The sequence below is a fragment of the Rufibacter sp. JT20002 genome (genome assembly GCF_056491185.1).
In genome coordinates this window covers 576,713-669,118 of record NZ_JBSZJY010000004.1, presented here as the reverse complement: position 1 = coordinate 669,118, position 92,406 = coordinate 576,713, and the positions used below count along the sequence as shown (strand labels likewise).

The 92,406-nt window shown below is 47.9% G+C and carries 78 protein-coding genes, 1 tRNA gene and 1 pseudogene (1 of these 80 running past the window's edge); 43 read left to right on the top strand and 37 right to left on the bottom strand.

Annotated elements, in window-relative coordinates; genetic code table 11:
• Positions 1-19 precede the first annotated feature (19 nt).
• The 14 genes and pseudogenes from ACW9SV_RS19575 to ACW9SV_RS19510 all read left to right on the top strand — a co-directional run bounded on the left by ACW9SV_RS19575 (position 20) and on the right by ACW9SV_RS19510 (position 8,243).
• Complete coding sequence (locus tag ACW9SV_RS19575; RefSeq protein ID WP_479558455.1) at positions 20-511, top strand: hypothetical protein; 492 nt, start codon at positions 20-22, stop codon at positions 509-511.
• Between the two features lie 75 nt (positions 512-586).
• Positions 587-991 carry a hypothetical protein gene (locus ACW9SV_RS19570; RefSeq protein WP_479558454.1) on the top strand — a complete coding sequence of 135 codons (405 nt, stop codon included), beginning with the start codon at positions 587-589 and terminating at the stop codon, positions 989-991.
• A gap of 93 nt (positions 992-1,084) precedes the next feature.
• A complete protein-coding gene (locus ACW9SV_RS19565) occupies positions 1,085-1,666 on the top strand; it encodes a hypothetical protein (protein WP_479558453.1) in 582 nt (193 codons plus the stop codon).
• A gap of 90 nt (positions 1,667-1,756) precedes the next feature.
• On the top strand, positions 1,757-2,191 hold the full coding sequence (locus tag ACW9SV_RS19560) for a hypothetical protein (protein ID WP_479558452.1): 435 nt from the start codon (positions 1,757-1,759) through the stop codon (positions 2,189-2,191).
• Between the two features lie 96 nt (positions 2,192-2,287).
• Positions 2,288-2,785 (top strand): hypothetical protein, encoded by a 498-nt coding sequence (locus ACW9SV_RS19555; RefSeq protein ID WP_479558451.1) that lies wholly within the window; start codon positions 2,288-2,290, stop codon positions 2,783-2,785.
• 97 nt (positions 2,786-2,882) lie between these two features.
• Positions 2,883-3,398, top strand: a complete 516-nt coding sequence (locus ACW9SV_RS19550; protein ID WP_479558450.1) for a hypothetical protein — start codon at positions 2,883-2,885, stop codon at positions 3,396-3,398.
• Positions 3,399-3,490: 92 nt separating this feature from the next.
• Complete coding sequence (locus ACW9SV_RS19545) at positions 3,491-3,967, top strand: hypothetical protein (protein WP_479558449.1); 477 nt, start codon at positions 3,491-3,493, stop codon at positions 3,965-3,967.
• Positions 3,968-4,071: 104 nt separating this feature from the next.
• Positions 4,072-4,473 (top strand): annotated as a pseudogene (locus ACW9SV_RS19540) (SMI1/KNR4 family protein).
• 186 nt (positions 4,474-4,659) lie between these two features.
• Positions 4,660-5,334 carry a DUF3885 domain-containing protein gene (locus tag ACW9SV_RS19535; protein WP_479558448.1) on the top strand — a complete coding sequence of 225 codons (675 nt, stop codon included), beginning with the start codon at positions 4,660-4,662 and terminating at the stop codon, positions 5,332-5,334.
• A 65-nt stretch (positions 5,335-5,399) separates the two neighbouring features.
• A complete protein-coding gene (locus ACW9SV_RS19530) occupies positions 5,400-5,834 on the top strand; it encodes a contact-dependent growth inhibition system immunity protein (protein ID WP_479558447.1) in 435 nt (144 codons plus the stop codon).
• 163 nt (positions 5,835-5,997) lie between these two features.
• On the top strand, positions 5,998-6,543 hold the full coding sequence (locus ACW9SV_RS19525) for a hypothetical protein (RefSeq protein WP_479558446.1): 546 nt from the start codon (positions 5,998-6,000) through the stop codon (positions 6,541-6,543).
• A gap of 88 nt (positions 6,544-6,631) precedes the next feature.
• Positions 6,632-6,979: a hypothetical protein gene (locus tag ACW9SV_RS19520; RefSeq protein ID WP_479558445.1), complete on the top strand. Its 348-nt coding sequence runs from the start codon at positions 6,632-6,634 to the stop codon at positions 6,977-6,979.
• Positions 6,980-7,206: 227 nt separating this feature from the next.
• Positions 7,207-7,515, top strand: coding sequence for a hypothetical protein (locus ACW9SV_RS19515; protein ID WP_479558444.1), 309 nt, complete (start codon positions 7,207-7,209; stop codon positions 7,513-7,515).
• A gap of 104 nt (positions 7,516-7,619) precedes the next feature.
• A complete protein-coding gene (locus ACW9SV_RS19510) occupies positions 7,620-8,243 on the top strand; it encodes a CatB-related O-acetyltransferase (RefSeq protein WP_479558443.1) in 624 nt (207 codons plus the stop codon).
• 761 nt (positions 8,244-9,004) lie between these two features.
• Here the strand turns inward: ACW9SV_RS19510 and ACW9SV_RS19505 are convergent.
• The 9 genes from ACW9SV_RS19505 to ACW9SV_RS19465 form a co-directional block, all read right to left on the bottom strand.
• Positions 9,005-9,091 (bottom strand) — tRNA-Ser (locus ACW9SV_RS19505).
• A gap of 76 nt (positions 9,092-9,167) precedes the next feature.
• Complete coding sequence (locus ACW9SV_RS19500) at positions 9,168-10,241, bottom strand: asparaginase (protein WP_479558442.1); 1,074 nt, start codon at positions 10,239-10,241, stop codon at positions 9,168-9,170.
• 3 nt (positions 10,242-10,244) lie between these two features.
• On the bottom strand, positions 10,245-11,006 hold the full coding sequence (locus ACW9SV_RS19495) for a TatD family hydrolase (RefSeq protein ID WP_479558441.1): 762 nt from the start codon (positions 11,004-11,006) through the stop codon (positions 10,245-10,247).
• Between the two features lie 87 nt (positions 11,007-11,093).
• Positions 11,094-12,185 carry a glycosyltransferase gene (locus ACW9SV_RS19490; protein ID WP_479558440.1) on the bottom strand — a complete coding sequence of 364 codons (1,092 nt, stop codon included), beginning with the start codon at positions 12,183-12,185 and terminating at the stop codon, positions 11,094-11,096.
• Between the two features lie 3 nt (positions 12,186-12,188).
• Positions 12,189-12,824 carry a polysaccharide deacetylase family protein gene (locus ACW9SV_RS19485; RefSeq protein ID WP_479558439.1) on the bottom strand — a complete coding sequence of 212 codons (636 nt, stop codon included), beginning with the start codon at positions 12,822-12,824 and terminating at the stop codon, positions 12,189-12,191.
• 133 nt (positions 12,825-12,957) lie between these two features.
• The gene (locus ACW9SV_RS19480) at positions 12,958-14,181 is read right to left on the bottom strand and encodes a PP2C family protein-serine/threonine phosphatase (RefSeq protein ID WP_479558438.1); all 1,224 of its coding nucleotides are present in this window, start codon (positions 14,179-14,181) and stop codon (positions 12,958-12,960) included.
• Positions 14,182-14,399: 218 nt separating this feature from the next.
• Entirely contained in the window at positions 14,400-14,657 is a 258-nt protein-coding gene (locus ACW9SV_RS19475; protein ID WP_479558437.1) for a hypothetical protein, read from the bottom strand.
• Positions 14,654-15,781: a glycosyltransferase gene (locus ACW9SV_RS19470; protein ID WP_479558436.1), complete on the bottom strand. Its 1,128-nt coding sequence runs from the start codon at positions 15,779-15,781 to the stop codon at positions 14,654-14,656. Before ACW9SV_RS19470 ends, ACW9SV_RS19475 begins: the two co-directional genes overlap by 4 nt.
• Entirely contained in the window at positions 15,781-16,791 is a 1,011-nt protein-coding gene (locus ACW9SV_RS19465) for a lysylphosphatidylglycerol synthase domain-containing protein (RefSeq protein WP_479558435.1), read from the bottom strand. The genes ACW9SV_RS19470 and ACW9SV_RS19465 overlap by 1 nt, the downstream gene beginning before the upstream one ends.
• On the opposite strand from ACW9SV_RS19465, the gene ruvC reads away from it, so the two are divergent.
• A complete protein-coding gene (ruvC, locus tag ACW9SV_RS19460) occupies positions 16,783-17,355 on the top strand; it encodes a crossover junction endodeoxyribonuclease RuvC (protein WP_479558434.1) in 573 nt (190 codons plus the stop codon). The two genes, ACW9SV_RS19465 and ruvC, sit on opposite strands and share 9 nt — an antisense overlap.
• A 100-nt stretch (positions 17,356-17,455) precedes the next feature.
• Here ruvC and ACW9SV_RS19455 read toward each other — a convergent pair whose 3' ends face one another.
• Positions 17,456-17,866, bottom strand: coding sequence for an HIT family protein (locus tag ACW9SV_RS19455; RefSeq protein ID WP_479558433.1), 411 nt, complete (start codon positions 17,864-17,866; stop codon positions 17,456-17,458).
• Between the two features lie 9 nt (positions 17,867-17,875).
• Positions 17,876-18,349 (bottom strand): transcription elongation factor GreA, encoded by a 474-nt coding sequence (gene greA / locus ACW9SV_RS19450; RefSeq protein ID WP_479558432.1) that lies wholly within the window; start codon positions 18,347-18,349, stop codon positions 17,876-17,878.
• Between the two features lie 267 nt (positions 18,350-18,616).
• Here greA and ACW9SV_RS19445 point away from each other — a divergent pair, with 267 nt between their 5' ends.
• A complete protein-coding gene (locus ACW9SV_RS19445; protein WP_479558431.1) occupies positions 18,617-19,543 on the top strand; it encodes a Ppx/GppA phosphatase family protein in 927 nt (308 codons plus the stop codon).
• Between the two features lie 71 nt (positions 19,544-19,614).
• On the opposite strand, the gene ppk1 is transcribed toward ACW9SV_RS19445, so the two are convergent.
• Together ppk1 and gyrB are read right to left on the bottom strand one after the other, a co-directional pair.
• Positions 19,615-21,717 carry a polyphosphate kinase 1 gene (ppk1, locus tag ACW9SV_RS19440; RefSeq protein WP_479558430.1) on the bottom strand — a complete coding sequence of 701 codons (2,103 nt, stop codon included), beginning with the start codon at positions 21,715-21,717 and terminating at the stop codon, positions 19,615-19,617.
• Positions 21,718-21,876: 159 nt separating this feature from the next.
• Positions 21,877-23,832 (bottom strand): DNA topoisomerase (ATP-hydrolyzing) subunit B, encoded by a 1,956-nt coding sequence (gene gyrB, locus ACW9SV_RS19435; RefSeq protein ID WP_479558429.1) that lies wholly within the window; start codon positions 23,830-23,832, stop codon positions 21,877-21,879.
• Positions 23,833-24,581: 749 nt separating this feature from the next.
• Between gyrB and ACW9SV_RS19430 the strand changes: the two genes are divergently transcribed.
• The 3 genes from ACW9SV_RS19430 (at position 24,582) to ACW9SV_RS19420 (ending at position 28,066) form a co-directional block, all read left to right on the top strand.
• Entirely contained in the window at positions 24,582-25,559 is a 978-nt protein-coding gene (locus ACW9SV_RS19430; protein WP_479558428.1) for an ROK family protein, read from the top strand.
• A gap of 518 nt (positions 25,560-26,077) precedes the next feature.
• Positions 26,078-27,628 (top strand): tail fiber domain-containing protein, encoded by a 1,551-nt coding sequence (locus ACW9SV_RS19425; protein ID WP_479558427.1) that lies wholly within the window; start codon positions 26,078-26,080, stop codon positions 27,626-27,628.
• A gap of 228 nt (positions 27,629-27,856) precedes the next feature.
• Complete coding sequence (locus tag ACW9SV_RS19420; RefSeq protein ID WP_479558426.1) at positions 27,857-28,066, top strand: hypothetical protein; 210 nt, start codon at positions 27,857-27,859, stop codon at positions 28,064-28,066.
• 107 nt (positions 28,067-28,173) lie between these two features.
• Here the strand turns inward: ACW9SV_RS19420 and ACW9SV_RS19415 are convergent, their stop codons facing one another.
• Positions 28,174-29,274: an alpha/beta hydrolase-fold protein gene (locus ACW9SV_RS19415; RefSeq protein WP_479558425.1), complete on the bottom strand. Its 1,101-nt coding sequence runs from the start codon at positions 29,272-29,274 to the stop codon at positions 28,174-28,176.
• Positions 29,275-29,721: 447 nt separating this feature from the next.
• Between ACW9SV_RS19415 and ACW9SV_RS19410 the strand changes: the two genes are divergently transcribed.
• The 5 genes from ACW9SV_RS19410 (at position 29,722) to ACW9SV_RS19390 (ending at position 38,560) form a co-directional block, all read left to right on the top strand.
• Positions 29,722-31,617 (top strand): glycoside hydrolase family 13 protein, encoded by a 1,896-nt coding sequence (locus tag ACW9SV_RS19410; protein WP_479558424.1) that lies wholly within the window; start codon positions 29,722-29,724, stop codon positions 31,615-31,617.
• 50 nt (positions 31,618-31,667) lie between these two features.
• On the top strand, positions 31,668-32,330 hold the full coding sequence (gene pgmB / locus ACW9SV_RS19405; RefSeq protein ID WP_479558423.1) for a beta-phosphoglucomutase: 663 nt from the start codon (positions 31,668-31,670) through the stop codon (positions 32,328-32,330).
• Between the two features lie 436 nt (positions 32,331-32,766).
• Positions 32,767-35,085, top strand: coding sequence for a glycoside hydrolase family 65 protein (locus ACW9SV_RS19400; RefSeq protein ID WP_479558422.1), 2,319 nt, complete (start codon positions 32,767-32,769; stop codon positions 35,083-35,085).
• A 247-nt stretch (positions 35,086-35,332) separates the two neighbouring features.
• Complete coding sequence (locus ACW9SV_RS19395; RefSeq protein ID WP_479558461.1) at positions 35,333-37,096, top strand: alpha-amylase family glycosyl hydrolase; 1,764 nt, start codon at positions 35,333-35,335, stop codon at positions 37,094-37,096.
• A 138-nt stretch (positions 37,097-37,234) separates the two neighbouring features.
• Positions 37,235-38,560: an MFS transporter gene (locus ACW9SV_RS19390; RefSeq protein WP_479558421.1), complete on the top strand. Its 1,326-nt coding sequence runs from the start codon at positions 37,235-37,237 to the stop codon at positions 38,558-38,560.
• 134 nt (positions 38,561-38,694) lie between these two features.
• Here ACW9SV_RS19390 and ACW9SV_RS19385 read toward each other — a convergent pair whose 3' ends face one another.
• From ACW9SV_RS19385 to ACW9SV_RS19360, 6 genes are all read right to left on the bottom strand, one after another.
• Positions 38,695-40,515 (bottom strand): glycoside hydrolase family 13 protein, encoded by a 1,821-nt coding sequence (locus ACW9SV_RS19385; RefSeq protein ID WP_479558420.1) that lies wholly within the window; start codon positions 40,513-40,515, stop codon positions 38,695-38,697.
• Positions 40,516-40,614: 99 nt separating this feature from the next.
• Entirely contained in the window at positions 40,615-42,186 is a 1,572-nt protein-coding gene (locus ACW9SV_RS19380) for an alpha-amylase family glycosyl hydrolase (RefSeq protein ID WP_479558419.1), read from the bottom strand.
• Between the two features lie 103 nt (positions 42,187-42,289).
• Positions 42,290-44,482, bottom strand: a complete 2,193-nt coding sequence (locus ACW9SV_RS19375; protein WP_479558418.1) for an alpha-amylase family glycosyl hydrolase — start codon at positions 44,480-44,482, stop codon at positions 42,290-42,292.
• A gap of 324 nt (positions 44,483-44,806) precedes the next feature.
• Positions 44,807-45,832 (bottom strand): SusE domain-containing protein, encoded by a 1,026-nt coding sequence (locus tag ACW9SV_RS19370; RefSeq protein ID WP_479558417.1) that lies wholly within the window; start codon positions 45,830-45,832, stop codon positions 44,807-44,809.
• Positions 45,833-45,862: 30 nt separating this feature from the next.
• A complete protein-coding gene (locus tag ACW9SV_RS19365) occupies positions 45,863-47,443 on the bottom strand; it encodes a RagB/SusD family nutrient uptake outer membrane protein (protein ID WP_479558416.1) in 1,581 nt (526 codons plus the stop codon).
• A gap of 24 nt (positions 47,444-47,467) precedes the next feature.
• Complete coding sequence (locus ACW9SV_RS19360) at positions 47,468-50,488, bottom strand: SusC/RagA family TonB-linked outer membrane protein (RefSeq protein ID WP_479558415.1); 3,021 nt, start codon at positions 50,486-50,488, stop codon at positions 47,468-47,470.
• Positions 50,489-50,839: 351 nt separating this feature from the next.
• Here ACW9SV_RS19360 and ACW9SV_RS19355 point away from each other — a divergent pair, with 351 nt between their 5' ends.
• A complete protein-coding gene (locus ACW9SV_RS19355) occupies positions 50,840-51,892 on the top strand; it encodes a LacI family DNA-binding transcriptional regulator (protein ID WP_479558414.1) in 1,053 nt (350 codons plus the stop codon).
• Between the two features lie 244 nt (positions 51,893-52,136).
• Here ACW9SV_RS19355 and ACW9SV_RS19350 read toward each other — a convergent pair whose 3' ends face one another.
• The 7 genes from ACW9SV_RS19350 to ACW9SV_RS19320 all read right to left on the bottom strand — a co-directional run bounded on the left by ACW9SV_RS19350 (position 52,137) and on the right by ACW9SV_RS19320 (position 58,397).
• The gene (locus ACW9SV_RS19350; RefSeq protein WP_479558413.1) at positions 52,137-52,316 is read right to left on the bottom strand and encodes a GNAT family N-acetyltransferase; all 180 of its coding nucleotides are present in this window, start codon (positions 52,314-52,316) and stop codon (positions 52,137-52,139) included.
• Positions 52,317-52,463: 147 nt separating this feature from the next.
• Positions 52,464-54,149: a gliding motility-associated ABC transporter substrate-binding protein GldG gene (gene gldG / locus ACW9SV_RS19345; RefSeq protein ID WP_479558412.1), complete on the bottom strand. Its 1,686-nt coding sequence runs from the start codon at positions 54,147-54,149 to the stop codon at positions 52,464-52,466.
• 17 nt (positions 54,150-54,166) lie between these two features.
• On the bottom strand, positions 54,167-54,895 hold the full coding sequence (gldF, locus tag ACW9SV_RS19340) for a gliding motility-associated ABC transporter permease subunit GldF (protein ID WP_479558411.1): 729 nt from the start codon (positions 54,893-54,895) through the stop codon (positions 54,167-54,169).
• Between the two features lie 146 nt (positions 54,896-55,041).
• On the bottom strand, positions 55,042-55,962 hold the full coding sequence (gldA, locus tag ACW9SV_RS19335; RefSeq protein ID WP_479558410.1) for a gliding motility-associated ABC transporter ATP-binding subunit GldA: 921 nt from the start codon (positions 55,960-55,962) through the stop codon (positions 55,042-55,044).
• 9 nt (positions 55,963-55,971) lie between these two features.
• Positions 55,972-56,688, bottom strand: coding sequence for an SDR family oxidoreductase (locus tag ACW9SV_RS19330; RefSeq protein ID WP_479558409.1), 717 nt, complete (start codon positions 56,686-56,688; stop codon positions 55,972-55,974).
• 191 nt (positions 56,689-56,879) lie between these two features.
• Positions 56,880-57,668 carry a DUF695 domain-containing protein gene (locus ACW9SV_RS19325; RefSeq protein ID WP_479558408.1) on the bottom strand — a complete coding sequence of 263 codons (789 nt, stop codon included), beginning with the start codon at positions 57,666-57,668 and terminating at the stop codon, positions 56,880-56,882.
• 15 nt (positions 57,669-57,683) lie between these two features.
• On the bottom strand, positions 57,684-58,397 hold the full coding sequence (locus tag ACW9SV_RS19320) for an SDR family NAD(P)-dependent oxidoreductase (protein ID WP_479558407.1): 714 nt from the start codon (positions 58,395-58,397) through the stop codon (positions 57,684-57,686).
• A gap of 109 nt (positions 58,398-58,506) precedes the next feature.
• On the opposite strand from ACW9SV_RS19320, the gene ACW9SV_RS19315 reads away from it, so the two are divergent.
• Together ACW9SV_RS19315 and ACW9SV_RS19310 are read left to right on the top strand one after the other, a co-directional pair.
• A complete protein-coding gene (locus ACW9SV_RS19315; RefSeq protein WP_479558406.1) occupies positions 58,507-59,235 on the top strand; it encodes an MlaE family ABC transporter permease in 729 nt (242 codons plus the stop codon).
• Positions 59,236-59,277: 42 nt separating this feature from the next.
• Entirely contained in the window at positions 59,278-60,084 is an 807-nt protein-coding gene (locus ACW9SV_RS19310) for an ABC transporter ATP-binding protein (protein WP_479558405.1), read from the top strand.
• A 135-nt stretch (positions 60,085-60,219) separates the two neighbouring features.
• Here ACW9SV_RS19310 and ACW9SV_RS19305 read toward each other — a convergent pair whose 3' ends face one another.
• From ACW9SV_RS19305 to ACW9SV_RS19295, 3 genes are read right to left on the bottom strand one after another with little or no spacing between them, the layout of a single operon-like run.
• On the bottom strand, positions 60,220-60,834 hold the full coding sequence (locus ACW9SV_RS19305) for a bifunctional nuclease family protein (protein ID WP_479558404.1): 615 nt from the start codon (positions 60,832-60,834) through the stop codon (positions 60,220-60,222).
• Between the two features lie 18 nt (positions 60,835-60,852).
• On the bottom strand, positions 60,853-61,821 hold the full coding sequence (locus tag ACW9SV_RS19300; RefSeq protein WP_479558403.1) for an electron transfer flavoprotein subunit alpha/FixB family protein: 969 nt from the start codon (positions 61,819-61,821) through the stop codon (positions 60,853-60,855).
• A 2-nt stretch (positions 61,822-61,823) separates the two neighbouring features.
• Positions 61,824-62,561, bottom strand: a complete 738-nt coding sequence (locus ACW9SV_RS19295; protein WP_479558402.1) for an electron transfer flavoprotein subunit beta/FixA family protein — start codon at positions 62,559-62,561, stop codon at positions 61,824-61,826.
• Between the two features lie 62 nt (positions 62,562-62,623).
• On the opposite strand from ACW9SV_RS19295, the gene ACW9SV_RS19290 reads away from it, so the two are divergent.
• From ACW9SV_RS19290 to ACW9SV_RS19265, 6 genes are all read left to right on the top strand, one after another.
• Positions 62,624-62,962 carry a tetratricopeptide repeat protein gene (locus ACW9SV_RS19290; protein WP_479558401.1) on the top strand — a complete coding sequence of 113 codons (339 nt, stop codon included), beginning with the start codon at positions 62,624-62,626 and terminating at the stop codon, positions 62,960-62,962.
• Positions 62,963-63,209: 247 nt separating this feature from the next.
• Positions 63,210-63,998: a transporter gene (locus ACW9SV_RS19285; RefSeq protein ID WP_479558400.1), complete on the top strand. Its 789-nt coding sequence runs from the start codon at positions 63,210-63,212 to the stop codon at positions 63,996-63,998.
• Between the two features lie 212 nt (positions 63,999-64,210).
• The gene (locus ACW9SV_RS19280) at positions 64,211-65,521 is read left to right on the top strand and encodes a TolC family protein (RefSeq protein ID WP_479558399.1); all 1,311 of its coding nucleotides are present in this window, start codon (positions 64,211-64,213) and stop codon (positions 65,519-65,521) included.
• A gap of 24 nt (positions 65,522-65,545) precedes the next feature.
• Positions 65,546-66,655, top strand: a complete 1,110-nt coding sequence (locus ACW9SV_RS19275; protein ID WP_479558398.1) for an efflux RND transporter periplasmic adaptor subunit — start codon at positions 65,546-65,548, stop codon at positions 66,653-66,655.
• Between the two features lie 106 nt (positions 66,656-66,761).
• On the top strand, positions 66,762-69,902 hold the full coding sequence (locus tag ACW9SV_RS19270) for an efflux RND transporter permease subunit (protein WP_479558397.1): 3,141 nt from the start codon (positions 66,762-66,764) through the stop codon (positions 69,900-69,902).
• Between the two features lie 233 nt (positions 69,903-70,135).
• Positions 70,136-70,840, top strand: coding sequence for a hypothetical protein (locus ACW9SV_RS19265; protein ID WP_479558396.1), 705 nt, complete (start codon positions 70,136-70,138; stop codon positions 70,838-70,840).
• Positions 70,841-70,944: 104 nt separating this feature from the next.
• On the opposite strand, the gene ACW9SV_RS19260 is transcribed toward ACW9SV_RS19265, so the two are convergent.
• The 3 genes from ACW9SV_RS19260 to ACW9SV_RS19250 all read right to left on the bottom strand — a co-directional run bounded on the left by ACW9SV_RS19260 (position 70,945) and on the right by ACW9SV_RS19250 (position 74,227).
• Complete coding sequence (locus ACW9SV_RS19260) at positions 70,945-72,321, bottom strand: sensor histidine kinase (RefSeq protein WP_479558395.1); 1,377 nt, start codon at positions 72,319-72,321, stop codon at positions 70,945-70,947.
• Positions 72,318-73,001, bottom strand: coding sequence for a response regulator transcription factor (locus ACW9SV_RS19255; protein ID WP_479558394.1), 684 nt, complete (start codon positions 72,999-73,001; stop codon positions 72,318-72,320). Before ACW9SV_RS19255 ends, ACW9SV_RS19260 begins: the two co-directional genes overlap by 4 nt.
• A gap of 242 nt (positions 73,002-73,243) precedes the next feature.
• A complete protein-coding gene (locus tag ACW9SV_RS19250; RefSeq protein ID WP_479558393.1) occupies positions 73,244-74,227 on the bottom strand; it encodes a GlxA family transcriptional regulator in 984 nt (327 codons plus the stop codon).
• Positions 74,228-74,496: 269 nt separating this feature from the next.
• Between ACW9SV_RS19250 and ACW9SV_RS19245 the strand changes: the two genes are divergently transcribed.
• The 4 genes from ACW9SV_RS19245 (at position 74,497) to ACW9SV_RS19230 (ending at position 76,332) form a co-directional block, all read left to right on the top strand.
• Complete coding sequence (locus ACW9SV_RS19245) at positions 74,497-74,949, top strand: SRPBCC family protein (RefSeq protein WP_479558392.1); 453 nt, start codon at positions 74,497-74,499, stop codon at positions 74,947-74,949.
• An 18-nt stretch (positions 74,950-74,967) separates the two neighbouring features.
• Positions 74,968-75,516: an SRPBCC family protein gene (locus ACW9SV_RS19240; protein WP_479558391.1), complete on the top strand. Its 549-nt coding sequence runs from the start codon at positions 74,968-74,970 to the stop codon at positions 75,514-75,516.
• A 14-nt stretch (positions 75,517-75,530) separates the two neighbouring features.
• Positions 75,531-76,004: a VOC family protein gene (locus ACW9SV_RS19235; RefSeq protein ID WP_479558390.1), complete on the top strand. Its 474-nt coding sequence runs from the start codon at positions 75,531-75,533 to the stop codon at positions 76,002-76,004.
• A 115-nt stretch (positions 76,005-76,119) separates the two neighbouring features.
• Positions 76,120-76,332 (top strand): hypothetical protein, encoded by a 213-nt coding sequence (locus ACW9SV_RS19230; protein ID WP_479558389.1) that lies wholly within the window; start codon positions 76,120-76,122, stop codon positions 76,330-76,332.
• 259 nt (positions 76,333-76,591) lie between these two features.
• On the opposite strand, the gene ACW9SV_RS19225 is transcribed toward ACW9SV_RS19230, so the two are convergent.
• Positions 76,592-77,188, bottom strand: coding sequence for a porin family protein (locus tag ACW9SV_RS19225; RefSeq protein ID WP_479558388.1), 597 nt, complete (start codon positions 77,186-77,188; stop codon positions 76,592-76,594).
• Positions 77,189-77,836: 648 nt separating this feature from the next.
• On the opposite strand from ACW9SV_RS19225, the gene ACW9SV_RS19220 reads away from it, so the two are divergent.
• Both ACW9SV_RS19220 and ACW9SV_RS19215 read left to right on the top strand, forming a co-directional pair.
• The gene (locus tag ACW9SV_RS19220) at positions 77,837-78,709 is read left to right on the top strand and encodes an arylamine N-acetyltransferase family protein (RefSeq protein ID WP_479558387.1); all 873 of its coding nucleotides are present in this window, start codon (positions 77,837-77,839) and stop codon (positions 78,707-78,709) included.
• Positions 78,710-78,908: 199 nt separating this feature from the next.
• Positions 78,909-79,646 (top strand): ThuA domain-containing protein, encoded by a 738-nt coding sequence (locus ACW9SV_RS19215; protein WP_479558386.1) that lies wholly within the window; start codon positions 78,909-78,911, stop codon positions 79,644-79,646.
• Positions 79,647-79,912: 266 nt separating this feature from the next.
• On the opposite strand, the gene ACW9SV_RS19210 is transcribed toward ACW9SV_RS19215, so the two are convergent.
• Positions 79,913-82,735 carry a DUF4961 domain-containing protein gene (locus ACW9SV_RS19210; protein ID WP_479558385.1) on the bottom strand — a complete coding sequence of 941 codons (2,823 nt, stop codon included), beginning with the start codon at positions 82,733-82,735 and terminating at the stop codon, positions 79,913-79,915.
• A gap of 192 nt (positions 82,736-82,927) precedes the next feature.
• Between ACW9SV_RS19210 and ACW9SV_RS19205 the strand changes: the two genes are divergently transcribed.
• A complete protein-coding gene (locus ACW9SV_RS19205) occupies positions 82,928-84,949 on the top strand; it encodes an alpha amylase C-terminal domain-containing protein (protein ID WP_479558384.1) in 2,022 nt (673 codons plus the stop codon).
• A gap of 138 nt (positions 84,950-85,087) precedes the next feature.
• Here ACW9SV_RS19205 and ACW9SV_RS19200 read toward each other — a convergent pair whose 3' ends face one another.
• Positions 85,088-86,437: a glycosyltransferase family 4 protein gene (locus tag ACW9SV_RS19200; protein WP_479558383.1), complete on the bottom strand. Its 1,350-nt coding sequence runs from the start codon at positions 86,435-86,437 to the stop codon at positions 85,088-85,090.
• Positions 86,438-86,649: 212 nt separating this feature from the next.
• Here ACW9SV_RS19200 and ACW9SV_RS19195 point away from each other — a divergent pair, with 212 nt between their 5' ends.
• Positions 86,650-89,067, top strand: coding sequence for a glycoside hydrolase family 31 protein (locus tag ACW9SV_RS19195; RefSeq protein ID WP_479558382.1), 2,418 nt, complete (start codon positions 86,650-86,652; stop codon positions 89,065-89,067).
• 132 nt (positions 89,068-89,199) lie between these two features.
• Here the strand turns inward: ACW9SV_RS19195 and ACW9SV_RS19190 are convergent, their stop codons facing one another.
• Positions 89,200-90,996 (bottom strand): glycosyltransferase, encoded by a 1,797-nt coding sequence (locus ACW9SV_RS19190; RefSeq protein ID WP_479558381.1) that lies wholly within the window; start codon positions 90,994-90,996, stop codon positions 89,200-89,202.
• A 447-nt stretch (positions 90,997-91,443) separates the two neighbouring features.
• Here ACW9SV_RS19190 and ACW9SV_RS19185 point away from each other — a divergent pair, with 447 nt between their 5' ends.
• The gene (locus ACW9SV_RS19185; RefSeq protein ID WP_479558380.1) at positions 91,444-91,875 is read left to right on the top strand and encodes an acyl-CoA thioesterase; all 432 of its coding nucleotides are present in this window, start codon (positions 91,444-91,446) and stop codon (positions 91,873-91,875) included.
• 107 nt (positions 91,876-91,982) lie between these two features.
• On the top strand, positions 91,983-92,406 hold the beginning of the coding sequence (locus ACW9SV_RS19180) for a M20/M25/M40 family metallo-hydrolase (RefSeq protein ID WP_479558379.1). The gene runs 1,169 nt beyond the window's last position; only the first 424 of its 1,593 coding nucleotides appear in the window; the start codon lies at positions 91,983-91,985; its stop codon lies beyond the right edge, outside the window.

Sequence of the window (92,406 nt, the reverse complement as noted above, 5' to 3'; positions counted from 1 at the left end):
CAACATTTAAAATTCTCCCATGATTTATAAAAATGTTTGGGTTTCTACTTTAGAGTACCAGAGTAAATTCTCAGAAGTAACTAAAAAAATGCCTTTTTGGAAAGCATTTTTCAATCTCCAAAAAGTACCGGCTGATATGCCTGTAATACGAATTATGGGACGGAGAACTCCTTTGGTTTATATATCGACTGGTTCACTTGAGATATCAGATGACTTTATAGTTTTTGAAGCTAAAGAGCCTAATCCACTACAAGGGGCTTCATACGAAAATGTAAATGAGATAGAATCATTTAGAATAGAACTGAAGGACATACTCAATATTTCAATTTATAAGAACCCTAAGCCTTACATGAAGAGCTTTAATTTAGATTGGATACAATTGGAAGAAAAATCTTCTCCATGTAAGCCTTATCTTCTGTGTGTAGGAACTAGAGGGCTTAGTATCCAAGATAGTTTAGTAAAGACTAAAGAATTGTACTCTGAAATGTTAAAGAAGAAAAACATTGCCTAACAACACCTAAACGTCAGCTTTCGGCCGACGGCCTCGCCCGTCGTTTAGCCTAGTACGTTAGGCAAAAAAGTAAGAATGAAAAGAACTGAGTTACCTGTAGAAATTACTCGACTAGAACTTCATGATAAACACGAAGGGATTGTTGAGTTCAAAACTTCGTCGGGTAACAGCTACGAAGCTTTCTTTTGGGGACATTCCTACAAAGAAGGCGAAAAATTGCTTTTCGAACTACATCACCAAAGCGAACGCTTCGACTGGGAAAAGACTTTCAGTTTAAACGCTACCAAAGAAAAGAAACTGGAAAAGCTTGGCGGAGAATGTGAATATGCTGGATACGGTAAGATTGAGCAAATTGACCCTATTATAGCCTGCTTTGGCGACATTAAGCTTGATTTAGGAAACTGGACTAGCGACAAAAGGATAATCGGAGAATTCATTTACTGGAGAATAAACCGTTTAGAAATAGCTTTAGAAACCTGAAAAAACTTCTTTGCCTAACAACGTGTAAACGCCAGCATCGGCCGACGGCCTCCGCCGCCGTTTACACAAGTACGTTAGGCTTAAATTATAATTATGAATAAAAGAAAGCCATTACTTCTTGTCTTGCTTCTGTTGTATGCAATTGCCTCAAATGGGCAAACAGCAGTCGACAAAGATTTAGCGGTTTATATAAATGGCTTGAAAAAAGAAAAGGTTTCTACTTGGATTGTGGTGGAGCAAGGATGTATTGGATGTGAAGTTGTGAGAAATGACAAAGCAATTTCTAATAGCAAAACATATTATGTCATTTCAAAGGATAAATACGATTACAGCCTCCATAGAATTGACGGCTTTGGCAAATACTCACCGATTAAGATTGATACTATTTCTGTCTTTTCACTTATTGAAAAGAGCACCAATGCTTTCAAAAAGAAAAATGAATATCTATTAGAAACAGCTAAAGCATCAAAAACTCTAAAATTTGTGCCCCCAACGCCAATCCATTACTCATACACTCACCTTTCAGTCAATTCACCTGACTTAAAAAGCGATTTAAAAATAATAGATGATGAATTCGATAACAGAGGATATATGATATCAAACGAAGAATGGTTTCTCCAAATTTCTCAAATAGTTGATTATGTGATAAGCGTTGTTCCAGCGCAAATAAAATAAAAAATCTAAGCCTAACGGTTAGTATAAACGCCAGCATCGGCCGACGGCCTCCGCCGCCGTTTATACTAACCGTTAGGCAATATTGAAAGAATGAAAGGAATAAAAGTTTTAGCTATAATATTGATAGTATTTATCTCCAGTTGTACGGGCGAAAGTTGTAAGATTGATTATAAAACAAACTTTAAGCTTTATGAAGATGCGACTACAGAAATTTATAAGCAAAACTATCAATGGGGCAGTTCGGAAGATTACTCGAGAATAATAAAGAGTATTCGTAAAGAGGACGAAATAGTAAACGAAGAAGTCTTCAGAGAAATAGAATTCATAGAATGCCACGAAGATTCTACTTTGATTTTTCAAGCCTCGAACTGCAATGAACAGTCAGATCTCAAAGATGAAGTTTACGTTCTGATTTATGCACCACAGGGAGAGTCACACATAAAAAGAAAAAGAAACTTAAGTCGGATTAATGTAATCAAAGAGGATTGGTATTCAGCCGTTCATATTTATACACTTGCAAACTAAAAAAGAACAACATTGCCTAACATTGTTCATAAGCCATGCTACGGCCGACGGCCTTGGACACCTCATGCACGAGGCCGTTAGGCAAAATGAATAAAAATGAAATTAGATACTGAAATAAAATTTCTTAGCTGGTATCAGATAATTGGCGGAATCATCGGACTTGGAATTATGATTCAATACATATTACAAACCGAAGCTTTCAATGGTTATGCAGTTCTCCTCCTGTTCGTGATGCTAATACTATACTTATTCTCAGTTGCTAGCGGACTAATTTTGCTAAAGAACCCTGCAAAAGGAATCCTACCCTCCAGAATTAATCAAATCATTCAATTAATTGGTTTCGCCGTTGCGGGCTATAGTTTTCAATATATTTCAGGATTAGGGGTGTCTATCGGTTTCGACATAACTGAAGGTATGCTGTTAAAACTAAATGCTGCCTTGTCCAGCTTTGAATATAACTGGAATACGGACCACGATGAAGCTTTCCTTGTTGTCAACATAGTGCCCTTGGTAGTGATGTATTTGCTAAATAAAATTGAAAACGAATTAGAGCAGGAAAATCCTTCTTTAGAGCTAACAAAAGAGCAGGTGTAAAAATAAAAACAACTTCGCGTAACAAGGTGCATAAGCCATGCTACGGCCGACGGCCTTGCACGCCTCATGCACTAGACGTTAGCCGTAAATTATAAACATGAATCAGCTTTTTACTTTTGTACTACTTATAGCTTCCATAATCCCTTTTCGGTATTCTGAAACAAGCACTGAACTATTGATTGACCCAGAATACAAAGGGAATATCGCCGTATATGAAAAATCAAGTGGAAAGGTAATTGCAACGGTGAAGCAGAACTTTGAGGAAGAGGATTTTTTGGTTCTTAGTGCCACCAAGCAAACTACCGACTTCTTTTACGGCACGTTAGCATACTCGATTTCTGGCAAACAGGTAAAAGGCTGGATTAAGAAAGGCAAGTATATCGGTATTTATACAAGAAACTATGAAATGGGGAAGCCTTTGAGACTTTATGCAGAACCACGAAAAACCTCAAAGATTAGCTCAACAATACAGGAATACGATAACAAACTGTATCAAGTAACTTCCATCGATAAAGGCTGGGTATATGTTATAGTTGAGCTCAAGGGTAAAATTAAACAAGGCTGGCTCGCCCCAGACATGCAATGTGCTAACGCATATACTACCTGTAATTAAAAAGAAAATCTACGGCTAACAAGGTATAAACGTCACCTCGGCCGACGGCCTTCGCCGTCGTTTATACTAGACGTTAGCACCAATAAATAAAAATGAATAAGAAGCTTCTGATTCTCTCAATCTTATACACCATTATTACCGTCTTCTTCTTTATCGACATCAGCAAAGACCAAAGCAACTCTCTTGCCTATGTATATATCTTCCCTGCATTTTGGCTTATAGGAGGAATTATATTAGGACTGTTGTTAAGGTCGGGAAAAGTAAAAGTAGAAGGTTGGAATACAATAGGATTCTTATTCAGTACTCCCTTGCCGACTTTTGTTCTATTTACATTAACAAAAGCAATAAACCCATCTCCTGAATACACACAGGAGCGGAATAAAAATGGACATCGCATCAAGGAGGTAAAATACGCACGCGGCATTTTAAAGCCAGAGAGGAAAGAATATTGGACTAGCGTAGAAAGTGTAACTGAAACAAATCAATATTCTTTAACAGATGAGTATCACCTGGACAGCATAATCTATTATGACAAATCTGCTCAGGTAAGTAAAAAAGAATTAAAGTAGAACTTATAAAAAATTACAGGTGCTAACATTATATAAAAATCATGCTTAGGCCGACGGCCTTGCACGTTTTTTATATAATGTTAGCAGGCATCTAAAGAATAAAAATGGAAACTTTAGAAAGATTAAAATCCTTAAGCAAACCCGTTCCTAAACCTCCCAAACTACCAACAGAAGAGGACGTGAAAAACGCGGAAGATAAATTAGGCGTAAAGTTTCCTCCTTCCTATGTAAAATATCAGCTTGATTATTCTGATATTTTCTTCAGTACTTTTGAGCTTTACCGATTATTCGAGAACGGTAGCTACATGGACTTAATTAAATCCGTGAGGGAAGCGCGATAATACGGACTACCCAAACACCTACTTCCATTTCTTGAAGACAATGGCGACTATTTCTGTTTCGACTTGACCTCAACAGGTCCCGAATACAACGTCAGGTACTGGACTCATAATGGGGCAACCGACGAAAAATGGGAAAATTTTCTGGATTGGGTAGAGAAATGTTAGATTGAAGAACACGTGTAAAAAAGAAAAAACGCCTGCTAACAATGGCTATACGGCAGCTGGGTTTCATTCCGGTTGTTATTGCATTGCTTTCTGCAAGCGTTCGTCTGTCCGACATTATCCTGCGGATAAGTCTCCCAGCCGACCGCATAGCCGAGGCCGTTATAGGGCATTTTAAAGAAAGACAACTTGCAAACTACCAAGCAGGAATTTAGGCAGTTCCTAAACGACAACTTCAAAAACCTAAGGCTAAGAAAACCTTTGTTCTATAGTTGGGACTTTGGGCTGCGTTTTGATTTACAAGTTGGACACACTGACACTGACGAATATTTCAAAGAAGTAACAAAACGCTCTTCGACTATCTTTCAAACTGCATTTGACCGAACGGATAAGGCATTTTTGGTTCTTTCAGACTACAAATACCGACGAAGAAAAATCAGGTTCTCCAACTTTACCTTTAAGCAAGTCAACAATCTCCAAAAGACAGAAGTTAGTTACTCCAAAGAAGCTGGATTATATGAACCTGACTACAAATTCGATATAAGAAACGTTGCTATCATCAAACTGACTGCTGAAAGAATAAACCACAAGGATATCTTAGCTGCTATTGGCCATTCGGACTTTCCATCAAGAGAACCAAGGCTCGACAAAAATGGATTTCTAACAAGTAAGGAGATTTACTTAATAAATATTGACAGGAAGCTTATTTTTCAAATGTACGACGACAGAGGACTTGACATTATTTCGGCAGACAAAGAAACGTTAAGACCAATTTATCAAAAGCACAACGATTGGATACTTGATTACGACAGGAAGCAAATAGATAAACTGTTTGAATTAAAAACGCCCTATAACACTGTATAAACATCTAGCCACGGCCGACGGCCTTGCTCTTTGTTTATACTAACCGTTGGCAATCATTTATAAATATGAAATTTGAGAATAATTGGAAGCAAAAATCATTAGAGAGCCTTGAAAAAAGAATTTGGCCTCCAATAGACTTTAATGAAGGCTCATATTTGATTAAAACATGTAACCAATTAAGAAAGAAGCAGCTTCAGGACTTCACGACAGAGGATTTGAGAATAATGATTGGCCAGAGCATCGGCTTAAAGTTCATGATTCCACTCTCTATTGAAGTTCTAAAAAACGACATTCTCGCAGAAGGAGATTTTTATGAAAGCGACCTCCTGCAAAGTGTGCTGACAAGTGATAGGGAATATTGGAGGCAAGAAAAAGAAAATTGGAAAATAGTGTGCCAACTATTTAGCCAGAACAGACAGAAATTAGAAGCTACCGATACGGCTTCTGGAATTAGAAACAAGTGGTTCGCTTCCTTCGAAGAATTTGAAAATATCAATTAAGAAGCGAATTATAACTTCAAGCGTTTTAAAAGGTGTTTTAAAAAATAGGCTCAAAACTTAAAGGAGAAAAACGTTTGCCAACATTGCATAAACACCATGCCACGGCCGATGGCCTAGCACGTTGTTTATACGAGACCGTTGGGCGGTATTAAAGTAAAAAAAAATGCATGGACTGTTTTTAATAATTATGCTCTTGATTGCCCTTCTACTAGTTGTTGCAATTCCATGTAGCATTTCATTCTTCATCTACAGATTCTTAAAAAGTAGGGGATTTAACAGGAGATTAAGGTTACTTGCCTTAGCTCCAATCATAATAACAGGATACTTTGTTTATACAGCTCTCTACCCGACGGAAGAATTTTACAAAAAGGACTTCAAAGAAGTAACAGGGGTTGAGTTCCCAATAAACGCTGAGATACAATACAAAACAGCAAGTTATCCTGACCAATTCGGTGATTACACTTCCGTATCTTTAGTAAGAACAGATAAACAGTTTTATGATAGTCTTACAACCCGACTCCTAAGAAGCGGATTTATAGAAAATGATAAAGAAGATATTGGTTTGACAGAGCGAAAGAAAATACAAGAACAAATAGGCGACAGGAAAATAACTAAAGAATACAGTCTAAATAAAAGTGGCGGATTGGCCTATTACGTGGGCTTGCTGTCAGATAATGAAACTCTAATAGTACAACGCCTAAGTTGGTAAAAAATAACACCGCCCAACAAGGTATAAATACCATGTTTCGGCCGACGACCTTACACGTTGTTTATACTAGCCGTTAGCTCTAATTTTAATGAAACTAACCGATATAAATCATTATTTAGAAGAACACTCTAAACGATTAAAATTAGCAAGCATAGCTGAAGAAAACTGCAAACGGAGTTTAGAAGAACAAACTGAGGATAGCCAAAGCGAGTGGAATGAACATGGATTACCTAACTTAGTTTTTCGACTTATTGAACAAGTTTTAGTATACAACCACATTCTAAGACCGACGCCACACATAAGAACAAGAATTGGAATTTACATCAAAGACCCCGATAAGATTCACTTTATGGACTTGGAGCAAGTAGGTTATTACCAACTCGACTCTATCGAGGACGGAGAAATAATTGATGATTGGCTGGTCTATGAAAAGTAAAAAGGAAGCTGGTATTACTTGAAGAAAAAACTAGGGCTAACAAAGCATAAACGTCAGCCTTCGGCCGACGGCCTTCGCCGTCGTTTATACTAGACGTTGTGCCAAATAAAAATGATAGATAAAACACAGGTCAACTTACTTTTAGCTCTAACATTATTGTTTTCCCGACAACGACACTCAGTGAAATAAAAGCTTTCAATTTAAGTGATGTAAAAGAAGAAAGTATAATGGGCAATGGATGGGTTCACTACAGATCTAAAAATGTAGAAGAGTCTGGCATGTTTTTCAATATTGCATTCTCCTGTTATGAAGGAAGCTTAATGTCAATCTCATTAGTAGTTAACGACTCTCCATTCGTTTTAAATAGCGGCTGGGAATCCTGGAGTGAACAAAGAGAAAGAGAGAATGTCGTGGCTTATAACAATTGGCTAAATAAAGAAATAGGAACTGGCAGAAGCTTTTCTTGGGGCGATATCTGGGCGACCTACGAGCCTAAGACTGGCGGAAGCTCAATTGGTATTAGGTACAAAAAATAAAGAATTACTTGGCACAACATTGTATAAACATCATGCCTTGGCCGACGGCCTCCGCCGTCGTTTAGCTAGGACATTAGCAGAAATTTATAATCAATTAAAAAGAGATGACTGGCCCAGATAAGGATACTCGTTTTCCATTGGAGCATTATAACAGGCTTTGTTTTTTGAAGAACATCATAACAAAGCCAAACATTATTGTTGGCGATTACACTTATTACGATGATTTTGAAGACGTCTACAACTTTGAGAAAAACGTCAAGTATCATTTTGACTTCATTGGTGATAGGCTTGTAATTGGAAAGTTTTGCATGATTGCCTCAGGTGTTTCCTTCATCATGAACGGGGCCAACCATTTAACTGGGGCTATTTCTTCTTACCCTTTCGCCATCTTTGGCAATGGTTGGGGAAGAGCGATGGAGGGAAAGTCTTACCCAAGCAAGGGAGACACGGAAGTTGGTAACGATGTCTGGATTGGACACAAAGCAACTATCATGGCAGGAGTGAAAATAGGTGACGGAGCAATAATAGCGGCCCATTCTATGGTTACAAGAGACGTGGAGCCTTATACTGTTGTGGGTGGAAACCCAGCAAGAGAAATAAGGAAACGCTTTCCTGAAGAGCAAATTCAAATGCTTTTGGAAGTACAATGGTGGAATTGGGACATTGAGAGAATAACTGCCAATGTCCATAATCTCACAGGTGACAACTTAGACTTCCTAAAAAACTAGAAGGAAATACTCCTGCTAACCCAGTACATAAGCCAAGCTTCGCTCACCTTATGTACACCGTTGGGCATTGGTAACTTAACCCAAGAGCCTCAACCGGCACCTGAATTAATAAACTCCTTTCCTTTGGCGCTGTCCTACCCATCAGGAACATCGTGGTGTGCGTGAAAAGTTAGGGCCATGCGTATCCATAGGATAAGCTGTTCATTCAAGATGATAGAATGTTTGCTCAGTACCGGTTCCAAGGGGGATTATACTTCCTGTCCTTTCCGGAATATCGTGGCTAACCAGAGAAATAGAACTGCCGAAATTCGGTCACCCGGTCTGGCACAAAGCGTTTCAATGGGGGTAATATACCCCCACCCAAAAAATACTAGCTCCGAAGCATAGTCCTATGCTGCGTAAAAAATGTAAGTGCATAGAAAATTACGCACCTTGAAAAATGTTTTTATCAGGGATGAAATGCAGCAGAAAAGCAAATATCGTACATATATGTGTACACAATAAAAGAAAAACGCCTGTAAGATGATTTCTTGCAGGCGTTTTAAATTATGGCTCTAGTTAAGCAGGAAGTCAAACACCAACGTCGTCTAAAAAGAGCTACCACTTTCTTGATAGATTTGAAAAGGGATAACCATAAGCTTTTTCGATCTCTAAAAATGAGAGACTAGAATCAAATTCGCATCTAAAATGTCCGAAATATGTCCGAAGCGAAACAAAAAGCCCTGTAAGTTTTCACCTACAGGGCTTTTTCAATTTTTGTGCGGAGAGGGAGGGATTCGAACCCTCGATACCGTTACCAGTATACACACTTTCCAGGCGTGCTCGTTCGACCACTCTGACACCTCTCCGTGGTCTCCGTTTTTCGGAATGCAAAGAAAGCGAGAAGGGCTGGCATTTGCAAACCCTGGCTGCGCATTTTTTACTTTACCCCCGGCGGGTCATTTCACCCCTTAAATCCTGCTCCAGCATACCCACCTTTTGCTGATGAGAAAGATCCTGGGCTAACACAAACATAAGCTTGGTCACGGCTGCCTCGGTACTGATATCTGAGCCTCCAATGACGCCCATCTCTTTTAGATAGAAACTAGTCTCATATTGGCCCTGGTGCACCTCCCCTTCCTCACATTGCGATACGTTCAAAATGGTGATTCCGCGGTCTACCGCATCGCGGAGGAGCTTCAGGAACCAGGGATAGGTGGGTGCGTTTCCGGCCCCAAAGGTCTCTAATACCAAGCCTTTCAAACCATCGGCCTTTAAAATCGCCTCGATAAGGGTTTGGTTTATGCCAGGGAACAACTTCAGTACCGCTACCTGGCTTTCCAGTTCCTGGTAAATCTGTAAAGGTTGGACAGGCGCAGGCAAGATCACCGATTGGTTGTATTCAATGTCAATCCCGGCTTTGGCTAATTGCGGGTATTTGCCTGAATGGAAAGCGTTGAAGTGCCGACTTTCCACTTTAGTGGATCGGTTTCCGCGCAGTAGCACGGTGTTGAAGAAAATGGAAACCTCTGGCACCAAGGGTTTACCCGAGCGGTGGGCTGAGGCAATTTCCATAGCGGTAATCAAGTTACGGCGGGCATCGGTACGCATACGGCCAATGGGTACCTGCGCGCCCGTAAAAATGACCGGCTTTCCTAGGTTCTCCAGCAGGAAGCTCATGGCCGAGGCGCTGTACGCCATGGTGTCTGTGCCGTGCAGAATGACAAACCCGTCATACTTCTCATAGTTCACCTGAATGACCTGAGCGAGTTTAATCCAGTGCTCCACCCCTACATTGGAAGAGTCAATGGCCGGGTCTAAACTCAGCACCGTGAGCATCACTTTGAATTGACGCATCTCAGGCACCCGGTGAATTACTTCGCTAAAATCAAAGGGGACTAAGTGGTGGTCTTCTTTGTCAGAGACCATCCCGATGGTACCTCCAGTGTAAATAAGCAAAATGGCGGCTTCTGGATCACTGGGAGCCGCCGTATTGATATTTACCTTTAAAAACTTCATAGGTCAGGCAAAGAGGCGTTGAGCGTTGGCCGTGGTGCTTTCCGCTACCTCATCTAGGGTAATTGATTTGATTTCTGCTACTCGCTGCGCCACATACGGAAGATAAGATGGTTCATTCCGTTTTCCGCGTTTGGGCACAGGTGCAAGATACGGACTGTCTGTCTCCAATACTAAGTGTTTTAGATCAATTGCGGTTAATACGGGTTCAAGGCCTCCGTTTTTAAAAGTACTTACGCCCCCAATGCCCAGCAGGAAGTTCTGATCTACTGCTGCTTGCGCTTCTTCTACCGTTCCGGAAAAGCAATGAAAAATTCCTCTCAGGGTTCCGTCCTGCTGCTCCTGAATTATTTCAAGCGTGTCCTGAAAAGCATCACGGGTATGCAGGATGATGGGAATCTGGTACTTCTTAGCCCACCCACACTGAATTCTTAGGGCCTCTTTCTGCTCCTGCACAAACGTTTTATCCCAGTAGTAATCCAACCCGGCTTCACCCACACCTTTAAAGGCGCGCTTCTCAAACCATTTTTCCATTTCCTGCAGCACCTCCTGGTAATCCTGAAACACGTGGCAGGGATGCAGCCCCATCAGGGAATGGCACCAGGAATGCTGTTTTTCTATCTCCAGCATGGTTTCTATGGATGCCAGGTTTATGTTGGGCATATAAACTTCAGCGATGTGCGCTTCCTTAGCTCGTTGCAGCATTTCCTCCAGGTCCTGGGCAAAATCAGGGGAGAAAACGTGCGCGTGTGAATCTATGTACTTCATTTAAATGAATCTGGGAATTTTGTTTTAAGCCTGATTTTACCAAAACCCGCTTAAAAGGCGAAGGTACGTATTCTCGCCCCGATAAACTTAATACGCCCTCCCCTTCCACTTAATCTTGAAGGGCAGAAAGAAAAACACAATCAAAATAAGGGTGGTGAAAAGGAGATAAAACTCCAGAATAAGCAAGTCTCTCCAAGAAGTGGGCCTTCGGAGGATTGCCAGGCATTTATCGACAAACAAACTCTGCAGTACTACTTTGAGGACAAAAATGGAAAACCAGGCCCAAAACGAGGTATGCATAAACAACGGAAGCCACACCGGGTAATAGGAAGAGTGAATCACAAACAATAATAGCATGTACCAAGGCAAATGCACCGAGCCTCGCATCCAGCGGCGGCGCTGCTGTAGCAAAGAAAGCAGATTGGGTGCCGGGTATGAAAGGGCAAGCACCTCGGGCTGGTAGATGTTCTTGGTTTTATACCCTTTAGAGAGCACCTGTTTGAAAAGCTGTACATCCTCTGTGATGGAGAACGGAATGTTCTCAAACCCTCCCACCGCTTTGTACGCTTCTCTGGTCACCAGCATGTTGTTGCCCATGGTAGAAACGGCCAGGTTTCTGTCTGCCACTACCTGCATCAGTCCCAGGTTATACAGCCAGTCCAGGGTTTGCAGGCGGTCAAAGAGGCGGCTCCCTTTGGTGGTAGTGATGCCGGTCACAATGCCCGTTTCGGGGGTAAGATGCCGCAGCAAAATTTCTACCCAATAGGGAGGGACTTCAATATCGGCATCGGTGATCAGGAAAATATCAGAGGTGGCAAGTTGCGCCAACTGGGCCAGAACGTTGGCCTTGCCTTTGATGCCTTGTAGGTCATGGATGATGCCGTGGCAGGAGACATAAGGATGGCTTTGCCGGAAAGTTTCTACCAATTGCCTGGTTCTATCAGTGGAGCGGTCATCCCCTACCAACACCTCTATCCGGTCTTTGGGATATTTAAGCCTGCTGATGGACTCCAGACAGGTAAGAATGTGTTCCTCCTCATTCCGGGCCGCAATGAGAATACTCACCTTTGGGAATGTTTGCAGCGGGGGCACTACCTTGGTTTGCCTTTTGCGCCAGAGCCCCAACAGGGCCGCGAAAAGCAAAAAATAGACAAACAGGAAACCAAGAGAAAAAAGCATTTGCTACAGGGTTTTGAAGGAGTATCCCAGGTCTGAGAAGTGCCGCAGCAGCCTTGGTAACACATACCGAAGGTTTCGCTCTGCCTTAAGGCTGTCATGCAACACTACAACTGATCCGGGCTTTGTGATTTCAACTGCTTTGGTCAAACATTTTTCAGGCGTCAGCGAAGCATCAAAATCATAGGTCAGGGCACTCCACATGACCACCTGATACTCCGGTTCAAGCATACGCAGATGCCCGGGTGTCAGTTGGCCGTGCGGAGGCCTGAACAGCTTTCTTTCTTGGGTGGTTGCTCCTATTTTTTCCAGTGCCGTTTGGCAGCGCTCTACTTGGGTCAGGTAGTCTGCCGGGGAAAGCTTCCAGGCCTTTACGTGCTGGTGGGTATGATTCGCCAGCACGTGCCCCTGTGCCAACACCTGCTGAGCAATAGTGGGGTTCCGTTCCAGGTTCTCGCCTACACAAAAGAAAGTTGCCTTAGCCTGGAAGGTTGCCAGCTGCTCCAGCACATAAGGCGTTACCCCCGGTATAGGTCCATCATCAAAGGTGAGAAAAATGGACTTATCATGCACAGGCCTCTCCCACCAGACTTTCGGGAAAAGCCAGGGCAAAACGGGGGGCGTTTTATGGAAGCGCAGCACAGTTCTATCTTGATGTTAGGGTTTGTTTCAAAGCTACTTCACAGAAAACGGCTTTAAAACAGAATTGTCTCTGACCTTTGTTAGCCAGAGACAATTCTGTTGTAGACAGAGGTGGAAACAGTTTCACCCTTGTTTATTTAAAACGGCAGGAAAGCAGGGTAATGTCATCGCTGAAAGAAGTACCGCTGTTATAGGTATTCACTTCATGCAACAACTGCTTATGGATGGTTTTGGAACTCACGTACCGGCAGTTCTGCAAAACTCTGATGGTATTTTCAATCCCGAACTCATCCTCGTCGTGGTTGAACACCTCGGTAAGACCATCGGTGTAGCAGAAAACAAGTGAATTGTGAGGCAAATACACTTTGGTGACCGGTAAAAACGGAAGCTCATCAAAGATGCCCAACATGGTGCAGCCTTCCTCCAGCAAACGGTAGGTGTTATCCTCGTACAGCAGAATAGAGGCGTTGTGCCCGGCATTCACGTAGCTGAGTTCGCGGGTGGTTCTGTTGTAAATGGCCAGGAAACAGGTAATGAACTTCTCAGCGATGGCGTTGCGGTAAATGAGGTCATTCAACTCACTGACAATGGTGCTCAGGTTGGTGGTCTGGCGAAGAATAGTGCGCAGTCCGGCCTGGAAGTTTGACATCAGCAGCGACGCCGGCACCCCTTTCCCAGACACGTCGGCCACGCAGAAAAGAAACTGGTCTTTGTCTATGGGAACATAGTCATAGTAGTCTCCCCCAATGGACGAGTGCGGAATATAGGTGGCATGGATGGCAACGTCTTTGTTGTTGGGCAGCGACTTAGGGAAGAGCATGTTTTGCACCTCGCGGGCAATCTCTATCTCCTTGCGCATGGCCTCCTGGGTAAGGCGGTGCCGCTCTAACCGGCGGTTCTCCATGGCCACCAGAATGATGTTACTCAGCGTCTGCACAAAGCTCAAAGCCCCCAAGGTGGTGTAATAGGCATTTACGTTACCGATCATGACAAAGGCCAGGATGCGGTTGTTATGCATGATGGGAATAACAATCTCAAAGTCATGCCACCGGCGGTCAATGTCTAACTGAGATAAAGAGGTGATCTCCCGCAGCTCAGTGATGGCGGGCGGCAGCTCCATTTCCCTGAAGTTGTGCTGGGTTCCAAAACTTACCTTACACTCCCATTCCTCGTCAATCAGGAAAAGCGAAAGCCGCCGAATGTTGAGCTGGGCCAGTAAGGTAAAGTGGTAAATCTTGTAAAGCGCTTCTTCCGGAAGGTTGTTGTTTATGGCCTTGGTGATTTCCAACAGTGCCGCCAACTCCAACTTCTTCAGGTTCAATTCCTGCTCTACCGTAGGAAATTTCAATTCAGACATTTGTTACAGGTATAAACAATTCATCTACCTTCAGAGCCCAAACATACTCAAAAAAGCACGGTACGGTTGTTGGCAGGTAAGTTTATGATAAAAATAGTTGACCGCTTGCCTCCTCTTTAATCCTTGGTGTTTGGGTAGGTGGCCTATCTAACCAAGTACCGCTCTTCGTTTAAGGCACAGGTTCAGCAAATCAGATCCAAAAGGTAAAATAAGTTTCACTATTTGGAGTTATGGCTAAGTAGCCCCTCCTTGGTAGCCAGAAAGAAATACTGGTGTGCTTCCCGTGCAAAATGGTCAGGGTCAAAAGGCACTTCGGTATCCTGGTCTGGAAAGAGGCACTTGATGAAGTTCATGCTGATCAACCCTCTTAAAGCTTCTCTTAGCTCCTGTTCTGGCAGCCCCAGCTCCTCTTGCAACTCCTGAAAGGAAGTTACAAAGTAAAGCTCATCCAGTATATCAAATTCTTGGTCTGTCATGCTGTTTTCAATTGGCGGCCCTTCCAGTTATACTTCCCCCGCAGTCCTAAAAGAGCGGTGAAGAGGATGTATGGCACATACACTAATTGTAATAACCCTAGAGACGAAAGTAACCGCTTTTTGCCAAATAAGTTTAAAACCGATTGCAAAAGCAGGGTATCTGCCCCCATTTTTGTGGTTAATACGATGCCCAAAAACCAAAAAGGCCAATGGTAGAATAACGTTCCGCACAAGGCCCAAAGTATGGACACGTTCCCGCCCAACACCAACACCGCCAATACCTGCGAGAAGTAAGAATCATAGTGCTTCCATTTGCTTGCCCACCTAACCCGCTGGTGCAGAAATTGGGAAAGCGTAGCGGCTGCCGGAGTCAATACAATGGCTGCAGGGGATTTAGCAAAAGCCACGTGGCCAGGAAAATGCCGGTGGATTTTATGAAGCAGGAACTCATCATCGCCGGAAGGCACCTGCTCGTTCCCCTTGAACCCTTCTACTGCATAAAAAGCTGCTTTTTCATACGCCAGGTTAGCCCCGTTGCACATGGTAGGTTTCTGTTCGGCAATGGAGGCCGCCCCAACCCCTATCAAAGCCGAGAATTCTAAAGCCTGTAGCCTCTGCCAGCGCGTGGTCAAAGGTGAATACCCTACCGGTCCGCTGATAAGTTTTGGTTGCTGTTGGTGCCTAAGGTGGTTAAATGCCTGAAGCCACTGCGGCGAAACCCGGCAGTCCCCATCGGTGCAGGCAATCCAATCACCTTGGGCGTGCTTGATGCCTATTTCCACCGCGGCCTTTTTCTGCCTCTTTCCTGAAAAATCCTTCAAAAACAGCAAGGTCAACGGAAGAGAACTCTGTTGTTGAAACTCCTGCACCAACCTGGGGGTGCCATCTTCTGAATGGTCATCCACCACAAGCACCTCAAAAGCCGAAGCCGGATACTCTTGTCGTTCCAGGTCTTGAAGCAGGGAAAGGATGTTAGTTGCCTCGTTTCGGACGGGGACGATGACAGAAAAGAAAACGGGAGGCGCTTCTCCCTTGGGGGTGAAAACAGGAAGTTTCCGCCAGGCGTACCAGCACCGGAGCACCACCACGGCATACAGACCTACCACCAAAGAAAGTAGCAGCATTACCGGGTGTTGGAGAGTTTAAGCGGTAGCACAAAAATTAGCCCCAAGGCGCTGGGCAGGGCGATATTAAGGGTCCACAACGAGAGGCTGGCTCCTAGCACCAGCAATTGGTCTTGCCCCATCAACCCAAAGAAGTGCATTGCGGAGAGCTCGCGCATGCCAATATCAGCCAGAGCATTGATGGAAGGCACAATGGACTTGATCAGAAAAGTACCTGCCACTCCCCACACGTATTCATCCAGGGAAAGGTGTACCCCAAAGGCCCACAGCAACGCCACGAACTGCCCCACGAACACCAGGTATCTGGCGCCAGAAATCAGCAAAACTTTTCTTAGCTCAACGGAGGAATACGTGCCGATCACCGAAAAATAGTGTACCCACCGCCTCAGGAACGATACTCTTTCCAACAGGGAAATGGCCCACTGAAAACTGAACAGCAAGGCCAAGGCCCACCCATTCACCAATAGCAATCCAATCCCAACGGATATTCCCACCGGTGAGGCTAAGGGCACATAGTATTCGTACACGAAAAAGGCAATTGCCCCTGATCCCATTAACACAGTAGCAAACAATTGGCACAGGCGACCCAACAGAATGGCGCCAATGGCATCGGCCCGGTCTTTCCGGTGGAGGGTTAAGATGCGGCCGGCGTAGTCACCCATGCGGTTGGGGGTGACAAAGCCCAGGGTGAGGCCCACCAGAACGGCACGGTACGCTTCCAGAAAAGAGATCTTCTCAAATTTACGGGAAAGGAACTGCCATTTAGTGGCTTCTATGCCCCAGTTCACCGGTAATAATGCGGCTGCCAGGCACAAGGCCATTTCGTTAGTGGACCAAATCTTTTGAAAAGTTGCAAAAGAAAAGGTGCTGTGCGAACTGGCTTCCAGAATAGCTTGTCTCAGGTAATATAAGGTAAGGCCGAAGACTGCCAGTTTTCCCAGCCCCACCAAAAGACGCCGCGATACCAGCACTTTGCCGGATTGTTTGTAATTTTGCGCTTCATGATTCATTCTACCGCAGTTCTTCCTAATAATAAGTTAATCTTAGGCGTGGACCCCGGCACCAACGTAATGGGCTACGGCCTGTTGGAGGTGAACGGCTCCAAAATAACGGTGCACCAGTACGGGGTGCTTCAACTTAAAAGCTACTCCAACCATGCCGTTAAGCTTAAGAAAATATATGACAGTACCCTCCGCCTGATCACCGAGTACCTTCCCGATGAAATGGCTATTGAGGCTCCGTTTTTCGGGACTAACGTACAGTCCATGCTAAAGTTGGGCCGGGCCCAGGGCGTGGCCATCGCCGCTGCCCTCTCCCGCGATATCCCGTACGTGGAATACGCCCCAAAGAAAATAAAACAATCTGTGACCGGCAACGGGAACGCCTCCAAAGAGCAAGTGGCGGCCATGCTGCTGCAGATTCTCAAGATAAAGGAAGCGCCTAAGTTCCTGGACGCCACCGATGCCTTAGCCGTGGCGCTTTGCCACCATTACTCACAGGGTGCGAACCAAAAAGCGGGCGGAAAATCCTGGAAAGCGTTCCTTACCGAGAACCCAGACCGGCTTTCAAAGTAAACAACATCCTAAACCAGGTTCCTAAAATTAAGTCAGCCGTTTTGAAGTTCTTTTCTCAGAAAGAACCTCAAAACGGCTGACTCTTTGTCTCTTATGGAAATTAACTTCCGGCCTCGGTTTTCAGCGCCTGCCTGATTTTACCGGCAATCTCCTCCATCTCAGAAGGTTCAAACTTTTGCTTGGGGTTGCTGAAGTTCATGTCAGAGATCTGGTTGATAGGCACCAAATGCACATGCGCATGCGGCACCTCCAGACCAACTACTGCCACTCCCACTTTGCGGCAAGTAACTGCTTTCTTGACCCCTACCGCTACCTTCTGGGCAAATTTGTGAAGATCTGCCAGGGTATCTGGGTCCATGTCAAAGATGTAGTCAATGGGCTCTTTGGGGATCACCAGCGTGTGGCCTTTCACCAACGGGAAAACGTCCAGGAAAGCCAGAAAACGCTCGTCTTCCAGCACTTTGTAGGCAGGTACTTCGCCACTGATGATCTTGGAGAAAATGGTTTCCATGGCAGCTGATTAACGTGAAATTTCCAGAATCTCGAACCGAAGCTTTCCGGCAGGAACGGTGATCTCAGCGATCTCCCCCACGGATTTACCTAGCAAGCCCTTACCAATGGGTGACTTCACGGATATTTTTCCGGCTGCCAGATTAGCCTCTTCCTCGGCAACCAGGGTGTAGAGCATTTCCATGTTGTTGCCCAGGTTCTTTAGCTTCACCTTGGAAAGGATGAGCGCTTTGGTAAGATCCAGGTTAGACTCATCTATGAGACGAGCATTCCCAATCACTTCCTCCAGTTTAGATATTTTCAGTTCAAGGTGACCTTGGGCATCTTTGGCTGCGTCATATTCAGCGTTCTCACTCAAGTCCCCTTTATCACGAGCTTCTGCCAGCTGACGGGCCACTTCGGCACGGCCTTTTGTCTTCAGTTCATGTAACTCTTCCTTGAGCTTCTGCAATCCTTCTGGGGTGTAGTAAGATACTGTTGCCATATTAGTAATGGGTTAGTACAAAGATTAAAAAAGAAGAACGGCCTTCCTGCGTGGAGACCGTTCTTATGCTAAGGTATTACATTTTTTCTAAAGTACATGCATCAGAACTATTATTTTGCGCAGCAGTATAGGAGCAGATATGCCAGTTTAACCTAAAACCATCCGGTAAGCCCACCTTCATGGTTTTACTTGATTTCATATTAAATTACCATTAATTCTGAAGTAATATTAAAAGATTAAGAGTTTTGGTATTAGTTTTACAAACGTATGTCAGAAGCCACCGAACCTTTTCTAAAACTTGCCGCAGTAGACATAGGCTCCAACGCGGTTAGATGCCAGATATCCAACGTCTTTCGATTTGAAGACCACACCCTCTTTAAACGGGTAGAATACATCCGGTACCCCATGCGCCTGGGCGAGGATGTATTTGCCACCGGAGTCATCTCTCGGCCTAAAGCCGAAAAATTCATGAAGCTCCTCCACGGCCTTTACCTCATCATGCAGGTACACGAGGTGCACGACTTTATGATCTGCGCCACCTCGGCTATGCGCACCGCCACCAACGCCCCAGAGATTATTGACGAGATCAGAAATAAACTGGGTCTGCACATCCAGGTGATTGACGGTACCACCGAGGCAGACCTCATCAACTTGGTTATCCGGCAGCAACTGGATGGGCAAAACTATTTGCACATTGACGTGGGTGGCGGTAGCACCGAGTTCAACATCTATGTGAACCGCATGAAGGTAGCCTCGCAATCCTTTGAGCAAGGTTCAATTCGGCACATGCAGGGCGAAGAATCTATGGAAATTTGGGAATGCATGCGCGAATGGGTCACCGAGAAAGCCCGAATGCACCATGTCTCCCACGCCATTGGCACCGGGGGTAACATCAACAAAATCTATGAGATGGCCGGTAAAATGGGGGGTAAACCAATTTACCTCGACCAAATAGAACAGGTGGTAGACCAAATCTCCAGCTATTCCATGGAAGAGCGCGTAAAGGTGCTCCTGCTCAACGCCGACCGGGCCGATGTGATTGTTCCGGCCGCCGAGATTTATCTATCTGCCATGCGCTGGGCCAACATTGACAACATGTTAGTACCCCAGATTGGTTTGAAAGACGGCATTCTGCAATCTTTGTACGAGCGTCATCTTGGAGCAACCCAACACCACTTCAAGCTTGATTTTTAAAATGTGATTTGAAAACAGAAAGGGCGACCATGCAAATGGTCGCCCTTTCTGTTTTAAGTAGTAGTGGAATATTAAAACAGGCAAGCATCCACCTCTACATCCGTGGATAGGTGGAAGAACTCCCGGTGCATGTTGAAGATAGGTTCTCCTTCTGCAGGTTGGCGTTTGATGTAAGAACCATCCTCACGCATGATGTAGGAGTTGTGGTTGTCCATAAGGTTGTACCGCAGAATGTTGATGGCCTGACGTTTCAGGTCTTCGTGCACAATGTAGAACAGGGCCTCAATGCGGCGCTCAAAACTGCGAACCATGATATCGGCGCTGCCCCCCAGAACCTGCGGATCTCCATTGTTATGGAAATAGAACAGGCGGGCATGCTCCAGGTACTCACCCACAATGGAACTCACTTGTATGTTCTCGCTCAAACCTTCACGGCCTGGGCGTAGGCAGCAGATACCACGCACAATTAGCCTTATCTGTACCCCTGCCTGCGAGGCGGCATAAAACTCATCAATCACATACTTGTCTTCCAGAGAATTTATCTTCACTACAATACCCGATGGAAGCCCGTTCTCAGCGTTGCGCGTCTCTCTTCTGATGAGCTCAATTAACTGCTGGCGCATGTCTTTGGGCGCGGTAATCAGGTACTCGTAATTTTCTGGGTAAGAGTGCCCGGTGATTACGTTGAAGAACTCAGACACGTCATGCCCATACACGTCATCGGTGGTCAGAAGGCTGATGTCGGTGTAGGTTCGGCTGGTAGACTCGTTGTAATTCCCGCTGCCAATGTGCACGTACCGCGTCACCTTCTCTCCCTCCTTCCGGATGATCATGAGCATCTTGGTGTGCGTCTTGTATTTACTGATTCCGTAGATCACGAAGCAGCCAGCCTTCTCCAGTTTCTCCCCTTCCCGTAGGTTGCGCTCCTCGTCAAAACGGGCTTTCACCTCCAGTAATGCCGAAACGTGTTTCCCATTTTCGGCAGCTTTCAGCAAAGCGGCGGTCACTCTGGAGTTATCGGCTAACCGGTAGATCGTCTGTTTGATTCCCAGCACATACGGATCTTCAGCGGCTTTCTCCAGCAGCGTCACCACGGGTTCTATGCTGTTGTACGGGTGGTGCAACAGCACATCATGGTGCTTGAGGTACTCAAAAATGTTATCCATGGCCCCAGGCGGTAAGCTAGGTGCCGGAATGGGAGGTGAAGGACGTTGAATTTTATTGGAGAAATGCGGGTGCCGGATGATCTGCCACAGCGATTTAAGGTCTATCAACCGGTCAATAACAAAGATGTTGGCATTGTCAATGGACCACCGTTCCTTCAACAATTTCATCATGTACGGAGAAGGCGCTCGTTCCACCTCCAGCCTTACCACCCGGCCTTTTTTCCGGTTCTTCAGTTTCTGCTTTACCTCCTGCACAAAGTCCTGATCCATGTCATCGCTTTCCTCCAAAGTGAAGTCCCCGTTCCGGGTTATCCTGAAAAGGTTCATGGATTCAATCTCCACGTTGCGGAAAAGCTTGTCCATGTTCCAGCGGATGATCTCCTCAATGGGCACGAAGATGATCTTGTTTTTGCGGGAAATTTCGAAAAAGCGGGTCAAATTACCGGGTACCTGCACAAAGGTGATTCGGCTCTGCTGCTTTTCTTCCTCTGAAGTACGGGTGACCACCGCAAAGATGAGCAACTGGTTCATCATGAGCGGGAATCCATGGTAACTGTCATACACCATGGGCGTCAACAGCGGGTACACCGTATGCTTAAAGTAGTAAGCGGCTTTGGCCTGTTCAGACTCTGTTAAGTCCTCTACCCGGCAGATGTTGAAACCATGCTTCTCAAATTCTGGCATCAGCTCTTCATAGGCAGCGCACTGGTCACCCACAAAGCGGTGGGCAAGGTCCAGCAGCTTTTTCCGGAAGGGTAGTTCCCGTAAACCGGAGTAGTCTACGCGCTCCTTTCCAAAGTCTATGTAGTTGTACAAGCTACCTACCCTAATCATGAAGAACTCATCCAGGTTGGAGGAGGTAATGGCCAGGAACTTCATTCTATCAAACAGAGAGGTGTGGCGGTTACTAGCCAAATCCAACACCCGGTAATTGAAACGCAACCAACTAAGGTCACGGCTGATGTAGTTACTTCTCCGGATTTGCTCCGATGCCTTGATTGAATTCATAGCAGGTGGTCAACTTCTACTTATCTGGTCTTCTTTATACGCAAGACGGCTTCCGCCTGTACGTTCTTCTTGTCTCTTTAAAGTAACGGCTTTAAGAGACGAAGTGCAACAGAAAAGCCTGCATGGAGCAGGCTTTTCTGTTGCATATGGATATAACGCTTAAACGTCTACTTTGGCGTATTTCGCGTTTCGTTCTATAAAATCTCTGCGGGGGGCTACTTCATCGCCCATGAGCATAGAGAAAAGGTGGTCTGCCTCAGCGGCCGAATCTACCGACACCTGCTTTAAGCTGCGGGTATCTGGGCGCATGGTGGTTTCCCAAAGCTGTTCAGGGTTCATCTCACCAAGACCTTTGTAGCGCTGTACGCCCACACTCTCGTCTTTTCCTTTGCCCAACTCAGCAATAGCCTCAATGCGGTCTTGCTCGGTCCAGCAGTACCGCTCTTCCTTGCCTTTCTTCACTAGGTATAGCGGTGGAAGCGCGATGTACACGTAACCGTTGTCAATCAAATCACGCATGTAGCGGAAGAAGAACGTCAGGATCAAGGTTCTGATGTGGGAACCGTCCACGTCCGCATCCGTCATGATGATGACTTTGTGGTAACGCAGTTTAGCCATGTTCAAGGCCTTGTCGTCTTCCGGAGTCCCGAAGCTCACGCCAAGGGCAGTGATCATGTTCTTGATCTCTTCGTTCTCGTAGATGCGGTGCTCCTGCGCTTTCTCCACGTTCAGGATTTTACCACGCAACGGCAGAATAGCCTGGAACTTACGGTCACGGCCTTGTTTGGCCGAACCACCTGCTGAGTCACCCTCTACCAAGTACAATTCGCAGTTTTGAGGATCAGAGTCAGAGCAGTCAGCTAGTTTTCCAGGTAAACCAGAGCCTCCCATCACGTTTTTCCGCTGCACCATCTCGCGGGCCTTACGGGCCGCTAAACGGGCTTGCGCCGCCAGAATTACTTTCTGGATAATGATTTTGGCTTCTTTCGGGTTTTCTTCCAGGAATTGGTTCAGGATCTCTCCTACCACCGTGTCCACGGCTCCCATTACGTCTGAGTTACCCAGCTTAGTTTTGGTCTGGCCTTCAAATTGCGGTTCCTGCACTTTCACAGAAATCACCGCAGTTAATCCTTCTCTAAAGTCATCGCCCTGGATCTCTACCTTTGCTTTCTCCAGCATACCAGAACGCTCTGCATAGGCTTTCAAAGTCCGGGTAAGTGCCCGGCGGAAACCGGCTACGTGAGTACCACCTTCGTGAGTATTGATATTGTTTACGTAGGAGAAGATGTTCTCTGTGTAGGACGTGTTGTAGTTTAAGGCAATTTCAACCGGAATACCGCCTTTTTCGCTTTCCACGTAGATAGGCTCAGGAATCAGGTTTACCCTAGTTTCCTCTAAATAGGCTACAAACTCACGAAGACCACCTTCTGAGTAGAAAGACTCACTCAGGTATTCACCTGGGGTAACTTCTTCCCTTAAATCGGTCAGGTTGATTCTGATGCCTTTGTTCAGGAACGCCAACTCGCGCAAACGGCTGGCTACCGTCTCGTATTTGTATTCAGTTACCGTGAAGATGCTGGCATCTGGCTGGAAATGAACTGTGGTTCCCGTTCTATCAGTAGTGCCTATCTCCCGTACCGGGTACGCAGGCACACCTATATTATAATGTTGCTCGTAAAGTTTTCCATTGCGATGCACGGTCACGTGTAGGTCAGTAGATAAAGCGTTTACGCAGGAAACCCCCACGCCGTGCAATCCGCCTGAAACCTTATAGCTGTCTTTGTCAAACTTACCTCCCGCGTGTAGCACGGTCATTACCACCTCCAGGGCCGAGCGGCCTTCTTTCTGGTGGAAGTCTACTGGAATACCACGGCCATTGTCTGAAACGGAAACGGAGTTGTCTGTATGGATGGTGACGCTGATCTCGTCACAGTGCCCGGCAAGGGCTTCGTCTATGGAGTTGTCTACCACCTCCCAAACCAGGTGATGGAGACCTTTAATGCCGATATCGCCGATGTACATGGCGGGCCGTTTACGCACCGCCTCCAAGCCTTCAAGCACCTGGATACTGTCTGCGGAATAGGCGGTCATGTTGTTTTGTTCGATGTCACTCATTGAGTTTTCGGTGGATTATTAACATGCAAAAATACCAAATTTTACCCGGTTTTGCTAGCTTCTTCCCCTTAAATATAGCACAGATTTAATTATTTATTCTGCCTTCTGCCCTTCCTTACTCATTGAGTTTTTTCAACACCCCTTATAAGGCAGAAAAGGGCCTCTAAGGTTTTTTTAGGCTCTTTTTTGATAATCATTCTTAAACCACTTCTCTCCTCAACTGCACCATGCCCCTGCTGAAGCAGTTTATATGCAATCGATTTACTAAACGCCTTTGCTAGTACCTTATTGGCTTGTTATACTAGTATATGCCGATTTGCCAGAAACTAGGCAAAATACCTAATTATATTATGTTAGAGGAGAATACTAAAAGGAGCTTCAGAAGCCAACAAGAGAACTAGCGGAGCATCAAATTAGAGGAGGGTGTTTCGACTTTCTTTTTTAAAGCTTCTTTCCCAAACCTGCTGAAACAAAGATTTAAGAAAAGGCCCTTTGCCGCTAAACAAGGGTATCCGTTTTTTAAGGTTTTTCCCAAAATGAGAAGTAAGAACTTTAGTTGAGGAAATATGCGGCAAATACTAAAAATTTTAAGGTTTCTCTTTCAGCGGAAGCGATAAAAAAGGGTAGCCCTGGCGAATATTTGGCAAAATGCAGGTTTATTCTTAAGTTTCCACCTTATTAAAATAACTAACCGCACGACACCCTTTTGGTATTCGTGCCTTTACCCGCACCAATCTCTACTAACTCTCATGAAGGACGTAATTTTAGGCATTGACATCGGTGGTACGAACACCAAATTCGGATTCATTGACCGCGATGGCATCATCTTAACCAAAGGCGAGCTTCCTACTACTGAAGGGGAAACCGTACATGATTTCCTGCGCATCCTCTACAGTGAGGTGCAATCCAAATTCAAGAAAATTGAAGACGAGGCCAAAGTCATTGGTGTTGGTGTGGGTGCCCCTAACGGTAACTTTTACACCGGTACCATTGAAAATGCGCCAAACCTAAAATGGCACGGTTCGGTGCCGTTGGTAGAGTTACTTCACTCCTACTTTAAGCTTCCTATCTACTTAACCAATGACGCTAACGCAGCAGCTATTGGGGAGATGATCTACGGCGGCGCGAAGGACATGAAGAACTTTGTGGTGGTTACCCTGGGTACTGGCCTGGGTAGCGGTATTGTGGTAAACGGTGAATTGGTGTACGGCCATGATGGCAACGCTGGCGAACTGGGCCACACCCTGGTAAATGTGAAAGGAAGCGGCCGTGTTTGCGGATGCGGACGCCGTGGCTGTTTGGAGACTTACGTTTCTGCCACTGGTATCAAACGCACTGTGTACAAGTTCCTAGCCGACTACACCGACTACAGCGAACTGCGCGGTGTAAGCTTCAATGACCTTACTGCCGAGATGATTACCCAGGCGGCCAAGCGCGGTGATAAAATCGCGATTGATTGCTTTGAGTACACTGGTAAAGTATTAGGCATGAAACTAGCTGATACGGTAGCGCACCTTAGTCCTGAGGCCATCTTCCTGTTTGGGGGCTTAGTTCGTGCCGAGGAGTTCCTGTTTGACCCAGTTCGCTACCACTTAGAGAAAAACTTGCTTAGCATCTTCAAAGGCAAAGTCAAAATCCTTCCGTCTGGCTTAGGTCTTAACAACACCGCCGTGATGGGAGCTGCCGCTCTTGCCTGGAAAGAATTAGAGCGTATGCCTGTGGCCTAACTCTACACCCAAGATATTTGATGAAGCCCGAAGGTGTTCCCTTCGGGCTTTTTTATTTGTTTGTCTGTTCCAAAACTATAATCTGAATTGAAGTTCTATTGACTGAGTTTCAAGAAAAGCTTTCTAAGGGATAGATTTAAATGAGTGCAAAATAGCTTTCCTTTTACTTTCTCCAGAGCAGGTAGAACCTAAATTTGTTATATTCAAACCAGCTTGCCTTTGCAGGCATTCTAAATACTTAAACAAAAGTATTGACACTTAAACTGAAGTAAAATAAATTTAAACAATCACAATTTTCGTCCTTAACAAAGGCTTTTGTAATCTCCCCCCCCCTTCCAAGGACCTCCTCCAAAGTCCTTTTCACGCGACGAAGAACTGCTTTATACAAACTCTTGCGCTTTCCTCAAGACAATAAAACAACTCCATTTCTGGTTCTCCTGCTCTCCTTGTAAAGCCCTAAATGTCTCAAGGCTTTCCTGCCGTCTCCCTTTCCTAAAAGGTACCTTTTAAAAAAAGCTATGAAGAAGCTTGTACTATCCATTTTGGTTCTTTTAACAATTGGCGGGCATTTGAACGCCCAGAACAGCTCACCTTACTGGAGCCTAGCTGGAAACAGCAATGTTGGCTCCGCTAAACTAGGCACCACCAACGGGGTGCACCTCCGCCTTCTTACCAATAATTCAGAAAGAATGCGGATTACCGCCAGCGGTTTGATAGGGATAGGATCTACCATTCCCGATGCAAAACTGTATGTGAATAGTGGCACCACGGTTGATCCCTTCAGGGTACTGGTGAATAACACACCCAAATTCTTGGTGCACAAAGAAGGCGGAGTTAGTGTAGGTTTTAACGCTGCCCCTCCAGTTAATGGCTTACTGGTGAACGGTAATGTAGGCATTGGGACTACAACCCTTACCCCTTTTTACAAATTGCAGGTCATTGGGCAATCCAACACCAACGGAATTCTATCTAGGGGCTCAGCTTATGCTGTACACGCAGAATCTACCAGCGACTTTGGAACAGGAATATTTAGCTCGGCGGGTAAAAATGGAACTGGAATTAGTACCTATGCAGGCCACACCGGAGTAAATTCCCAAGGTAATGCTTTTGGCGTTTATAGCCTTTCTGCACATACGGGTGTCTACGGCTCTGGTGACATCTATGGGGTGTATGGGATTACAAATACCGGGGAAGGCGTTTTTGGATCTAGTGCCAAAGGAGCAGGAGTGCGAGGAAGAGGTTCTGAAGGTTATGGCGGCTTTTTTCAATCCATAGATGGCCCAGGACTATATGCCACCACCATAAACGGAACTTTTGCAGCAATAATTGAAGGCTTAATCTACAATCATGGCTCCTTCCAGAGTAGCGATAAAAACATGAAAAAGAATGTGCAGGAATTTGGCGACGCAATGGGGATCTTAAATCAATTGAAGCCTATCAAATACCAGTACCGCACCGATGCGCAATACAGCAAACTTTCCCTACCTAAGGGGAACCACTTCGGGCTGGTAGCCCAGGATGTAGAAATGGTCTTGCCCGATTTGGTTATGGAATCAGAAATGACTTTACCACCAGATTTTGAAACCAAGGAAAAGCCCAGACACGCTGGCGAACAAACACTAGATCCAGATAATAAAGAGAACAAACGAGAATCCGTCAATGTGAAAGCAGTTAACTATGTAGAACTGGTTCCCTTGTTGATTAAAGCAGTACAGGAACAGCAGGAAACCCTTACTACTTTGTCTGAGAAAGTGGCTGAGCTAGAAGCTGCCTTGCAAAAAAATGGAGAGGGGGCAAATGGCTCTAGATTTTCCGGAATATTACTGGAACAAAATCAACCCAATCCCGTGAACGACGCCACCACATTCCGGTACAAAATTTCGAAGGGAGCCCAGGCTCAAATACAGGTTTATGATTCCGTTTCAGGAAAACTTGTGAGAACCCTTCCAGCTCCCTCAGAAGGCAAAGTGCAGATGAGGACCAATGACTTACACTCCGGTAATTACATTTATACTTTGGTTGTTAACGGCAAAGTAGCTGCTTCCAAACACATGGTGGTAGCTAGGTAACCCTTGTGCTTAACTTATATGAATAAAGGTTGCTTCTGAACCAAAGCAACCTTTATTCATATAAGTTAATATGCAGCAAACAGCATGTCTAATAAGGCAAGTACACCCCTGCGAGAAGTACTAATAATGGTCCAAGTTTGCTCTCCTACCCAATTGCATAATTTCCGTACAAAGACTAAACAGTTCTGAACTGAATTAGAGAACCTTAACCCATACTATTCTTAAACTATGAAAAAAATCATAAAGACTAACCTGATTGCCTTGGCTTTGTTAGCCGGGGTTGCCTCTTGCGGTGGAGAAGATAAACCGGGCGCAACTGAGAAAACTGGTAACACTAACACGGAGGACATGGTGGAAGGCGCCGACGGTGGCCTGGATTCCCTGAACCTGGAAGACACTACCCAAACCAACACCACTACCGGAGAAAACAACCAGTGATTTGTCTACGACCCTGGTTCTGTTTGATCAAATGAGAAGAGCTGCTTTGGGGCTGTATTTACAATAACAGCCTCAAAGCAGCTCTTTCAGCAAGTGCTTGCCTCTATTTACTTAGAGAACATCCACCTGAAAACCGCCGGGAACTCCCGTTGCCAATAAGACTCTTTGTGCTCCCCGTCTTCATGGACCTGGTACTTTAACGCAGAGGACTTCATGCCTTGTTTTGCCAAAATGTCGCGCATGCGAGCCATGTCTGGTACCATTTGTTCCCCTTCCTTAGCGCCTGCCACCAGAAACACCTTCAGATTCTTAGAGGGCTTGGTTTTAGCGGCATATTCATAAAACTCAGGTGAAACCCAAAATGCTGGCGAAAATACCCCGGCACTGCCGTAAACCTGTGGGTATTTCAAAGCCGCATACAAAGAAATCAACCCACCCATGGAACTGCCGGCAACCCCGGTGTGCTCTGGACCAGGAAGAGTACGGTAATGAGCATCAATATACGGTTTAAGCGTCTGGGCCAGGAAGTCAACGTAGGCGTCTCCTTTTCCGCCCCCGTATTTAGCGTTAACCCAAGGCGTGTACTCATTCATCCGCTCTTCGCTCCCATTATCCACGCCTACTACAATGACCTCCCGCCCTTCTGATTTGAACAGTTGGTTCAACGACTCGTCTACGCCCCACTCTCCGCTGTAGCTGTAGAACGCATCAAACAGGTTTTGACCGTCATGCATGTACAACACAGGGTACTTTTTACCGGAAGTGGCATAGTTAGGCGGAAGGTAAAGCCACACTCGGCGGGACTTTTTCAGTTGCGGCATCCAGAACTCGTTGCTCACTACCTGCACATTGGAGGCCGCCGTATGCGCCTTGGCTACTGACGCGAAATTATCCTGCCAATTTTCTACTTCCAGACGGACGGTGTCTATACCCGGTTTGGCTTTATACGCCCGGTTAGCTCTACTGGCCCCATTTGCCCGCGTCTCCCCGGTTTCCCAACTACCCCGGGTGATCTTGTATTCTAGTTCCCCCTCCCCGGCTGGTAGGGTCAGGTAGAACCGCTTATTAGGTGCTTTCTTAAAGGCATGTTGGGATGTCTTTGGATTCCAACCGTTCAGGTTACCAGTCAGGTAGAGGGTATCTCCGGCAGGCGTTTTTTCCGGCACTTTCCTGATTTCGAAAGTTACCTGAGCCTCAGCTTGTAGCATAAAACCTAAGCTGAACCCCAGAAGCATCTTTGTCCCTTTAGACATTTTCATAATTTGGCATTTATAAATCCAGGAAATCGATTTCTTAATTAAAAAAGTGTAGATTTACTCCCATGATTTTGCAATATTAACAATAGTCCCAGAATTACCTATTGGTAGTAAGCCAAGAAAAGTAAAAAGTAGCTGCTTTGGCTCCTGAATGTCAGCCAAAAACGATGCTGCTTCTGTTTTTAGACAAGGCTGCTACCGCATTGCACCAAGGTAGATTGAAGGATAATGGCTGTATTGCAAAGCATGAAGAAGCAAGGAAATCGTTTTCGGGCTAGTTTTTGAAATGGGCCCGATAATCACAAAAGGAGGCTACCCCCAAAGGTGACTTCCTCTGGAGGATTTCTGAGATTAAAAAGCGGGAACAGACCTCCCCTACTAAACCTGAAAACAAAGAAGATGAAGCACCCAGCTATTTCCCCTTTCTTTGCGAAAGGACTTGCTTTACTAAGCATTTTAATTTGCTCCATTACTGCCCAGGCGCAGAAAGCGTCCATTACCCGCGTGGACCCAACCAACTGGTGGGTGGGCATGAAAAACCAGAATCTTCAGTTGTTGGTGTATGGCCCTAATGCGGGTTCTCTGGCCTACTCAATCGATTACCCAGGCGTTAACCTGGTGGAATCTCACAAAGTGGAGAACCCCAACTACGCTTTCCTAGATTTAACGATCGCATCCAACACCAAACCTGGTACTTTCACCATTAGTGGCCGCAACGGAAACCAGAAACTCACCCGCAAATACGAACTGAAAACCCGCGATCAGCAGCCAAAAGGCCAAGGCGTCACTTCCGCTGATTTCATCTATTTAGTGCTACCCGACCGTTTCTCCAACGGCGATCCCAAGAATGACAAATTCAAGGACATGGCCGACACCCAAGCCGACCGGAACAATCCTTTCCTGCGGCACGGAGGCGACATCCAGGGCATCCTGAACCACCTGAACTACATTGAAGAATTGGGCGCCACGGCTCTGTGGCTGAACCCGGTGATTGAAAACAACCAGCCCTTGACTGATGAAGGCGGCGCCATGCGCAGCGCCTACCACGGCTACGCGTTTACCGATCATTATGCCGTAGACAAGCGCTTCGGGGGGAATGAAGCTTACAAGAAATTGGTACAGGCCGCGCACGCCCGAGGGATGAAAGTAGTGCAGGACGCCGTGTACAACCACGTGGGCATCAATCATTGGTTTATCAAAGACATGCCGTCCAAAGATTGGGTGCACCAGTTCCCTACCTACACCAACACCTCGCACAAGTTCCAAGCTATCATTGACCCGCACGCCTCTAAGGCGGATTGGAGCGTGATGATGAACGGCTGGTTTGTGCCCCACATGCCCGACCTGAATCAGAACAACCCCTTCGTGGCCAATTACCTCATTCAGCATGCCCTCTGGACGGTAGAGAACTTTGGCGTGGATGCCTGGCGCATTGACACCTATATGTATAACGATGACGAGTTCATGAACCGCTGCAACCAGGCGTTGATAGATGAATATCCTAATATCCACATCTTCGGGGAGTCCTGGGTGAACAACGTCATTGCGCAGTCGCGTTTTACACGCAACAACATCAACTTCCCGTTTAAAAGCAACCAGCCAGGTACTCTGGATTTTGTGCTCTGGACCGCCATGAACGATGCCCTGAACCAGAACTTCGGGTGGGACGAAGGCGTGAGCAAAGTGCACCAGGTTTTGGCCCAAGACGCCGTGTACCAGAACCCCATGAAACTGGTCACCTTCCTGGACAACCACGATATGAACCGCTACTTCTCCGTGATTGGCGAGGATTTAAATAAGTACAAAATGGGCCTCACCTGGATGCTCACCACCCGCGGCATTCCTTCGCTCTACTACGGCACCGAGATTCTGATGAAGAACTTCAAAGATCCGTCAGACGCGGAGGTACGGAAAGATTTCCCCGGCGGCTTTGCCGGTGACAAGGAAAACAAGTTCACCGCCGCTGGCCGGAACGACCGTGAGAACGAGGCCTTCAACTTTGTGAAGAAACTGGCTAATTACCGCAAGGGCACCCGAGCCCTGCACTCGGGCAAACTCATGCAGTTTGTGCCGCAGGAAGGCACCTACGTGTACTTCCGCTACGATGACTCCAAAACCGTTATGGTGGCCACCAATTCCACCGACAAAGAAGTAGACCTAAAAACCGAGCGGTATGCCGAGCGAATGAACGGCTTCACCAAAGCCCGCAACGTACTTTCAGATCAGAACCTGGGCAACCTGGTCAGCATCAAGATTCCGGCTAAAACCGCTTTGGTGCTGGAACTACAGAAATAACCCGTTTTATACCCCATTACCTGAAAACACCGGAAAAACAGAAAGAAAATATGAGTACCATCAAAGCTTGCCTTTTTGACCTTGACGGCGTACTGGTTGACACCGCCGTGTACCATTTCAAAGCGTGGCGCCAACTGGCCCAAACCCTCGGCATTGATTTCACCGAGCACGACAACGAGCGTCTCAAAGGCGTGAGCCGCGTCCGTTCCCTGGAGATCATCCTGGAGATCGGCAACCAGACCATGGAGCAGGAGAAAATGCTGGCCCTCTGCGAGCAGAAAAACACCGAGTACCTGCTGGATGTAGCCAAAATGACCCCAGACGAGATCCTGCCCGGTGTGGTGGATTTTCTCAAAGCCCTAAAAGCCGAAGGCATCAAAATCGCCCTGGGATCAGCCAGCAAAAACGCGCAACTCATCCTGGAACGCACCGAACTGCTCCCCTACTTTGACGCCATCATTGACGGCCGCCATGTGGTGAACGGCAAGCCCCACCCAGAGGTATTCCTGAAAGGCGCCGGGGCTTTGGGCGTGCAGCCAGAAGAATGCGTGGTGTTTGAAGACGCCGTAGCTGGTGTGGAAGCCGCTAAAAACGGGGGCATGCTGTGCGTAGGCGTTGGTCAGCCAGACGTGTTAACGCAAGCCGACATCGTGGTAAAAGACCTGACCGAAATGACGGTAGAGCGCCTGCATGCATTAGAGCAGAAAGCCTAACCAGTTTTAGGACTGTTTTTTAATATTCAGCTTCAAAACAAAAAAGAATGGGCAAGCAGATTTGTCCCCCTTCGAAGGGGGTTGGGGGATGACAAAGCCTTCGGAAGAACCTAAACCAGAGGTAAGCAGAAGAAAGAATGAATCTCGGGAATTCCATAGCTGCTAACTATGGCGCAGATTTACTTCCGTGACTTCCGAAAGAGCTTCCTCCGCAGGGCACGGAAGTAAATCCGCGCCATAGAATAGAAAATCGGTTCTTAGTAGTGAAGATTCTGCTAAAGAAATCATCCCCCTACCCCCTTCAAAGGGGGACGAAGAAGTACCTAACAAGTGAATGTATTTTGAGCCTAATTTCCAGAAATGGCTCTGAAACAGAAAACCAGAAAATAGAAAATAAATCCTGATACGTGTGTCTTGATACTTGATACGAACGATTATGAAACAATACCTTACCGTAGATGAGTGGTCTATCATTGAAGAAGGATTCCACCCGCATTATAACCAAATTACCGAGAGTGTTTTCAGTTTGGGCAACGGCCGCATGGGCCAGCGCGCCAACTTTGAGGAGGCGTTCTCCGGCGAGACGCTGCAAGGCAATTACGTGGCTGGCGTGTACTACCCAGACAAAACCCGCGTGGGCTGGTGGAAGAACGGCTATCCAGAGTACTTCGCCAAGGTGCTGAACGCCGCCAACTGGATAGGCATTGCCGTGAAGGTAGATGGTGAAACCCTAGACCTGCACCACTGCCAGGTGTTGGAGTTCCGCCGCGAGTTGAACATGCGCGAAGGCTGGCTGGAGCGTACGTTCACGGCCCAACTGCCCAGCGGCAAACAAGTACGCGTAAACGCCAAGCGGTTCACCAGCATCGTGGACGATGAGGTGGGCGCCATCCGCTACAGTATCACGCCGGTGAACTTCAGCGTTACGCTTACCCTCACTCCGTACGTGGACGCCGACATCATGAACGCCGATTCCAACTACGACGAGAAGTTCTGGAACGAAATCCTGCAGGAAGCACAGCCTACCGAAGGCTACGTAATTGCCGAAACCAAGAAAACGTTCTTCCACGTGTGCACCGGCCAGAGGTTTGTGGTAACGCAGAACGGTCAGGCGGTGGAAGTAAGCGCCAGCCCAGAAGAGCGCACCAAATACATCGCCTCCACCTTTGAGCTTCCGGTGCAGGAAGGTCAGGAAACAGTGTTGTATAAATATGCCGCAAACCTTTCCTCTGAGAACCACCCTAAGGAAGAGTTGCTGACCAACACCAAAAAGGTGCTTGCCGCCGCCGCAGAGAAAGGCTTTGAGCAGATGCTGCAGGAACAAGCTGATGCGTGGGCTGCTAAGTGGGAAGAAAGCGACATCATGATTGAGGGCGATGCCACGGCCCAGCAAGGCATCCGCTTCAACATTTTCCAACTGAACCAGACTTACACCGGCGAAGACGAACGCCTGAACATCGGGCCGAAAGGTTTTACTGGCGAGAAATACGGCGGAACCACCTATTGGGACACCGAGGCGTACTGCCTGCCGTTCTACCTGGCCACCGCCGATCCGCAGGTAGCCCGCAACCTGTTGGTGTACCGTTACAAGCACCTGCAGAAAGCCATTGAAAACGCGGAGAAGTTGGGCTTTACCGGCGGTGCGGCCTTGTACCCAATGGTGACCATCAACGGCGAGGAGTGCCACAACGAGTGGGAAATCACCTTTGAGGAAATCCACCGCAACGGGGCCATTGCGCACGCTATCCATGACTATATCCGCTACACTGGCGATGACAGCTACCTGGCCGAGTACGGCCTGGAAGTACTGGTGGGCATCTCCCGTTTCTGGGCGCAGCGCGTGAACTGGTCGGCGGCCAAAAATCAGTACGTAATGCTGGGCGTGACCGGCCCGAACGAGTACGAGAACAACGTCAACAACAACTGGTACACCAGCACCATCGCCACCTGGACCCTTGAATACACACTAAAAGCGCTGCAACATGTGCAGAATGCCGACGCAACCCGTTACGCAGAACTGGTGGAGAAAATGAACCTGAACGTGGAGCAGGAAGCGGCCAAGTGGCAGCACGTGATTGACAATATGTACTACCCAGTGGACGAGAAACAAGGCATTTTCTTGCAGCAGGACGGCTTCCTGGACAAAGAGCAGACGCTGGTACGCGACCTTGATCCGAAGGATCGTCCGTTAAACCAGAAATGGTCCTGGGACAGAATCCTGCGTTCGGTGTTCATCAAACAGGCAGATGTGTTGCAAGGCATTTACCTCTTCGAAGACCGTTATGACCTGGATACCATCCGGAGAAACTTCGATTTCTACGAGCCCCGTACGGTGCATGAGTCTTCGTTATCGCCTTGCGTGCACTCCATTCTGGCAGCCAAATTAGGCGATGAGCAACGCGCCTATGAGTTCTATCTGCGCACCGCCCGCCTGGACCTGGACGACTACAACAACGACACAGAGGACGGTTGCCACATCACAAGTATGGCTGGTACCTGGATGTCGGTGGTGCAAGGCTTCGGGGGTATGCGCGTGCGGGATAACCAACTGTTTTTCAATCCATTCATCCCATCCGGCTGGACTTCTTATTCCTTTAAAATACGCTTCCGCGGGCATCTTCTCAACATCAAGGTGACCAAAGACAGCGTGACCATTGAGAACCAGGCGGAGAAGGCAATCACCCTGAACGTGTTTGACCAACCGCAGACCATTGAGGCAAACGCCAAAGGGGAATTTGCGCACCAACTGGTGTAAATCTTTACTTCTGTTTTGGGCCTGTTTTTATCTAATCAGGCCCAAAACAGAAAATTCACTGGCGTGAGACTCCAGGACAGCGCCAGTTTAAATGTAACTTTTGGCACCCGATTCAAGCTACATGACACCTAAATCCACCAAACAACCGTTCCTTTCCTTTGTGCTGCTGGCCGCCTTGGCGGGAGCCTGTACTTCAACGGCGCCTACCACCACCAGCACGACAGAAACCAAAGCATCGGCCCCTGTGATGACAACGCCTACACCCGCCACTGATCCCAACACCACCGAGGAAGAGATCCAGGACCACAAAATGGTGATCTACCAGATGATGACGCGCCTGTTTGGGAACAAGAAAGCGCTGAACAAAACCTACGGCACCCTGCAGGAAAACGGCGTGGGCAAGTTCAACGACATCACCGACAAAGCCTTACAGGAGATCAAGAAGTTGGGGGCCACGCACGTATGGTACACCGGGGTGATTGAGCACGCGCTCATGACTGACTACTCTAAGTTTGGCGTGCACCTGGACGATGCCGATGTGGTGAAAGGTCGGTCCGGGTCGCCGTACGCCATCAAGGATTACTATGACGTAAACCCCGATCTGGCGGTGGACGTGAAGAACCGGATGAAGGAGTTTGAGGCCTTGGTGCAGCGCACGCACAACAATGGGCTCAAGATGATTATTGATTTTGTGCCCAACCACGTGGCCCGCTATTACGGCTCAGACGCCAAGCCCAACGGAGTAGAAGATTTTGGGAATCAGGATGATAAAACCGCTTCCTTCAAGCCCAGCAACAACTTCTACTACATTCCTGGCGAGGCGTTGAAAGTGCCCAACACCTACAATCCTTTGAGCGGCACCTACCGCGGACCACAGGAAGACAGCAAGTTCGCAGAGAATCCGGCCAAGGTGACCGGGAACGATGTGTTCAGTGCCTCGCCCAGCGAGAACGACTGGTTTGAGACCGTGAAGTTGAACTACGGAATAGACATCCAGAACAACCGCACCAAACACTTCTCGCCTACCCCAGACACCTGGGGCAAGATGCGGGACGTTTTACTGTACTGGGCCGGCAAAGGCGCCGACGGTTTCCGCTGCGATATGGCCGAGATGGTACCCGTGGAGTTCTGGGCCTGGGTTATTCCGCAGGTGAAAGCCAAGCACCCAAACATCAAGTTCATTGCCGAGATCTACAACCCCAAAGAGTACCACAACTACATTAGGACCGGCGGCTTTGACTACCTCTATGACAAGGTAGGTTTGTACGATGGCGTGCGCCGCCTGATGGAAAACCGCGGCCAAGGCAACACCGCCGAGATCACCAAAGTTTGGCGCGAAGAGAGCCGCGGTATTTCCAACCACATGCTGCGCTTCCTGGAAAACCACGACGAACAGCGCCTGGCCTCTTCTGAGTTCGCGGGAACTCCGTGGGCGGCAGTACCAGCCATGACAGTCAGCGCTACTTTAGGCAGTGGTCCGGTGATGGTGTATTTTGGGCAGGAAGTAGGCGAACCGGGCAAGGGCCACGAAGGCTTTCAGGGCGAAGACGGCCGCACGACCATCTTTGACTACTGGGGCGTTCCAACGCATCAGGCCTGGATGAACGGCGGCAAATTTGACGGCGGCAAGCTCACCGAGGACCAGAAACGCCTCCGCGAATTCTACACCAAATTGCTGAACCTGAGCACCAGCCGCGAAGCCATCCGCAAAGGTAAATTCTATGCGCTCACCGCTGAGGAAAACTCTGCCCCTAAAGGCGTGTATGCGTACCTGCGCCACACCGCCCAGGAACGGGTATTGGTATTGGTGAACTTCAACCGCGAAGCTTCCAATTATTCCTTAACCTTACCTCAGGAAGCGTTGGCAAACATTGGTGTAGAGGCCAAAAGCTCTTTCATCTTGCAAGACCTGCTTACAGATACGCCTCCCCTGTTTTTACAGCCTTCGGTGAAAACCAGCATCACCCTGGCGCCGCTGAGTGCCCACATGTTTTTGCTGCAGAATAAATAGATCTCCAAACCTGTGGGGCTTTGAAAACCTTACAGGTATTTACTTTTTAGACTTGTGTTTCGGGCCTGATTTACCGAGATTATCTCTGAAACGCCGCAACTGAACTACAAACAAATCTTCACCCTTTAATCTTTGCCCATGGCACAAACCATACAGGCGCAAGCCAAACCCCGTCTGAGTTTCTGGCAGATCTGGAACATGAGTTTCGGGTTTCTGGGGATTCAATTTGGGTTCGCGTTACAGAATGCCAACGTGAGCCGAATCTTTGAAACACTGGGCGGCACCGAGATCGCTCTTTACTGGCTGGCCGCCCCGGTGACCGGCTTACTGGTACAACCCATCATTGGTTACCTGAGTGACCGCACCTGGAGCCCGGTATTTGGAAGAAGGAAGCCATTCTTCATGATCGGGGCTTTGCTAGCTTCGCTTTCGTTGTTCATTATGCCCAACTCTTCGGTGCTTTGGATGGCGGTGGGCATGCTCTGGATTCTGGATACGTCCATCAACGTATCCATGGAGCCGTTCCGCGCCCTGGTGGGCGATTTACTGCCTTCTGACCAGCGTACCAGCGGGTTTGCGGCCCAGACGTTCTTCATTGGCGTGGGTGCGGTGGTGGCTTCTCTCCTGCCCTGGATCTTCAACAACTGGGTTGGTATTCCTAATACCGCCCCGGCCGGTGAGATTCCGCCTTCGGTGAAATGGTCATTCTATTGCGGAGGTGTGGCGTTCTTTTTGTCGGTGCTCTGGACGGTGGTAAAAACCAAAGAATACCCACCCGAAGACCTGGAAGAATTTGAACGGGAAAACAAGCAGACCACGTTCTGGCAAGGCGTTTCAGAGACATTCTTCGGGATTTTTAAGATGCCGAAAACCATGCTGCAACTTGCCTTTGTGCAGTTCTTTACCTGGTTTGCCCTCTTCGCGATGTGGATTTTCACCACGCCGGCCATAACCAGCCACGTGTACGGCGCTACAGACACCACCTCCAAACTTTACAACGAAGGAGCTGACTGGGTAGGCGTTTGCTTTGCCGTGTACAACGGAATCTCGGCTGTTTTTGCCCTACTTTTGCCAACTCTGGCTAAAAAGACCAGCCGCCGCATGACGCACCTGATCTGCTTGGTGATCGGGGGCTTGGGCTTAATCTCCATGTATTTCATCTCAGATCCTAAACTGCTGCTGGTGTCTATGGTGGGCGTGGGCATTGCGTGGGCCAGTATTTTGTCTATGCCATACGCTATCTTGGCGGGTTCTTTGCCAGCCAAGCGCATGGGCTACTATATGGGCGTGTTCAACTTCTTCATCGTGATTCCGCAGATTGTGGCCGGCTCGCTGCTGGATTTCATCAACAAGAACATCTTTGATGGTCAGTCCATCTACACCTTGGTGCTAGGCGGCTGCTCAATGATCCTGGCCGGGTTTATGACCCTGATGGTGCGGGACGTGGATGAGAAAGTAGATTAAAGTACCTTCTAATCAAAAACAGAGAAGCCTGGGACCATGTCTCGGGCTTCTCTGTTTTTGGCTGTTAGACACAAAACAGGCCCAAAACCGCTAAGCGGAAATGGGCCTGAAATGAGGTTGGATTAGGTAAGAAATTACGCTTTATTGCTGATGACCACCAGATCCATGGGTTTCACTTGAACGCTCTTCATCGGCTTCTTGGAGAACACATCTTTGTACTGGCCTTTCTTGAGCAAATCATGAGTAAAAGAAACCGGTTTGCTACTACGGTTCACCACGACAATCACTTCCTCATTCCCTAACTTCCGGCTGAAGGCATACAGTTGCTGCGCATCATCCACTTCCAGCGTGGTGTAGTTCCCCCGCTTAATGGAAGTGTATTTGTTGCGTAACCCGATGTACTTTTTGTACCAGTTATACAGGCCCTGATTGAAGGCCACCTGGTCAGGCTCGTGCTTCGTCTGGTCTGGGTTGTGGGTCTCTGGTTCGTATTTCAGGTTCTTCCACACCATAGGCTTGCGGCAATCCGGGTCGTTGGCGCCCCACATGCCTACCTCGTCGCCGTAGTAGATCATGGGAGAACCCAGGTACAGGATTTGGAAAGCGGAAATCAGCTTTTGCTTCTGCAGTTGCTCGGCATTGGGTTTGCGGGCGTTGTATTGTTTGTTGTTGCTCTTCTGGCTCCAGTTGAAGTACTTGCCCCAATCGCCAAACTTCAGCCCATTGGGGTTGGCGACGGCGCTGCCCAGACGGGTGGCATCGTGGCTGTCCATGAGGTTCTGCATGTTCAGGGCCACTCCTTCGCCAAATGCCTCCCGCAGTTCCTTCAACTTGGTGTCAAACTGGGAAACGGTGGAAGCCTTTTTCTCCTGGATAAAGAAATCGTGCACAATGAACGCGAAGTTGTAGTTCATGGTGGCGTCAAACTCATCGCCGCTGAGGTAAGGCCGGGTCTCTTCAATGGAGAAAACCAGCTCTGCCGTCATGTAGGCATTGGGGTTGATGCTGCGTACAAACTTGCGCCAGTCTTTCCAGAACGGGTGCCCCACGTCATAGGCCACATCTAGGCGCCAACCGTCAATACCGTTCTTGATGCCTTTGCCCATGGGGTTCATCCAGCGCTGGGTCGCGTTGAAGATGTACTCTTTGGGGCCGGCTACAATCCCGCTGTTATCTTCTTTGAACTCAGGCAAGGTGGAAACGCCAAACCAGCCTTTGTACTTGAACTCGGTGCCTTTGGCCGGATCGCGCCAGCTTTCCACCATAAACCAGTCTTTGTACGGCGAGGCCTGCTGGTCTTTCTGCACGTCTTTGAAAGCAAAGCTGTTCACGCCCATGTGGTTGAACACGCCGTCAAAGATGATGTACATGTTGCGTTTGTGAACTTCTTCTATGAGTTTCAGGGCCAGTTTATCGGCACTGGTCCATACCCAGGTTTTGACATCCAGCGGGTTTTCCTGCTCCATCAGCTTTTTGTCGCCTTCGGGATCTGGCCCAAAGGTTGGGTCTACGTGGTGGTACGCCAAGGCATCGTACTTGTGCGAGGAAGGTGCCCAGAAAATAGGGTTCAGGTAAATGGCATTAACGCCCAACGACTGCAGATAATCTAGCTTGTTGATGATACCCTGTAAATCGCCCCCGTAACGGCGCCGCTGGATATTGAAGTAAATGTCCTTGCCGTTCTTCTGCTCATACGGCTGCAACTGGTACCAGTCACTCGTCCAGGGATGAATCTCGAAAGGGGAAGTGACATCAAACGGATAAGCGCCGGTTTGGTCGGTTACTTTGGGGTCATTTTTGGGATCCCCGTTGTGAAACCGATCGGGGAAAATCTGGTACCAAACCACGCCTTTGCTCCAGTCTGGAGTGAAGTCTTTTGGTTTTTGGGCGGAAACCTCTGCGGGCTGTAAAAGCAGAGCTTGGGCAGCGAGCAGCGGAATAAAGAGTTTCTTCATATAATGCGTTGTTCTCTTAGAAAGTAAGTACTGCGAAAAGGAAGATTCTTGATGAAACAAAAAGAGCCCCAAGACCTATTTGTCTCAGGGCTCTTCTAATTATTTCTTCAGCACCACACTGCTGTAAGCCGGAAGCACCACAGAAGCCCCCTCCTGCTTGGCTCCTTTGTTGTTTTTGAAGTGCACGTTTTTGTAGGCGGCCAAATTCTCGGGCAAAGAAACCGTTACCTCATTTTTGGACAGATTATGCAAAACGAGCAGAGATTCGTCTTCCTGCGTTCTCACAAAGGCACTCACGCCGGCGGTTCCTAACTGGAGCGGCTCCAAAGCACCATAAGTCAAAGCTTTGCTGTTGTTCCGAAGTGAAATCAGCGTTTTGTAGTGATTGAAAAGCGAGTTCTTATCCTTCATCTGGGCGGCTGCGGGGGCCACCGCTCCTTCGGTGTTGTACTTGGGCTGCATCCAGGAAGTGCGGCTCTTGTCCTTGGCTTTCACATCCCAAAGGAATGGCTCCCGGATGTTTTCATCGGGCTTTTTTCCTAGCATACCAATTTCCTCGCCATAGTACAGGTACGGGGAACCGGGCAAGGTCAGCAACAGGGAAGTCGCCATTTTGGCTTTGTTCAGGTCTCCGTTCACGGCGCTCATGATGCGGTTCTGGTCGTGGTTGGTCAGGAAAGTGGCGTCTACGTACTCAGGGTTTACCTTCTCGTAGAAGTCCCTTATTTTTTTATGGTTGGCCACCAGGTCACCGGCGTTTTCCTCGTTTACCGCTTTGGTGATGGCAAAGCCCATGTCAAAGTTGAAGAGGGCAGGCAAGCCTTTCAGGTACGGACCCACAATCTCGGCGGGAGCCCAAACCTCTCCTACCAGATACACGTCTTTGTTGGCTTTCTTCATTTCATTCCGGAAGTACACCCACCAGTTGTGGTTGTCTTGTGGCCGCTCATCGGGGAAGATGTGGCGGGCGGCATCCAGACGGAAACCATCTACGCCCACCTCTGTGAACCAGAACCGCCCGATCTTGAAGATCTCCTCGCGCAGTTTTGGGCTGTCAAAGTTCAGATCGGGCATGCCGCTGTAGAAGTAGCCGTAATACAGGTAATCACTGCCATCCACTTTGTGCCAGTGCCGGGTATTGTCTGAGTCAGCCCCGGTGGGTCTTCCTTCCCGCTGCGTTTGCGGGTCGTTTTTGTGGGTCCACACATAGTAATCGCGGTACGGGCTGTTCTCGTTTTTGGCAGCGTCCAGAAACCAGGGGTGCTTGTCAGAGGAGTGGTTGATCACCATGTCCATCACCACTTTGATGTTGCGCTTGTGTGCCTGGTTGATGAACTCCTTGAAATCTTCCATGGTCCCGTAATCGGGGTGGATGCCGTAGTAATCCGTCACATCGTATTTATGGTAAGAAGGCGACGGGTTCATGGGCATCAGCCAAACCGCTTCCACGCCCAGGTTCTTCAGGTAATCCAGCTTGGAAGTCATGCCTTTGATGTCGCCTTTCCCATCGCCGTTGGAGTCAGCAAAAGACTGGACAAAGATCTCGTAGGTGATGCCGCGCGGCCACTGACTCGCTTTCTTTTCCTGGGCTTGTACTGTTTGAGTGGGCACCAAGGCTGAGGAGGATAGCAGAGCAGTAAACAAGAGGTGCGTGAGGGTTGTTTTTTTCATTTGTTTTAAGGGGATTGAAGGAGATGTTTTATGCCCAATTTTCTGCAAATGGGCATAAAACAGGTGGAACGTTGAAATAAATACAAGTAAAAAGTCTGCGTGCTTAATGGGTCACTACCAATCGTTTCATGGAAACTGCCCCACCAGAAGTGACCTTGATAAAGTAAATGCCACTGCTCCAGGAACTGGTCTCCAGCGTAAGTTTAGGTCCGGTCATCGTTTCTTTTGATAAAAGCTTTCCGGCGGCATCAAACACTTGAACCTGGCTTCTTTGGCTGGCTGGTTTCCCTAGGGTTAGGGTTACTTTAGAGGAAGTAGGATTTGGAAATAACGCAAGGCCTAGCGCCGCTGCCTCCTCTTTACTGCCGGTGGTGGTGGAGGAAGAAAGTTTCAGAATCCAGGTTTGGTCAGGACCAAGCGATGCACCGTTGAGGGTCCAATTGCTGATGCCTCCATTTCCATTTAAGGTAACAGTTCCCATGTTCTGGCCACTGTACAGCTCGGTAACCTGGTAATTTCCGGCAGCCAGGGTCGAAACAGCTAAGGTTATAGAAGGGTTGCTAACTGCTTCACTCCCGAAGTTGGAGAGTACCACCGCAGCTTCTTGTCCAGACACCCGTGCATAGCTTAACACAAACTCATTGGAGGCGGTCATGTCCTGGTGATATCCTTTTCTGAGGACAGGTTGCGCATGCCTGATCTGGATCAGCTTTTTGTAATGATTTAACAATGAATTGGCATCCGCGGCTTGGGTCTGGACATTGAATTGAGCGAAGTTACTGTTGATGCTCCGCCAGGGAGTAGCGGTGGAGAAGCCAGCGTTAACTCCGGGCGTCCACTGCATGGGTTTGCGGATGTCCTCATCGGGTTTGGCGCCCAGCATTCCAATTTCTTCGCCGTAATACAAGAAAGGTACTCCCGGCATGGTCAGGTACAAAGAGGCAGCCTGCTTCATATGCGCCACATTGCTGCTTAACTCATTCCTGGCCCGGTTTTGGTCATGGTTGGTCAGGAAAGTGCCGTATTGCAATTTAGGATAGATGCGGTTAACTACCCCTAATTGGTTTCGGAGCGCGGCAGGATTATTATTTCTGACTGAATTCAGGATAGAAGTTGCCAGATCAAATTCAAATGCCACATCCAGCCTATTGTTCTGCACATAGGGCACTACGGTGGCAGAACTGGACCAAATCTCTCCTATCGTAAAAGCATCTGCTTTAGCACCCTTGGTGACTTGGTTGAATTCCTGTAGGAGGCTGAACGTTTCGGGGGTATTTTCCAGAATCCGGCCATCTTCGTCCAGGTATTTCACGGCATCAATGCGGTAGCCATCTACGCCTTTGTTAAGCCAGAACCGGGTAACATCCCACATGGTGCTTTTCAGTTGGGCATTGCTCCAGTTCAGGTCAGGCATTCCGCTGTAGAAAATGCCGTAGTAGTATTTACCGTTTTTGGGGTGCCAGACTGTTTCACCGGAAGGCCCATTAAACCCCGGATGAGTGTCTGACCAGATATACCAGTTGCGGTAGGTATTGGTGGTATTGCTGCTGGATTGGGTAAACCAAGGGTGCTGGTCTGAAGAGTGGTTCATGACGAAGTCAATGATCACCTTGATCCCGCGCGCATGGGCGGCGGCCAAGAACTCCTCAAAATCGGTCATAGAGCCGTAATCGGGTTCTGTGGCGTAATAATTGGTGACATCGTAGCCGTGGTAACTAGGAGATTCCATCATGGGCATCAGCCAGATTCCGGTAATTCCCAGGTCCGTTGTCGTTGCCGGATTTCCATCATTAAGGTAGTCCAGTTTCTGAATCAAGCCTCTGAAATCCCCTTTTCCGTCTCCGTTGCTGTCATAGAAACTGCGGACGAAAACCTCATAGAAAACGGCATCATTCCACCAAAACGTGCTATAATCAGTGGAAGGAACTGTGACGTCTCTGGTCTCACAGGTGCCAAAACGATAAGCCGGGGTTCTAGTGCCATTAGTAGTGGCATCAATGGTCCGGTTGAAGTTTCCGGCCCCATCGTTGAGCCCACAAGCCTGAGGCACTATCTCAGCACCCGCCCAACTATTGCCGTTGACGAACTTATATTGGAACAGTCCGCCGGTGGGTAGGGTAACCTGCACCTCATAGATACCGTCTCGGTCTGGATCTGTCAAGGCCAAGGAAGAAGGATTCCAATCTGTTCCAGAACCGGCTAACGCTTGAAAATTACCCGCCACGTGCACCCCATTAGCAGAAACTGTCTGCTGGCTCATGTCCACCCTGAAGGTAAGTTGTACTTGTTGGGCCATTGCTCCGCAGAGGGGGGCAAAAAAAATCAGGAGGCTGAAGTAAAAAGATCTCATAGACTAAGGAATGCTTTCATTTTAGCCACTATAACATTTAGTTAGACTAGTGGAGAAAATGGATAATTAACTTGGCTACTGTCTATAGGAGAAAGGAGCAGTTCTAGGGTGTTATCTATAAATCAGCCCTAAATCAGATGGTTTTTACAAAGTTGCCTCTACCAAGGCCCTATGTTCCTGTTTAAATGAGAAGAGGTTATCTCCTTTTAATTAAGTGAGATAACCTCTTCAAGAATTACTTACCAATAATCAATTATAATTTGTAATCAATTATAATTTGGTAAGGGTATAGGTGTTGGTAGCAAGGCTAAAGGTAATTCTGTAGGTACCAGCAGACGTAATAGGAATATTATTGTCATTTGCTTGGTTCAAGGTACCATTAGCACCTCCATAGTTTGTACCCCAATCATCGTTCAGACGGAACTTGATGGCCCCAACTTTCAGGTTTGTGGTGAGGGACCAGGTTTGGGTACCGTTGTTATAGGTCATATCAGTATCTGAATCCCAACCACCAGCAGTAGCATCGCCAATCACTCCCCAGCTGTACTTAGCCATTGCTAAGGTGTTTTCATTCAGATTCAGTGTCAAACGGTACATTCCGGCACCAGGAGCTGTAATATCACCTCCTGAAGTACTTACGGTGCCTCCGCCTGCATCACCATAAGCAACATCCCACTTCTTAGCAGGTGTGATCTTGAACTTGGTGTTACCTTCTGTGAAGTTGATTACCCCTGTATAAATGTTGTTGCTGGTAGGAGAAATCAAACTATCTGCCGTAGCCGGATTCCAGCCTTGGTAAGCACCTGGTACATATACAAAGGAGATCAAGGCATAAGGATTAACCGTTAGTGTAATCGTGTTAGAATACGCTGGAGCTACATCTCTTGCACCTGTAATTTCTGATTTTACCCGAGCCTCTACCGTGGAGTTTGTACCGGTTGGTAAATTCATGGACAACAACAAAGCGTTAAATTCCAGAACGGTATAGCTCCTAGATGCATTGCTTCCAGTAAGAACTACTTCTTTAGGGTTAGCAAAATTGGTACCGGCAACCGCTAACTGCAACGTATTGGTAAACGCAGCATCAAATCCATAATCAGCTTCCGTCCAAGTAAAGTTAATTGCTTGGTTCGCTTCATTTGCTTTTTGCAAATTCAAAGTGGTAGCCGAAGCCGTAAAGGCCGCACCTGTTGCCTGTGTATTGGCAATTATTCTATCCTCATCTTTTTCACAAGACGAAAAAAAGAACAGAACCAAACCGAGCAGGCTAATATTTCTCATGAAAAATGCTTTCATTTTTATCTGCTTAAATGTGTACGACAAAGATTAATAACCTGGGTTCTGTACCAGATTGGTGTTGGCAGTAATATCTGTATTAGGGATTGGGAACAGGTTATAGTTCTCACTAACTGCTTTACCACCTTTCACACCACCTTTCCATGGCCACAGGTAAGCATCAGAAGTAAATCTACCGTAACGGATCAGGTCTGTACGACGATGGGCTTCCCAATACAATTCCCGGCCTCTTTCTTCTAGAATAAAGTCCAGCGTAATGGAGTTCACATTATTGGAGGAGTTATTAAATGCGCGGGTACGTAGAGTGTTCACATACTCTACAGCTGTGTTCATGTTCCCACCAGAGCCACCACGAAGAACAGCTTCCGCATACACCAGGTACATTTCTGCTAGGCGGATCAACGGAAAATCTGTTGAAGTAAAAGTACCACCTGGCGTCGGAGTAGCGCCAGTAGAAGTGATATTTTTAAATTTAGTCACTTTAGGTCCTTCTGTAAATGCACTTGGATCGTCAATCTCCAATTTGTCTACAAAGAACATGGCTCTCTCGTCTGTAGCACCAGAATAATCAGAGAAAAGTAACGGCAGGTTTTTGGTGCCGCGCATACCGCCCCATCCACCACCAGGAATACCAAAGGAGGCAGGGTTCATGGCAGCACTTGTAGCAGCATTGATAATGTAAGTTGTGCCACCATAATTCTGTGTGTTTACCACATCATAATTGATAGGTAATATGGTTTCAGTGTTGTTTACATTATTATCAGCCAAAAACAAGTCACGGTAATTGCTTTCAAGAGCATAACCAGAGTTTATTACTTTATTGGCATAAGTGATCGCATCAGAATAGCGACCTTGGCCTGTATACACTTCAGCGTTCAGATACAAACGGGCCAGTAAAGCCTGAACGGCAGCCTGATCTGCTCTACCATATTCGTTCTGACGGGCAGCAACCATTAAAGGCTCTATTGCCAGTAACTCAGACTCCACATACTTGAATAAGTCGGCCCGCTTAATTTGCGGCGGAATGTATTTTCCAATGGGATCATTTTCCGTTACAAAAGGAGGATTGCCGAATAAATCCATGGCTACCCAATACTGGTAAGCCCGTAAGAACCGAGCTTCAGCTTGGTACTTACGGATATTATCCGCATCAGTACCTGAAAAACCTCTTTCGCTGATTTTTGCATCTGTTGATTCACGGATGAATTCATTGGCTACGGTAATCTGGAAAAAGATACGGTTATACAAACCGGTCAACATGGTATTGCTGGCCGTCCAACTAAGGTTATGAAAATCAGGTAAGCCTGGGTCGTTCCAAACAATATGAGCTTCATCTGTGGTTAGTTCCTGGGCGTTCCAATACAACCGAAGAAAATCTGAAGTACCTGCATCTATACCAGCCAAATCAGAAGAGGCATTACCACCACTCCCTGTCAAGGCATAAGCACCGTACACTTTGGCAAGCACTTGTTTATACCCTTCAGCGGTACTGTAAACCTGCGCAGAAGTAGTGGCATTGGTTGGCGTTAAATCCAGGTCCGTGTCACACGCAGTAAGACAGCTAAGTACAATAGCTGATATACCAGATGCTTTTATAATAAATCTTTTCATTTCGCTATTAAGTAATTTGGTGGGTTAGAAACCTAAGTTTAAGCCTAAAACAAAAGTTCTTGGTCTCAGATAAAAGTTATTATCAATACCACTGCCGATCTCTGGATCTACTCCTGAATACTTGGTTACTGTGAACACATTCTGGCAAGTAAGACTCAGGCGCAGGTCTGCCCCTTTAAATACTTTACCAGCATTGTACCCTAAGGTCAGGTTATCCATACGCAGGAAAGAAGCGTTCTCAATATAGTAGTCAGATTGGTACTGGTTTGTAAAGAAACCAGAGTTGTAAATACTTGGGTGGGCGTTTGCCAAAATACCAGACGGGCTTAGAATACTACGTTCTACCCCTTGGTTAGAAGCTATGTTGTTATACATATAGTTTCCAAGGTAAGTACGCAGGATAGTACTTAGGCTCCATTTATGGTAATCTACTTGCGTGTTGAAGCCAAGGGTGACCTGAGGAGTAGCAGCCTGATACCGATAGCGATCGTTATCGTTTATGATACCATCATCATTTAAATCTGCATAAACACCTTCTAATGGCGTGCCATTCTCATCATATACCTGCTTGAACACAAAGAAGGAATATGGGCGGTAGCCCACAGAGTGAATCTGAATATTCTGACCGGTAGCGCCTGAAATACCTCCGGTAGGGGTACCCAAGAAGGAAGGATTTTGTGAGGCTGTCAGGTTAGTAATTTCACTTTTGTTAGCGGTAAGGTTAATTCCAACGCTCCAGTTCAGGTTTTCTTTTTCAATAGCCGTAGCGTTCACACTGAATTCCAAACCTCTGTTCTCAAGGTTACCAACGTTGGTAATTATTTGGTTACTAAAGTTAGAACCAACCGGAATAGAAATAACGTTCAGAAGATCTTTCGTCTTCTTTTGGTATACATCTAAAGAACCAGTTAAGCGGCCATTGAAGAACCCGTAATCTAAACCAATGTTAGAGGTAGCCGTTTGCTCCCATTTGATATTTGCGTCATAAGCTGAAGGAGCATACATATAATAGAAGTTACCACCAATCTGGTATTGAGAAGATGGCACACTTAAGTTATATATAGATAAATAAGAGTAATTAGCTATACCCTCCTGCTGCCCTGTAATACCATAACTTACCCGTAGCTTCAAATCAGAAAGCGATGTTATATTTTTCAGGAACTGCTCTTCGCTTAATCTCCAGGCCAAAGAAGCAGAAGGGAAAACACCCCATCTGTTTTCAGGAGCAAACCTGGAAGAACCATCTGTTCTTAAAGTACCGGTAAAGGTGTACTTGTCTTTCAGGGTGTAAATCAAACGTCCGTAGTAAGACTGAAGCCTATTCTGGGGAATATCAAAAGGGAAATTTGGAGTAGTACCTGGTTGTGTTTCACCAACGGCGCTGTAGCTGGCAAAGTTATATGTAGTGGTTTTGTTATCGTAAAAACCATAACCTGCTGTAAAATTAATGTTACTGTTAAGGGCTACAATGTCTTTGGCATAGTTCATGTAAAACTCCACCACTTTGTTGTTTACCTTCTGACGGTATCTGTTATTTACACCTGACAATTTAGGATCTGCATTGAAGCTCTGAGCTGCTTCTGCCGGAACAAAAACTGTACCTTTACCTTCTGCTATATCATAACCTAAATTTAGGTTAGCATGCAGTTCTGGCAGGAAATGAAATTTATAATCAATTTGAGCATTACCAAAGCTTCTTTTAACCTCACTGCGGTCGTTTCTTAGCTCCAGCAAAGCCACCGGGTTACGGGGTGCATTGGGGTTTGGTACAGAACCCTGCGTCCACTCAAAGAAACCACCAAATTGGTTTTCAGCATGAACTGGTTGGGTAGGGTCAAAGGCAACAGCAGCACCAATAGCTGCCTGGTTTCCAAAGCGGGTGTTGGTAAGAGACCCTTTTAGATTCAAATCAACCTTCAAGTGGTCATCTAACAAGTAAGGAGTAAGGCTGATGGCAGCAGACTTGCGTTCAAATTTATCAGTCTTCAGTACTCCTTGTTGGTTTAAGTAACCTAAAGAAACACGGTAAGGCAAGTTGTTTAAGGCTCCAGAAACACTCAGGTTATTATCTGTACCGATGGCAGTTCTATAAATCTCCTCTTGCCAATCAGTATTGGCGGAACCTAAAAGTGCTTTTTGGGCGGCTGTTCCATTTTCGTTTACATAAGCACGGAATTGGTCAGGGCTCAACACTTCTACTCTCTTCTTAGCAGAGGAGGTTATAAACTGCGTGCTGAAATTAACTGCTGGTTTACCGCTCTCCCCTTTCTTGGTGGTAATAAGTACAACACCATTAGATGCCCGAGACCCGTAAATGGCCGTAGCAGAGGCATCCTTCAGGATGGTCATAGACTCAATATCGTTTGGGTTGATCAACGACAACGGGTTGGTAGCACCAGAAATGCCATAACCTGACAGAGGAACACCATCTACCACGATCAAAGGGTCATTGCTGGCGTTCAATGAGGCACCTCCTCTGATTCGGATGGAGCTCCCTGAACCTGGTTGTCCCCCGTTGGAGGTAATCTGCACGCCGGCAACTTTACCAGTGATCAACTGCTCTGGAGTGGTCACATTCCCCCGTTGGAAGTCTTTTGAATCAACAGAAGCAATAGAACCTGAAACGTCTTCTCTTCTTTGCGTTCCATAACCCACTACCACAACTTCATCCAAAGCTCTAGCATCGGTTAATAGGTTTACATTGTAGGTAGTTTGAGCACCTACCGGTACCTCCTGTGAGATGTAACCAATATAAGAGAACACCAGGGTACCGGTGTTGCCGGTTACTGGAAGAGAAAATTGTCCGTTCACATCGGTAGCAGTAGCGGTTGTAGTACCTTTTAATACCACAGAAACCCCAATGAGTGGAGTGGTTCCGTCTCCAGTTACTCTACCAGATATAGTTCTTTGCTGGGCCATGGCCTGCCCTGAGCCTACCAAAAAGAAGGCAAACAACAACACCAGCAAAGAAGAAAACTTCCTTGGGTGTCGTACATTTTGCCAGCCTTTGATCTCCGGCTGATTTTTAAGTAATAGGTTATTCATAGATGAAGGATTTAGGGTAAATAATGTTGTTTGGCTGGAAATGTAAAATCTTAATAAAAACACAAGCAATTGTTATTCAGCACCTTGAAAGGATTTCAAACTTTAGGAAATCGATTTCCTTACCGATTTACCAACTTTTAACTGCATTTCAAACTTTTTGTTCGCCAAAAAAAATATTTTTTTTAACGTTTTGCCAAAATTACGAACAAATAATGAGGGTTTATTTAAAATATAGATTTTTAACAGCAACATATTAACAGATGTTTAATTAGCTTTGCACTAGTTGCACGAGCAATTAAAGGTATTTCATAATAAGTCTCCTCCACCTTATCACGAAATCGATAGCCATCTATGAGTAGAACTACCATCCATGACATAGCCAAGGAACTGAACACCAGCCCTTCTACTGTCTCCAAGGCATTGAATGACCACCCCTCTATAAGTGTGGCCACCAAGGAACTCATAAGAACCGCCGCTCAAAATCTTAACTATCGGCAGAACCGCTTGGCTTCTTCCCTTAGATCTGGCAGAACCAATATTATAGGAATTGTAATCCCCAGCTCAGATATCGGTTTTTTTGGGGGGGTGGTGCATGGAATTGAGAAACTGGCCCGAAGCAATGGGTATAATATTCTCCTTTTCCAATCTAACGAAACCGGCGAATATGAAGTTGAGGGAATTGAGACCCTCCTTCAGACCAGTGTAGATGGCATCATTGTCTCCATTGCCAAAGACACGCCCAACCTGGACCACTTCTATGATGTGAAGAAACGGAAGGTGCCTTTGATTTTGTTTGACCGGGTCAAAGAAGAACTGAACTCCCCATCGGTGGTGGTTGATGACTACAAAGGGGCGTACATGGCTACTGAGCATCTGATCCAACAGGGCTACTCTCGTATTGCCCATATTTCAGGACCTCAGCACATCAAGATTTTCAATGACCGCCTTTGTGGGTATGTTGACGCGCTCAAAGCAAACAACCTTCCCGTGGATGATGACCTGATCCAATACGGGCGAAACTCTATTGAATCTGGGAGAGCGAGTGCCCAGCGGCTACTAGACAGAAACAAAGGGATGGACGCCATCTTTGCCGCCGTTGATTTCACTGCCTTGGGTGCCTTGCAATACCTGAAACATGCCGGAATCAAAATGCCGGAGAGCGTGGGCATGATTGGCTTCGGGAACGAGTCCTTTAGTCCCTATGTAACCCCTAGCTTATCCACCATTGACCAGCAACCCGCTCGCATGGGGGAAGAAGCCTTCACCTTGTTTTTAGAGGCGATGGCTAAGAAAACGGCCGGAACAAATGGGAATGGGGTGTTAGAAGCAGAAGAACCGAAGAAAATAATCTTAGAACCCTTATTGGTAGTGCGAGAGTCTTCTGTAAGGGTTCCTCAAGGGTGACAGGTTAATTAGAACAAAACAAAAAGCACATCCGCTATTTTAGGGCTCTTTTCCAAAGAAAGGCCTTAAAATAGCGGATGTGCTTTTAAATTGAATTCAAAATTTCATGCAGGTACCGGAAGTTACGCTTGCGTGGCACTACAACCATATTCCTCCTTCTCCAAGACAGGAAATCTTTTGGTCATTTTCACATATTCAATCCCGTCCTTTTCAAAGGGGGCTCCTTCTTCTTGCATGCCAGCCTTCAGGTAAAACCTTTGGCTGAAGTACGGGCGTGGCACCAGATGGAACGTATTCCTTTTGATTCAGCAAATGCAAAGACATGTTCCAAAAGGCTTTTCCCAAATCCTTTTCCCTGAAAGGAGACTAAAGTGGCAAACTTCCTGAACTGCGCCTGTGAACCGTCAATAAAGAGGGAGATCACAGAAACCAATTTTTGATCTCAAAAAGGCCAAAGTGAAGGCCTGCCTCATCTTGCGGTAGCTGCACAAAACTTATAGGCTTTTCTGGCCACATCACCTCCTGCCGCACCGGCCAGGTCTGGGAAGCTCCTATTTGCTTTATCTCCTGATTACCGAGCATACTTCCGCTTGCGCATCCAGAACTTGGCTACTCCAAACAACAACAGCAGGGCCAACGGTAAACCCAGATTGATGGCTTGCCACTTTGTTCTTTCGTCCCGCAGCTTCGCTTTATCTAGGGGCCTTAATTTGATTTCTTTTCCGCGGAGTTCAATGAGCCCTTTTTCATCTAAAAGGAAATCGGCCACATTTTTCAGGAGCTCTTTATTAGCGAAGCGCGATCTGGTAAAGCGGTCAAAGCCTAACTCCAACGGACGACCAGAGCGTGGGTCAACGTCGTTTGCCCCTAGATCACCATCAGAGAATACCACTAATTGAGAAGGCTTTCCTTCCGCTTGGAACGGAATGGTGCTTCCTTCAGGTACGGGCCGGTTCTTGAACACCGACTGGAACTTACCCTCCAGCAAATACCCGATTGGAATTGCATTCTGACTAAACAGCTTAGGGTCACGGTCTACCCTTGGGTCATTCAAAGAAATAGAAACCGGTGAATCACGCTTGCGGGAATACTGTGAGGTCCATAGCAAGGGTGACTTCTTGATGCCTACGGCTTTCACCGTGTCAAGGGAACTCACAAAACGGGTCTGTACGGCATCCAGGTTGCGGGTGAGCGGTAGCTTACTGAAGTTGCTGATCAACGGGTAGAAGCGCCAAGGCACCAGTTGGGTTTGCGGCTGATTGCCCATATACCCCGTTACCATCGGAATGAAGCTGGCGTTCAGGTCCTGCACCAGATCTGGATTAACGCGTACCCCGTACCGGAAAAGCAAATCTTGTAGGTTCAGGTCATACGGAAACGCCAGCAAGCCTTGGTCGGTAACGCTGTCCAGAGAGGCACGCACACCATCCAACATGAACAGCATCTTGCCTCCCCTAATCAGGAACTGGTCCATTTTGTACTTATCCAGCTCAGAGAAAGGCTTGGTGGGTTTCATGAGCACCACCAGGTTGAAGTTGTTCAGGTCCGATACCTGCGAGAGGTCTACCCTGTTTACGGTGTAGTATTCCGAAAGTGTGCCTAAAAAATCGGCGGCTTGAGGGAGCCAGAGCTCGCCATGGCCTTGCAGCACTCCTATTCGGCCCGCACTCACTGATGCCACTTTCCGGATGGCGGAAGCCAGTTCGTACTCCAGCCCTTCAATGGATTGGTTTAAGCGCTCCTCGGGCGGGGCAGCCTGACTTCCTCTTAATAGGATGGCGGCCGTTTCTTTGTTTCCTACGGAGACTAAAGCCCCCGGGAACACGATCTTCTCTACTTTTTTATCGCCCTCCTGCGCAAACAGGTTGGTGGGCTGCAGGCCTTTCTGCGCCAGCTGCATGTAGAACTGATTACGGGCCTGCTCATTGGTGTTGCCGCTGGGATCCACAAACTGGTACTGCACGTTTCCGTCTGAGTACAGTCGGAATTCCTCCAGCATCTCGCGGGTACTGTTCTGCAGCCTCCGGAAACCTGCGGGGAACTCCCCTTCCAGGTACACGGTCACCTGCACCGGTCCTTTTAGCCCGGCCAACAGATTTTTGGTCTGGTCTGAGATAGAATACCGTTTGTCTTCGGTGAGGTCCAGGCGGAAGAAATAGCGGCTGGCGACAAAGTTTAAAACCAGGAGCAACCCTACGGCCACCAGGAAAAAGGTCCAGTCGTAGCCGCGGCGGCTTTCCACGGTTTTCTTTTGCATTTCGGGGGGTGTCTGCTCTACCATTTTCTGCTCTCCAATACCAGTTTAGTCCCTAAAAGCATAATGGTGATCACACTCAGAAAATACAGCACATCGCGGGAGTCGATTAATCCTTTGCTGATGGAGCTGTAGTGATAAGAAATCCCCAGTTGGGCAATGTAGTAAGAGGTGGTTCCCCAGGCATCAATGGAAGCTAACAAATCAAACCCAGTGTACACCAGGTAGCAAAGGAACACCGCTAGAATAAAGGCGACAATCTGGTTCTCGGTTAAAGAGGAAGCAAAGATGCCCATGGCCACGAACACTGCCGCCAGAAACACCAAGCCCAGGTATGAACCAGCCACGGCCGCAGAGTCAATGTTCCCAACCGGGTCACCCAATTGGTACACGCTCACATAGTACAGCAACGAAGGCAGCAACGCGAACAAAGCCAGCAAAAGGCAGGCGAAATACTTACCCAGTAAAAGCTGGGTATCAGATAGCGGTTTGGTGAGCAATAGCTCCATGGTACCGCCTTTCCGCTCCTCGGCAAATGCGCGCATGGTGATGGCGGGAATCAGGAAAAGGAAAAGCCAAGGCGCCAGCATAAACACCGATTGCAAATCGGCGTAGCCGTAATCTAACACACTGCTGTCTGGGAAAACCCACATGAACAGGCCCGTGGCCACCAGAAACACCCCAATGACGATGTAGCCGATCAGGGAGTTGAGATAAGAATTAAATTCCTTAGAAAGAATAGCAAACATAGAGATGAGACGCTTAGCGAGAGGCTAGCATCAAGACATTGAATCTGGTTTTAAGTATGGTTTATGAAAAAGATCAGAAAACATTAATACAACGTAGTTTGAACGTTTCTAATCTGTTTAACTGAAACTATGGCGTAAACGGAAATTTATTTTGGCGCTTTGGTCAGGTCCTGGAACAATTTTTCCAAGGAGTTCTCCTCCTGCTGCAAACCCACCAGGGGCCAGCCTCGTTCCCCTGCCAACCGAAAAATGGCGGAGCGCAGGTCTGTTTGGGAGGCTGCAATAACGCGGTACTTGAGCGGACCGGCAGGCTCTACCCGGTCAACCCCTGGCAACGTAAGAAGCGGCTCAGGATTCACTTCGGCCTCAAACTCAGCTAAGATCCGGGTTTCTTTGCGGCCCATGGTTTTGAGTTCGGCCACCGGGCTGTCTGCCACCAGTTTGCCCTGGTTGATGATCAGGACGCGGTCACAAAGGGCACTTACCTCCTGCATGATGTGGGTGGAGAACAGCACCGTTTTAGCCTGGCCCACTTGCTTGATGAGCTGCCTGATTTCCACGATCTGGTTAGGGTCTAAGCCGGTAGTAGGTTCGTCCAGAATCAAGACCTGTGGATCATGGATCAGCGCCTGTGCCAACCCTACCCGTTGCCGATACCCTTTAGACAAAGCCCCAATCTTTTTGTGCCGTTCGCGGGTGAGCCCGCAGAGGTCTATCATTTCCTCGGTACGTGCTTTTACCTGTGCGCTGCCTAAGCCATGCAGTTTACCCACAAAATGCAGGTACTCGCGCACGTACATGTCCAGGTACAGCGGGTTATGCTCGGGTAGGTAGCCTACCTGGCGGCGCACTTCTTTGGGTTCTTCCAATACATCGTGCCCATTAACCAGAACTGTTCCACTGCTGGGCGGCAGGTAACAGGTGGCAATTTTCATGGTAGTGGATTTGCCTGCCCCGTTTGGTCCCAAAAACCCTACAATCTCACCCGTGCTTACCGTAAACGAGACATGGTCTACGGCTGCCTGTGCTCCATACAGTTTGGTCAGGTCTTTTATTTCAATTCCCATGCGCGCGGGTTAGGCTTTCTTTTTCTCTGGACGGCCCTTGGGCATCAACGGACGCACCTCAATGTCTACGTGGTGGTAGTTAGGGGGCGACTGTAAAACGTGCAGGATGGTGGAGGCAATATCTTCTGGTTGCATCATGTTCTCGGGGGCAGTGCCGGTTCCTTCAAAACCATCAAAGAAACTGGTGGCAGTAGACCCGGGATAGATACAGGTTACCTTAATACCGTGCGGCCGAACTTCTTTGAAAAGCGAATGGGAGATACCACGAACCGCAAACTTGGTGGCGCAGTAGCCGCTCATGTTCTCAATGCCGGTTAAGCCCGCAATGGAAGAGATGTTGATGATGTGCCCTTCCAGTTGTTTTTTCATTTGGGGCAATACCAAACGGGTGCAGTAGAAGATACCGTTTACGTTGGTGTCCATCATGGTTTGCCAGTCGCGGGGGCTCATGGTGTCAATGGCTCCCTGAATACCAAGACCGGCATTGTTGATCAACACGGATATATTCTGGCGAAGGCGTTCTACGGTCTGCTCATAAGCGGTCAGCACCGAATGCTCAAAGCGCACATCGCACTCAAAAAAATAGAAATCTGGATGAGAGATTTTGGGCCGGCTACGGCTCCAGCTCACCACGGTGGCTCCTTGCTCCAATAACAGTTTGGCGGCAGCCAGACCAATCCCGCTGCTAGCACCGGTGATCACAACTACTTTTCCTTCTAGTTCCATATCTTAGAATTTGCTCAAATTTAATCAAAAGAGAGTTACCGAATTTCAATTGTTCTCTTTTTAGCTTTCTACCTACAAAGCCCTTTAAGAATAGGATTAACGCTTTCTTTTCCTTATTAGGTATTCTGTAGTTAAAGCCTGTTTTTCAATAAGCTAAGGTAAGGTCCCTTTCCTTCTCCACTGCTGGTAGGTCAGTTGATGGAGGGGCCTGCATTCCTGGTTTCAATGGAGGTCTCCCACCCGTCGTAATCGGCGGCATATTCCTGGGCGAGGCTCCAGAGGTAAACCACCATTTCGTTGATGGGCTCTTCTTCAGTGGTAGAAGAAAAGGCGACCTGCAGTTTATAAGGTGTTTCTGGTAAATCGGCTTCAAAGCTTTCCTCTACTTTCTGGTATCCTTTAGAGGCAACTTCTTCCCAGAACTTCGCCCGGGAGGTTTCATCTGGAAAGTAGAGAAAATGTTCTACTTGCCTTGGGATGGAAGAATCGTCACCGTTTTCCTCCAGGTGCCGCAGTACTTTCCCGTTCTGGATTCTTTGCAGGTCTATGGGTTCTGGAAAAAGAAAGTCAAGGTAGGTTTCCCACTCCGGGTCTTCCCAGTTGTCTGCTTCATATCGGTACTCAGGGAATCCTTCCATCACCTGCGAAAGGTAGTGCTCCGCTAATAAAGCTTCCTCCGCGTAGAAATAGAACTTCCGGTAACCGGCATTCAAGGTTTTGCCCACGAAAACAGCTCCTATGTTTGCTTCTAACGTTTCAGCAAGCAGGTCCTCTATGTTGCCTAGGGGTTCCCATTCCGTTTCTCCGGGAAAACCGTCTTCCTGGAGGGATAGCAAGGGAATGGTAACTTCTATTACCCTGGTGTGGCTTTCTAAGGGAGCAAGTGCCCTTAGATTAAGGTCAAGGCCAATAAAGGCGGGCTTCCCTTCTATCTGGCAAAGGTACACCTCCCAGTCTGGTCTGTAGTCGTTCTTTTCCATAAAGTACAAAAGGCATTAACCTGGGATGTCTCCTAATTGTGGACGGAGCAATAGTTCTTCAATCACTGTTTGTTTTGAGATGCAGTGGGCGTTCCAGATGGCATTAGCCACATCTTCTGGTTTCATGAACCGGTCTTTCGGTAAATCCACTCCCTCCCAGCTGGCAGTATAGGTGGCTCCGGGCAAGACGGCGGTCACCCTGATGTTGTGCTCCTTTAATTCTTCCCGCAGGACCCGGGTCATGCCGTACAAGGCGTGCTTGGCAATACAGTAAGAACCTCCGTTGGTGTAAGCCGTGATGCTGGCGGTAGAGCAGATGTTGAAGATGTGCCCGTCACGGCGTTTGATCATATCGCCCACCAATCCTTTGGTCAGGTCATAGGCGCTGTACAGATTGGTGTTGATCATCTCCCGCAACACCGTCTCGCTCTCCTCGTGGATAGTGCCCGGAATAAAGAAACCAGCATTGTTCACCAGCACATCTACCTTCACCTTCTGAGATTGGATAAACTCCACAAACCGGCGGACCTCCCCTTCCTGGCTTACATCGGCGGCCAAGGGGAATACCTTTGAAAAGGTGTATTGCTGCTCAATATCCAGTTTTAATTTGTGGAGGTCTTCAGGGCTTCGGGAGCAGGTGATAATATGGAAACCTTCAGCTGCGAAACGGTCAATAATGGCCCGCCCTATGCCCTTGGTACCGCCTGTCACCACTATATATTTTTGCATGGAAATGATGTTTTTTCTTTTTTCAACGTAATATAGGCATTTGAAACTAAGATTAGCCTAAACACCACCCATTGCGGCTACCCCGCAGGGACCTCTTTCAACTAACTGCATGAAAACTTTTGGTGCATTTTTACTCTTTTTATCCAGCCTTGTTAAAAGAGGTGAGTCTCCCCGGATTCTGTTCAACAGAACCATAGATGAAGCCATCTTGATTGGCATCGACTCTGTTTTCATTGTGGCAGTGGTTTCTACCTTTATCGGAGCGGTGACCTGCGTGCAAATCTCCTACAACCTGACCAATGCCTTGATCCCGAGGTCTACCATTGGGTTCATGGTGCGGGAAATGACCATCTTGGAGCTGGCCCCAACCATCACTTCTATTGTTTTGGCCGGGAAAGTAGGCTCTAGCATTGCGGGTGGGCTTGGCACCATGCGCATCACCGAACAGGTTGACGCCCTGGAGGTAATGGGGATCAACTCTTCCTCTTACCTAGTGTTGCCAAAAATCATGGCTGCGTTTCTGGTTTTCCCCATGCTGGTGATCACTGCTATGTTTCTTTCCATTTTAGGCGGCTACCTGGCCGGAAGCTTATCTGGAGCCTTGTCTGGACAGGAGTACATCACGGGGTTGCGCTCAGACTTTATACCGTATAACATCACGTTTGCTTTGATTAAATCGGTGGTGTTTGCCTTTCTGGTTGCGGCTATCTCTTCTTACCAGGGATACTTTACCGAAGGAGGCGCGTTGGAGGTTGGTAGAGCCAGTACCAAAGCCGTAACCAACAGCGTAATCGCCATTTTGATCGCCGACTTTGTTTGTGCGCAGTTATTGCTCTAAGCACGTAATTGAATAAAGGCAACTCCCTCAGGTTGAACCAACATGATAGAAATCCATAACATCCATAAAACCTTCAACGGCGTGAAGGTGCTCAACGGCATCAGCGGAAACTTTGAGTCGGGCAAGATGAACATGCTGCTGGGTGCCAGCGGCACCGGTAAAAGCGTGCTCCTGAAATGCATTGTAGGACTGGTAAAGCCAGACTTGGGCAGTATCACCTATGACGGACGCATTTTCGCGAATAACAAATTGGACATCAAACAGGAGATCAGGCGCAAGATTGGGATGCTCTTTCAAGGCAGCGCCCTTTTTGACTCCATGACCGTGAATGAGAACGTGGAATTTCCGCTGCGGATGCTCTCAGACATGAGTAAAAGCGACCGTCTGGAACGGGTTCAATTCTGTTTAAAGCGAGTGGGTCTGGAAAACGCCGGTAACAAAATGCCTTCTGAGTTGAGCGGCGGGATGAAGAAACGCGTGGGCATTGCCCGGGCTATCGCTCCTAACTGCACCTACCTTTTTTGTGATGAACCCAACTCAGGCCTGGATCCCCTCACCGCCATCACCATTGATGAGTTGATTAAGGAGATTACCCAAGAGTACAACATCACCACCATCGTGGTAACCCACGACATGAACTCCGTTCTGGAGTACGGTGATAATGTGATGTTCTTGTACAAAGGCCATAAACTTTGGGAGGGCCACAGCAGCACCATCATGGATACTAATGTGAAAGAGCTTAATGACTTCATCTTCTCTAACCGCCTCATGCGCGATGCAAAGAAAGTGGAGCAGATTGAAGAAGAGGAGCGCTTGGAAGACGAGCAGAACCAAGAGGCGAAAATGTAACTATCTACTCTTTAGAATAATGGTTCGTTTTAGTCCTGTTTCTAACAAATTACCTTCTAAACGGTAACATAGCTTATAAAAGGAAAGCGCCTTAGGTTTGTACCCAAGGCGCCTTCCTTTTATAAGCAAAAAAGCTTAATTCCGTTTGTTCAACTCGTCGCGGATTTTGGCGGCCCGTTCGTAGTCCTCTTTCTCCAGGGCATCATTCAGCATGGTGTTCAACTCATCCACAGAAACCTCTTTGAGGCTGCCTTTACTGCTACTGCTTGACGCCGATGAACCGGCCGAGGAGGTAGTAGGAATTTCATCGGTTTCTTCTTCGTCCTCGTCTTCCTCCATATCACTTAAGATGATACCGGCCTCAGACAAGACAGATTCTACCGTATAGATAGGAACCCCAAACCGCAAGCCAATGGCAATGGCATCTGACGGGCGGGCATCCAATTCAAATTCCTTCTCACCGTCGGTGCAAACGATTTTGGAGAAAAACACTCCTTCCTTTAAATCCGAAATCATAATTTCCTGCACGCTCACCTCCATTTGTTGCGCAAAGGACTTGAACAAGTCATGCGTAAGGGGGCGGGTAGGATTTATTTTTTCAATCTGGATGGCAATGGACTGCGCCTCAAACATACCAATGATGATTGGCAGGCGGCGACTTCCTTCTTTTTCACCCAAAACAAGGGCAAAGGATCCAGATTGCGACTGGCTTGAGGACAAACCCAGAATCTCTAGCTCAATTTTCTTCACAGTTTCTCTTCTATTTGTCTACAAAGCTTTGGCAGCTTCTATCAATTTAGGTACAACCTCAGTAGCGTCTCCTACAATACCGTAATCTGCGGCTTTGAAGAAAGGGGCCTCCGGATCTTTATTGATAACGACAATTACTTTAGAAGAGTTAACCCCGGCCAAGTGCTGGATGGCACCAGAGATACCTACGGCAATATATAAGTTAGGGCTCACGGTGATACCGGTCTGGCCTACGTGCTCATGGTGAGGTCTCCAACCCACATCGGCTACAGGCTTAGAGCAGGCAGTGGCAGCACCCAGCGCTTTGGCCAGATCTTCCACTAAATGCCAGTTTTCAGGGCCTTTCAAGCCTCTACCGCCCGAAACCACTACCTCAGCCTCGGTCAACAGGATGTCGCCCGACTGGCGGATGGTTTCTTTGGGAGCCGTCGCGAAGTCTGCCTCAGACAAATCAGCGGAGAGATTCCCAACTGTAGCGGTGCCGCCAGCAGCAGTTTCAATTTCCAGGGCGTTTTTCTTAACGGCAATTATTTTTTTATCGGAAGTTAATTCTACGTCAGAGAACGCTTTGCCCGAGAATACCCCGCGGCGCACGGTGAACGAAGAACCGTTGATCTGCGGCAAAGACACCACGTTGGTGGCCAATGAGGCACCCAGCTTTACAGCTAAGCGCGACCCAATAGCCGCCCCAATATTGGAATTGGAAAGGATGATCACGCTGGAGTTTTCCTGCTCTGCGGCCTTGGCGATCACTTTCACGTAAGCCCCTGGCACAAAATTGTGCAGACGGCTATCATTGTCTAATAAAACTCTGGTAATACCTTGCTCACCCAGGCTGGTTAAGGCATCTGCCTGCACATCGCCAATGGCAACGGCAGTAGCCGTGGTGCCTAGCGTGCTGGCTACTTGGCTCCCGTACGAAGCTGCTTCCAAGGAAGACTTCTTCACTTCGCCGTTCGCGCATTCTATCACTACTAATACTGACATGCTTATAGAACTTTAGCTTCGTTACGTAATAATTTAATCAGGTCACCAGCGCTCTCGGCAGGGATCATCTTCACGCCAGATTTTGGAGCAGGTAGCTCATAGTTCTGCACGCTGGTTTTCGCCTCCTGCCCTACTGGTTCCACTACTTTCAAAGGCTTGGTACGGGCCGTCATAATACCACGCATGTTAGGGATGCGGGGCTCAGTCATCGGCTGCTGGGCAGTCACTACCAACGGCAGAGACGCCTCAATTACCTCTTTCCCACCTTCAATCTCTCTTTCAACCGTAGCGGTGGTACCGTTCACGTCCAGTTTCATGGCTGGAGCAATGGTCGGAATTCCCAACAGCTCGCCTACCATGCCGTGCACCTGGAAACCATTGTAGTCAATTGACTCGCGGCCCATCAGGATCAGGTCATACCCGCCTTCTTTAGCGTAATGTGCTATTTGCTGCGATACCAAAAAGGCATCGGTGGGTTTCAAATTAACTCTGATGGCGTCATCAGCCCCAATGGCCAGCGCCTTACGGATGTTTGGTTCCGTATCTGCCTCGCCTACGTTCAATACCGTCACTGTTCCGCCTTGGGCTTCTTTCAGCTCAATGGCGCGGGTAAGGGCATATTCATCATAAGGGTTGATTACAAACTGAACACCGGCCGTGTTAAACGCTTTACCGTCAGAGGAAAATGTTATTTTGGTGGTAGTATCAGGAACGTTGCTAATGCAAACTAAGATCTTCATTTAACTTAGGGTTAGCTTAATTAAGTTAATTTTGTGGGCAATTTAAAAGAATAATTCATCAAATGGAAACGACCAACAGCAGATTGACGCAACTCCTGAGCTTCTATGAGGAAGATCCGAACGATCCGTTCACGCTTTACGCCATCGCTATGGAATACCGTCCCACAGACACCGGTAAAGCCCGCTTCTTCTATGAAAAGCTGATGGCCGAACACCCAGAATATGTAGGTACCTACTACCACGCGGCCAGTCTCTATCTGCAGCTAGAGGAGCCCGCACTCGCCCAACAGGCGTACCAGAAAGGCATGCAGGTGAGCCGGCAGTCAGGCCAACTCCACGCCTTCTCTGAGTTGCAGCAGGCCTACAACAAGTTGATGGGTTTAGATTACGAAGATGATTAAAAATTGGTTTGCATGCATACTATAATTACGTTTTCTGCTGATTTTCTGAAAATAATTTCAAAATCAGCAGAAAACGTCTAGTTCATAGGCGTACTCCGGCCTGTAGGTTAAAGGTGGTATGCCGCTCCTTTATGAGGGTTTTCAGGAATTAACCTTCAAAACAGAACCAATCTTTTAAAAATTTAGATAAACCTAAACATTTTATTAGATTTACCTGTAAAGAAGGTCATATTACTATTCTGCTCCTATGAAAACCTTTACCCTGCTCTGCTTTATTGTGCTTCCCTTTCTCAGTTTCGCCCAAGCCACGCAGGACAGCACGAAAGCGCACTCAGAACTGGCAACCGACCGGCCCGATCAAACTGAAGCATCCAGCGTAATTCCGGTAGGGACGTTGCAGGCAGAAAGTGGCTTTTTAAAGCAGGTCTATAAACACCAGGGCCAGAAAACCACCGATTACTTGTATCCATCCACGCTGTTCAGGTTTGGGGTACTCCAAAGGCTTGAACTTCGGCTCATTACCGAATACCACAAGAATACCTTCTCCACCGAAAATGGGTCTGTGACCATGCGCGGATTAAATGCCGTAGCGGTAGGCACCAAGATCTATATCAACGAAGAAAAAGGACTGTTGCCTGAGATCGCTTTTATTGGCCACCTGACCTTACCCTCAGGCTCCTCAGAATTTAGACCCACGTTTGTCGCCCCGGATTTCAGGTTCTCCCTGGCCCATACGCTCACCGATAAACTCAGCTTGGGCTACAACTTAGGCTATGAGTGGGATGGTGACACCCCAAATGGCACCGGCATTTACACCCTTGCCTTAGGGACCGATTTTTCAGAATTGTGGGGCGGTTATGTGGAGTTATTTGGAGAAAAGCCCGAAAACCAAAGTTGGAGCCATTCTGCCGACGGAGGCATCACCTTTGCGCCCCGCTACAACATCCAATTTGACTTGTCAGCCGCCCTTGGCCTTTCTGAAGACGCTCCAGACTATTACCTCAGTGCGGGCTTTAGTTTCAGAATTCCGAAATAAGACTGAATGGAAGTTCCTTTAATCAGCTGTAAAAGAATTTACCTGTTTAAGGCAAGTTCTTTTTCTTTGTTCATAGCTGCAAATTCAAGTTTAAATCACCATCTTAGCACTTCAAATAGTTCTACTCTCCCTCTCTCATCACTTTCTAATCTGGCTCTAATCAGCCTATAATACGGGCCTTCTACTTTTGGACATTCTTAATCAGAGTGCCCATGTTGAAACCCAAATTAATCTTTCTGCATTTCCTGCTGGCGTTTTCGCTCCAGCCTGTTTATGCGCAGTTTACCAGTACCCCTATCCTTCTCATTACGGCGCCGTCAGATTCGCTGCGTCTTACGCTTTCTGAGGCGGAACAGCTTTTCCAAGAGCGTAATCTCCCTCTTCTAACACAGAAAACGGCCATAGAAGCTTCTCGGGCTGCTATCATCCAAGCCAAGTTATTTGAAAATCCTGTCCTGAGCTTAGACCAGGGCGTTTATAACCCCACGAACGGTCGCTACTTTGATGTATCTAAACAAGGTCAGACCTACGTGCAACTGGACCAGCTCTTTTACTTGGCTGGCAAGCGCAACAAACGGGTACAGGTAGAACAACTGAACACCCAACTCACCGAGCAGGCCTACTTTGATTTGCTGCGGACATTGCGCTTTGCCCTACGCACCAGCTTTATTGAGTTGCATTACAAACTGCAAGGCTACAAAGTGCTGCAGGAAAGAACCCAGGCAGTGCAACGGCTAGTCACTGCTTTGGATGGACAGTACCGAAAAGGGAACATCCCTTTAAAAGAGATTACCAGGCTTAAAGCTTTGCTGTTCCAGTTGGGCAACCAGCAGTTGAGTTTGCTCAATGAAATACAGGAAGAGCAGGCGGAACTAAGGCTGCTCACCAACACCCCGGCCACTACAACGCTGGTGCCAGTGGTGAACGAAGAAGCCCTCACCAATATCAACGGAGACCAACTCTCTTACGCCCATCTGTTGGAAACCGCCCAGGAAAACCGGTATGACCTGAAAGCCGCCGAAACAGACACCCAGTTACAACAAGCGAATCTAAAGTTACAGAAAGCCTTGGCAGTGCCGGACCTCACTGTTGGGGCTAACTACGACCGCCAAAGCAATTTCATCCGGGATTATGTGGGTTTGAACGTATCTGTGCCGCTGCCGCTTTGGAACCGCAATCAGGGCAACATCAAAATGGCCCGGCACGAGGTAGACCGCAGTCAGCAACTCTTGTCTCAACAGCAACTGGTGGTGGAGAACGAAGTGATGCAGGCCTACCAGAAAGCCCAGGAAGCCCAGAAGTTCTACGCTTCTTTTGACCCCAACTTCCGGCAAGACTTTGACCGCTTGTTAGAAGGTGTCACTTCCAGCTTTGTGCGTCGCAACATCAGCCTCATTGAATTTCTGGATTACTACGAAACCTACACCGACAGCATCACCCAATTGCTGGAACTCAGCACCAATCGCCTGCGCACCTTGGAGGAAATCAATTTTGCCGTGGGCAAGCCGGTCGTTACCTACTAATCATCTCGCCAACCTTGTATTTATATGAAAAAAATAGCCTTAGCCCCTTTACTGGTCTTCTTAACCGGAGTTGCATTCCTTTCTTCCTGCTCTGAGGAACAGAAAACCATCGCTTCCTCTCCCCTGGCTCCGCATGAACTATGCCTCACCGATACACTATCTAACATGGTGCGGATGGACACTGCGCGGCTGCAACAAGTTACCAACCAATTGCAACTGGTGGGCAAAATCTCATTGGATGAGAAAAAGGTATTCAAAGTGTTTCCGTTGGTAGGTGGACACGTGCAAACCGTGAAGGTGGAGCTGGGCGACTACGTACAGAAAGGCCAGACCTTGGCGGTGATCAGAAGTGGCGAGATCGCCGAGTTTGAGCAGCAGCGCATTGCCGCGCAATCGGCCCAGCAGGTGGCGCAGAAGAATCTAGATGTGGCTAAGGACATGCTGGCGGCCGGATTAGTCTCCCAAAAAGAACTGCTGACGGCGCAACAGGAGAAAAAGAACGCCGATGCAGAGGTGCAACGCATGAGGCAGATTTACGGCATTTACAGCATTGGCAAAGGATCTGAGTACGTGGTGAAAGCTCCTTCCGCGGGTTTTGTGGTGGAGAAGAACATCAATGCTGACATGCAGATCCGCTCAGACAATGACACCAACATCTTCACCATTTCCAGCATGAATGAGATTTGGGTCATGGCCAACGTGTTTGAGTCTGACATCTCCAAAATCAAGGAAGGCTACGAGGCCGAAGTGACCACCCTCAGTTATCCAGACAAAGTGTTCAAAGGCAAGATAGACCGCATCTTCAACGTGCTGGATCCCGAGACCCGCACCATGAAAGTTCGGGTACGCTTGGACAACCCTGATTTCTCCTTGAAGCCTGAGATGTTCGCCAACATCCGCTTGCAGTACCCCGATGGCAAGCAACTGCTGGCGGTACCCGCGCAATCCATTGTTTTCGACCAAAGCAAGAACTATGTGATGGTGTACCGCAAGCGCTGCGATGTGGAACTGCGGGAAGTGCAGGTTTACCAAACTGTGGGTCAGACGGCTTACCTCCAGAGCGGACTCCAAGAAGGTGAAAGTGTGATCAGCAAGTACCCGCTCCTGGTCTATAACGCCTCCAAGGCAAAATAAGCTGTTTAGCGTTTCTAGCCTGTTTTCATTAAAGGCAGTTGAATCCAGATTTGGTCCGGCACTCTGGGTCCCTGGTTCTTCAACGGCTTAGTTATCTGTTTTTCCAATGAATTCATTTATTAAAAATATCATCGGGTTCTCGCTCAAGAACCGATTCTTGGTCTTTTTCATTACCGCCGGTATTGTGGTGGCCGGTATCTTCAGCTTTCTGCATACGCCCATTGAGGCATTTCCAGACGTCACCAACACACGGGTGCAGATCATCACGCAATGGCCCGGTCGCAGCGCCGAGGAAGTGGAGAAGTTTGTGACCATTCCCGTTGAGGTGGAAATGAATGTGGTGCCGAAAAAGACCAGTCTCCGTTCTATTTCACTCTTCGGGCTATCGGTGGTGACCATGATCTTTGAGGACGAGGTAGACGATTTCCATGCCCGGCAATTAGTAGCGAACCAATTGGCGACCGTGAACTTGCCCGAGGGCATTGATGCCGAGATGCAGCCCTCCGCGGGGCCCACCGGCGAGATTTTCCGCTACACCTTGGAAAGCAAAACCAAGGATGTACGCGAACTTAAAACCATTCAGGACTGGGTAATCGATCGCAAACTGAAAGGCGTACCGGGAATCGCCGATGTAGTGAGCTTTGGGGGAGAAGTGAAGACCTACGAGGTTAGCGTAGACCCCAGCCTGATTGGAAAATACAACATCACCGCCCCCGACGTGTACGAGGCCATTGCCAAAAGCAACCTCAACGTGGGCGGCGACGTGATCGAGAAAAACGGGCAGGCCTACGTGGTGCGCGGCATCGGGCAGCTCAACAACATTGAAGAAATTGAGAACGTGATGGTCACCGACCGCAACGGCGTACCGGTACTCATCCGCAACGTGGCCACGGTTACGGAATCACATTTGCCTAACCTGGGTTATGTGGGACGGGACGAGAAAACCAACCTGGTGGAAGGCATTGTGGTGATGCGCAAGAACGAGAACCCCAGCGAAGTGCTAGCTTCGCTCAAAAACCAGATCACGGAGTTGAACGAACAGGTGCTCCCCGATGACGTGCAGATTAAACCTTTTTATGATCGTTCTGATTTAATTGGCTTTACCACCAAAACGGTATCGCATAACCTACTGGAAGGCATTGTGCTGGTGACAGCCATCGTGTTCCTGTTTATGGCCGATTGGCGCACCACCATAACGGTAGCCATCATCATTCCGTTGGCCTTGCTATTTGCCTTTGTGTGTATGCGCCTTAAGGGCATGTCGGCGAATCTGCTTTCCATGGGGGCCATTGACTTCGGGATTATCATTGACGGGGCCGTGGTGATGGTGGAAGGCTTGTTTGTGGTGCTGGACAAGAAGGCGCACGAGGTGGGCATGGCCAGGTACAACCTGCTTTCAAAACGCGGCATCATCAAGAAAACGGCCATTGATTTGGGCAAGTCCATTTTCTTTTCCAAGCTCATCATCATCACCGCCTTGTTACCCATCTTTGCCTTCCAGAAGGTGGAAGGAAAAATGTTCTCGCCGCTGGCCTACACCCTGGGCTTTGCCTTGCTGGGCGCATTGTTCTTCACCCTCACATTGGTGCCGGTGCTTTCCAGCATGCTTTTAAACAAAAACGTGCGGGAGAAAAACAATCCGTTTGTCAACTTTCTGAACAAGTACGTCTACAAAGGCTTCTCTTTCACCTACAAGCACAAGCGGGCGAGTTTAGTGGTGGCCTTGGCGATCATGGCGGCGGGGCTTTTCACTTTCAAGTTCCTGGGCTCTGAGTTCCTGCCCCAACTAAACGAGGGCGCCGTGTACGTGCGGGCCAGCATGCCCATGAGCACGTCTCTGAAGCAGTCCATAGAGATGTCTGAGAAGATAAGGGGCACCATCCGGTCCTTTGACGAGGTGAAGCAGGTAATGTCGCAGACGGGCCGGCCAAACGATGGTACAGATCCCACTGGTTTCTTCAACATTGAGATGCACGTGGACCTGAAGCCCAAGGACGATTGGCAGCGGAAAATCAGTAAAGAAGAACTCATTCAGGAGATGCAGACCAAACTGGCGGCGTACCAGGGCATCAGCTTCAACTTCTCTCAGCCCATCATGGACAACGTGGAGGAAGCTGTCTCTGGGGTGAAAGGCTCCATGGCGGTAAAGGTTTTCGGAGATAACCTACAACGGTTAGAAGTCTTGGGCGACCAAGTGTACAACGTGCTCAACAAGGTAGAGGGAATTGACGATTTGGGCGTGATCAACCTTATAGGGCAGCCCGAGATGCAGATTGAACTGGACCAGCAGCGCATGGCTTCTTACGGCGTCTCCACCGCCGATGCGCAGGCAGTCATTGAAATGGCCATTGGCGGGAAAGGCGCCAGCAGCCTCTACGAAGGCGAGCGCAGGTTTGCCATCAGAATCCGCTACCAGCAGGAGTTCCGGAACAACGAGGAGCAACTAGGCAACCTACGGGTTCCTACAAGCCACGGAGGCAACATCTCGCTGAAGGAAATTGCCAAGATCAGCAGCGTGACGGGTCCGGCCTTTGTGTACCGCGAAGACAACGCCCGCTTCATTGCTGTGAAGTTCTCAGTGCGTGGTCGTGATTTGGGTAGCACCATCAAAGAGGCGCAGGAGAAAGTAGACCAGGCCGTGAAACTTGACAAAGGCATGCACCTGGAATGGAAAGGAGAGTTTGAGAACCAGATCCGGGCCACCGATCGCCTGATGGAAGTAGTGCCGGTGAGTATCGTGCTGATTTTCTTGATCTTGTTTGCTTTGTTCGGCAACGGGAAGGACGCGGCGCTTGTGATTTTGAACGTTCCCTTCGCTTTGATAGGCGGTATTCTGGCCCTTTTGATCACCCATACCAATTTCAGTATCTCTGCAGGCGTGGGTTTTATTGCTCTTTTCGGGATATGCGTGCAAAACGGGGTGATCCTTATCTCGGTGTTCAAGAACAACCTGCTGGAAGAGATGCCGCTCGCCAAAGCCATCAAAGAAGGTGTGAAAGAGCGCACCCGCCCCGTGGTGATGACCGCCATGATGGCCGCCATTGGTTTGTTGCCGGCCGCGCTTTCTACCGGCATTGGGTCTGAGACGCAGAAACCATTGGCCATTGTGGTAATTGGCGGCCTCATCAGCGCTACCGTGCTCACCCTGCTTATTTTCCCGCTGCTATTTGACAGCGTTTACAAGAGAACACTCAAGAAACGAACCAAAGCTCATAGGGCTCGGAACACCGAAGCCGTGCCCGCATAGTTTTGATAGGTTTTACTGTTTGTGTAATGGTTCGTGCTTGAGTGAACCGGGGTGGCTTTGCGCTACCCCGGTTAAATTATGAATTCTGATTTAATGGTGTTTACAGGAAAACAGGCCTATAACACACCCAATTAAAGCCAGACGTTTGCAGGAGTTGGATTGACATCGCCCTAAAGAGGATGCCTAAAAATCAGGTTGAAATTTTCCAGAAACTTTGCCCCACTGACACTCCAATGGAAACTTACATAGAGAAGTATAACAACCTTCAGAAACAACTTATCAGCGAGCTTGCAGATAAGCAGAAGGCAGCAGAAAACACTCCCGCCAATCCCCTCTCCTACTTAGGAGCGGAATTCAACTGGAGTAGGCTACATCATTCCATTTACGTGTTGGAGGTGGGGGAACTCGCTAAAAAAAATTTCCTGAAGTTTGGGTTGGAGGGACCTTCCGGGCACCCCGAGGTAGGTGGGCGTTACCTAAGGCTTTTCGGGCTCTTAAGCGCTGTTTACAAGCAAAAGCAGGCCATGGAAAGTTTGCTGGAGTTGTATAAGATTGAAGAGAAGGATAAAATTTCCGCGGTGCTGAACAACTCAGAGATGATTAATCTGTGTCACAAACTGGGCGCTAACGGCACATCCTTAAGAACTAACCTGACGGAACCTGAGAAACAAATGGAATTCTACAAGTTATCCCCTGCTGATTTAGAGGTGAGTAAAATCAAACTGATAATCAGAATGTGCGAGTTTGAGAGCTATGACCTGCAGGAAGATTTAAAATGTTTTGACAAAAAGGTGGAGCTCACTCTATCTTTTATGATTGGAGAAGTTCTGAGAAAAGCCTTTTATAACCAAGGGCCATACTATGAGCAATACGTTCTCATCAAAGAGTTAAATAGCCTAAATACAAACCTCAAGGACACCGAAGCGAATTCATTGTAGGAACGATTTTAAGTGTTGAGGATCTATTCAGATTTATCTTTGGATTGCTTACCAGCACTGCAGTTCTATTTTTGAACTATTCTATTTAAAAGGCCCTAAAATCATCAAACTTGGTTACCATCTATGGGCATGGTCAGCGATACGGTGGTACCTTTTTGCAGTGAGGATTCAATCTTTATGGTGCCGCCGTGCAGGCGCATGATCTTCTCAGTCATAGCCAAACCTATGCCCGTACCCGTGCGGGACCGAGCGTTTTGGGCGCGGTAGAATGGCTCTGTTACCCGGTTTACTTCCTGTTCCGGGATTCCTACTCCTTGGTCCTCCACTTGTACGGTAACTTGATTTTTCTGACAAACTAGGGTGACGTTCACCTGTTGATGATCAGAGAACTTGGAGGCATTTTCCAGCACGTTCTTCAGGGCAATCTGCAAGAGGTTTCTGTTTCCTTTCACCGTTACTAGCGCTGGATCTGAGGGCAAAGCAGATAGATCAAGCCGTATCTGATTCTGCGGCAGCTGGTGGTTCAGATCTGATTTCACCTCAAGTAACACCTCATCCATCCGTACTTGCTCCTGCTGCACAGCTTGTTCGTCAAACCCGGTTTGGGCCAGGAGAATCAAATCTGAGGTAAGCTTTTCTAACCGCTCCGTTTCTTTTTGCAGGGTTTCCAGCGAATGTTTGTACTCTTCCGAAGTCCTGTCTTTCAGCAAGGTAACTTCCAACTCTCCTCTTATGGCGGTCAGCGGATTGCGGAGTTCATGCGAGGCATTGGCGATAAAACTTTTCTGCATGTAAAAAGAAGTCTCCAGGCGCTCCAGCATTTGATTGAACGTAGTAATAAGGTTCCCGATTTCATCTTTGCTCTCCCGCTCCTGTACCCGCAGGTGCAGGTTGGAAGCCCTTATTTTATTTACTTCTTGTACAATAGCTACAATAGGCTGCAATACTTTCCGGGCGAAGAAGTGTCCGGCTACTACCATCACCAAGATGCCGATGAGAACACTGATAATGAGTATCTCCCGGAGATTGCGGAGTTTGCTTGAACCGGTCACGTCTACTGCCGAGACAACTACATAGAAGTTTCCCTGGTTGTCTTCATACCAAAGCCCCACCGCCTGCTTGTCGCCTTGCCAGAACTCGGCCACTTTCTTCTGGTCTATCTCCTCAAAAACCTTGGCAGGAACCGAAAGCATCCCGGTTTTAGGAACCACTTTGGGAACCCGAATTTTATCATAAATGGTGAGTGATTCTTCGGCTAAGCTTTGCAGGTACTTCCGTTGTACTTTCTGCAGGCTGGCGGCACTAAGTTCATCCCGCTCCAGATACACCTGCGCCGAGATAACGCCCCGGTCCATCAGGCGTTGGAAAAACTGCCGCCGGGTGTATTGCTCAGCGAAAAAATAGATGATAATGCCCATGAAAATGAGCACCGTTGTGGTAAGCCCGGTAAAGATGAGGGTGAGTTGATTCCGGAAATTCACGCGTCCTCCGGTTTCTTCAAGATGTAGCCCATGCCCACCACGGTATGGATCAGCTTGGTGGAGAATTCCTTGTCAATCTTGTTGCGCAGGTAATTTACGTACACATCTACCACGTTGGAGCCTAAATCAAAATTCAGATCCCACACATTCTCCAGTAAATCTACCCTTGACAAGACCTTGTTTTGCCTTTTCATGAAATATTCCAGCAAGGCAAATTCCCGGGCGGTCAGGTTGATGAGTTTTCCTTCACGGGTAACTTCTTTGGTATCCAGGTTGAGTTGCAAATCACCGGCTTGCAAGAGGTTGCTGGACATGGAAACATCAGCCCGCCGAGCCAAGGCCCTGACCCGCGCCACCAGTTCTTTGAATTTGAAAGGCTTAGTTAGATAATCATCTGCGCCTGCCTCCAGCCCCTCAACCACGTCATCGGTGGCGCCTAAAGCAGTCAGCAACAGGATGGGAGTCCTGATCTGCTCTTGCCGCAACTGCCGACACAAATCCAATCCGCTTAGGTGCGGCATGATAATATCCAGCACAATCACCTGGTACTCGTTCTGAAAGGCGAGCTTTTTACCGGTAAGCCCATCGTACGCCACCTCCACCTCAAACGTCTGCTCCTGAAGACCTCTTTTGATGAAAGCCGCCACGTTCGGCTCATCTTCAATTACCAGTACTTTCATATTGTATTCGCCCGGCTTTTAGTAACTACTTTAACAAAAGTAACCCTAAAATGCCCTAAAACGAAGTGTTCTCCTGGTTTTACCTGTTGGATTGTTTATGCCCTATTTTCGTAAAAAAATGTATGAAACAAAAAAGCATAGGCTTCATTTCTCCTACAGTTTGGTGAAAATGGTTATAAAACAGAAAAACCTAATCATTAAGAAAATGAGCTTCTCTATTTTATGGTGACCAGATTAGAGCCTTAAGCTAACTCTAAGGCTTCCTTGTTGTATTTGTTTCGGTACTCCAGCGGGGAGATTCCGGTAATTTTCTTGAAGGTGGTCCGGAAGGCTTTGTTGTCTGAGTAGCCCACCGAGTACATGACTTCGTTCACGTTTTCGCGGGAGGTTTCCAGACGCATTTTGGCGGCCTCTACTTTCACCCGCTGAACGTATTCCATGACGGTATTGCTGGTGGCTTTTTTGAACCTCCGCTCCAGGTTGCGGCGGCCCAGGTAAAACATGGAAGCTAGTTCGTCTACCGTGATTTTCTCTTGGTAATTTGCTTCAATAAACTCCTGCGCTTTCATGATCAGGTCGTCTTCATGGTCTTTCTGCCCATTGAAAATCACGAAGGGCGACTGGCTTCTGCGGTCAATATCTATCTGGAAAGCTTTGGACATCAGCACGGCCACCTCCCGCCCCACATACTTTTCAATCAGGTACAAGACTAGGTTCAGGTAAGAAAAGGCCCCGCCGCTTGAGTAAATCCCTTGTTCATCGGTCAGGATGCTGTCTTCCACCAATTGTACCTCAGGGAACATCTTTCTGAAGTCGTTGGCGGCCATCCAGTGGGTGGCACATTTTTTCCCGTTGACCAAGCCTGTGGAGGCCAGTAAAAAGGCGCCTACGCAAAGGCTGGCCACCTCCGCCCCATTTGCATATTGGTTTACAATCCAGGGGCCGAAATCTTGGTTCAGCTCCAGAGCAGCCCTTAAGTCACCATCCAAGGCCGGAATAATGATCAGGTCGGTTTTCAGGATGTCTTGGGCCAGCACATCGGTGTAGACGGTGTATATTCCGCTAGCCACGGTTACTTCCTTGGTGAGACCAGCTAACTGCACCTGAAACATGGCTGGTCGGTCCATATTTCTAAGAAGTTTGTTCACCTCGGTGAACACCTGCCGGGGTCCTTCCACGCTTCCTAAAATAGCTCCTTTGGGTACCAGAATGGTGATATGCTTCATGGAGGATAAGATTTAGTATGTTCGTTTACGTGCTCCTTTTCGGGGTTCAATCCCTCTTCCAACTCAGATTAGAAGTTCTTTTAAGGCTAAGAGATGCCTTATAAAAACTTCCATCCTTTGGCCTCATTTTTCTTCTACCTGCAAGCGGGTTGCCATCATTTAAATCTAGGAAGAAAGATTGTCGCAATCAACCCTTTTAATGCCGGAAGTACACCCTTTGAAAATCTCTGAATACCTGTATGTTTGTGGTGTACTTAAAGCCTAACCTTATGGAAAAGACCACCATCAAAAAAGAGATTGACATCCAGGCGCCCAAAGAAAAAGTATGGGAAGTGCTACTGGAAGATCGGTACGTACGGCAATGGTATGCCTCCTTCAGCGACGGCGCCTATGCGGAGACCGATTGGCAACTGGGTAGCAAGGTGCTTTTTAAAGACCCTTCTGAGAACGGCATGATTGGCAAGATAGTGGAGCACACCCCCAACGAACTGCTTTCTGTTAGGTACGAAGGGTTGCTGATCAACGGCGAGGAAGATACCCAAAGCGACGATGCTAAAGCCGTACAGGGCGGGCTGGAGACTTACAAACTAATTCCCACTAACGGCGGCACCCAGGTTGCCATTGAAGGCGACATGACCCCCGAGTATTTTGATATGATGTCTGCGGCCTGGGATTCTGCCCTGCTCAAGATCAAGGAACTGGCCGAACGTAACGCAAACTAACTGTTTACCGCCCGTTTTATGAGAATCATCAAGAAACTGCTCCTTGGTTTTGCGGCTGTAGTGGCTGTGCTGTTGGTTTCTGCCTTATTTGTAGACCGTGAATACAGCGTGCAACGGGAAGTGGTCATCAACAAACCCAAAGCCGAGGTGTTTGACTACCTCAGGCAGCTGAAAAACCAGGACCACTACAACAAATGGGTCATGAGAGACCCTAACATGAAAAAAAGCTACCGGGGTACCGATGGCACCCAAGGCTTTGTGTACGCCTGGGACGGGAACGACGAAGCGGGTCAAGGGGAGCAGGAAATCACAGGAATCACTCCGGGGGAGAAACTGGATATTGAGATCCGGTTCATCAGACCTTTGGAAAGCATTGCCCAAACGCCTTTCATCACCACGGCAGTTGCTGAAAACCAAACCAAGGTAAGATGGGGCATGAAAGGAACCCACACCTATCCGCTTAACCTTCTGAATCCCTTTTTAGACGCCATGCTGGGACCCGACATGGAAACCAGTTTGGGCACTCTGAAAACCATACTTGAAAGAAAACAGCTTACTTCTAACTAAACCAATTACACCTTATGGTAACCATTCACCCATACTTAAATTTCAACGGTAACACCGAAGAAGCCTTTACATTCTATAAATCGGTTTTTGGAGGAGAGTTTTTGGCGGTGCAGCGATTTAGGGACATGCCTCAGTCAGGCCAAATCCCCGCTCATGAACTGGATAAGATCATGCACATTGCGCTCCCCATTGGTTCCGGCACCCTCCTCATGGGCACCGACGCCTTAGAATCTATGGGCCAAACCGTCACTATGGGCAACAACTTCCATCTTTCCATTGACGCCCCAAATCTGGAGGAAGCCACCTCAATGTTCAACGCGCTCTCAGAGGGCGGTAAAGTAGAGATGCCGTTAGAGAAAACCTTCTGGGGAGCTTACTTCGGGATGTTAACCGACCGTTTTAACATTAAATGGATGGTGAATCATGACCTGAAACAGGAAGAGCAGCAGATGGAAATAACCAGCAAAAGCGAAGAAGTAACTCTTTGATAGATTTAGTTTAACATCTTTCAATGACAGGGCTCTTCCTGGCTTAACCTCCTTAACTCTCCGGGGAATAATCTTCTGCAATCGACTTAACCCTTTTTTTCCTTACAACAAAGCTATGACCGTAGAAGTGTTTGTTACCGACGTAAAGGAGCTTTCCGAAGCAGAAAATCTGTTGAAGGTCCTACAACACCACTTTCCTGACTGCCGCATCAACTTTGACCTGGAGGACTGTGACAAGATTCTTCGGGTGGAGGGCAAAGACTTCAACTCTCATTCCATCATGCAGTTGGTGACCTCCAACGGAGCCAACTGCAAGGTGCTGGAGTAGGAACATTTTAGTTACAGAGGCTACCAAAGTAGCTGTGTGCTGATAAAAATGATCCTTAATGATTGGGCCTCCCTTATAACGCTTGGTTTCAGAAACCAAGCGTTATAAGGGAGGCCCATTTTGCATCAACTAACCTGAAAAACCTGGCAATTTTAGGTTTTACTTTCTCTACGCCTTTAAAAAAACAATTCCTCCGTTTAGGGCCTACTTTCATAGAACAAGCCTTAAACGGAGGAATCATGAGAAATAAATAAGATGGTTATTTACCTATCAGTTTATAACCTAAGCTTAAAATCACTTGCTGGTTTCTGAAATCGGCACTGCCGTTGGCATCGGTATAGGTTCTTTTCAGGCGCTCATACCGTACATCGGCGGTAAGCCGGGAGATATCTAATCCTGCCCCAACCTGGTAGCCCCAGTCGGCGGAGTTGAACGCGTCTTTGTAGTCCTCGGCCCCAAATTCACTGTTGATGAGCACCGAAGCCACTGGCCCGGCGTACGCCCGCAGGAAAGATAGTTTGTACCCTAGTAAAATAGGCACATCCACGTTGGTGAAGCCTAGTTCCTCTACACTAGTGCCGCCGGTAGAATTAGGCACCTCAAATTTCCCTCCGGATGAAGAAAGCAAGACCTCTGGTTGGAGTAGAAACCCAGCAACATTGAACCGGGTAAAGATACCCGCATGATAGCCCGTGATGCTCCCTTCTTCCTTGAACTGGGTGAAATTGGCGCTTGGGTTTTCGAAATCAACTTTTGAGGAGCTTATCCCGGCCTTTAACCCTAAGGTGAAAATTTGAGCGTGCGCCATGATCCCCGAGGTCAGGAGAACTGCCGTCAGTAAAAAAAGTTTTTTCATAATTGGTAGTAATTAGATCGCGTTGTTTGAAGCTAAATAACAGGATGCCTGTTTTAAATCCAAACGCAACACCCCGCTACTTGTTTTACGGCTGTTTTCATGAAAGGAAATTAAATATGAAGCTGACAAGGAATATCGGGTACTTCTACTTGGGTAAATACCTCAGAGATTTGGAGGGGTAACTAGTTGCTTATTGGTAAATGAGACCGTTTTCTAAAAGGAATAGAAGCAGTCAGATTGATTTATGCTATTATCCAAAGCAAACTTTCTCCTTATATAAATTCCATTTCTCTAAGTAGGTTATATAGCTGTTAGTTTACCAAGTACTTGCATGATTTAGGTGAAAGCTTTGGCAAGGCCACAGAAAAGCGGTACTCATTTTAGATTTTCAAATGGCAAATTCACTCTCTTCATTTCCTACACCTTAATAAATTAAGCAAAAATTATATTTTATAAAATTAAATTCATATATTAGAAATAAGTTTAGTTCTACTACCAAATCAAAACACTCCATTTGAGCAGGCAAAAAGAAAGAATTATCCTATAAGTACCCTGTTAGGTTGTACTCTTAACCTCCAGGTGAATACCCGCTTAGCTTCAAGTACTCATTCCTTAAACCTATACCACTACCCTTTATTCGTTAAGAAAATGAAAACAACATCTCCAATCGCACCTGAAAAGACATCCTTCAAAATAAAGAAAGACGGCATTGATCTGGAGCGTTACTTTTCCAGAATAAACTATACCGGAGACCTTGCTCCTACTTTAGAGACACTCCAGAGCCTGCACTATCACCATGCCACCTCCATTCCTTTCGAGAACCTAAATCCTTTTCTGAGACAGCCCGTGCTGCTGGACAGCGAGTCTTTGCAGCGAAAGTTGGTAGAAGAAGGCCGGGGCGGGTACTGTTTTGAGCAAAACCAATTGTTTGCCGAGGTATTGCGGACCTTGGGCTTTCAGGTAAAGGGGTTAGCCGCCCGGGTGCTCTGGAACGTTCCGGCAGGAGTTACCACGGCCCGCGCGCATATGTTGTTGCTGATCCAGATAGGGGAAGAAGATTACATTGCTGACGTAGGATTTGGAGGGTTAACGTTGACCACGCCCCTTCGGCTTTTTGATACCGGAGAGCAAAAGACTACCCATGAAACCTTCAGGATGGTGCCTCTGGAGGAGGAATTTGTACTGCAAGCCAAAATACAAGGCAGTTGGAAACCCCTGTACCGTTTCGGGCTGCAAGAGCAGTTTTCCCCTGATTATGAAGTGTCTAACTGGTTTACATCCACCCACCCCAGGTCTCCTTTCGTGAATGGACTGGTGTTTGCCAAAACCACCCCGGAAGCCCGCTATGGCCTCCGGAATTATGAACTAAGCATCCATTATGTCACGGGTTTCACCGAAAAGCAAGTCCTTACCAGCCCTGCCCAGGTGAAAACAGTCATAGAAGAGGTATTCCAACTTCCCGTACCTACCAGCTCAGAACTGGACCAAGCCTTGCATCTGATCCTGCAACCCTTAGATTAAGTTCTACTTTGAGGTCTGCTCACCCTTGTCTCTTATGAGGCAGACCTCAAGGAAGTTTACCAAGAAGCATACCCGTCCTTTCTGGTCAGACCTTGCATTTGGGTTCTTCTTTGTAAATCAGGCAATTTTGCTTAGACTTATAACCGACTACTCACCTGACTCTTTCAAAGAAGAAAGAGTGAACCGAATTCTACTCCCTATGAAAAAACTGTACGTTTTTCTCCTGCTTTCCATTTCTCTATTCTCCAATTGCTCAACCGAAAATGGACTGGGATCCAGTTCCAAATCACCTTCCATTTTGGTTTTCTACAAAACAGCAGGCTTTTACCATAAGTCCATTCCGGCGGGATTAACCGCCATCCAGAAGTTGGGCCGCGAGAATGGCTTTGGGGTTGACACCACCAAAAATGCCGCCTTCTTTGTCCCAGATTCGTTAAGAAAGTACAAGGCAGTTGTTTTCCTGAGCACCACGCAAGATGTACTCAACCCTGCCCAACAAACCGCATTTGAGCAGTACATCAAGGCCGGAGGCGGTTTTGTAGGGGTGCACGCGGCCACTGACACCGAGTATGACTGGCCTTGGTACAACCAATTGGTAGGCGCTTATTTTGAAAGCCACCCCGAGGTTCAGAATGCCACCATTCAGGTGCTGGACAAATCACACATCTCCACCTCCTTATTACCTGATCGTTGGGAGCGGAAAGATGAGTGGTACAACTTCAAAAACATCAATCCGCAGGTGAAGGTACTGGCTACCTTAGACGAGACCACTTATAAAGGAGGTAAAAACGGAGCCAATCACCCCATTGCCTGGTACCACACGTTTGATGGCGGAAAAGCCTTCTATACCGCAGGTGGCCACACCGATGAAAGCTTCCAGGAACCTTTATTCCTTCGGCACTTATTAGGCGGCATCCAGTATGTTCTAAAGGATTAACCTTCTACTTCTGTAAGTCTGCAAGAAGCAAAACGGGCTGGACTTCCTTGATTTGGAAGTCCAGCCCGTTTTGCTTCATATCCGATTTACTTGCATAATCTTACCTCCTGAAAACAATTTCTGAAGAAGTTTCAAAGGTATAAGAACATAAACCTTTGGATAACTGCATGAAAAAAAGCCCTCGTTTAAAGGCTGGTTTCAAAAACAAGCCTTTAAACGAGGGCTTTTTCGAAAGAATAGGACTCTACTCCAGAAGTAATGAGTGATTACTGCACCACTACCTGAATGGTTTTGGAAGTGGTACCGGTTAGCAATTTGCAGTGGTAGATGCCCGGGGCAAGGCGACCTCCGTTTCCGGTGGTCAACTTTTGCTGAATGGCATGAGAACCGGCGGCTTGCTTCCCTATCGTACGGCTGAAAACTAACCGTCCAAGCTGGTCAAACAACTGCAGCGATACCTCAGTGGAAGCCACTAATTGGTAGCGTACATTCAACTCTCCGGTTCTGTTAGGGTTTGGATAAGCCACCACTTGCTTCACCAAAGCGTCTTTCTCTTCTTTGGAGCTTAACAGAATGCTGGAAGTGGAAAGCCGTTTGGTTGTGTACACGCGGTACTCACCTGGTTGCAAAGTGATAGCCTGGTTTACATTGGTCACATTTAACGACTGCCCGGTCACATAATCATACCAGGTACCGGTGTTCTGAAACTTAGGGTCAATAGAACCCTGCGTCACCCCGAAATTACCCAACACCGCCACATTCATGTCTGGGTCCTGGATATGGATGGTTTTCAGGGCCCCTTCCAAGTTCAAGGTGTAGTTGGCTGATTCAAAAGCCGGCTGGTTTATTTTCAGCTTTATAAGGGCCGCATAAACATTGTACAGCTTTTTACGCTCCGCATCCTGGTAGTAGTTCCAGAGGATGGGTTTGTCGCCGGTGCGGCCATTCTGATTGATGGAGATATCATACCCCAATTCACCAAACTGCCAGATCATCTTCGGGCCCGGGATGGTGAAGAAGAAGGCGGCCGCCAATTGCATGCGCTGCAGGGCAGTAGCCAGGGTGCGCACATTGTACGTGTCAGAGGTATTGCCGTAAAGCAGGGCCTCGTACATCTGGCGCTCCTCATCATGACTTTCCATATAGCCCACCACGTGCGGAGAGGTCCAGCCCCGCTGTTTGTAAGAGATCCAGTTGAAGTTGGAGTCGTTGGTGTACCCCAGGATGGCTTGTTTGTAGTTACCGTGCAGGTTGCCCCACAGCATCATGCCGTAGTTCGCCAAAACCGTTTCTTCGCTGTTATCGGCAAAATGCTCCAAAATCACATAGGCGTTGTTGTCTACCGTCCAGACATGATCGGCCATGCGCTTAAGCAAGTCAATGCGGCTTTGATCGTACTGGCCCCAGTTGCTAACACTGCCCAAAGTCTGCTTTTGGGTGAAGCCTTTAGACAAATCGAAACGGTAGCCGTCTATTTTGTATTCCTGCAGCCAGAACTCGGTAACCCGGTCTACAAAGTATTTGGTGGCAGGGCTTTCATGGTTGAAGTCATGCCCCACGTTGAAGTCATGTTTGGGGTCTGGGTTAAACCACGGGTTATCTGGGGTGGTTTTTCCGGTGGCACTGTTGTAGTACAGTTGCACCATCGGGGATTGGCCAAACGAGTGGTTCAAGGCAATATCCAAGATCACCGCCATGCCCCGGGCGTGAGCCTCATCAATAAAGCGCTTGAGCATCTCTTTAGGCCCGTAATACTTGTCTGGGGCAAAATAATAAACTGAATTGTACCCCCAGCTCAGGTTTCCTTCAAACTCGTTGATAGGCATCAGTTCTATGGCATTCACTCCCAACCGTTGCAGGTAATTAAGGGTATCGGTCAGGGTCTTGTAATCGTGCTTGGCGATGAAGTCACGCACCAGCAATTCGTACACCACCAAGTCGGTTTTCTTAGGACGGGCAAAGTTGGGAACCGACCAATTGAAGGCAGGTTGATTTGTCTGGAAAACAGACACCATGCCAGTGGCTTTTCCAACCGGGTAAGATTTCAGGTTAGGGTACGTTTCAGCGGAGATATACTGGTCTTCATTGGGGTCCAGGGTCTTTTGCGTGTAGGGGTCTCCTATCCGCAGCGTTTCATCTACCAGGTATTGGTACGCGTATTCCCGCCCAGAAGTGAGATTATCAATCTGAACCCAGTACCGGGTGCCGTCTGGGGTACGCTTCATAGGAGTAGCACCCGCCACCCAATTGTTGAAATCTCCCACCACATAAACATTCTGCTTATTAGGGGCATACAAGTTCAGCAGCACGCTGGTAGCGCTGAGGTAGGTTACCCCGTCTTTGGCATTGGCCGGAAGGGCCTGCGTCTGGACTGCCTCCCTCACCACATAAGTAAAAGAATCGGCGGCAACCACAGTGCCGCTTTCTGCAGTCAATTTCACCTTGTTGGCGCCGGGGGTGGTGGCAGTCAACTGGGTTTCCAGAGTGGTAGCAGCGGCTTCCTCCTTTACCTTAACCCCGTTCACAAAGAGCGTGAGCTTGGCTGCGGCAGAAGCATTTCCCCTCACCTGAACCGTTTGGTTCTGGTTTACAAACAATCCGTTCATGCCTACCGTGGGTTGGGAAAACGAAACGTTGATGGACCCCGATTGGTAAATAGCTACCTTGATGTCCTTGCCCCCGGTGTCTTTTCCTTCCTTGGAGCCGTTACCGTTCCTGAACACAAACATCAGCGCCCTGATTTCCTCCGTGGCTGGCACGTTGTAGTATGTTCTCGGGGTAATGGTAATCTGATATCTATTATTTCCAAGGGAAGTCATCAAAGCCGCGGGCGTGTTGGTGCCCCAAGGTGCTTTCACGTACTTCCAGTCAGAATCAGAGGTACTCAAATTGGTGAGCACCCCAGTGTGGGCGTAAACCGGTTCAGAGACATTGGCCAGACCGCCTGTCCCTTTTGTTGCATCAAAGGTGATGGTAACCGGTTCATTATGAACAGGGAAAGCCGGTGACCAGGTCACCACTTGCGCCTGAACTCCTTGTACCAGCAGCAACACCAGCAACAAGCCAAGCAAACGAAACGTAGTTTTCATGCAATAGGCAAATTAAGTTTAGTAAAACACCATCAATGACGTTACGAAATCGATTTCCTTGCGAATTTATTAAAATTACATCGTTGATGCATTTATTTTTTAACAACTTTCTATAGCCGCATCGGTACTTTCCGTCATTGTTGCACCTTTCCTTAAGGAAGTGTAACTTAACCCATTCCCAACACCGCACTTATGCCTAAGGTTACACCAACCCTCCCGTTAATACAGTCTGACAGCTGGCTCACACCTTACGCTCCCCAGCTCTTACAACGGTTGGCCCGTTTTGAAAAGACGCAGGATCACATTGTCCAGGATTTTGGAACCTTGCCCGAGTATGCCGCCTGGCACCACCAGATGGGGCTCCATTTTGAACCGGAAAACAATGGATGGCGCTACCGTGAATGGGCACCAGCGGCCCAAGCCCTTTCCATTATAGGAGATTTCAATTTCTGGGACAGGCACGCCCATCCGCTGCAGAAGGTAGGGAACGGCATCTGGGAGGTTTTTCTGCCCGCCGACAAAGTGCAGATCCAGCACGGCCACCGGTTTAAGGTACACGTAATCGGGGCCACCGGCGAAGGACGGGACAGAATCTCTCCCTTTGCATTCCGGGCAATACAGGATCCCCAGACCTATGATTTCTCAGGGCAGTACTGGGCACCCGAAGAGGCCTTCACCTGGACCGACGGCTCTTTTGACAGATCGCACCTCTCGCAGCCTATTATCTATGAATGCCACGTGGGCATGGCCCAGGAAAAACATGGCGTAGGCACGTACCGCGAGTTTGCCGATCTGATTCTGCCGCGCGTGGTGGAAACCGGGTATAATTGCCTGCAATTGATGGCCCTGATGGAACACCCCTATTATGGGTCCTTCGGGTACCACGTCTCCAATTTCTTTGCCCCTACCTCCCGTTTCGGAACGCCTGAAGATTTAAAATACCTGGTCAACGAGGCGCACCGTTTGGGCATCGCTGTGGTGATGGATTTGATCCATGCCCACGCCGTGAAAAACGTGGCTGAGGGGTTGGCGGATTTTGACGGTTCGGGTGGCCAATACTTCCACCAGGGACCACGTGGCCATCACCCGGGCTGGGATTCCAAACTGTTCAACTACGGGGTGCCGGAAGTTCGCCGGTTCCTTCTGTCTAATGTGCGGTACTGGTTAGAGGAATTCCACATAGATGGGTTCCGGTATGATGGGGTAACTTCCATGTTGTACCATCACCACGGAGAAGGTGTCGCCTTTGGGCACTATGACCGCTACTTTGATAAAAGCGTGGACGAAGACGCCATCCTCTACCTGCAACTTGCCTCCGAGTTTACTCACTCCTTTACCCCCGGAGCCTTGCTCATCGCTGAGGACATGAGCGGGATGCCCGGTCTTTGCCGCCCTGTTTATGAGGGGGGCATCGGGTTTGACTACCGGTTGGGCATGGGTATTCCGGATTACTGGATCAAAACCCTCAAGCATAAACGCGATGAGGACTGGAATTTGGATGAAATCTGGCACGAGCTCACTAACCGGCGGGTTGGGGAGAAAACCGTGGCCTACGCAGAATCGCATGACCAATCCTTGGTGGGTGACAAGACCATAGCTTTCTGGCTGATGGACAAAGACATGTACTTCAGCATGCGCACCATTGACCAAAACCCGGTGATTGACCGTGGCGTTGCCCTGCATAAAATGATTCGCCTGCTAACTATGTCGTTGGGCGGAGAGGCGTTCCTTACCTTTATGGGCAATGAGTTTGGCCATCCAGAGTGGGTTGACTTCCCGAGGTTGGGCAACAACTGGAGTTACCAATACGCCCGCCGGCAGTGGTCACTAGTTGACAACCCTGATCTGCGCTACCGCCACATGTGGCAATTTGAAAAAGACATGCTTACCTTGGCCGAGAGATCGGCGTTGTTAGAGCAGGGACCGGCCCAAAAGCTTCATCAGGATAACCACAACAACGTGCTCATTTTCCAGCGGGCTGGTTTAATCTTCCTTTTCAATTTCCACCCGAAAAACTCGGTGCCAGATTACAGGTTCCCCGTTCTGGAGCCTGGCAGCTATAGCCTGATCCTTTCATCTGATACCCCGGAAACCGGCGGCCATAACCGTGTGGATATGAACATTCGGTATTTCACCATTCCAACCACCTACGGACCTAGATTGAGCATCTATCTTCCAAACCGGACGGCGTTGGTTTTAAGAAGAGAAGACTAAAATTCACCTCCCAAAGATCTTTAAACAGAAAGGCCGCTGCGAAATATCGCAGCGGCCTTTCTGTTTTTACTTTATCAATGAATGATGGATTTAAGGCTATTTTCTAAAATATGACCCTAAACCGTTAGGGATTTCTAGTTAGTCCTGCAACTGTAGCACCGTGTGCAAGCTTTCCATCACCTGGTCGGCGGTTACTTCCCAAGTCAGCTGTTTAACGGCCTTCTGGTTAGCCTCTACCTGCTCTTTGCGCAAGTCTTCGTCCTGAAGAAGCTCCAGAATCAATTGGGCTAGACCAGCAGTATCGTTGCAGTCTGCTACGCTGGCTTGCGGCAATACCTCAGCGGCCCCTGTCTGGTGGGTGATGACCACCGGAAGTCCGGCTAAGGTGGCTTCAATGGCAGCTAACCCGAACGGCTCTGAAAGGGCTGGCAAGCAGAAAACAGTTGAATTTTTCAGCAACGCCTCCGCTTTGGCAGGCGGCAGGAATCCGGTGAAGGTCACTGAATCTTCTATTCCCAACCGGCGCACCATCTGCTTTGCTTCTTCCAGCTGAGGACCATGCCCTGCTACAATGAAGTTTACCTCAGGGTCTTGCTTCAACACTTGTTTGGCCACTTTCAGGAATTGCAACGGTCCTTTCTGAGCAACCAATCTTCCCAGAAAAGTCACCTGTTTGCGTTTCACCGGTGTTACAGGAGATGGCGCTACTTTATCGGCACCATTATACACCACCTGAACTTTCTTGGCCGGAATGCCATAGCGTTTGGTGATCATTCTGGCGGTACGGTCACTTACGGTCAGAATCAGGTCTGCCTCGTTCATGGCTTTGGTTTCCAACTCGAAAATCCACCCCAGGGGCTCTCCTACCTGACGGTCAAAAGAGAGGCTGTGCACGTGAACAATTAACGGAACTTTGCGCTGTTTCTTGATTTCCATGCCGGCCAAAAAGGTCATCCAGTCATGGGCATACACCGCATCAAACTCTTTATGGGAAGCCAGCCTGGCCGCGTAGCGGGCAAACTGAATCACTTCAAAGTTAAGGGTACCTCTTGCTCCCTGCGTCACGGTGATCTGTGGCTGCCCGTTTGGGAAATTAACGGCAGGTTTAGGAGTTTGGGGTTCAGTAGTCTGGGCGGGGGTATTGGTGGGGGAAGTAGTGGCTTCAGTGCTCTCCTGGCTTTCTAAGTTCTCCTGGGGCACTACGGGCTCTTCATAAGGAAACAACGCAGCAGGCACCCGGTGGGTAGTGGCAAAACGCTCAAAGGTTTTTTCTACGGGGGCCTGTTTTACTTCAGCAAGATCAAGGGCATCCAGCCCCACAATTTCAGCATGTTGATCCAGGGCCATATGGTCGGCCTGGGGTACAATCATGGTAAGTTCTACTTGTTTTGCTAAGGCTTCTGCTAAATGAAAACAGGCTTTGCCCACTCCTCCATTCAAAATAGGCTGATCTTCCCAGCCTAACATTAGTACTCGCAGTTTTCTCATTATTATTATTCAATATCAGCAATAGATGCAGGGGAGGTGTTTGTAAAGATAGGTAACCAACCCTCTTGTTCAAGTAATTAGCAACATTTTTTTTGGTTTGTTTATTCAATAAAACAGAAAAATTGAAAAGATTCCGTAATTATGCCCTCTTTTTTCAGGATAAATACGGACAAACCCTTTTCAGTTTATTACGTTGCTTTTGCGATTTTTTCATGGATAATACCATTCAAGACACCAATTACATGATCAACGATCTGGGCGCCAAACGCGAAGAATTTTTCGCGGGTACCATCCAGCACGTTGAGACAAACAACAACAGCGCAGTCTTCTTTTGTGACAACCGGGTTGCTCTTAAAGTAGAGGCTATCTCCAACAATATAATAAAATTCAAATATACGACAGACGGCAAGTTCTCAAGAGATTTTTCGTACGCACTTTCTCCAAACAGACCTCAAACGTCGGTAAAGCTAAAGGTCAAGGCCCTCTCAGACCATTACCGGCTCACCACCAAAGAACTTATCTGCACCATCTCCACCAAGGGCCTTAATACCCGAATTTTGGACAAATCAGGCACCGTCCTGAACGAGGATGAGAAAGGCTTCCATTGGGAAGAACACAAGAAATACGGCGGAGACATCGTAAAGATGAGCAAAGTGGTGCAGCCGCAGGAGTTTTTTTACGGGTTAGGCGACAAACCTGACAACATGAACCTGAAGGGCAAACGGTTTGAGAACTGGGGATCAGACACCTACGGATACAAGAAAGGCACCGATCCGCTGTACAAAAATATCAACTTTTTTATGGGCTTACACCGCCGCAACGCCTACGGCATCTTCTTTGACAACACGTTCAGGTCTTTCTTTGACTTTGGTAGCGAGCGCAAAGAGGTGAGCAGTTTCTGGGCGCAGGGTGGCACCATGGAATATTACTTCATCTATGGCCCCTCCCTCACGCAGGTAGTTCAGCAGTACACCACTTTAACCGGCACGCCGGAGTTGCCGCCTTTATGGGCTTTGGGCTATCACCAATGCAAATGGAGCTACTACCCAGAATCGGTGGTGAAAAACCTGGCCCAAGGGTTCAGGGAGCGCCGTATCCCCTGCGATGCCCTGTACCTCGACATTGACTACATGGAGGGGTTCCGGTGCTTTACCTGGAGCAAAAATCATTTCCCAGACCCCAAGCGCATGGTGCAGGAATTGGCTCAAGACGGGTTTAAAATGGTGGTCATCATAGACCCGGGTATCAAAATTGACCCCGAGTATTGGGTGTACCAGGAAGGGGTGGAAAACGACTATTTCTGCCGCCGCGCCGATGGGCCTCTTTACAAAGGAACCGTTTGGCCAGGCCTGTGCCACTTCCCAGATTTCACCCGCGAAGATGTGCGTACTTGGTGGGCTGGTCTGTTTAAGGGCTTAATTGAGGAAACAGGCGTAAAAGGCGTCTGGAATGACATGAACGAACCCGCCGTGTTTGAGATTGGCACCTTCCCCAACGACATCCGGCACGACAATGACGGGGAGCCCAGCAGCCACCGTAAGTCGCACAACATTTACGGCATGCAAATGGCGCGGGCCACGTATGACGGAGTAAAAAACTTCTCCTATCCAAACCGGCCATTTACCATCACCCGCTCAGGATATGCGGGCGTGCAGCGCTACGCCTCTGGGTGGACGGGTGACAACATCGCGTCATGGGATCACCTGTGGCTGGCCAACATTCAGTGTCAGCGGTTGAGCATCTCCGGGATGTCCTTTGTTGGCTCAGACATTGGCGGCTTTATTGAAACTCCAGACGGCGAACTTTATATCAGGTGGCTGCAGTTGGGCATTTTCCATCCTTTCTGCCGCACCCATTCCTCAGGTGATCACGGAGAGCAGGAACCTTGGTCCTTTGGGGAGCCTTACACCTCATTGGCCCGCAAATTTATAGAGTTACGGTACCAGCTCCTGCCCTACCTCTACACCACCTTCTGGCAATACACCTCGCGCGGAACGCCAATGCTGCGACCACTGGCATTGCTGGACCAGAATGACCCTGAGTGCTACCACCGCATGGCGGAGTTCTCCTTAGGCGATCATCTTTTAGTATGCCCTATTACCCAACCGGGCGTAGATGGTAGAATCCTGTACCTACCCCAAGGCACCTGGTACAACTTCTGGACCGATGAATTGGTGCAAGGAAAACGCGAAGTGTGGGCCGATGCTCCTTTGGATAAAGTTCCGATGTTCATCAAAGCCGGGGCCGTTCTCCCGATGTATCCGGTGCAGCAGTACGTGGGCGAGTTAGAAGTTCCTGAGGTAACCCTGCACGTGTACTATGGCCAAACCACCTGCATAAGCGAATTGTATGAAGACGGCGGCGAAGGCTACGGCTACGTCGAAGGCAAACTCCTGCTAAAGACATTTACGACGGGATCAAACCAGGGAGCTTTCACCATTAATCAAGACCGGGTTGGTGAAGGTGCCGATGCTTACACCAACTATCGCCTTGTATTGCACGGCTTGCCGGAAACTCTCACTACTATCTTGGTTGATGGAGTTGAGGTTAGCAAGCAAGAAACCACCAAAAAGGATGTTTTGGAAGTGGTGGCTCCTTCTGACTTCAAGCTTTTACAAGTTCTGGCTTAAAGAGGTGGTAAACGCTAGAATCAATCCGATCCATTAAAAAGAGAGTCCCTGTTTAAACGGCATTTATTTAAAATGCCGTTTAAACAGGGACTCTCTTTTTGTATTGGTAAAGCTGCCTTTAAAGCCCCTTCTCTATTCCTGGTTTGTGCTTAGAGCAAGCTGGTAAGCGCGTTCATAGTGCACGAGCAGCTTTTTCCAATCAAACATTTCTGATAGGCCTTCCACTTTGTTGCGTTGGGTGATCCGCTCTCTGCGGCTTAGCTCTACGTAGTCAAACAGGTGGCGGGTGAGTTGCTCGGCGGAGTCATCAAAGCTGCGTTCATGCCGGTCAATTACATAGATACCTTTATCGGTATGCTTTTTCACGTTCTTCTTCACGTAGTCCCCAAACCCTGACAAGTCACTGGTCACAGCTGGAATACCACTAGCTACGCACTCCAGCGGTGTATAACCCCAAGGCTCATAATAGCTAGGGAAAATACCCAAGTGACAGCCCCGCACAAACTGCCCATACTCCATCCCAAACAGTGGGTTGGTTGGGGAAATGAAATCGGGGTGGTACACTATTTTCACGCGGTCATCGGCGTTGTTCACCAGGTTAGAGCTTCGCAGGAAATGCAGGATCTCGTCTGACTGGTCGTTTACCAGGTTATGTGTTACTACTGGGGGTAGCTGGTGCGTTTTCCAGGATTGGATGGTCCGGCGGTACCTCAGTTTCCAGTAATCGTCTACGTAGTTGTTCAGCTCCGGAAGTTTGTACTCCGTGCTAGCGGCGGCATCGTAGAAAAGGCGTTCGCCAATCTGGTCTTTGATGGCCTCGCAGGTTTCCTGGATCTCCTCCATCAAAGCCTTGGAATGCAATACCCCCGGGTTGATGGAGTAGAACGGCTGTTTGGTCACAAAGAACATCACCACGGTCATGTCAGATTTAGCCTGCTTCATGCGGTGGTTCAACCGCGCCAAGGCTTCCAGGGTCAGGTCAAAGCCTTTGTTGCGGTATTCAAAGCGGCCCGAGGTGAACAGGTAAATGGTTTTATCAAGGTCAAAGGGAAAACTTTGGAAAAAGTGCCCCATCACAAACCGGTGAATCCGTTTCTTGTAGGTTAAGTGCAGGTTCTGGAACTCATGCATGGCCGTGAACCGCCTAATATTCAACCCGTTGGGTAGAACGGTATCTGGGATGCGGTCTAACAGGTAAATACACTCGCGCACAGTTACTTCACTTACCGTGGTAAACACATGCGACCCATGCGCCGCGGCCCTTTCAATGGAAACCGCCGGTTCTATATTAAAATGCCGCGCTTCTTTCTGCCAGTCTACTGAGGTTAACTGGTCATAGAAGTTAGGGTCATTCATGGCCAGGTACCGACCCAGCAGCGTGGCGTGTGTGGTGAACACAATCTTCACCGGCACTTGCTCACGGCGCAAATCTGGAATGGCAGAACCCACCATCCACTCATGGAAGTGCGCTACCACCTGGGTTTTGGAAGACAACAAGGTGATAAACCGCTTCACCAACTGGCCAAACGCCAGCACTTGGTTCAACAAATCTTCATTAGAGGTAGGGATCTGGTGATGCTCCCAAAGGAAATACTTGATCTCATCCAATTGGGCAAAAGCGCTGAAGGGATTTATTAGGACAATGCGGGGCCTGCCTGTCACCAACCAGTTTCCATAGTAACATTCTACACCTTGCGCCCTGAGCTCCAGCACCGCCTGGCCGTACACATCTGAATAATCATCGGTAGGTTCAAATTCATGAGCGGCTTGCTGAGGGAAGAAAGGCCCGATAAGACAGTACTGGTCTCCCCAGTATTCAATCATGGCAGGTACTTTGGATCGGATCACCGTATAGATTCCACCTACTTGGTTACACGCTTCCCAGGCTATTTCAAGAAGATGCGGAGATGCAGAAGACAGTTGTTGCATGGAAGGGTCATTTTAGAGCTATTTTACTTAAATTAGGCTAAAAGGGATATAGAAAAAGGAAATTATTTACATTTTTTCAACCCCGTACATCCGTGAAATAAAGCTGCCACAGTTAATACCTTCAGCCTCAGACCCAAAGCAAAACTCACGTTTATCAAAGCTAAAACATTTTTACAGATTTCATACCGCCACGACCTTTTAGTCAAGGAAAGTTCTAGGAAAGGGATTGCAACCTAGCTAAAAAGCAAGGCTTCCGAGTACGCCCATATAAGTTTCTGAGGTCCCCCTAGGCCAAGGTCAGACAAGAACTGCCTCCTTCCCCCCAAAGACTTTTTTCTAGCAGAGTAAAACAAAAAAGTAAATTTGATCTATAACCCAGTGCCTAGCTATGCTGGCACTCCTTACCAAAAGGGTTCATTGAATCTGTTACCACCTAAAACAAAAACTATGAGTATTACTTATGAAGGGCACGTGATCTGGGCGCAAGTAGACGCCAACATGCACCTTCGCCACTCGGCTTACGCCGATTTTGCTGCCCAAGCCCGTATCTCCATGCTAGACGCCTTAGGCCTTGACTTCAAAACATTTCAGCACCTTAAACTTGGGCCCATTCTGTTCCGGGAAGAATTGCAATACCTGCGCGAGGTAGGCATCAACGACACCGTCCGGATTGAATCGGTGTTGACCAAAGCCCGGCCTGATGGTTCCCGCTGGTCTATCCGGCATGAGTTGTTCCGGGGCGATGGCGTGAAAGCCGCCATTATCAACGTAGACGGTGCCTGGATTGACCTCCTTAAACGGAAACTGGCCGGCCTGCCCGAAGACCTTGCCCAAAAGTTTATGAGCCTGCCCCAAGCCGAGGATTTCACCATGGAATAACCTTTCGGTTTAGGGGATACTTTTCTGAAAGTACCCCCTAAACCGAAAAACCCCACTTATTTCAAAGCACCTCTTTCAGTTCTTATCCCCTTCCTTAAATTAGGAGCATGATACAGCTCTTTACCCCTCCCCGCTTGCCGTACAAAAGAAGTACGCCCAAGCTCCTCTTTCTTTCCATGCTCCTTTCAGCCCAGGTAGGGTTGGCCCAAACCAAAGACCCGGTGGTGGACAGCATTGTGAAAGAAGCCACCGAAAACTCACAACTGGAAAGCCTGGCGCATGAACTGATGGATGTGATTGGTCCCCGCCTGGTAGGAACCCCACAGATGCAGCAGGCAAATGACTGGGCCGTGGCCAAATACAAAGGCTGGGGCATTACCGCTCGGAACGAGAAATGGGGCGAGTGGCGCGGCTGGCAAAGAGGCATCTCACACATTGACTTAGTGCACCCAAGGGTAAGAACCCTGGAAGGCATGCAATTGGCCTGGAGTCCCAGCACCAAAGGAAAAGGCGTCACTGCAGAGACCATCA

Coding starts and splice junctions, on each gene's coding strand:
- ACW9SV_RS19320 (WP_479558407.1), bottom strand. CDS start 58,397: ATGCAAAAATATATAGTGGTGACAGGCGGTACCAAGGGCATAGGGCGG.
- ACW9SV_RS19220 (WP_479558387.1), top strand. CDS start 77,837: ATGAAAACAACATCTCCAATCGCACCTGAAAAGACATCCTTCAAAATA.
- ACW9SV_RS19530 (WP_479558447.1), top strand. CDS start 5,400: ATGAAATTTGAGAATAATTGGAAGCAAAAATCATTAGAGAGCCTTGAA.
- ACW9SV_RS19325 (WP_479558408.1), bottom strand. CDS start 57,668: ATGGAAAAGAACGACTACAGACCAGACTGGGAGGTGTACCTTTGCCAG.
- ACW9SV_RS19235 (WP_479558390.1), top strand. CDS start 75,531: ATGGTAACCATTCACCCATACTTAAATTTCAACGGTAACACCGAAGAA.
- ACW9SV_RS19390 (WP_479558421.1), top strand. CDS start 37,235: ATGGCACAAACCATACAGGCGCAAGCCAAACCCCGTCTGAGTTTCTGG.
- ACW9SV_RS19445 (WP_479558431.1), top strand. CDS start 18,617: ATGTCAGAAGCCACCGAACCTTTTCTAAAACTTGCCGCAGTAGACATA.
- ACW9SV_RS19300 (WP_479558403.1), bottom strand. CDS start 61,821: ATGTCAGTATTAGTAGTGATAGAATGCGCGAACGGCGAAGTGAAGAAG.
- ppk1 (WP_479558430.1), bottom strand. CDS start 21,717: ATGAATTCAATCAAGGCATCGGAGCAAATCCGGAGAAGTAACTACATC.
- ACW9SV_RS19280 (WP_479558399.1), top strand. CDS start 64,211: ATGTTGAAACCCAAATTAATCTTTCTGCATTTCCTGCTGGCGTTTTCG.
- ACW9SV_RS19515 (WP_479558444.1), top strand. CDS start 7,207: ATGGGCAATGGATGGGTTCACTACAGATCTAAAAATGTAGAAGAGTCT.
- ACW9SV_RS19510 (WP_479558443.1), top strand. CDS start 7,620: ATGACTGGCCCAGATAAGGATACTCGTTTTCCATTGGAGCATTATAAC.
- ACW9SV_RS19475 (WP_479558437.1), bottom strand. CDS start 14,657: ATGACAGACCAAGAATTTGATATACTGGATGAGCTTTACTTTGTAACT.
- ACW9SV_RS19550 (WP_479558450.1), top strand. CDS start 2,883: ATGAATCAGCTTTTTACTTTTGTACTACTTATAGCTTCCATAATCCCT.
- ACW9SV_RS19415 (WP_479558425.1), bottom strand. CDS start 29,274: ATGCTACAAGCTGAGGCTCAGGTAACTTTCGAAATCAGGAAAGTGCCG.
- ACW9SV_RS19330 (WP_479558409.1), bottom strand. CDS start 56,688: ATGGAACTAGAAGGAAAAGTAGTTGTGATCACCGGTGCTAGCAGCGGG.
- ACW9SV_RS19525 (WP_479558446.1), top strand. CDS start 5,998: ATGCATGGACTGTTTTTAATAATTATGCTCTTGATTGCCCTTCTACTA.
- ACW9SV_RS19275 (WP_479558398.1), top strand. CDS start 65,546: ATGAAAAAAATAGCCTTAGCCCCTTTACTGGTCTTCTTAACCGGAGTT.
- ACW9SV_RS19200 (WP_479558383.1), bottom strand. CDS start 86,437: ATGAGAAAACTGCGAGTACTAATGTTAGGCTGGGAAGATCAGCCTATT.
- ACW9SV_RS19205 (WP_479558384.1), top strand. CDS start 82,928: ATGCCTAAGGTTACACCAACCCTCCCGTTAATACAGTCTGACAGCTGG.
- ACW9SV_RS19400 (WP_479558422.1), top strand. CDS start 32,767: ATGAAACAATACCTTACCGTAGATGAGTGGTCTATCATTGAAGAAGGA.
- ACW9SV_RS19455 (WP_479558433.1), bottom strand. CDS start 17,866: ATGGAAACCATTTTCTCCAAGATCATCAGTGGCGAAGTACCTGCCTAC.
- ACW9SV_RS19240 (WP_479558391.1), top strand. CDS start 74,968: ATGAGAATCATCAAGAAACTGCTCCTTGGTTTTGCGGCTGTAGTGGCT.
- ACW9SV_RS19195 (WP_479558382.1), top strand. CDS start 86,650: ATGGATAATACCATTCAAGACACCAATTACATGATCAACGATCTGGGC.
- ACW9SV_RS19230 (WP_479558389.1), top strand. CDS start 76,120: ATGACCGTAGAAGTGTTTGTTACCGACGTAAAGGAGCTTTCCGAAGCA.
- gldF (WP_479558411.1), bottom strand. CDS start 54,895: ATGTTTGCTATTCTTTCTAAGGAATTTAATTCTTATCTCAACTCCCTG.
- ACW9SV_RS19185 (WP_479558380.1), top strand. CDS start 91,444: ATGAGTATTACTTATGAAGGGCACGTGATCTGGGCGCAAGTAGACGCC.
- pgmB (WP_479558423.1), top strand. CDS start 31,668: ATGAGTACCATCAAAGCTTGCCTTTTTGACCTTGACGGCGTACTGGTT.
- ACW9SV_RS19355 (WP_479558414.1), top strand. CDS start 50,840: ATGAGTAGAACTACCATCCATGACATAGCCAAGGAACTGAACACCAGC.
- ACW9SV_RS19480 (WP_479558438.1), bottom strand. CDS start 14,181: ATGTCTGAATTGAAATTTCCTACGGTAGAGCAGGAATTGAACCTGAAG.
- gldG (WP_479558412.1), bottom strand. CDS start 54,149: ATGCAAAAGAAAACCGTGGAAAGCCGCCGCGGCTACGACTGGACCTTT.
- ACW9SV_RS19520 (WP_479558445.1), top strand. CDS start 6,632: ATGAAACTAACCGATATAAATCATTATTTAGAAGAACACTCTAAACGA.
- ACW9SV_RS19310 (WP_479558405.1), top strand. CDS start 59,278: ATGATAGAAATCCATAACATCCATAAAACCTTCAACGGCGTGAAGGTG.
- greA (WP_479558432.1), bottom strand. CDS start 18,349: ATGGCAACAGTATCTTACTACACCCCAGAAGGATTGCAGAAGCTCAAG.
- ACW9SV_RS19430 (WP_479558428.1), top strand. CDS start 24,582: ATGAAGGACGTAATTTTAGGCATTGACATCGGTGGTACGAACACCAAA.
- ACW9SV_RS19255 (WP_479558394.1), bottom strand. CDS start 73,001: ATGAAAGTACTGGTAATTGAAGATGAGCCGAACGTGGCGGCTTTCATC.
- gyrB (WP_479558429.1), bottom strand. CDS start 23,832: ATGAGTGACATCGAACAAAACAACATGACCGCCTATTCCGCAGACAGT.
- ACW9SV_RS19375 (WP_479558418.1), bottom strand. CDS start 44,482: ATGGCCCAACAAGTACAACTTACCTTCAGGGTGGACATGAGCCAGCAG.
- ACW9SV_RS19490 (WP_479558440.1), bottom strand. CDS start 12,185: ATGCTTTTTTCTCTTGGTTTCCTGTTTGTCTATTTTTTGCTTTTCGCG.
- ACW9SV_RS19495 (WP_479558441.1), bottom strand. CDS start 11,006: ATGAAGTACATAGATTCACACGCGCACGTTTTCTCCCCTGATTTTGCC.
- ACW9SV_RS19210 (WP_479558385.1), bottom strand. CDS start 82,735: ATGAAAACTACGTTTCGTTTGCTTGGCTTGTTGCTGGTGTTGCTGCTG.
- ACW9SV_RS19570 (WP_479558454.1), top strand. CDS start 587: ATGAAAAGAACTGAGTTACCTGTAGAAATTACTCGACTAGAACTTCAT.
- ACW9SV_RS19560 (WP_479558452.1), top strand. CDS start 1,757: ATGAAAGGAATAAAAGTTTTAGCTATAATATTGATAGTATTTATCTCC.
- ACW9SV_RS19215 (WP_479558386.1), top strand. CDS start 78,909: ATGAAAAAACTGTACGTTTTTCTCCTGCTTTCCATTTCTCTATTCTCC.
- ACW9SV_RS19285 (WP_479558400.1), top strand. CDS start 63,210: ATGAAAACCTTTACCCTGCTCTGCTTTATTGTGCTTCCCTTTCTCAGT.
- ACW9SV_RS19225 (WP_479558388.1), bottom strand. CDS start 77,188: ATGAAAAAACTTTTTTTACTGACGGCAGTTCTCCTGACCTCGGGGATC.
- ACW9SV_RS19470 (WP_479558436.1), bottom strand. CDS start 15,781: ATGCTGCTACTTTCTTTGGTGGTAGGTCTGTATGCCGTGGTGGTGCTC.
- ACW9SV_RS19315 (WP_479558406.1), top strand. CDS start 58,507: ATGAAAACTTTTGGTGCATTTTTACTCTTTTTATCCAGCCTTGTTAAA.
- ACW9SV_RS19265 (WP_479558396.1), top strand. CDS start 70,136: ATGGAAACTTACATAGAGAAGTATAACAACCTTCAGAAACAACTTATC.
- ACW9SV_RS19360 (WP_479558415.1), bottom strand. CDS start 50,488: ATGAATAACCTATTACTTAAAAATCAGCCGGAGATCAAAGGCTGGCAA.
- gldA (WP_479558410.1), bottom strand. CDS start 55,962: ATGGGAATTGAAATAAAAGACCTGACCAAACTGTATGGAGCACAGGCA.
- ACW9SV_RS19365 (WP_479558416.1), bottom strand. CDS start 47,443: ATGAAAAGATTTATTATAAAAGCATCTGGTATATCAGCTATTGTACTT.
- ACW9SV_RS19420 (WP_479558426.1), top strand. CDS start 27,857: ATGAAAAAAATCATAAAGACTAACCTGATTGCCTTGGCTTTGTTAGCC.
- ACW9SV_RS19395 (WP_479558461.1), top strand. CDS start 35,333: ATGACAACGCCTACACCCGCCACTGATCCCAACACCACCGAGGAAGAG.
- ACW9SV_RS19555 (WP_479558451.1), top strand. CDS start 2,288: ATGAAATTAGATACTGAAATAAAATTTCTTAGCTGGTATCAGATAATT.
- ACW9SV_RS19465 (WP_479558435.1), bottom strand. CDS start 16,791: ATGAATCATGAAGCGCAAAATTACAAACAATCCGGCAAAGTGCTGGTA.
- ACW9SV_RS19565 (WP_479558453.1), top strand. CDS start 1,085: ATGAATAAAAGAAAGCCATTACTTCTTGTCTTGCTTCTGTTGTATGCA.
- ACW9SV_RS19410 (WP_479558424.1), top strand. CDS start 29,722: ATGAAGCACCCAGCTATTTCCCCTTTCTTTGCGAAAGGACTTGCTTTA.
- ACW9SV_RS19245 (WP_479558392.1), top strand. CDS start 74,497: ATGGAAAAGACCACCATCAAAAAAGAGATTGACATCCAGGCGCCCAAA.
- ACW9SV_RS19380 (WP_479558419.1), bottom strand. CDS start 42,186: ATGAAAAAAACAACCCTCACGCACCTCTTGTTTACTGCTCTGCTATCC.
- ACW9SV_RS19575 (WP_479558455.1), top strand. CDS start 20: ATGATTTATAAAAATGTTTGGGTTTCTACTTTAGAGTACCAGAGTAAA.
- ACW9SV_RS19425 (WP_479558427.1), top strand. CDS start 26,078: ATGAAGAAGCTTGTACTATCCATTTTGGTTCTTTTAACAATTGGCGGG.
- ACW9SV_RS19190 (WP_479558381.1), bottom strand. CDS start 90,996: ATGCAACAACTGTCTTCTGCATCTCCGCATCTTCTTGAAATAGCCTGG.
- ruvC (WP_479558434.1), top strand. CDS start 16,783: ATGATTCATTCTACCGCAGTTCTTCCTAATAATAAGTTAATCTTAGGC.
- ACW9SV_RS19370 (WP_479558417.1), bottom strand. CDS start 45,832: ATGAAAGCATTTTTCATGAGAAATATTAGCCTGCTCGGTTTGGTTCTG.
- ACW9SV_RS19385 (WP_479558420.1), bottom strand. CDS start 40,515: ATGAAGAAACTCTTTATTCCGCTGCTCGCTGCCCAAGCTCTGCTTTTA.
- ACW9SV_RS19295 (WP_479558402.1), bottom strand. CDS start 62,561: ATGAAGATCTTAGTTTGCATTAGCAACGTTCCTGATACTACCACCAAA.
- ACW9SV_RS19290 (WP_479558401.1), top strand. CDS start 62,624: ATGGAAACGACCAACAGCAGATTGACGCAACTCCTGAGCTTCTATGAG.
- ACW9SV_RS19270 (WP_479558397.1), top strand. CDS start 66,762: ATGAATTCATTTATTAAAAATATCATCGGGTTCTCGCTCAAGAACCGA.
- ACW9SV_RS19250 (WP_479558393.1), bottom strand. CDS start 74,227: ATGAAGCATATCACCATTCTGGTACCCAAAGGAGCTATTTTAGGAAGC.
- ACW9SV_RS19500 (WP_479558442.1), bottom strand. CDS start 10,241: ATGAAGTTTTTAAAGGTAAATATCAATACGGCGGCTCCCAGTGATCCA.
- ACW9SV_RS19545 (WP_479558449.1), top strand. CDS start 3,491: ATGAATAAGAAGCTTCTGATTCTCTCAATCTTATACACCATTATTACC.